The organism is Paenibacillus sp. YAE3, from assembly GCF_057546105.1.
In genome coordinates, this window is record NZ_BAAIYF010000006.1 from 1 (window position 1) to 115,343 (window position 115,343).

The following is a 115,343-nucleotide window of genomic DNA, read 5'->3' on the forward strand; positions in this document are numbered from 1 at the left end:
GATTGCTCCGTCTTTCATTACCGCTCCATGCGAAGCGATAAATTATCCGGTATTAGCTACCGTTTCCGGTAGTTATCCCGGTCTTACGGGCAGGTTGCCTACGTGTTACTCACCCGTCCGCCGCTAACCATCAGAGGAGCAAGCTCCTCATCAAGTCCGCTCGACTTGCATGTATTAGGCACGCCGCCAGCGTTCGTCCTGAGCCAGGATCAAACTCTCCAAGAAAGTTGGAAGAATCTGCTCACCCGAAGGAGAGTAGCATTCCAACAAAAAGTTTGTAGCTCATTTTGAATCTGACGAGAATTTAATTCTCATTTGTGCTCCGCAAATCATCCAGCCATAGACTTGGACCGATTTGCTTCGCGATCGGCTTTGCAAGCAAAGCCTGTATCTCACTCGTTGTTCAGTTTTCAAAGATCAAACATTTCGTTTTCTTCGCCGCCGTTGTGTTCAGCAGCAACTTTTATAATATATCATGGTTTCTCGAGATTTGCAAGCTTTTTTTTCGAAAACTTTTAATCTCTCAATTCCACTCGGCTTTTCATAGATTTCTTGGCCGGAATAATAATATAACATACTTCTATTATTTTTGACAAGTGTTTTTTTGAATAAACCATTTCCAAATTATAAAAGCCTATAGCGGATCAACTGAATAGCCATTCTGTCTCCTCCTCTATTGGCCCAATGCCGGTTGGTAAGAGAGATGTTCATTTTAAGGCCTGCATCTAAGGAGCAGACGAACGCGCAAAACAAAATGCTCATCGATCTATCAACCATCAATACAAAAAAAGAGCCGGACATCCATGTCCGGCCGTCATCTCTGCGGATTCCTCATCCTTTGATCCAAGGATTTTTGCGTTTGGAAGATACGTTTTGTTTTTTGGATTTGTTCGGAATGGATTTATCGCGAGGCACCGTCGTGCTTCTTTTGCTGCTGTTTAACGTCTTGGCGGTTTTGGCGGGTTCGGCATCCGTTTGTCCCGAGTCCTCTTCTGCCTCAAAAGCCGGGTTTGGCGCCTGAACCGAATTTACCTCCGCGGAAGGCGCGGATTGAGGCTCCGTTTGCTGTAAAGGGGAGGCATACGTCTGGGTGCGGTTCCATATCGGATATTCCGTTCCACCAAATCCGGGGTACGGCATGTTCGGATTATGATAAGGCATATTCGCATTTGCATCATGATAAGGCATATTGGGATCGTGGAAAGGCATATTTGGATCATGGAAAGGCATATTCGGTCCATGGCCATGAACGCCCAACGGCGCATTCGGGCCCGCTCCGTATCCGCCTACCAGCGGCACAGGCGCCGGATAGGGATAACACCATGGCGGAAGCATGAAATGCGGATAGCAATAAGGATCGTAAGCTTGCGGCTCCACATAAGCCGGTTCAGGCGCATGATACACGGGAGCCGTTCCGGAGCAACCGCATGGATTAGACGCATAAACGGGTTCATAATAGGCCGGCGCCACCTGGTCATGATGATACGGCTGATTCGGTTGATAACTTACGGGAGATTGCGTATTGGGCTCGAAAGCGACCGGCGAAACTTGATTTTCCCAATGATGATCAAAGTGTCCGTTAGGATGTTGCATGGACGGGCTCACCCAGGATTGGTTAGGCGCATAGTGGTCTTCGGCCCCCTCCACAATCCCCGGGTATTTCGAAGATTTCCCATGGTAAGGCATGTCGTCGTAAGTATGCACGGCCTGAACCTCATCGTCGTAAGGCGTCGGATAATAAGCACCTGCTTCATGAACTGCCGTCGGGAACTGCATAAACGGATGATGGGCTCCGCCGAAATAAGGATCTCCTCCGCAGCCGCACGGCTCTTCCGCAACAGGTTTGAGGCCTGTCGGCTTTTTCTCGGAAAAGGGCATAATATTCGGAGTCGCGTTCGGTTCAACCATTTCCGGCATGATGTTTGGCGTCACGTTCGGCATGACATTGGGCATCACGTTTGGCATCGTCATTTCGGGCATTACGTTAGGCATTACGTTTGGCATTACATTCGGCATGGTCATTTCAGGCATCACATTGGGTTTTACGTTCGGAACGGTTGCCTCAGGCATGATATTCGGGGTTACGTTTTCCGGCATCACGTTCGGAATGACGTTGGGGGCCGTCAATTCAGGCATCACGTTGGAAACGTTCGGCATGATATTAGGAACATTCGGCATCACGTTCGGGAGTTCCGGCATCAGATTGGGGAGCGGTACGCTAGGCAGTTCGGATAGCTGCTGGGGCTGCGTCGGCTTCGGAGCCGTCGTTTCGGCTTTAGGGGCAGTGATTTCTTCTTTCGGACCGGTAAAAGCCTTTCCGCCAGGTTGGAGTTTCTCATGCTGCACATTGGCATGTTCGTTGGCGTTGGAGCCTGGATTCGGGTGATCGTTCGTTCCCGGGTTGCCTTTTGTTTTCGGAATATTCACCACTTCGCCCACGAGCAGTGCATTCGGATTTTTGAGCTGGGGATTGGCGTCGATCATTTCCTTCAAGGAAACGCCCCAAGCCTTCGACAGCTTCCACAGCGTGTCTCCTTGCTTCACGACATGTTTATGGATGATTTGATCTTGGCTTGGCACCTGCACCGGTTTTGCGGGAATTTTCACCTTTTGCCCGACCTGCAGCTGATTCGGGTCCGCAATTTGCGGATTGGCGTCGATGATTTTTTCCAGGGGAATGTCGTACTTTTTGGAAAGCTCATATAAAGTGTCGCCACTTTTTACGATGTGTATCTTCACGCGGCAAATACCTCCTAAACTCTAATAGGCGCATGAATCGTCCGCCCTTCGTTACTACATCTTATGCAGAGGATGGGCGAATGACATCCCCAACGACAAAAAAATCCTTCCATGAGCTTGTCATGAAAGGATTTTTTGCGAACGGGCGCGCATAAACCGGGCGCCGGACGACTATTCCCACACTTTGTAGCCGTCTTGAGTCACCGCTTTGCGGAACTCTTCGAGCAGCTTCAGCGTAATCGGACCTGCTTCGCCGTTGCCGATGATCCGTCCGTCGATTTCGCGGGCTGCGATCACTTCTGCGGCCGTACCCGTGAAAAAGACTTCATCGGCGATGTATACGTCATGCATCGTAAACGGCTCTTCCTTCAGCTTGTAGCCGAGCTTTTCGCACAATTCGATAATCGCCATGCGCGTGATGCCTTCGAGTGCCCCGAGGTAGCAAGGCGGAGTGTAAACGACCCCTCGTTTGACGATAAAAATGTTGTCGCCGGAGCCTTCGGTCACGTAACCTTGCGCGTTCATCATGATCGCTTCGTCCGCTTCCGCCAGGTTCGACTGGATTTTCACCAAAATATTGTTCAGGTAGTTCAAGGATTTGATCTTCGGATTCAAAGCGTCCGGCAAATTGCGGCGCGTCGATACCGACACGGCACGCAGGCCCTTTTTGTAGGCTTCTTCCGAATAGATCGCAAGCTGTTCCACGATGATGAGCACCGTCGGTTTCGGGCAGCGTCTCGGATCAAGGCCCAAATTGCCTGCTCCGCGGGAAACGACGAGGCGGATGTATCCGTTTCTCATGTCGTTGCGGCGGATCGTTTCCGCCATCGCTTCGCGCATTTCCTCGAACGTCAGCGGAATGTTGAGATCGATCGATTTTGCGGAATCGTACAGACGCTCCAAGTGTTCATCGCATTTAAAAATATTGCCTTCATAGATGCGGATGCCCTCAAATATACCGTCGCCATACAAAAAACCATGGTCGAACACCGATACCTTCGCGTTTTCTTTGGTGACGAATTCACCATCCAAATAGATCCACTGCTCTGACATAAACTACAGCACCTCCGATATTAATTCCTGATACGTATAGCTTGGATAGGAACCGAGCACGCGCACCTGGCAGCCCAAAGCCTCGATCTCTCCGATCGCCGCCGTCAGCAGCACGGATTCCACCGATTCAAGAACATCGATATAAAAATAATAACTTCCGAGCTTTTTCTTCGTCGGACGGGATTCGATGCGGGACAGGTTCAGCCGTCTCCATGCGAAAGCCGCGAGAACCTGATGCAGCGCACCGGCAAAATCCTCCGGAAGCGTGACCAGAATGCTCGTTTTCATCTGCTTGACGGGCTTCGGCAGCTTGTCGAGCGCTTCTTTGCCGATCAAAATGAACCGCGTGTAATTGTTGTCATGGTCCGTTACCCGTTCCGCCAAAACGTCCAGCTTGTGCGTCGCGGCTCCAAGTTTGGTGCCGATGGCCGCCAGCCCCTGTCCCGGATTGCTTTTGACGATCCCGATCGCTTCCGTCGTGCTCCCCGCATTGACCAGTTCCGCCTGGGGCGTATGCTTGCGGATGAACTGCTGGCACTGGGCCGTCGCCACGGGATGGGACAAAATCTTTTGAATGCGCGCAAAGTCCAGTTCCCCGGATTCCGCAAGGAACTCCTCCCGGTCTCCGACCAGGTTTTGAATCGACGGATAGACCCATTCGACCTGCATCGGAATGTCCACTTCGTTGACGAGCCAATCCATGTGAAGGCTGACCGATCCTTCGATCGTATTTTCGATGGGAATGACGCTGTAATCCGTTTTTCCATGGACCGTCGACAAAAACACGTCGGAGATCAGCTTGTGGTACACGAGTTCCGCCGGTTCGCCCCCAAGCAGCTGCGCAACGGCCTCGTGCGACACCGATCCTTCAGGCAATAATGCTATTCGCTTCATGCGTTTACTTCCCCTTCTATCATGTCCATAAATGAGCCTGTCGACATGCTGCCGATCAGACGGGCACCTTCGCGGTCGGGAACCAGCCATCGTGCAGATGCGCAGATGCCCTCGGCCTTCATCGTATTCAGGAGATAAGACTCCAGTTCCTTTTTCCGCAGCGAATGGCGATCGACGAGCGCAAGCAGCGTCGGGCCAGCCCCGCTGAGCGCGATGCCCAAAGCGCCGTGCTCCACGGCCCGCTCCAAGATTTCGGCCATCCCCGGGACGAGCCCCGCCCGGTACGGCTGATGAAGGCGGTCGGACATCGCCCGGCCGATCAGGTCGAGCCTGCCCTGGGCCAAAGCGGCCACCAGCAGCGAAGACCTGCTGATATTGTAGACCGCATCCTTCCGGCCGATCTTTTCGGGAAGCACTTTTCTCGCCTCGGACGTCTTCAATTGAAAATCCGGAATGACGACGAGGACCTCCAGATCCTCATGCGGCTCCATCCGGACGTAATCGGCATGTTCGCCGTCCCAAACCGCCGTAATGAACCCGCCGAATAGCGACGCTCCGACATTGTCCGGATGATCCTCGATCGCCGTCGCCATATCCAGAAGCCTTGCGTCCGGCAATGGCGATCCGATCAAGGCATTCGCGGCATAAAGCGCGCCGACGATGGCGGATGCGCTGCTGCCGAGCCCCCGGGTCAGCGGAATGTCCGAATACATCGATATTTCCAGCTCGGGCAAATGGACGCCCGCTTCGCGGAACACCATTTGGGCGACCTGATAGACGAGATTGTTTTTATCCGTCGGGATCCCTTCCATTTCGTTACCGTACAACCGAATCGCCGTTTCGTCCGCTTCCTTCATCCCGATCCATGCGTACAATGACAAGGCCATGCCCAACGTGTCAAACCCCGGACCGAGATTTGCGGTGCTGGCAGGAATCCTTACGTATACGCCTTCCGGTCTGATCATGCCGTAGCCTCTTCCAGCTTCGCGATGGCTTCCATGACGGCTTCTTCGGTGTCGGGCACAACAAGCGGATCGGCGTTGACGGTTTGGAGGGCGACGTTCGGATCTTTCAGGCCGTTGCCTGTCAGGACGCAGACGACGGTTTCGCCGCCTTGGAAATATCCTTCCCGTTTCAGCTTCAGCACGCCGGCTACCGATGCGGCGGATGCCGGTTCGGCAAATACGCCTTCGCGGGAGGCGATCAGACGGTAAGCTTCCAAAATTTCGTCGTCCGTCACGTAGTTGATTTGTCCGCCGGATTCTTCCGCCGCGGCGACCGCCGTTTTCCAGCTTGCCGGGTTGCCGATCCGGATCGCCGTCGCGATCGTTTCCGGCTCGAGAATCGCTTCGCCCTTCACGATCGCCATGGCGCCTTCCGCTTCGAAACCGACCATTTTCGGCAGGGAGGACGCTTTGCCTGCGGCATGGTATTCTTTGAACCCTTTCCAATAAGCCGAAATGTTGCCCGCGTTGCCGACGGGAATGGCCAGCACGTCAGGCGCTTTCCCGAGCTGGTCGACCACCTCGAACGCAGCCGTTTTCTGCCCTTCGATGCGGTACGGGTTCACCGAGTTGACGAGCGTGATCGGATGTTTGGCCGTAATTTCGCGCACGATTTCCAGCGCGCGGTCGAAGTTGCCCTCGATGGCGATGACCTTCGCCCCGTAAATCATCGCCTGCGCCAGTTTGCCCAGGGCGATGTTGTTGTTCGGAATGAGCACGATGCAGTTGAGCCCGGCGCGAGCGGCGTATGCTGCCGCAGCCGCGGACGTATTGCCGGTCGAGGCGCACATGATGGTGCGGCTGCCCTCTTCCACCGCCTTGGCAACGGCCATGACCATGCCGCGGTCCTTAAACGAGCCGGTAGGGTTCAAGCCTTCGTATTTGAAATGCAGATCCAGCCCGAGCTCCTCCGACAGATTCACCGCGCGGATGAGCGGCGTGTTGCCTTCCTTCAGCGTAAGCAACGGCGTGTTTTCATTGACGGGCAGGTATGGTTTGTACGTTTGAAGCAGTCCTTGGTATGACATTTTGGTATGGCTCCTTTGTTCTTTGTTCAGGATTTTTGCGAAAAATCCTTTATATATAAGCGGATCATGAAGCGCTGGTACGAATGCCGCGGAAGGTTTTACCCTTCCACGCGGTACACGCTTTTGATCTTGCGGATGACGTCAAGTCCTTCAAAATGCTGAAGCACCTTGTCCATGCTTGCTTTGCTGGCATTGTGGGTAACGATAATGATTTCCGCTTCCGGGTTCAGTTCGTTCGGCTGCTGGACCACGGACTCCAAGCTGACGCCGAACTCCGCGAATACTTGGGTGATTTTCGCCAGCACGCCGGCTTTGTCGTCCACATGAAGCAGAATGAAATTTTTGAATGCGATTTGCTCATCGCTTTTCAGCTTTTTCGGTTTGTACGGCACGATCGCTTTCAGGCCGTTGACGCCAAGCTTCAGGTTTTTGATCACGGCCACCAAATCCGCCACGACGGAAGTCGCCGTCGGCATTTCTCCCGCGCCGGCCCCGTAAAACATCGTCTCGCCCACGGCTTCGCCGTAAACGTACACCGCGTTAAACACGCCGCCCACGGATGCAATGGGATGTCCCTTCCGAACCATCGTCGGCTGTACGCTGATGCTTACATGATCGTCTTCCCGGTCGGCGATGCCGAGCAATTTCATTTCGTATCCCAGCCGTTTTGCGTATGCGATGTCTTCCTTCGAGACCTGGGAAATTCCGCGCACGCTGACGTCTTTCAGCTCCACGTTGGTACGGAAGCCAAGCGTTCCCAGGATGGCCATCTTGCGGGCCGCGTCCAAGCCTTCCACGTCCGAGGTCGGATCCGCTTCCGCGTACCCGAGCTTCTGCGCTTCTTCCAGCACGGCTTCGTAGGATGCCCCTTCCTGGCTCATTTTCGATAAAATAAAGTTCGTCGTTCCGTTTACGATCCCCATAATCTTCAGAATGCGGTCGGACGAAAAACCTTCGATCAGCGTCCGGATAATCGGAATGCCCCCGGCAACGCTGGCTTCATAAAACACGTCGCACTGCTTTTCCTGGGCCTTGGCCAAAATCTCCGAGCCGTGAAGCGCCATCAGATCCTTGTTGGCCGTGACGATATGCTTGCCGCGGTCCAAAGCTTCGAGGATGTAATCCTTCGTATGATCGATGCCTCCCATGACCTCCACGACGACGTCGATTTCGGGGTCCCGGATCACCTCCCATGGATCTTCGGTCAGCTTGTTTTTGTCCACGGTAATGCTGCGGGTTTTGTCGCTGTTTTTTACGGCGATTTTTTCAATGATGATCGGGGAACCCACCTGACTGCTCAAATCCTCTTGATGGCCCTCCACGATTCTGACGACGCCCGTCCCCACGGTGCCGAGACCCAATAAACCCACTTTAACCGGCTTCATTCCCTCTCCTCCTGTTACATGCGTGCATTTCTTTTTTTACTGTTAACCTAGGTTTTTGCATGTCAAGCGACGTTCCATTTAGGCGAATCCGAAAATCAGCCTTGACCGATCAGGTTCGCGCGTTTAACGCCGGCGCAGTCCCGCAAGCTTTCGAGCAAATCCCCGAGCTCTTCGCTAATGCGGGAAACCTCGACGGAAATGACGACGTTGGCGATTCCCTGCAGCGGGATGCTCTGGTTGATCGTCAAGACGTTACCGCCAAAACCCGCCACGAGGCTCAGCACCTTCGACAACATCCCGGAGCGGTGCTCCATGTCCATCGAGATCGTTACGATCCGCTCCCTTTCCAGCTGGTTGATCATGTGGATGCCGTCCTTGTATTTGTAAAATGCGCTGCGGCTCATGCCGACCTGCTCCACAGCCTCATGCACCGTCTTTGCGTCGCCGGCGGCAAGGAGCTGCTTTACCTGCATCGTTTTGACCACCGCTTCAGGCAAAATATCTTCCCGGACCAAATAATAGCGTTCTTTCACGAACGTCCTCTCCTCAAAGACTGATGTATTCATATAGTGGACATTATAAAGAATTGCATTCAGAGGGTCAATAGATTTGCGCCTTTTTGTCCAGAAGAATACAATAATAGCGCTTACTTGGCAAGAAGGATGTTTTATGTACCCCGATCGCGGTAACACTCGGGTATGAAAAAAGCCGCTCAAGAGCGCGTCGCGCGCCCTTTAACGGCTTTGGTTCGAAATTGTCCCAGGCAGCCCCGGGGGCCGCCCATCTGTTGCGGAGTCCGCCTTTAATAGTAGCTGCTGCCTTCGACGAATTCGAATTCGAAATCGGCGATCCGGACGATCGTCCCTTCCACCGCTCCGCGTTTGCGCAGCTCGTCGTCGATGCCCATATGGCGCATCGTCCGGGCAAGCTTCAGAATCGCCTCATGCGAATTCATCTGCAGCCGCTTCAGCATGCGTTCGATTTTTTCGCTGTGAACGACAAAGGCTTCGTTATCCCGCGTAATCGTAAACGCGTTGTCGTCGTCTTTCCTGTTCAGCTTGTACACTTTTCTTTCGGCCGTCTCGGCGACTTCCTCGACGTGAACCTCCTGCGGGATCGCATCCAGGATATCGGCCGCCCGGTAAAGAAGCTCCTGCACCCCTTGACGGGTCAAGGAAGAGATCGGCATGATTTCGATGTCCGGTCTCAGCTTGCCCACCTGCTCGCGGAAGTTTTTCAGGTTGGCCTCCGCATCCGGCATGTCCATTTTGTTCGCGGCGACGATTTGCGGCCGTTCGGCCAGGGTCGCGTTGTACAGCTTCAACTCGTCGTTGATTTTCACCCAATCCTCAAACGGGTCGCGCCCTTCGGATCCCGCCATGTCCACCACATGGATGATGATCCGCGTACGTTCCACATGGCGCAAAAACTCATGCCCCAGTCCGACGCCTTGGTGAGCGCCTTCGATCAGGCCCGGCAAGTCCGCCATCACGAAACTGCGGCCGTCGCCGACCTCCACCATCCCGAGATTCGGCGTGATCGTCGTAAAATGGTATGCGCCGATTTTCGGCTGGGCAGCGGATACGACGGAAAGCAGCGTGGATTTGCCGACGCTCGGAAACCCGACAAGCCCTACGTCGGCCATCACCTTCAGCTCCATCACGAGGTAACGCTCCTCGCCCTCTTCTCCATGCTCGGCAAGCTCCGGAGCCGGATTGTTCGGCGTGGCGAACCGGATGTTGCCCCGTCCGCCCCGCCCGCCGCGGGCTACCACGACTTGCTGCCCATGGCGGACCATGTCGGCGAGCACTTCGCCCGTATCATCATCGATCAGCACGGTCCCCGGAGGGATTCGCACGATCAAATTTTCCGCATTGGCGCCATGCTGGCTTTTGTTCCGTCCTTTTTCCCCGCGTTTGGCCTTGAAATGCCGCTGGTAACGGAAATCCATCAACGTGCGCAAACCTTCGTCGACGCGGAAAATGACGTCCCCGCCCTTTCCGCCGTCACCGCCGGCCGGCCCGCCTTCAGGCACGTATTTCTCCCGGCGGAAAGCGATCAAACCGTCGCCCCCATCGCCGCCTTTTACGTAAACTTTCGCTTTATCTACAAACATGACTTCACCTTCCTCATGACTCACACGGCACGCGTAACAGAAACGAAGCCTGGGAGGGATGAAGCTGCTCCGCTTTCATTCGTTTGCCTTGTACCACATTATAAATTTGCTGCTTCAATAATTCCGGGTCCCCCATGGGGCCTTCTCCTTCAAAACCTACGACGATTTCCGGACCGTTCTGGCGCAGGCTCAGATACAGTTTGCGGGTGTCCGCCCAAGACGCCTTCCCCCCGGCCTGGTAAGCCCGGACGGTCTCCATGATGACGGCCGCCAGATCGGCGCCGTCCCTCGGGCTCAATTTATCGAGCTGAATGTCCTGATCCACGTCGACCTCAAGCTCCAAGTCGCTGTTTTCAGTCCGGAACGACTGCAGAAAGAACACGAGAGACGGGATGCCCAGCTTCGAAATTTTGCTTTCCCGGTTCATCCGTACCTTTATTCTTTCCACACACTCCACAGCTTTATCAATTTTTCCGAGCCGGATATAACCATACAAAATCTGCAGGTCGTTCATCCAATCATGGCGATGGTGGTTCAGCGTCCTTATGGCGCTTTCTTCGAAGCCTCGAAGCAGCGTTTGACGCTCCTCCTCCTGCCTGCGGCTCATGATGACGAAACCTCCGGCCAAAGCCGCAGCCACCCACAACATCAGCACGATGCTCCAGATGAACGACTTGTCCCGCACCACGAAATACAAAGGAACGACTACAGATGCGGCGATTATAGCCAATATGCATTTCCAGGATTTCAAATGGCCTCTCCCCATTCCTGATCACCGATCATCCTTACATCAATTACCAGTATACCACAGCAATCCTCGGTTGTTCATCCACCCGTTCAAAACTTAAACGACCCGACCCGTAAATCCGGAAGGCGTTCCACGCAAATCCGGCCGGCCTTCGCTCCGATGCCGCCGCCTGCCCTTGGCGGAATCGTATAAGGCATAAATCTCAACTGTTAAAAAAAAGCCCTCGGCAAGCACTGCCGAAGGCTCTTCTTGTGTATCAACCCGTGATCCGCGAAGACACTTACGCTTCCACTGCTGCCGCTACCGGAGCAGCATCAACAGGGTAGACGCTCACTTTTTTGCGGTCGCGGCCCCAACGTTCGAATTTCACGACGCCGTCCACTTTTGCAAACAAAGTATCGTCTTTACCGATGCCCACGTTCGTACCAGGATGAATTTTCGTTCCGCGTTGGCGAACCAAGATGCTTCCGCCGGTAACGGTTTGTCCGTCAGCACGCTTTACGCCAAGGCGTTTCGCTTCACTGTCACGTCCGTTTTTCGTGGAACCCACACCTTTTTTCGATGCGAACAATTGAAGATTCAACTTTAACATGTTGTCTACCTCCTTCTTTAATTAGTCACTTCTTTTATTTGAATATACTTCCCGTATGATTCTGCGATCGAATTCAGCATGACGACCATGGACTCGAGCAGCAGCTGCGACCGCGGATCCGTGCCTTGCTCTCCGTCAACCGGAAAATAAGCGCTCAGAAACCCGTCTTTCATTCTGCTGTCCATCACGGTTCCGGTCAGTTCCTCAAGCGAGTTCACGGTTCCGACGGTGACCGCCGATACGCCGGCGCACACGATATCCTCTCCGTGCTTCGCAAAGTTCGCATGACCTTTCACCTCGAAGCCATGGATGCTTCCATCCTTACGTCGTAGTATGCGCACTTGTATCAAAGGAGCGCACCTTCTTACGCTTGGATTTTTTCGATGGTTACTTTAGTGTAAGGTTGACGATGGCCTTGTTTCTTGTGGTAGTTCTTCTTAGGTTTGTATTTGTATACAACAACCTTTTGACCTTTGCCATGTCTCTCCACTTTTGCGGTTACGGATGCGCCGGATACGACTGGCGTACCAGCTACCAAACCGTTGTCACCGGATACAGCCAGAACACGGTCGAAAGTCACGCTTTCGCCGTCGCCTGCATTCAGCTTCTCGATGTACAATACGTCGCCCTCTTGAACTTTGTATTGTTTGCCGCCAGTTTCGATAATTGCGTACATTGCTTGCACCTCCTCATGTCTCAGACTCGCCTGATCCAGGTGGCCTCCCGAAGGCTGCGCTTGTTGACCCGACCGGAGCGGTTACAGCATGTGACAAGCATTTAAGAGAAACACTGGACACATACTCATAGATATTAACATAACAACGGAACCAAGTCAATGGATGCCTAAAAGGCTGATCCGCCCCGTACCGTCGCAGTGGTCGCAAGGCTTCGCCTGAAGCATCGCCGTGTCGTCCCTGACCTTCTTGCGCGTCAATTCAAGCAGGCCGAGCTTGGTCCAGCCGACCACGTGGCTTTTCGTGCGGTCCTTGCTCATGCCGGTTTCAAGCCTGTCCACGACCTCTTGCCGGTGTTTTTCCTGCTCCATGTCGATAAAGTCGACGATGATGATGCCGCCGGCGTCGCGGAGCCGGATCAGCCTGGCAATCTCCTCGGCGGCCTGCAGGTTGATCCTCGTCACCGTATCCTCAAGGCTTTCCCCGCCAGTATATTTGCCCGTATTCACGTCGACGACGGTGAGCGCCTCCGTCTGATCCCATATGATCGAACCGCCGCTTTCCAAAATGACTTTGCGCGAAAAATCCCGCTCGATCTGTTCCTGGATGCCAAACGCTTTAAAAATATGCTCCTGCCCCTGGTACACGTTCACGGGCAAGTGGCTGCCGTGGGCGATTTCCTCCAGGAACGCCTCCGCTTCCTTCGCTTCCTTGGCGTTGTCGATCTGAAGCTGGTCATGCTGCGGGTCAAACACGTCCCGGATAAACCGCTGCACGATGCTCAAATCGCGGTGCAAAAGCGCGGGCGCTGCAGCAGCCTCGGCGCGCTTCTGAATGGCGGCCCACTGCTCGCGCAGCAGGGCAAGATCGCCGGAGATCGCATCCGGATGTTCTTCCTCGGATACCGTCCGCATGATAACGCCTTCGCCCTTCTGCCGGATCTCTTCCCCCAGCATTTTAAGGCGGCTGCGCTCCTGGTCCTTGCTTACCTTTTTCGAAACGGCAACATAGTCCGCATTGGGCATAAAAACAACCCACCGGCCCGGAAGCGAATAATGCGTGGTCACGCGGGGCCCTTTGCTGCCAAGCGGCTCCTTCATCACCTGGACGACGATTTCCTGACCTACCCGCAGCAGCGTCTCGATCGGCGGTTTCTCCTTCGGCTGCTTTTCCAGGTTCGGATGCAGCACGTCATCGACATACAAAAACGCGTTTTTTTTATGCCCGATATCCACAAACGCCGCCTGCATGCCTGGAAGCACATTGACGACGCGTCCTTTATAAAAGCTGCCCACCAGTCCGTGATTTTGGCTGCGTTCGGCCGCAAACTCCACCAGCTTGCCTTCCTCCAAGAGGGCCATCTGCGTCAGTTTCGGTTCACAATGAACAATCATTTGTTTCATGGCTTCACCCCTGCCAGAAGACATTTACATCCCATATTACCATGAAATCTCCTTTTTAGCTCCAAAGCTCTATTTCGGGATTGCCCCCCATTTTAGTCTCGCCGCATGTTTCCAGCAGCCCGACCGGTTCACCTCGGCAGCGTTGGGCGCTCCGTGGCAAAATAAGCCGAAATCAGGCGCTGTTCGGGAAGCATGGCGATCACGCCCCCTTGTTTGTTCATTACATAAACAACATGGTACTTCCCTCTTTTAAATAGACGCAAAATGCTGTCCAAATGTTTCGCCTGATCGGCAATGATCGGCTGGGCAAACCCGCCTTTCCGGGCGGCCGCGTCGTACCCCCTCTCCCGGTTCATGAGAAATCGCGTAAAACGGAAGGGGATATGGCGGTAATCGACCCAATTGGAATAGAGAAGAAATATGCCGATCATCAACAGATTAAGCTGGACCTTCGCTTCGCCCTGCAAAAGCGGAAAAACCGAGACCAGCACAACGGCTGCGCTGCCCGCAAGGCTGATTCGGGAGGACCAGAGCAGCGTTTGGTGATAAGGAAACAGCAGGCTGGCCGCGGCATGCAGGATTTTCCCCCCGTCCAGCGGAAGGATCGGCAGCAGGTTGAAGCCGGCGATCATGGCGTTGCCGTAAACGACATAAGACAAAAAGGCGCCGTTTCCCCAGCCGGCCTCGCGCAGCAGGAGCGCGCCGCCAATCATCGCCGCGTTCATCGCCGGTCCGGCGAGGGCGATGCCGATCTCCTTCCAGGCCGTCAGCTGGCCATGGTCCTCGATTTCGACCACCCCGCCGAACGGAAGCATCTGAACCGAGCGGATGCGGACGCCGCTCAGCAGCGCGGCGGCAAGATGGCCCAGCTCATGGATGAACACGATCGCAAATAAGACGATCAGCTCGAGAAAATGCCCCGTCATGACGGAAAACAGCATCAGAATGACAAAAAAAGGATGCAGCGACAACGTGATGCCCCGGATGTTAATCAATGGGAATCACGTCCGCCGGGTCCACGTAGTCGCCATCCTCCTTCATGGACAAAAACAAGGTCGGCGTCTCCCCTTCCGCTGCGGCCTGCAATTGGCCGATCACGTCCCCGCCTTCGACCCAGTCGTTTTTTTGCAAGCGCGTTTTGGCCAAATGCCCATAGGATACCACCAGCTTGCCGGTATGCTGGATCGTCACGGTGATGCCGGATTCGGCGCTGCCGGAGATGTCGATGACGCGGCCCGTCTCCACGCTTTTGACTTCAAGCGGCAAGCCGGTTCCGTTTTTCGGGGCAATCTCCACGCCCTTCAAGTTCACGGCGAACGATTGGACGATATCGCCTTCCATCGGCGGATACAGCGACTTGGAAGCATTGACTTTAAGCGGCGATGTCTGGTTTTGCTTGAAAATCGGGATAAACGCCGGCGCTTCGCCGAAGTGGGATTCGTACCAGGCTTCGACCGCCTGGAAGTCCATCTCGCGGTTCAGCGACTGCATGACGTAGTCCTGGATTTTCATGCTCCAAGGCTGAGGATATTTGAAAAGGCCCCAGATCAGGCCAAACAAAATCACGCTGAAAAATACGCGCCACATAAAACCGGAAACGAAACGGGATTTATGGTAAGACGGGCCGCCGCCTTTGGCATGCTCTTTTTTCCAGACCTTCTCGGGATCGGGCTCCGGCGCAAGCGGCTCCGGCAGCCGGCCTTTGTTCCATAACGGTTGTTCCTGAACGGGCTGCGGCGACGGGGGGGCCGGTTCCTCGCGAAGCAGAAGATCCCGGATGCGCTCTTCCCTGCGCTGTTTGATGGAAGATTTGATGTCCATGGTTTGCGTTCCCCTTTCGAGGCTTGTTTTTATTCTATTTTATGAGGGGATGTCCCGAATTTAGAACAAGCCTGAAAGCGCGCCGGAAGGGTGCTCCAGTCCTGGGTTCGGCGGCCGGGATCCAGCGAAAAAGGAACCCCCTCGACGCGAAGGGATTCCTTCTGAAGACTCGGCGGGCTCTAACAGCCGTCAGCCGATGTTCTGCGCTTTGGCGGGTGCCGGCGCCGCCGCCGATTTTCGTTTCGCCAAATCCATCTTGCGCTGCAGATAGCCGAGTACGAGGTCGGCCACGATGGCCAGCACGGCGGCGGGAATGGCGCCCGCAAAAATGCGCAGCGAGTTGTTGCTGTTCAGGCCGGCGTAAATTTCCCGCCCAAGGCCGCCGCCGCCGACAAGCGGAGCGATCGTGACGACGCCGATGGCAATGACGGCAGCGATCCGCAGACCCGACATGATATACGTCAGCGACAACGGAAACCGGACTTTGAGAAGCAGCTGCAGCGGACTCATGCCGATGCCTTTTCCCGATTCGAGATAACTTGCGGGGACCTGCTTCAGCCCGACGTACGTGTTGCGCGCGATCGGGTTGAGCGAATACAGGAAAAGCCCCACCATCACCGTCTTCATCCCAAGTCCCAGCCAAAGCATCAGCACGACGAGCATGGCCAGGCTCGGAACCACCTGCAGAATGTTTGTGATGAACAAGACGATTTTGGCCGCCCAGCGGCTTCTCGAACAAAGGATCCCGAGCGGCACGCCGACGATGACCGCCAGTCCCAGGCCGATGACGACCATAAGGATGTGCTGGATGAAATATTCCCACAGCAAACCGCTGTTGCGGGACACGTAGGACAGAAAATCCATGAAAGTCAAATGTTTGTTTTCCATTGCTTCTTCCCCTCCTTTAGCTTTTCAGTAGTCCCTGCTGCTTCAAATACGCGATGGCAACCTCCCGCTCGCTTTTTTTCTCGATGTCCACCTGGTAATTCAGCGAGATCATCGTATCCGCGTCCAGATGGCCGATGAGCGGCGCGATCGCGTCTTCGATTTCGGGATGTTTTTTCAACAGGTCCGTACGCAGCACGGGGCTCGCGTCATAGGGAGGGAAAAACTGCTTGTCGTCCTTCAGCGTCTTCAAGTTGTACGCCTTTAACCTCGAATCCGTGGAATAAGCCAGCACGATGTCGACCTGCTTGCCCGCGACCGCGCTGTACACCAGGCTGATCTCCATCGGGAACACCTGGCCGAACTTGATGCCGTACGCTTTGGAGAACGCGGGATAACCGTCGGTGCTCCGTTCCAGCCAGGTCGTGTCGACGCCGAGCTTCATGCTCGCCATATCCTTTTTGACATCGGAAATGTTCGTGTAACCTTTGGATTCGGCCAGATCCTTGCGCACCGTAAAAGCATACGTATTTTCAAAGCCGAGCGGGTTCATCCAGGTCAGGTTGTAGTATTTTTGGAAGCCTTCCTGGGCCTCCTTCAGAACCTGGGCGCGTTCCTTCGAGCCGCTGATCGGAAAATGGTTATTAAAAATTTCTCCTGAGTAGAGCGTTCCCATTTGCACGTCGTTTCTGGTGATCGCGTTTAACACCAGCGGACTGGACGCCAGGTCGGGAATAATGTCCACTTTCAAGTTCGTACGGTCCTCAATCAGCGCCTTGTACATTTCCGCCAATATTTTCGTTTCGGTAAACGTCTGCGCCCCGATCGTCACGTCGGCCTGAATCCCGCATGAAGACAGCAGGCCGGCCAATATGCACGACAAAACCAGCAGCGTTGTTTTTTTCATCCGTTTCAGTCTCATCACGCCCCCCTTGTTCCGGCTCGAATCTATGCTCCGGCGCATCATATCGCAGACTCCCTTGTCTGGCGGTAATGCCTGCCGAGCCAGCCCTCCAACAGGCCAAGCAGCGCGTCGGCGACCAAGGCCAAAAGGATCGCGCCGATTCCGCCGATAAAGATCATCTCGGGTTTGTTGACGCCAAGGCCGGATACGATCAGTTGTCCCAAACCGCCGGCGCCGATCAGGGAGGCGAGCGTCGCCCAGCTGATGATGTACACCGTCGTGATCCGGATGCCCGACATGATATAGGGAAGCGATAACGGAAGCTGAATTCTCATGATGGTTTGCGCGGTGCTGTACCCCATCCCTTTGGCGGAATTCAGCACGCCTTTATCGACCGAATGAAAACCGTCGTACGTGTTCCGCAGGATCGGCATCAACGAATACAGAAGCAGCGCCAGTATAGCAGGGCGCATCCCGATCCCGAGCAGCGGGATCAATATCGCCAGCAGCGCCAGGCTCGGCACCGTCTGGAACAGGTTGGCGACGAAAAACACGATGCTGTTGATCCAGCCGACCCGGCTGTATACGAGGATAATCCCGAGCGGCACCGCAATGATCGTCCCCAGGATGACCGCCGAAAACGAAATGGCCAGATGCTCCTGCAGCGCCTTTAAAATGTCGGGATACCGCTCCGTGATAAAACTCCAAAACGCATTCATATCACTCACCCTCTCCGCCGGCGGCAGAGCGGTCGACCCCTGGGTAAACCTCGGCCAAATGTTTGACGACGCTGCCCCTCGTAATCAATCCGAGAAAACGGTTGCTGCTATCCACGACGGGAAGATTGCTGAGCTGATGGCTGTCCATCAGTTCCACCGCCTGCGCAAGCGTGCTTCCAGACGCGACCGAATAACGGACCGGCTGCATGACGTCGGCCACCGTTTTGCCTTCTTCGCCGTATTGGTCGAGTACCCGGTAAATGGACACCGCCCCTTGGAGCTGTTTGTTCCGGTCGACGATGAGCAGGGAATCGACCCGCTTCATCTCCATCACTTTGATGGCCTCGGCCAGCCCCCGGCTCGGGAATACGGTTACCGGGTTCGTGATCATCACTTCGTCGACGAGCGGGATTTGATAAGTGCTTTCGCTTCCGCCTTCGTCTTGAAGACGTTTTTGCCCGATAAAATTCCGCACGAAGTCGTTGGCCGGATGGCGCAAAATCGCGTCCGGCTTGCCGGTCTGCACCACCTCGCCCGCTTTCATCAGCACGATGGTATCGGCGATCTTGATCGCTTCGTCCATGTCATGGGTCACGAAAATGATCGTTTTATGAAGCTCCTGCTGAAGCCGGATCAGCTCGTCCTGCAGCTGCTCGCGGCTGATCGGGTCCAATGCGGAAAACGGTTCGTCCATCAAAATGATGTCCGGATCCGCCGCCAAGGCACGTACGACGCCGACCCGCTGCTGCTGACCGCCGCTAAGCTCCGAGGGATAACGCGAACCGTAGATCGTATGGTCGAGGCCGACCATGTCCAGCAGTTCGTTTACCGTGCGTTCGATTTTATCTTTGTCCCATTTTTTCAAGCGGGGTACCACGCCCACGTTTCTGGAAATGTTCATATGGGGAAACAAACCGACGCTTTGAATGACATAACCGATATTGCGCCGCAGTTCCACCGGATTCATTCCCGAGATGTCCTTGCCGTCGATCAGCACCCTGCCCGAGGAAGGCGTGTTCAACGCGTTGATCAGCTTCATCGTCGTCGATTTGCCGCAGCCGCTCGGTCCGATCAGAACGGTAATCTCTCCTTTTTTGAATTCCAGGTTAATGTCTTTCAATGCGTGAAAGCCATTGTCGTAAACCTTGTTCACATGATCCAGTACTATCATTCAATCGCCCCTTTGCAAGCATTATCCATATTATGCGGAGCATTCGGCATATCATCCGTCGGGGACGCAAAAAACGGTCAGGAAGGCTGGATTCGGCTTTCCCAGTTTGCAAAACTCCCCGAAAACCAAAGGAGGCATAGGAAGCCAAGAGACAAAACCAAAACGAAACAGAGGTCAAGCGCATGTATGGATGGGGTGGAAAACAAAGAGGAAACCGTGAGGTCATTATCTTTATGAACAAACCTAAAAATCTTCGTTACGGCATTCGAAATGCATACCTTAACATTCCACCTGTGACTCGGCTATGTAAATGTCGCTCGAAAACGAAAAGCATGCGCCAATAGGCGCAGCTTTCCGGCCTTCCACGAGATCTGGTGCTTCTCCCCCGACCCGAACGGATAACGAATTCACCGTACATTCCTACGAAAAAAGGAAGGCGCATCCGCAGTCTTATGTTTCATTCATTACCCTATTCGGTCCAAAGTGAAACATGTTTTCGCCGTTTTATTTTTTAGTGCCGCGGGTCCAAAATCCTCCGTGAAGCATCACCGGTTCGGTCACGACGATAAAGGCTTTCGGGTCGAGCTCCAGAATGGAATTGTACAATTTCTTCTGATTTTTCCGCTTGGCCAGCACTTCGAATACGAGCCGGTGTCCGTCGCGGCCGCTTCCGATCCACGAAGTCACCCCGTACCCGTTGTCCCGCAGCGCGTTGGCCATGTTGCTTTGCGGATCGTTGACGATGACTTTCATCGTGATGTATCCGAGCGCGATCCGTCCCTCGATCCAGGAACCGACAAGCACGCCCAGCCCGTAGCCGACGGCATAGACGATGAGGCTGAGCGGCTGGTTGACGTATTTCAGGACGATGCTGAGACCCAGCACGTAAATGGTAATTTCGAACATGCTGAGCACCGCCGCCAAATATTTTTGCCCTTTCAGCGTCAAGATCATGCGCAGCGTAAAAAACGAGACGTACACGATTTGAATGATAAAAATGGCTGCCAATATGCCAAGCATGGCGGATCACTCCTTTCACAAACCTGATGACCGGGAGGCCGCTATCCCGAAAGGTTCTCCTATTCCAGTAACTTAACCTCTTTCGGAGCCCGGTTATACGTCTTTTTCATTTTTGTCCCGAAAAAAAACACGCCATCTTCCCGCTGAAGTAAAAAAAGACCGGGAAACAGGCATTTGTGCCTTACTCCGGTCCATATCCGTTGAAATACAAAAAACTCTCCCGTTATATAACGAGAGAGTTGGAGCATGGCAACATTCAGCCTATGCCGAAAATCTTTTTGAATTTCGAAAACATGCCTTTTTTCTGATCCAAATGCATCAGCGGCACCGTATCCCCCAAAATGCGGCGGGCGATGTTGCGGTAGGCGATCGCTGCCCGGGAATCGGGATTCATCACCGTCGGCTCGCCGCTGTTCGCCGCTTTGATGACATGCTCGTCATCGGGCACGATCCCGATCAGATCGATGTTCAGCACCTGGATGACGTCCTCGATATCGAGCATATCCCCCGATTTCACGAGATTCGGGCGGATGCGGTTGACGATCAGCTTCGGAGAACCGATCTCGGAGCTCTCGAGGAGACCGATCACCCGGTCCGCGTCGCGGACGGCGGCGTTCTCCGGCGTCGTGACGACGATCGCTTTGTCCGCGCCGGCAATGGCGTTTTTGAATCCTTGCTCGATTCCTGCCGGACAGTCGATGATGACGTATTCATACTCTTTTTTCAGCTCTAAAACAATGTCTTTGACCTGTTCCGGCGACACGGCGTTTTTGTCCTTCGTCTGGGCGGCCGGCAGCATATACAGCTCATCGAAACGTTTGTCTTTTACAAGCGCTTGATTCAAACGGCAGCGCCCTTCCGCAACGTCGACCAAATCGTAAATGATCCGGTTTTCCAGGCCCATGACCACGTCCAAATTGCGGAGGCCGATGTCCGTGTCCACCAGACATACCTTTTTGCCGAGCAGTGCAAGCGCAGTCCCGATGTTGGCCGAAGTGGTGGTTTTTCCGACACCGCCTTTACCGGAAGTAACGACAATAGCCTCTCCCATATGTGCTACACCCCTTTAAACACGTTAAAATCAGGCCGCAAGCGTACAATGTTGCTGATTTTGTCGATTTGCATGGCGCCGTTTTGCAAAAAAGCGAATTCCATACTGGTTTCGCGCGTCTCCCATTCATCGGGAGGACGGCTGATTTGTTCCGCGATCCGAAGCTGCGTCGGGGCAAAATGGGATGCGGCGATAATCGAATCCTCGTTGCCGTCGATCCCGGCATGCGCCATGCCGCGCAAGGCCCCCAATATGTAAATATCCCCCGTGCACAAGATGCTGCCTCCGGGGTTCACGTCCCCTAAAAAAAGCAGGTCCCCGTCATGGCGAAGCACTTGGCCGGACCTTACCATGCCGCACACGATTTTGTAAGGCGGAACTTGCGCCTGCTCCGGTTCCGGAAATTCGACCGAGCGGATAAGCAGGTTCCCCTTTTGTTTCAAAATGTCGAGCATGCGCTGCTTCTGTTCTTCCGTAATCCGCCTTGATCCTAATTTTACGTCCACATGGATGATCGGACCGGTTAAAATATTTTGATGGCTGTGCTCCAGCTTATAGCGGAGTTCGCCAAGCAGTTCCTCATATTCGCATTCATCGTCAAGCAGGAATACCAGGCCATCTTTGATGCCCTTAATCGTGACATGATTCGATTTGACTGCCATGCCTGTCCCCCCTATCTCATTACATTTCGCCTTCGAGAGGCAAAGTTCCTGCCGGAAAAGAAAAATGGCGGCGAGACTTATGCCGCCTTTTCTTTTGTCTCCCGCCTAGCAATTTTTTCAAGCTGCTTGCGCAAGGGAACGTAAATGATAAGCCCGAACACGAAATGAAGCACGAGGTCGGGGAGAATGTGATGCAGCAAATTCCAGTCGTAGGTCAACTGCGTCAGCGAAAACAGCCGGTAGATGGCGTACAGCATGCTGTCGAACAGCAGGCTGCCCAGAATGACGACCGTCATCATGACGGGCATCGGGGCGCGCCGTACGCGGAAAATAAAGCCCATAATATAAGTGGAAAAACCCATCACCAAAGAATAAGTGCCGATCATATCGCCGTAAAAAACGACGTCATGGAGCATGCCGAATATGATGCCGAGAACCAAAGCCGTATGACGGTTATGATAAATCGAAACAAACAGCAACACGATAAATACCAGATTCGGCGAAAGGATATTTTGCCACGAACCCGGCAGGATCCACGGGATCAGAGTACCTTCCAGGATAAACAACAGAAACAGCAGGAGCAGCAGAACTTGCTTGCGCACATTCATTACTTCGGTGCCTCCGGCGTAAAGACGACGAACAGCTGCTTCCAATCCTGGAATTCGGCCGCTGGCTTAATCGTTGCCGTTTTGGTTTTGCCAAACTTGCTTTCCTGCACGTTAAGTACTTCTCCGATGATCAATCCCCGCGGATATTTGTCGGTGTCTCCCAACGATACGATCGTATCCCCGCGTTTGATCGGATCATCCTGCTTAATCTGGGTCATGAGCAGCGTCTGCGTTGCCTCGTCATAACTTTCCACGATGCCGAAGGTTTTATGGTTGTTCATGGACGTGGCCGCAATCCCGTTCGAATTCGGGTCCTTGGCGTCCATGGCCGTAATCAGCTTCACGGTTGACGTAAAATTGCTGACATGGCTGATCACGCCGACCATGCCGTCGATGGAAATGACCGACTGCCCTACTTTGACGCCGTCCCTTTCGCCAAGATCGATAATCAACGTCTTATTGACCGGATCCGCATTTACGCTGATAACTTGAGCGATATGATAGGAATAGTTAAATCTTTCTTTCTGCGCTCTCGTAAATTTCAGGTCTTCCTCAAGTTGCTTATTATGTTCTTCAATAAAATTATACTTTGCTTTTTCCCGCGTATATTGGGCCAGCGCAATTTTCAATCGTTGGTTTTCCTCGTACATCTCTCGCATATTGCCGATATCTTTAAACAAGCCCGCTACGTATCCAGCGGGCTTATAAATGATGTTTTGGACAAAGCCGACAGTATCCCTCAAAAACTTCTCGGGCCAGGACAACGTTGCCCTTGGTCCGAGCGTGAAACCCATCAGTGCGATAAACATAACAAGGGCGATTAAAATGACAAATAAGCGTTTGTTTCCAAGCAGCTTAAACAGTTTCAACACCCTCTTACTCTACTGATTTCTCTCCCAATATCAGGGGTTGACCCACAAGTTCCGGCTTAGCGCTTCGAACGCACCGCCGAGCTGCTGCGGGATTTGAACAAATGAATGTTTTCAAGCGCTTTGCCCGTGCCGATGGCGACGCAGTCAAGCGGATTTTCGGCGACGATGACAGGCATGCCGGTTTCTTCCGCAAGCAGCTTGTCCAGGTTGCGCAGCAGCGCTCCGCCTCCCGTAAGCACGATGCCGCGGTCCATAATGTCCGCTGCCAGCTCCGGCGGGCATTTCTCCAAAGTCACCTTCACGGCTTCCACGATCGCGTTGACCGTATCGGAAAGAGCTTCACTGATTTCGTCGGACGTAATCGTGATCGTCTTCGGCAAGCCGGTCACCAGGTCGCGGCCGCGGATTTCGCTCGTCTCTACCTGCTCCAGAGGCAGGGCGGAGCCGATTTCCATTTTAAGCTGTTCGGACGTTCTTTCGCCGATCATCAAATTGTACTGGCGTTTAATGTACTGGATGATCGATTCATCCATTTCGTCGCCGGCCACGCGCACGGAACGGCTCGTCACGATGCCGCCGAGCGAGATGACGGCCACTTCGGTCGTGCCGCCGCCGATATCGACGACCATGCTGCCGGTCGGTTCCCAGACCGGAAGATCGGCGCCGATCGCCGCCGCAAACGGTTCTTCAATCGTGTAGGCCTCGCGTGCTCCGGCCTGCTTCGTCGCATCTTCGACCGCGCGCTGTTCGACGGCCGTAATGCCGGACGGCACGCAAACCATCACGTTCGGATGGCGCTGGAACATCGAGCGCTGTTTTTGAGCTTGACGGATAAAATATTTAATCATGGTCGCCGTCGTGTCGAAATCGGCGATGACGCCGTCTTTCATCGGACGGATGGCACGGATGTTGCCCGGCGTGCGCCCGATCATTTTTTTCGCGGACTCGCCGACCGCTTCGATGCTTTTCGTATCCGTACGGATTGCAACAACCGACGGTTCCCTTACGACAATACCTTTTCCACGGACATAGACAAGCGTATTCGCCGTCCCCAAATCAATTCCCAAATCTTTCGTGAAGCTCCCTAACATGCTGTAATCTCCCTTTCTTCGTCAATCTCAACTATTATATTACATCAAGCCTTGCTCCTTCAAACTGACGAATTCCCCGTCGCCGATAATGAGATGGTCCAGCACTTCAATCCCTACGATTTCTCCCGCTTCCTTCAATCTTGACGTCAGCGAGATGTCCTCGGGGCTCGGGGCCGGATCTCCGCTCGGATGGTTGTGCGCGCACAGGATCGAAGCGCTGCTGCGCTTGATGGCGGCGCGAAACACCTCGCGCGGATGGACGATGGAGGCATTCAAACTCCCGATTGAAAGCGTCTCTTGAGCAATAATATGATTTTTCGTATTTAAAAACAGACAGACAAAATGTTCTTTTTGCAAATAACGCAGCTGCTCCATGAGCACGTCCGCGGCATCCCGCGGACTGCGGATGACGACGGGTTCGTCCATGCGGGTGCGGGCCAGGCGGAGCCCAAGCTCGATCCCGGCTTTGAGCTGAACGGCTTTGGCGCTGCCGATGCCTTTGATGGCCATCAATTCCTCGGCGCTCATGTCCACAAGCCGGCGCATGCTGCCGACCTGCTGCAAAATGCGCTGCGCCAAATGGATGGCAGACTCCTGCTTCGTACCCGTCCTGAGCAAAATGGCAAGCAACTCAGCGTTGCTTACGGCGCTCGCCCCATACTGCAGCATGCGTTCTCTCGGTCGTTCCTGATGGGGGATGTCGCGCAGCATGTACAAATGCGGCTCCATAGTTCCCCTACTTTCCCTTCACTCCAAAATTTGATCCCTATTCAAAGAATGTCAATTCCAAATTCCGACAGCATGTCGCTTAATAGCGAAACGGGAAGCCCGACGACGGTAAAATAACAGCCTTCGATGCCTTCCACGAGCGTGGAACCCAGGCCTTGAATGCCGTAAGCCCCCGCTTTGTCGCGGGGCTCGCCGCTTTGGACGTAAGCTTGGATCGTTGCATCCGACAATGGTTTCATGACGACCCGCGTCATGCGATGGCGGACCATCCTTTGTCCCGTGGCCGCATCGATGCAAGCGACTCCCGTATACACGTGATGGGCTCTGCCCTGTAATGATTTCAACATTCGAAAAGCGTCCGCATCGTCCGCAGGTTTGCCGAGCACCTGATCTTCCAGGACGACAATCGTGTCGCTGCCGACGATGACGGCATTTTCCGACGGATCGCCGATCTCTTCGTACACGGCCTGCGCTTTGCGCAGCGCCAAACCTTCGACGATCTGCCGGGGAGTCCAGTCGCTTGGCGTATGTTCGTCGGCATAGCTCGGACGGATCTCGTACGGAATATGTAGAGAAGCGATCAGTTCCTGCCTTCTCGGTGAGGTAGATGCCAGGACGACCCGGCGCGAATGGTTCGGTTTCAATGGAAGGATCTCCTTTGTCTTGTCATTCACAGCCTGCGATACAGCCACACGGAGACAATGATGCCGATTAAACTCAGCAGGCTCAGTTTAAATTTAATGGTGATGTCGTAGCTGATAATGTCCAAATTAGCTTGCGGTGACCACTCGATTGGTGTTGAAGCAGTCAGAAAGGAAAGGGCTTGTACAGGTTCCAGGGCCTTTGCGATCCAGGCACCCGCCAGCCAGCCAAGCAGCAAAAACAAGAGCAGTATACCTACGTTCTTTTTCATCCTTCTCTTCCCTCGCCATAATTTGACACCCAATTTATTATACGGTTATTTGTACGTCAATACAAACAGAAATCCGGCATGGGGAACTATTTCCAGTTCCATGCCGGATAGGCTCTGTTACTTGAATTTTCGGTCGTCGGACACCCGCATTCTCTTTGGAAAGAAAGATTTACGCTTTTCCTAGTTTGGAAATCAGTTCCTTTTGCTGCATGACGTATTGCATCATGCGGGACTGAATTTCCCATAACAGCGCCTTGCTCGCGTTCCGGTTGTATTCCGTCAAAGCCGAAACCGCGCTGTTCATCGTTTGTTCGATTTGGGCCCCCAGCTGCTCATCCTCCCGGCTTAGCCCCGTCTGGAACGATTTCATCGCTTCGGTCCAGCGGCTGTGGATGTCCGTGACGGCGGCCTGCTCGCTTGCGTTTAACGCCCCGGGTTTTTCTTGGCTGAGCAGCGCAGCCGACAGCGTGCTCAGCTTCGATGCCAGTTCGGAGCTTGTTTCGAAATAGCGGCCCGCCGTATTCGCATCCCCGGCGAATTTCAGCTCGCTGACCGCCGGCAGCGTGATTTCCTTAACGTACAGGTCCATTCCCTTGTCTTTAAGCTGGCTGCTGAGCAGCTTGGCCTGTTCGCGGTCGGTCGAGATGCCGGCATACACGCGGTACTCCTCATCCGGGTCGTTGCCCGCCGCAAGCCCGTATTGCTCCAATTCCTTTTTGGCCTGCTCGGCCCCTTCCTTCGTGCTGAACAAGCCGTACTGGAGCACGTAATACGAGCGCCCCTGCACCGAAACGGCGACGGGTGCAGCCTTCACCGGCTCCCCGGAGCTTTCCGCCACGTTTTCCGTACCCGGCTTGGCCGGGACGATTGAACCGCCTGAGCCGTCCTTGAAAAAAGACAGAATCACGAAGCCGAACAATGCCCCCGTAACCACGGCTCCCGTAATCGTGCCGATGACTTTCCAGGGCGATGCCGGACGTCTCGGCCGGTAGGACACGTTCCCCAGCTCCGGATACACTTCATCCGCCAGATTCCGCCATTCTCCCGAAAGATCGCCGCTGCTCCCTGAATCATATAATTCAACGTCATCCGTTTTTTCGCGCCGATGCTCCTCTTTTGCGTCCTCCCGCGGCCAGCCCGAGATCATTTCATCCCAAGGCTCGTCTTTATGAAAAGGATCCGACCACCCCTGCATTTGTCCCGATACGACATGCAGTTTTTTTTCGGGCCTGTCCTCTATAGGCTCCTGCCGCGGCGTCAAGCCGTTTTCCGCCTGATCCGGCGCGGCTTCCCTCCCGGGCATCGGTTTAAGCGTCGGCTCCGCTTTTTTCGTCGTTTCCTGCCCGGTATCGTGCCCTCGCGGCGGGTCCTGATTAAAGCGAAATGTCATTCTCGCCTTGTTCACGGTCATACACCTCACCCTTGTCTCTATTACAAGGAATATATGACGGATTGTCCGGACTTATGCCGCCTGGGGATGATGAATTCGGGCAAGTGATCGAAGCCCGAAAGAAAAAGGCCGCCCGTACGCAGCATACGCTGCATATGGGAAGGCCTCTTCGTTTTGTTTCTATGTAAGCCGCGGCCCTGGAAGGGCTACAGCTCCTTGGCCAGCTGGTAGCCGACTTTCCATATGTCCCCGGCGCCCATCGTAAGCACGAGGGTACCCGGCTTGATTCTTTGCTTCAGGTCGGCCAGCACATCCTCTTTCGTCGGGAGGTATCGGGCCCCGCTGTTGCTGTTTTGCACGATCAGCTCGACCAGCTTGGCGGAGTGTACCCCCTCGATTTGCTTTTCCCCTGCCGGCGAATAGATATCGGTAATGATGACCTCGTCCGCATCGCCGAACGCGCGGCTAAACGCATCCAGCAGGAAAAAGGTACGGCTGTAGCGCTGCGGCTGGAATACGGCGATGATCCGTTTTCCCGTCGCTTTGGCCGCACTGATCGTGGCTTCGATCTCCGTTGGATGGTGAGCGTAGTCGTCGATAATGAGGATATCGTCTTTTTCGCCCAGCACTTGGAACCGGCGTTTCGCCCCATGGAATTTGGAGATGGCGCCGGCGATTTGCTCGAACGAAATTCCCGCCTTCAGGCAGGAGATGACCGTTGCCATCGCGTTGTATACGTTATGGCGGCCCGGCACCGACAATTGCACCGTTCCGAGCGGTTCGCCCTTATGGTTCATCGTAAAGGATACTTGGCGGTCTCCGAGCGCCAGATCGGTTGCGGTGTATTCCGCGTCCTTGGCGTCGATGCCGTACGTCGCCACTTGGCAGCGGATGCCCGGAATGATCGCCTGGATGTTATCGTCGTCCGCGCATACGACGGCCGTGCCGTCTTCGCGGATCTGATTCAGAAATTGAACGTAAGCTTTTTTCAGCTTTTCAAAATCGCCGTCATAGTTTTCCAGATGGTCGGCTTCGATGTTGGTCACGATGCCGAGCCAAGGATGATACTGCAGGAACGAACCGTCGCTTTCGTCCGCTTCGGCGACGACGAAATCCCCTTTTCCGGCTTTGGCGTTCGTCCCGACGTTCATGATTTCCCCGCCGATGATATACGTCGGGTCGATGCCGCATTCTTCCATCACCAAAGCGATCATGGAGGACGTGGTCGTCTTGCCGTGAGCGCCGGCGACCGCCACGCCCTTGCGTTCGTTCAGCAGTCTTGCCAGCATTTGCGACCGGTGCAGAATCGGAATGTTCAGATGTTCCGCTTCGACGCGTTCCACGTTGTCTTTCGGCAAAGCCGTCGAATATACGACCAAATCCGCTCCGTGAACCTGCTCGGCCGTATGCCCGATATAAATTTTGGCCCCTTTGGCCGCCAATTTTTCCGTTAATTCCTGGGAAGCCACGTCCGAACCCGTGATCTTGTATCCCATTTCTAGCATAACCCGTGCAATGGCGCTCATCCCGTAGCCACCAATACCGATAAAATGAACATGTTCAGAATTCAACAGATTTTCACCAACCTTTTTCAGAATCGGATTGACCCAGCAGAGCGGCCCGCACATCCGAAATCAAATAAAGCGTGCCGGATACTACCGCCAAATCCTCCGCTTCTGTCCGTGACTTAAGTAGTTCCAGCGCGTTTTTCCAATCCGGTTCGACGATGATCTGCAAATCCGGTTTGCCGTAGGAATGCTTCAGCCCCTCCGCGATATCGCGCAGCGCCGCAGCGTCCATTTTTTTCCGGAAGTCCGGCTCGGTCAGGATAAGCGTATCCACTATAGGAAGTATATGCTTCAAATAGGATTCATGATGCTTATTCGCCAGCATTCCCATCATCAAATTTAACCGTTTGTGCGGATAGTGCCGCTCGATGCTTTTCCGCAAGGATTCCGCACCTTCCGGATTGTGGGCTCCGTCCAGCACGATGCGCGGCGCGGAATTCGGAGAGATCTCTTCCATCCGCCCGGCCCATACCGTATCCCGGAACCCTTTCAACATATCTTCTTCCTCCATGACGAAAGCCATGTACTGGCGCAAAACCTCCAGGGCCATCAGCGCCCCGGCCGCATTGGCAATCTGGTATTCGCCCTTCATGCCGATTTCAATATCGTATTCCCGAAACGGGCCGTTGAAATGGAAGGATTGATACGAACCGTGGTCGCCCGTGTATTCGAACGTGAATTTTTCCCCGGCCAAATACAGCGTGGTGCGGCATTCCTCCGCCTTTTTACGCAAAACCTCGATGGCTTCCGGCTGCTGCACGCAGCTGACCACCGGTACCCCCGGTTTGATGATCCCCGCTTTTTCAAAAGCGATTTGCTCGATCGTATCGCCAAGAATGTCGGTATGGTCCATACCGATGTTCGTGATGACCGACACGACCGGGTATACGATATTGGTTACATCCAGCCTTCCCCCCAGACCGGTCTCCCATACGACGATATCCGGCACGCATTCCTCGGCGTAATACAAAATCGCAAGCGCCGTCGAAACCTCGAACATCGTCGGAGATCCGAGCTCGGTCGCCGCAATTTCCTCAACGATCGGGTACAGCCGATTCGCAAGCATCAGAAGCGTTTCTTCGGGAATATCCTCGCCGTTGTATTGAAAACGGTTCGTGAACTTGGTGATGTAAGGGGAAGTGTACGTTCCCACGGTATAGCCGCTTTGCAGAAGCACCCGGGTCAAAAACGCGCAGGTCGAGCCTTTGCCGTTCGTACCCGCGACATGAATGAATTTCAGCCGCCGGTGCGGATGGCCCAGCATTTCCATCATTTTTTCAATTCTGGCCATGCCGGGGCGTATTCCGAAAGGGATCAGCCCGTTAATCCAGTCGGCGGCTTCCGCGTAAGTCCGCAAAGAAGAGAAGCCTTCAAATTGATCTCCCATTTCCGTTTTTCACCTTCTGAAATTTATTTGATCCCCGGATGCCGGCGCACCCGGGGGCAGATTCCTTCAGCAACTTAACCCTTCAGTTCCTCGATCCGAGCCAATACCTTGCTCCGTTTTTCGGCGTAGTCCGCCATTTTCGCCTTTTCTTCGTCGATGACTTTGGCTGGCGCTTTGGATACGAAGCCCGGATTGCCAAGTTTCTTTTCAACGCGCTCCACTTCGCTGTTCAGGTGCTTGAGCTCTTTTTCGAGGCGGGCGATTTCCTGATCGATATCGATCAGCCCCGCCAGCGGCAGGTAAAGCTCGGCTCCGGTGACGACGGCGGTCATCGCCTTGTCCGGCGCTTCAAGCCCGGTTCCCGCCGTGAAGCTCGACGTGTTGCAGAAGCGCTGTACATAAATTTCGTTGCGGTTGACGATTTGCAGCACCTGGTCGTCTCCGGCATTAAGCATGAGCTCGACCTTTTTGCTCATCGGCACGTTCACTTCGGCACGAATGTTGCGCACCGCGCGGATCACGTCCATCAGCAGGGACATTTCGCGGGCCGCATCGGCATTTTCGAGGGCCGGATCATATTCCGGCCAAGCCGCCAGCGTGATCGTGTCGCCCTGATGAGGAAGATGCTGCCAAATTTCCTCGGAGATGAACGGCATGAACGGATGAATCATCCGGAGCGTACGGTCGAGCACATAGGCAAGCACCGATTGCGTCGTCTTTTTCGCCGCTTCGTCCTCCCCATACAACGACAGCTTGGAAAATTCGATAAACCAGTCGCAGAGGTCATCCCAGATGAAGTTATACAGCAAGCGGCCGGTTTCGCCAAATTCATAGGCATCTATTAGACGCGTGATGTCCCGGGAAGTTTCGTTCAGACGGTGCAAAATCCAGCGGTCGGCCGTGCTCAGGTTGCCGCTGATGTCGATGTCGCCGTACGTGAAGCCTTCAAGGTTCATAAGCGCGAAACGCGAAGCGTTCCAGATCTTGTTGGCAAAGTTCCGGGCCTGCTCGACGCGTTCCCAGCGGAAGCGCAAATCCTGTCCCGGCGTGCTGCCCGTCGAAATCATGTAGCGCATGGCGTCCGCACCGTACTTCTCGATGACATCCAGCGGGTCGACGCCGTTGCCGAGCGATTTGGACATCTTTTTGCCTTCCGGATCGCGCACCAGTCCGTGCATCAGCACGTCTTTGAACGGAATTTCGCCGGTGAATTCAAGCGCGGTAAAGATCATCCGGGCTACCCAGAAATAAATGATGTCGTAACCGGTCACCAATACGTCCGTCGGATAGTAGCGTTTCAAATCGTCGGTTTGGTCCGGCCAGCCCAGCGTCGAAAACGGCCACAGCCCGGAGCTGAACCAGGTATCAAGCACGTCTTCGTCCTGATGGAGGTTTGCGGAACCGCACTTGGAGCATGCAGCGACCTCTTCATAGGCCACGTGAACTTCGCCGCAGTCGTCGCAGTACCAAGCCGGAATGCGGTGGCCCCACCAGAGCTGGCGGGAAATGCACCAGTCGCGAACGTTTTCGATCCAGTTCAAAAAGGTTTTTTCGAAACGTTCGGGCACGAAGTTAACACCTTTGCCCGATTTCTGGGCTTCGATGGCCGCTTCGGCCAGCGGCTGCATTTTGACGAACCATTGCGTGGACAAATACGGCTCTACGACGGCGCCGGTGCGCTCGCTGTGCCCGACTTGATGGACATGGTCTTCGATCCGGATCAGAACGCCCTGCTCCTTCAAGTCCTGAACGATTTGCTTGCGGCATTCGCTGCGGTCAAGCCCTTCGTATTTGCCGGCCTGGTCGTTCATCGTGCCCTTCTCGTCCATCACCGTAATTTGCGGCAGGTTATGGCGCAGGCCGACCTCGAAGTCGTTCGGGTCGTGGGCAGGCGTAATTTTAACGGCCCCGCTGCCGAATTCCTTGTCGACGTACTCGTCGGCGATGACCGGGATTTCGCGGCCCACGATCGGCAGCAAGAGCATTTTGCCGATCATGTCCTTGTAACGTTCGTCTTTCGGATGAACCGCGACGGCGGTGTCGCCCAGCATCGTTTCCGGACGCGTCGTCGCGACCGTGATATGCCCGCTGCCGTCTTTCAGCGGATAGGCAAGATGATAGAGATGTCCTTGAACCTCTTTATATTCGACTTCAATGTCCGACAGCGCCGTACGGGCGGCCGGATCCCAGTTGATGATGCGTTTGCCGCGGTAAATGAGCCCTTTTTCATGCAGCTTGACGAAAACTTCGCGCACCGCTTTGGACAATCCCTCGTCCAGCGTGAACCGCTCCCTGGAGTAATCGAGGGAAAAGCCCATTTTCGCCCATTGCTCGTGAATAGTTTCGGCGTATTTTTCCTTCCATTCCCATACCTTTTCCAGGAACTTCTCCCGGCCTAGGTCATAACGGGTAACGCCTTCCTCGCGCAGCTTCTGCTCCACCTTCGTCTGGGTGGCGATGCCGGCATGGTCCGAGCCCGGAAGCCACAGCGCGTCATATCCCTGCATCCGCTTGGTGCGGATCAAAATGTCCTGCAGCGTAAAATCAAGCGCATGCCCGATATGCAGCATGCCCGTGACGTTCGGCGGCGGAATCACGATCGTGTAAGGCTTTGCGTCTTTGCGCTGTCCCGCCTTAAAGAATTCGCCGTCGATCCAATATTTGTACCATTTTTGCTCGGCAGCCTTCGGATCGTAAGTCGTCGGCATTTCCGTCGTTAATTTGTTGTCCTGCTCTGTCATTTTCTAACTCCTCCATCACAAGATCAGCTTTCTTCGGGATTTTGGCAATCCTTAGCAAGAAAAACAAAAAAGCCTTCCGTCCTCAAAGGACGAAAGGCTGTTCTTTCGCGGTACCACCTTTGTTTCGCGCCATGGGCAACCTTCTACGCCAGATCTCTCCGTCGGCCGTCCTCCGGGACGGATGCCTTCATGCACGCGACACTTCATGCAGATAACGGCTGCGGCCGGCCGTGCCCTAACCCGGCGCAAAAAGCGGACGGGATCAAGCAGGCAACTCCCGGGCGACTTCGGTTGAAACAGCATCCTGCGGAATCTCTCAGCGCAGCAATTCCACTCTCTGAAGGGCATGTCATCCTACTATTCCCGATCATCGTTCTTGAACAAAATATATACTCATCATAACTTGGTTGCGGGTTTTAGTCAACATAACCGGCGTCGTTGCCTAAAGTCATTCGGCGTTATAACGTTTATTATTAGCATATGTACGTTTCTTAAACCGGTTCCTTTGGCGAAGGCACAAAAAAAAGAACCGCCCGGCGCTTATTCGGGCACCGGGCGTCGTCAACGCGAATTTATGGAATGTAGAGAATCTGTCCTTCCTCGACGGTCTGCTCGGACAGGCGGTTATACAGCAAAATTTCGCGGGCGGTGAGCTGATAGCGATTTGCGATCGTCTCCAGGGTTTCTTCCCGCTGCACGATGCAAAGGCGCACCTTGCGGAATTGGTTTTTCTCCGTGCTGCTCCCGAGGAAGAGGTTCTGCCACTGAATATCATCGCTCGCGGACGACTCGCGTTCCGCCTCCTCCGCTTTCGGCTCTTCCGGGGCAGCCTGCTGCTCCTGCTGATTCTGGGAGCGGCTGGAGGATAGCAAAGAAGAAAATCCGATCGCTTCTTTTTCGCCGGACTCCGCTTCCTTCTTGCTGCCGAGCGCGACCCGCATTTCCCGCTCATCCGGCGCTTCTTCCTGCGGAACCGACTCGCTTTGGAAAGCGCTGAACGGGAAGGCAGGCTCAAACGGCTGATCCTGACCCACGGAAGTCAGGTAGAGATCCTTTTCCGTATCCTCATCCGCTTGGATCGCCGTTTTTTCGGGATGCAGCAGTTCCGACTCGTCTTCATGCTCGAAATGCCAAACGTTCGGCTGGTTTTTGCCCTTTCCGCCGCGCTCCCCGGATTCCTTGTCCGTATGTAACGCGGCAAGCGCAGGTTCTTCTTCCGTCTGCGCCACCTCTTCGGAAGGACGCTTGACGGCTGCCGGTTCGTTTTCAGCCGCCTCCGCTTCGGCATCGCCGGGGCTTCCCGCAGCCTTCGGAGCGGCAGCGAATCCTTCCGTCGCAAATGCCTCCGCATCCTGTTCGTCCGCGGCTGCTTCATCGTGCGGTTCCCTGGCCTTCGCTTCATCGGCATCAAGCTCCCCTTCCTCCAAAAAAGCGGCAAGCACCGGATCCTCCGCGGGATCCTCGGACGCATGTACAACGGTAAATTCATCGGCATTCCATGAAGATTCCGGTTCGCTCGCCGCCGTCTCGATCCCGCGAAGCGAAAGGACGCCGGTAATGTTCATGCTTCGTTTGGACAAAAGATCCACGTCGAAGTTTTCGATTTCGACCGATATTTCGTCCAGCGAAGTGACGCGGTTTGCAGGGACCGTAATCTCCACGGGAATGAAATGCTCAAGCCGCTGCGTCCCGTCTTCCTCCCCGTCCCCCCGGTACAAGCCCGTAAGCAGCAGGTGGCCGCGCAGCGCGACCTGCTCATCCTGGCTGATGACCTGGATATTGGGCAGGAGCTCCACTTCTTCCAGCTCGGCGATGCCCGGCAATTCTTCCGTCAAATGAATCCGTTCATAAATATCAAAACGCAAACCGTAGGACTGGTCAAACACTAGAATCATGTCCTCCTTTCGGCATATTTCTAACCGTGAGCCTGCTCACGGCATGAGCCCCAAAAATCGTTACTCATTTTATCTATATGCTCCAAACAGGAGGGCATTCCATTTTTGCGCGCGTCCGGCGGTTTGCGCCGACATTTTATATTGTGGGGCCAAGCAGCTTTTGCTCGAGCTGCCGGATATCGCTTGGCCAAGGATCGGCGATTTCGATGCGCTCGCCCGTAAACGGATGCGAAAAGTCAAGCCGTTCCCCGTGAAGCGCCTGCCGTCCGATGAGCGCGGTGCTGCCCCCATACAGCGCATCGCCGAGCAGGGGGTGTCCCAGATGGCTCAGGTGCACCCGGATTTGGTGCGTGCGGCCCGTCTCCAGCTCCAAATGGACCAGCGAAGCGTTCCGGTACGCCCTGCCCAAGCGCACGCGGGTCACGGCGTGTTGGCCCGTTGGCGATACGCGTCTGCGCTGCTTGTGATGGCGGTCCTTGCCGATCGGCAAATCGATCACATGCAAATCGGCGGGCACCGTCCCGTGCACGATTGCCGCGTAGCTGCGGGCGATGCGCTTCTGGCGCATATCTTCGTCCAACTTAAGCTGGGCCCAATCGTTTTTGGCATACAGCACCGGACCTGACGTGTATTGGTCCAGCCTGTGAATATGACGGACGGCAATCTCTGCGCCCTGCATCTCGTAATGGGCGGCGACGGCATGATCGAGCGTCGGCTCCGATTCGCCCTTTCGGCCGTCCGGGTGAATGTTCATGCCCGCCGGCTTATGGACGACCAGGCAAAAGTCGTCCTCGTAGAGCACCTCCAAGTCCCGCCATACGGGCTTTATGCCTGCCGGACGAACGGGAAAGAGGGCCAGCCGCAGCCGGTCCCCCCTCCATTCGATCCCTTTGTTTGCCTGCAGCTGCCGAAGCAGCTTTTCCGGCATTCCCAGCGTCTGCAGCAGCCACTGTACCGTAGCCTCATTCCGGTCAGCCGCCCCGGTCAGGGCTTTCCCCGGGGTCAGCTCCAGCCACTCGCCGCGGCGCCTCCACGCTGTCACAGGTTTTTCAGGGCATTGTAGTTGGCGGCGATGGTCGCATCGATATCCTCGATGCTGTGGGCCGCCGACACGAACATGCCCTCGAATTGGGAAGGAGCCACGCTGATGCCTTCCTCCACGAGATTGCCGAAATATTTCGTGAAACGCTGGATATCGCTTGCTTTGGCCGTATCGTAGTTCACGACGGGTCCTTCCGTGAAGAACGGGCATACCATCGAGCCGACCCGGTTCAACGTGACCGGAACGCCAAGCTCCTTGGCGTTTGCCTCGAACCCGGCCGCAAGCCGCGCCGCGCGTTCCTCAAGCTGGTCGTAAACCGCAGGCGTCAACAGCTTCAGCGTCGTGTAGCCCGCTACCATCGCCAGCGGATTGCCGCTGAGCGTTCCCGCTTGGTAGATCGGTCCGGACGGAGCGACCTGCTCCATGATTTCGCGTTTGCCGCCGTAAGCGCCGACGGGCAGTCCGCCGCCGATGACTTTGCCGAGGCAGGTCAGGTCAGGCGTAATGCCGAACAACCCTTGCGCGCAGTTGATGTGCACGCGGAAGCCCGTCATGACTTCGTCGAAGATCAGCAGGCTGCCGTAGCGGGTCGTAATGTCGCGGAGTCCTTGCAGGAAGCCCGGAAGCGGAGGCACGACCCCCATGTTGCCGGCAATCGGCTCGACGATGACGCAGGCGATTTCCTCGCCGAAACGTTCAAAAGCCACCTTTACCGACTCCAGATCGTTATAAGGGACGGTAATGGTGTTCGTCGCCACGCTTTCCGGCACGCCGGGGCTGTCGGGCAGGCCGAGCGTCGCCACGCCCGAGCCCGCTTTGATCAGCAAGCTGTCGGCGTGGCCGTGATAGGAGCCTTCGAACTTCAAGATTTTGCCGCGCCCCGTATATCCGCGGGCAAGCCGGATCGCGCTCATCGTCGCTTCGGTGCCGGAGTTGACCATCCGCACGACGTCGATCGACGGAACGCGCTCGCATACCAGCTTGGCCATTTCCGTTTCGATCAGCGTCGGAGCGCCGAAGCTGGTGCCTTTCGCCGCCGTTTCCTGGATGGCCGAAATGACTTCGGGATGGGCATGCCCCATAATGAGAGGACCCCAAGAGCCGACATAATCGATAAAGCTGTTGCCGTCGATATCGTAAATCCGCGAGCCTTGGGCATGGTCCACGTAAATCGGCGTCAGGCCCACCGATTTGAATGCCCGCACGGGGCTGTTCACCCCGCCGGGTAGATAATGTTTGGCTTCTTCAAACGCAGTGCGGGAAGCCTCTTCTTTCCGTCTACCAGTCATACTCATGAAAGTCACTCCCGTTTCTTAAGTAATTAGCGCTCCTGCATCCAGCGGGCAACGTCTTTGGCGAAATACGTAATAATGATGTCGGCGCCGGCGCGTTTCATGCCGGTCAGCATTTCCTCGACGATCGCCTTTTCGCTGATCCAGCCTTGAAGCGCGGCGGCTTTCACCATGGAATATTCTCCGCTCACGTTGTAAGCGACCAGAGGCAGATCGAACTGATCCTTCAGCGTCCGAATGACGTCCATGTAAGCAAGCGCCGGTTTGACCATCAGCATGTCCGCGCCCTCCAGCACGTCCGTTTCGGCTTCGCGCAGCGCTTCGCGGGCGTTGGCCGGGTCCATTTGGTACGTCTTGCGGTCCCCGAACTGCGGAGCGGAATCCGCCGCTTCCCGGAACGGTCCGTAGAAGGCCGAAGCGTATTTGACCGAATAAGACATGATCGGCACATGCTCGAATCCGGCTTCGTCCAGTCCGGCGCGGATCGCCTGCACGAATCCGTCCATCATGTTCGACGGGGCGATGATGTCCGCGCCCGCTTTCGCCTGGGATACGGCGGTTTTCGTAAGCAGTTCGAGCGATTCGTCATTCATCACGTCGCCGTGGACTTTCCCGTCCACTTCGAACGTATGAACCATGCCGCAATGGCCGTGGTCGGTAAATTCGCATAGGCAGGTATCCGCTACGACAAGCAGATCGGGATACCATGATTTGATCAGACGGGTCGCTTCCTGCACGATGCCGTCTTCCACGAACGCCGACGTGCCCACGCTGTCCTTCGTCTCCGGAATGCCGAATAAAAGCACGGCCGGAATGCCGAGAGACACGATTTCATCCACTTCGGCCTTCAGCATGTCCAGCGAAAAATGGTAAATCCCCGGCATGGAGGAAATTTCGTTTTTCACTCCTTGGCCGTAAGTGACGAAGATCGGCATGATCAAATCGTTGACGTTCAGCACGGTTTCGCGTACCAGGTTGCGCATGCCTGCGGATTGGCGCAGACGGCGGTGTCTTACTATCGGAAAACTCATGATTCATGACCTCCTGTGTCGTTTATTCTTGAAGTTTATTGCGCTTGCTCATGCGAAGCGTTCAGGTATGAGCAAAGCGATTCGAGCAGACCGTCGATCGTCGCCTGTTCGGCTACGACGCTGACGCGCAGCCCTGCTTCGGCGGCCGTCTTGGCCGTGATTTCCCCAATGCAGGCAGCCTCCGCTTTGTTCAGCAGCCGAACCGGATCCTGTACGCCCATCTGCTTCAGCTTGGCGATCAGATTCGTTACGGTCGAGGAGCTGGTAAAGGTTACCACGTGAATGGCCCCTTCCTCAAGCAGCTTCAGGAGCTCCCCGTCCTCATCTTGGCTCATGACGGTCTGGTAAGTATCTATGGCGGTAACCTCAAGCCCCATTTCGGCCAGCTTCCCGGGCAGCCAGGCCCGCGCCAAGTCCCCGCGCGGCAGCAGCACCCGCTCCCCCGGCTGCAAACGGCTGCCGAGGGTTTCGATCAAACCTTCGGCCTGAAAGCGCCCGGGAAGTTCTACCGGAACGAGCCCGCGCTGCTTCAGCGCATCGGCCGTCGCCGGCCCGACCGCGGCGATTTGCGCCCGGTGCAGCTCCCGGATATCCCGGCCTTGCTCCTGCAGATGGCGGTAAAAATATTCGACGCCGTTCACGCTCGTAAAAAATACCCAGTCGTAGCTTCCGAGCCGGGAGAGGGCGTCCCGAATCTCACCCAGCCGTTTCGGATCGTCCGGATACGCCGTTTCGATGACCGGAAACTCGTACGATTCGCCGCCGAGTTCGTCGATGCGTTCCGACAGCCTGGAGGCCTGGGATCTGGCGCGGGTGACGAGGATCCGTTTGCCGAAAAGCGGAAGAAACTCCGCCCATTTCAGCTGCTCCCGCTGCAGGACGACATCGCCGACGACAATCACGGCCGGCGGCTGGAAGCCGGCTTCGCGCACCCGCTGCTCGATATCCGCAAGCGTCCCGGTCAGCGTCTCCTGCTCGGCTCGCGTCCCCCATCGCACCAAGGCTACCGGCGTGCTGCCGGGCCGTCCGTGCCGCATGAGCTGGTCCGCGATATAGCCGATTTTGGACACGCCCATCATAAATACGAGCGTCCCCGTCGCATGGGTGACCCGCTCCCAATCGATCATGCGGTCCAGCTTGTCCGGGCTTTCATGGCCGGTGATGATCGACAGCGACGAAGCCATTTCCCTATGGGTAACGGGGATGCCGGCATAAGCGGGAACGCTGATGGCAGCGGTGACGCCGGGCACGATTTCGTAAGGTATTCCGTTTTTCTTCAGCAGTCCGGCTTCTTCCCCGACGCGTCCGAAAATCGTCGGATCGCCGCCTTTGAGCCGGACGACCGTCTGGCCTTCTTTCGCCAAATCCACCAGCAGCTGGTTGATTTCTTCCTGTTTCATCGTATGCCGGTCCGGCAGCTTGCCGACGTATATTTTCCTCGTTCCCGGCTTTACGGCCCCCAGCAGCTGCGGGGCGGCGAGACGATCATAGACAACCACATCCGCTTTTTGCAGGCACTCCAGCCCTTTTACCGTAATCAGCTTGGCGTGGCCGGGGCCTGCACCAACCAGATATACTTTTCCCGCCATCTCCTCATCCCCTTATTCCCTGGCTTGTTCGAGAATTTTCTCTGCTCCCCGCTCAATCAGCTTCCGCGCTACGTCTTCCCCAAGCTGCAGCGGATCGGTGCCGGACATCGTTTCCTTCAGGATGACGTCTCCTTCCGGGGATCCGACCATGCCCGTCAATTGTATAACGTTTGGTCCGGCAGGGGAATGACCTTCCGGCGCCTCGGCCAATACGGCATGCGCTCCGATCGGAACCTGGCAGCCGCCGTTCAGGACGCCCAAAAATTTGCGTTCCGCCGCAACCGTCAGCTCGGATTCCTTGTCGTTGTACAGGGCCAGCAGCTTCAGCAGCTCCGCGTCATCCCCGCGGCATTCGATGCCGAGCGCCCCCTGCCCTACCGCAGGCAAGCAGGTTTCAACCGGGATATAGGCGGTAATGCGGTCCTCCCAACCCATCCGGTGCAAACCGGCCGCCGCCAGCAAAATCGCCTGGAACCCTTCCGTCTCCAGCTTCTTCAGCCGGGAATCGATATTGCCCCGCACCGGCTCCAGCGTCAGGTCCGGACGGTATGCCTTAAGCTGGCTCGAGCGGCGGAGGCTGCTTGTTCCCACCTTTGCGCCCTGCGGAAGCTCGTCGATGTTTTTGCCGTCCAGCGTAATGAGGCAGTCGCGCGGATCCACGCGGCGCGGCACGGCGCCGTTGACCAGCCCTTCCGGCAAGACGGAAGGCATGTCCTTCATGCTGTGCACCGCCATGTCGATTTCGCCGTCCAGCATCGCCTGCTCGATTTCCTTGACGAACAGCCCTTTGCCCCCGACTTTGGACAGCGTGACGTCCAAAATGCGGTCGCCTTTGGTTACGATTTTTTTTACCTCGAAATCAAATTCGAAGCCATGCTCCTTGCATAGCCGTTTCAGGTCGTCGATCACCTGTCCCGTTTGTGTCAGTGCCAGCGCACTTTGTCTGCTGCCTACTACGATTGTCCGCATTCCTATTCCTCCTGGTTGTCGTGGATCCACTGCCTGATCCTCTCCGCGCTCCACAGGCCGAAACCATCCTGCCGCAGGGATTCAAGCATCTCCGGTCCGCCAGCCTTTTTCAACAGCTTTTGCCGTGCTGCCGGATCGCAAACCTGTTCCTTGACCGTTTTTCGTATTTCAAATAAGCAATCGAGATATGTTTCGTATTCTGCTCCGAATTCCTGCTCAAGCCTTTTCCGGATCGCGCTCGCGGCAAACGGCCCGGCTCCCGAAGCCGAGACGGCGATGACAAGCCGCCCCCGCCGAAGCACGCTCGGATGGATGAAGTTCCCCGTTTCCGGACGGTCGGCGACGTTGGCCAAAATCCCCCTGGCCCTCGCTTCCTCCGCCACGCGGCGGTTCACTTCGGGATCGTCGGCGGCGGCATGGGCCATAAACGCCCCCGCCAGATCTCCCGCCTCGTATCCCCGGGGAATCCATTCCAGCTCCCCTTGCTCATGATGCCGCAGCAAAACCGGCGTCACCTCCGGGCTGACGACCTTCACCAGCGCCGAGCAGGCAAGCAGTTCGCCCACCTTTCTTTCGGCGACGCGCCCGCCGCCAACCACCACGCAGACCCGGCCCTCGCAATCGAGCATGACCGGCATGTACGTTTTCACGTCAGCTTCACTCCCCGCCCCAGCGATGGAAATCAGACCATGAATTCAACACGAAAATCATGATGATAAATACGTACCCCGCCAAAAGCCATTTGGCCATCAGCGTGCCCGTATGCTGCTGCGAACGTTTTTTGAACAGGTAAAAATAATAGAACGAGAGTCCCGCCAGCGTCGCAAGCACCTTCAAATCCAACAGCAAATTGATCCTTCCCTCCGAAACGACCGACAGCACCGCCACGATAAACGAAACCGTCAGCACGGGCGTGCCGACAAACGCAAGCGAATAGGCGTATTTGTCGAGCATTTCGAGGCTGGGGAGACGCCGGACCGCGTCCGTCCATTTCTTTCCTTTCAGTTTTCGGTGAAGAAAAAGATACATCAACGCAAACACGGCCGCGATGGTGTATACAACGAAGCTGAGATTGGCGAGCGTGATGTGAAGGATCAGGAGCCCGTGCACGGTTTCCCAATGCTTAAGCGGGTTGTTCCCGGGCGAAAACCACAGCCGGTTCAGCACCTGCACGCCAAAACCGATGATCCCCAGCAGCAAAACGGCAAATTCCGCCCGCTGCAGCAAGTTCATGATCAAAGCGGCGACCACAAGGCTGAACGCAAGCAGAAGCAAAAAATCGAACGGCGTAAAAATCGGAAGCGCATGTTCCTCGAAAGCACGAACAAACAACGCTCCCGCCTGCAAAACGCCGACAACGGCAAGAAGCCCTGTACCCATCCGCTTCGCGGCCCGATTGCGTCGAATGCAATCCGAGATAAAAAACAGAAGGCTCAGGGCATAAATATAAATTGCTGCATCATAAAATCCAGTGAGCATGTCCACTCCCCCTGCCACCCGGTTATAGGCCAGCTGGCGTCAGCGTTCCTTTAATGGCAAACGGTTTGTGTTCATGCTTTTCTCTGCTGTAATCGTTTGTTGTTCCGGGCTTGTTCTGAATGCCTTCCTTCGTTTGTCCGGCATCGTCAAGCTCGTTTTCGAGCGCAAAAATTTGCGTGAAATACTCCAGCGCCTCGTTTCCGTTTTTCCCTGCCGTCATTTCCTTGATCCGGTTGATCGGGTCGTGCATCATCTGGTTGACGATGCTTTTGGTCAGACGGTGGATCACCTTGCGCTGGCGCTCATCCAGCTCCGGCAGCTTGTTGAACAAGCTTTGGAGCGTTTCTTCGTGAATCGCCGAAGATTTTTCCTGCAAGGCCCGAATTACCGGTCTTACGCCCAGCGTTTTCAGCCATTGCTGGAATTCGTCCATCTCATGGCGGATCATCACTTCGATTTTGGCCGCTTCGGCCTTCCGCATTTCCAGATTGCTTTCCACGATCCCTTCCAGGTCGTCAATATCGTATAGGAAGACATTGTCGAGATCGGCAATGGCCGGATCAATGTCGCGCGGAACCGCGATATCGATAATGAACAACGGGCGGGACTGGCGTTTTTTCATACTTTCGCTGACCTGCGCGCGATCCAGGACGTAATCCTTGGCTCCCGTAGAGCTGATCAGGATATCGACCTCCTGCAGCCGCCCCAAAGCCTGCTCCATCGTGCAGGGCGTTCCCTTGAACTTGCTGGCGAGTTCTTCCGCCCGGGCAAGCGTCCGGTTGGCGACGATGACCTCTTCCGCTCCGTTCGCGTACAAATGCTTCACCGTAAGTTCGCTCATTTTCCCGGCTCCGAGGATCATGACTTTTTTGTCGTCGAACATGCCAAAAATCCGTTTGCCCAGCTCTACGGCCGCATAGCTGACGGAAACGGCGCTTTCCCCGATGGAGGTTTCGGAATGCGCTCTTTTGCCCAGCGTGACCGCCTGCTTAAAGAGCATGTTAAACCATGTGCCCGTCGCTTTCTCCTGCTGGCTGAGCAAAAACGCCGAACGGACCTGGCCCAAAATTTGCGTTTCGCCAATCACCATCGAATCCAGTCCGCAGGTCACGCGGAACAGATGCGAGATGGCCTGTTCATCTTCATATATATATAAATGCCGGGTAAATTCCTCGCGCGGAATGTCGAACCACTGCTCCATGAAACTGCGGATAAAATGTCCGCACATGTGCAGACGGTCCACCACGACATAAATTTCGGTACGGTTGCACGTAGCAACAATGACGCCTTCCATGACGCTTTTCGTCTGCATAAGCTGGCTGAGCGCTTCCGGCAGTTCGTTCGGTTCGAACGTGAAACGTTCCCTAACTTCTACAGGCGCTGTACGATAGTTCAATCCGACAACGACGATATGCATTAACATGTTCACCTGCCTAAGCTTTCGTTTCAAACACCAAATGTTGCGCAGGTCAGGACTTAAATCCCTTTTCGAAACCCGCGCAAACCGTTTAAATCATCAGCAATCCAATGGTTGCTGTTTTTGTCGAGTTGCTATATTAAGTATAGCACAGTTGTCTAGTGCCCCTGCATCATTTTATGAAATGTTTATGAAAATGCACAGCTTAACCCTAGAGCATTTTACTATCTTGCCAAAAACTGTTCGGGATTATACGACTAGCCCTTTATTTCCCGTCGATCAGGTCGGCGAGCTGTTTGCCCGCTTTCTTGAGATCGTCGTTTTTCGAGGAAATGACTTGCCCGCCGTCGCTCAGCAGCTGCTGATAGGACTGGACCGCTCCCGAAAAAATCCCGCTGTATTCCTTAAGCAGCTCCTTCTCCTCTTCCCGCAGCGGCCGGTTCCCTCCGATCTGCCAGGACGTAATGGCGTCTACAAGGCCGCCAATGGCCGGGAACGCGTAAAGACGGTCCTTGCCAACCGCGTTGACAAGCCTGTCATGGGTAAAGGCAGCCGAATAAGCCGCCAGCTTCAGCGCGTTCAGGTCGTTCGTGCCGCCGCTGTCCGCGGCGTCCAAAAGCGAAGTGTTCAGGACCTGCATCTGAAACAGCGCCACCTCGTACAACATTCGCTCCGCATCCGCATGTTCCGTTTGCGGCCGCATCATCCGGTAACCCTGAATCACAAGAACCAGGAGCAGCAGCGCCGTCAGGCCGATAAACAACAAATCCCTTGCATTCCGTCTTCTCATTCGTCGCAAAGCCCCCTTCAAGCATCATATGAAGCTTGTTCCATACTTTAAAGTATATTGGGGACGCGCAAAACAAATAACCATGGAGGACGGCTCCATGGTTATGATCATTATCGTTCATTAGCGCAGCGGCCTTTTACACCAGCTCGGCTTGTTTGAATTCCGGCGTTTCCACCTTCAATTCGCCCAGACCGCGCACAAGCTTTTTCGCATACGTTTTTTCGGGCTTCAATACGGATACCAGGTAATCGATTGCCAATTGCGGATCGACGGTTTCGCCACAGGTGTAGCAATCGATCGCTGCAAATCCTCTCTCGGGGTACGTATGAATCGAGAGGTGGCTTTCTGACAGCAAAACAAGCACTGTCGCTCCTTGAGGCTCAAACTGCTTGGATTGTACCGACATTACGGTCGCGCCGCATGTCTCCGCAGCTTCAACCAGCTGGGCTTGCAAAAACTCTGCGTCGTTCAGCATGTCGAAGTCGACTCCCCAAGTATCAACAGCAACGTGTCTTCCGAAAGTTGAATATTCCATCTTCCGGTTTCCCCCTTCCTAGGAATAAAATGTTTGAAAATTTCATCCGCTAGGACCTACGTCATTCACTTCCCGAGGGAATAATCTCTCGCAACATTCAATGTCCTGAGTGAATCCTGGTTCCTAATATATTCTTTTCAACGAGATTAAAAATAACATCTCTCCGGGCGAATTGCAATACTTTTTTTCGCTCCAGGACGTTTTATTTTTTCCTTGTTTTTCAAGGGTAAAACCGGACAATCCTTTCACTCTCCCGCCCGGCGCAAACCAGAATCAAAGCCAAAAAAAGAACCCCTTCTTATGCGAAAGGGTTCCCGGTTTTATGTGTATGGGATCAAGCTTCTAATGCAAACCATTTTGCGGCTCCGAGCCGCAGCTTTTCGTCGATGCGGGCGATCTCCTCGCCTGTCTCCGCCTTGTTCCGTTGATCCAGCCAGTAATCGATGTCCTGATACAGCCGCGTAATTTCCTGCTCGACATCGTTCAGCTGATACACCCGCTGCAGTTCGCCTGCGGTATGTTTGTATTCATACACCGGCTTGCGATGGGAAGCGGTCACTTCCTCGATCTTGCGGACGGAACCCTGTTCATAATAATACATCATTGTGAATCCTCTATAAATCCGGTTTACGATGCCGCTCCCTTTGCATGAGGTGAACAGCTTGCGCACCAGGTTCGTCAAACGGGGATTCACCAAGCGGCATGACAGCACGCAGAAGTACAGGCCATTCTTACTTTCGAGAGGGAAATGAACCTCCTCGCCGCTTTCGTCCACCAGCACGATTTCTTGTCCTCCGCTGCCGAGCACTTTCACGATAGCGTGCATGTGGCAACATTCAGCCGAACGCATAAACTGGTTCAATTGAAGCTCCGTCATTTGCAGAGTGGCTTTGACATACTCCGTGGCTAACCGCTGAGCCATAAAAATCTCCTCAATTCTTTGTCAACGACCATAGAATCCTTCACATCGAAATAAACGGGGGATTCCATAATCCGAACAAAAATTTCCGTCAAAAACGGCTTGCGTCATGGTTTCGAATCCCGGATTTTTTACCGTCGAATCCATTCCTTAGTATTATTATACAGCACATCGCAAAACGATTGCTTGCAGGCGGAACCATGAATTTGCTTCATATTTCATAAAAAAACGGATTAAACCGGATTTTTGGGCAGACTTTTTACGGGATGCTCACTTTCCTGCCGGATAAGGTCCCAATCCCTACGCCATGCGCCTAAAATATCTGGTTTAACCCGCTTTCGCATTTTCCGTTATTCGGAAGTTTCCTCCGTTTTCGGCGCCTCGGCTTTTTCTTGCCCTAGGCCCGCCGCGGATGCAATATGCGCCCACAACTCGTCCCGTCCGACTCCCGTTTCCGATGAAAACATGATAAAGGCATCCGTTTTACGCAGCAACAACGCGTCTTTCATTTGTTTCACATGTTTTTGCCAGCGCGTTTTCGGGATTTTGTCGGCCTTTGTGGCGACGACGCAGACCGGAATGTCATAATGCTTAAGCCAGTCGTACATCAGCTCGTCGTCCTTGGTCGGCGGATGGCGGAGATCCACCACAAGCAGCGCCAGCTTCAGCGTCTCCCGCTCAAGCAAATACTTTTCGATCATTTTCCCCCATACCTGCCGTTGGGTTTTCGAGACCTTGGCGTACCCGTAACCCGGGAAATCGACGAAATACAGTTCCTCGTTGATGCGGTAATAGTTTAAATGCTGGGTTTTGCCCGGGGTCGAGCTAGTTCTGGCCAAATTTTTGCGGTTGATCATGCGGTTGATCAATGATGACTTGCCTACATTGGAACGCCCTGCCAGAGCAATCTCCGGCAAGGCGTCCACTGGATATTGGTCAGGGCCGACGGCACTGATCACAAATTCAGCATGGGTTACTTTCATCGTATATTAGTTCCTCTCTAGTGCACTTCCGTCTGCTCCACGAGCGCGTGTTTCAGCACTTGGTCCATATGGGACACCGGAACGAACTCCACTTCGTCGCGGACGCTTTCCGGAATATCGCGAAGATCCCGTTCGTTGTCTTTCGGGAGCAGTATTTTTTTGTAGCCGGCGCGGTGCGCGGCAAGCGATTTCTCCTTCAGCCCGCCGATCGGAAGCACCCGGCCGCGCAGCGTGATTTCTCCGGTCATGGCCACATGCTTGGAAACATGTTTTTTGGTAAGAGCCGAAATAAGGGCGGTCGCGATCGTAATGCCGGCTGACGGGCCGTCTTTCGGGATGGCTCCTTCAGGAATGTGAATGTGAATATCGTTTTTCTCATGGAAGTCGGGGTCGATCCCGAGCTCCTCCGCCTTGCTGCGCGTGTAGCTGAATGCAGCCTGGGCCGATTCCTTCATCACGTCGCCGAGTTTGCCCGTAAGCGTCAGCTTGCCGGAACCCGGCACCACCGTGACCTCGATCACCAGCGTATCGCCGCCCACCTCGGTCCAAGCAAGTCCGGTGACGGCGCCGATCTGGTCTTCCAGGTCGGCTACGCCGTGGCGGAACTTCGGTGCGCCAAGGTATTCCTTGACATCGTCCGCCCCGATCGTTATCGCATCCGATTCGCCCGACACGATTTTTTTGGCCGCTTTCCGGCAAAGGGCTGCCACTTGCTGCTCCAAATTGCGGACGCCCGATTCGCGGGTATACTCCCTGACGACTTTCAGCAGCGCATCTTCGCCGATTTGCAGCTGCTCATCCTGCAAGCCGTGCTCCTTCTTTTGCTTCGGCAGCAGGTACCGTTTGGCGATCTGCAATTTTTCAAGCTCGGTGTACCCCGGAATGTTCAGCACTTCCATCCGGTCGAGCAGCGGCCGCGGAATGTTGTGAATCGCGTTGGCGGTCGTAATGAACATCACCTGCGACAGGTCGAAAGGAATTTCGATGAAATGGTCGCTGAACGTGTTGTTTTGTTCCGGATCCAGCACCTCCAGCAGCGCGGCCGAAGGGTCTCCCCGGAAATCGGACGCCATCTTGTCGATCTCATCCAGCAAAAAGACCGGATTCAACGCGCCTGCCGTTTTCATTCCTTGGATGATCCGCCCCGGCATGGCGCCGACATAAGTGCGGCGATGGCCGCGGATCTCCGCTTCGTCGCGGACGCCGCCCAGCGAAATGCGGACGAACTTCCGATTCAGCGATCTGGCGATGGAACGGGCAAGCGACGTTTTGCCGACGCCCGGAGGACCCACCAAGCAAAGGATCGGCCCTTTCATTTTTTTGACCAGCTGCTGCACGGCCAAATATTCGAGCACCCGCTCCTTCGGCTTATCCAGGCTGTAATGGTCTTCGTTGAGCACCTGCTCCGCTTTATGGATATCGAGATCGTCTTCGGTTTTGGTGCTCCAAGGGAGAGCCAGCAGCCAATCGACGTAGTTGCGGATGACGCCGCCTTCGGCCGAGCTTGCGGGCATTTTCTCCAGCCGGTCGATTTCCTTCTCGACCTTCTCTTTCACCCGCTCGGGAAGCTCTTGCTTCGCCATCTGCTCGCGCAGCTCCTCGACTTCTCCGGCGCGTCCTTCCTTTTCGCCGAGCTCCTTCTGGATCGCCTTCATCTGCTCGCGCAAATAATATTCCTTTTGGGTCTTTTCCATCTGCTTTTTGACCCGCTGATTGATCTTGCGTTCGAGCTCCAGCACTTCCCGCTCGTTGTTCAGGATATCCAGCAGCTTTTCAAGCCGTTTCCCGACGTCGATCGTCTCCAGAATTTCCTGTTTGTCCTTGATCTTCAGCGACAGATGGCTGGTAATCACGTCAGCGAGACGTCCCGGCTCCTCGATATCGCTTACCGCGGCAAGCGTCTCGGGCGTCACCTTTTTCGATAAATTGATATAATGCTCGAATTGGCTCAGGACGGTGCGCATCAAAGCATCCACTTCCGGATTGCCGCTGTCTTCCTCATGCAGCTCCCGCGCAAGGACCTCGTAATATTCCTCGTTGTCGGTATACTGTATAATTTCGGCGCGCTCCATGCCTTCCACAAGGACACGGATCGTGCCGTTCGGGAGCTTGAGCATTTGTCTCACATTGGCAACCGTGCCGATGCGAAAAATATCGTCATGCGTTGGTTCTTCTATGTTCACCTCGGACTGAGAACAAAGGAGAATCAAGTTATCGTCCACCATCGCTTTTTCCAGAGCCTTGACCGATTTCTCCCGGCCTACATCGAGATGCAGTACCATGCTCGGGTAGACCAGAAGGCCACGCAAAGGCAATAACGGAAAACGGCGGCCTTTCGCTTTACTAAGCCCCATTTGCTTTTGCACCTCCAGCCGTTCTCAGGTTATACACATCCGGTTTTATTTTAGCAAATGTTCACAGAAAACACCAATCATTCGGCATGCTTAACAGCTGCCCGCATCGCTGATTTGTCCCTGGCGGCCCGGCTTGGCCTGCAAAAACGAAGCGGCGGGGGCTTGCGGGAACATTTCGGGGGATGCGCTTTTTTCCAAGGCTTCGGCCGGCTCTTCCTGCACCTGCGCGGTTGCTTCGGCAGCCGCCGGCTTCAGTTCCGTGCCGAATACGTGAAGGAACACTTCTTGTACGTTTTCGACCGGGATGACGCGATAGTCTTCCATATCTTCAAACAGCGTCTGCCAGTTTTCTTTCGGTATGATGACGGTCGTCGCCCCGGCCTGGAACGCAGCTTCGACTTTGGCGATGACGCCGCCGATCGGTTTGACCCGGCCGTGGATGCTGATTTCTCCGGTCATGGCGATCCGGTTGTCGACCGGCACGCCTTTGATTGCCGACATGATGGCCGTTGCCATGGCGATCCCCGCGGACGGCCCGTCGATCGGCGTGCCGCCCGGGAAGTTGATGTGCAAGTCGTAGTCGCTTGGTCTCAGCCCCATCGAACGAAGCACGGTCAGCACGTTTTCGACCGAACCTTTGGCCATGCTCTTCCGGCGCAGCGTGCGGGAATTGCCACCGATCTCCTCTTCCTCGACGACGCCGGTAATGTTGTACGTGCCTTTTCCCGGAGCAACCGGCACGGCGGTCACTTCGATTTCAAGCAGTGCCCCCATGTTCGGGCCGTATACGGCAAGGCCGTTCACGAGGCCGACCTGCGGCCGGTCGGGCACTTTCCGGTCCGGGCGCGGCTGAAGCTGGCTGCTGCTGGCTACCCACTCGACATCGGAAGCGGCCAGCGAATCCCTTTTTTCGGTCAGGGCAAGGCCGGCTGCAAGCTGTATGATATTGACGGCTTCGCGGCCGTTCGTCGCGTATTGCTTCACGACTTCGACCGCCTCCGGGCAAGGCTTGAGCCCGATTTTCTGAATGGCGTCCTCCGCGATCCGTCCGATTTCGTCCGGCAGCAGCGGACGGAAATAAATTTCCATGCAGCGCGAGCGAAGCGCCGGCGGGAGTTCATGCGGGGAACGCGTCGTTGCGCCCACGAGACGGAAATCGGCAGGAAGCCCGTTTTGGAAAATGTCGTGGACATACGCAGGCGTATTGCTGTCCTCCGAATTGTAGTATGCGCTCTCGAGCAGCACTTTACGGTCCTCGAGGACTTTTAACAACTTATTCATTTGGATCGGATGCAATTCCCCGATTTCGTCGACGAACAAAATCCCGCCATGGGCTTTCGTCACGGCTCCCGGCTTCGGCTGCGGAATGCCCGCCACCCCCATCGAGCCGGCCCCTTGGTATATCGGATCATGCACAGAGCCGATCAAAGGATCGGCAATGCCCCGCTCGTCAAAACGGGCCGTCGTCGCATCGATTTCCGTAAATTTGGCGTCGGGTTTAAAAGGCGATGCCGGATTGCGTTTCGCTTCTTCCATCACGACGCGCGCGGCGGCGGTTTTGCCGACCCCCGGCGGTCCATATATAATGACATGCTGCGGATTGCCGCTGCACAAGGCGGCTTTTAATGCGCGCAAACCGTCCTTTTGCCCGACGATGTCCTGAAGCGACTGCGGTCTCGTTTTTTCGGCCAGCGGTTTCGTCAGCGAGATGGAACGCAGCTTCCGCAGCTTATCCATTTCTTTGCGGGATTCCCGGTCGACGGCGGTGCGGTTGGTCTTTTGTCCGCGCAGCAAATTCCAAAAATAGATGCCGATGATGACGGCAAAGAAAAATTGAACCAACATCATGATCATGCTTAAATTCATGTCAAAACCCTCCCGTTTCTCTTCCATGGCCAGATTCCCCATCTTTTTTGTACCTACGGGTTGGCCTGATACATGGTAGTATAGCCGTTTCACACCTGCGTAAACGCAAATCGGACGGATTTATGGGGATATTTTTATATTCTCGCAAAATCCGCAAAAAAAAAGCCGCATGGCCTTTTCGAAAAAAGGCCATGCGGCTTCCTGGTTCTAGCTTTAATGCTTGCGTCCCGGAATTTTTCCGGTTTCCTCGTATACTTTTACGATTTCGTCGATCTCTTTCTTCAGTTCGTCCACCATTTCCGCTTCCGGAACTTTGCGGATCATTTCCCCGTAGCGGAATAGGAGTCCTTCCCCGCGCCCGCCGGCGATGCCGATGTCCGCCTCGCGCGCTTCCCCCGGACCGTTTACCGCGCAGCCGAGCACCGAAACTTTGATCGGTACTTTCAGCTTCGAAATGTAAGCCTCGACTTCGTTGGCGATCGAAAACAAATCGATGTCGAGTCTGCCGCAGGTCGGGCAGGAAACGAGCGTCGCCGCGTTGGAGATGAGGCCGAACGCTTTAAGCAGCTCCCTGGCGACTTTTATTTCCTCGACGGGGTCTGCGCTAAGCGAAATGCGGATCGTGCTGCCGATCCCCATTGCCAGAAGCGCGCCGAGGCCGGCCGAGCTTTTGATCGTACCGGAGAACAACGTTCCCGATTCGGTGATGCCCAGATGGAGCGGATACGGAATGACTTCCGCCGCCCGGCGGTAAGCTTCGATCGCCATCGGCACGTCGGATGCCTTCAGCGATACGATGATGTCGTGGAAATCGAGGTCTTCCAAAATTCCAATATGGTACAGGGCGCTTTCCACCATCGCTTCCGGCGTCGGGTAGCCGTATTTCTCCAGCAAATGGCTTTCGAGCGAACCTGCGTTAACGCCGATGCGGATCGGAATGCCGCGCTCCTTGCACGCTTTTACGACCGCTTCGACTTTTTCGCGGCTGCCGATGTTGCCCGGATTGATCCGGACTTTGTCGATGCCGTTTTCGATCGCTTTAAGCGCGAGCTGGTAGTTAAAATGAATATCCGCGACAAGCGGGATATGAATCCGTTTTTTGATTTCTTTGATCGCTTCGGCAGCTTCGTTGTTGTTGACCGTCACGCGCACGAGCTGGCAGCCGGCTTCCTCCAGGCGGAGAATTTCGGCAACCGTCGCTTCGACGTTTGCGGTTTTGGTGGTGCACATGCTTTGAATGACGACTTCATTGCTGCCGCCGATCGTCAAATTACCGACTTTTACGGGTCTTGTATCTTGTCTCAAAAACATGGTTTGTTCTCTCCCATAACGCCAAGACTCCACCCCTGCCCCTTTGGCGTTGGCAGCCTAAGGGGCGGAAGTGGAGAACCGGCAATGAATTTCGGAAAACGGTGCGTTGCTACCCCTGCGGGCTTAGGCGCTTTCCTCTTGTTTATTCTCTTTCTTGCTGAGCAGTTCAGGCACGATTTTTTCCTTCACGACCTGCTCCGTAATGACGCAGTCTTTGATATCGTCGCGGGAAGGAACCTCGTACATGACGTCCAGCATGATGCCTTCGATGATCGCTCGGAGGCCGCGGGCGCCGGTATTGCGCTTGATCGCTTCCCTGGCGATGGCTTCGAGGGCTTCCGGCTCAAAGGTCAGCTTGACGTTATCCATTTCAAGCAGCTTTTGGTACTGCTTCGTCAGCGCGTTTTTCGGCTCGGAAAGGATGCGCACGAGCGTCTTTTCATCCAGCGGCTCCAGCGTGGAGATGACGGGAAGACGTCCGACGAATTCCGGAATGAGGCCGAATTTCAGCAGGTCTTCCGGAAGCACCAGGCCGAGGTATTCCCCGGGTTTCAGGTCCTTCTGGTTTTCGCCCATCGCATTGAAGCCGATGACTTTTTTGCCGATCCGGCGTTTGATCATTTGCTCCAGGCCGTCAAAGGCACCGCCGCAGATGAACAAAATGTTCGTCGTATCGATTTGGATGAATTCCTGATGCGGATGCTTGCGTCCTCCTTGCGGCGGAACGGAAGCGACCGTGCCTTCAAGAATTTTGAGGAGGGCCTGCTGCACGCCTTCTCCGGAAACGTCGCGCGTAATCGAAGGATTTTCGGATTTGCGGGCGACTTTATCGATTTCATCAATATAAATAATGCCACGTTCGGCTTTTTCCACGTCGTAATCCGCAGCTTGGATCAGCTTCAGCAAAATGTTCTCCACGTCTTCGCCGACATAACCGGCTTCCGTCAGAGACGTCGCGTCCGCGATCGCAAACGGCACGTTCAAAATTTTGGCCATCGTCTGCGCAAGCAACGTTTTACCGGAACCGGTAGGGCCGAGCAGGAGAATGTTGCTCTTTTGCAGCTCGACGTCTTCGATTTTGCTGCCGGTATTGATCCGTTTGTAGTGGTTATAAACGGCAACGGACAGCGATTTTTTCGCTTGTTCCTGGCCAATGACGTATTGGTCGAGGATGTCGCAAATTTCCTTCGGTTTCGGAATGTCTTTCAGATCCAGCTCTTCGTCATGACCGAGCTCCTCTTCCACGATCTCCGTGCAGAGCTCGATGCATTCATCGCATATATAAACACCGGGTCCCGCAACAAGTTTGCGGACTTGTTCCTGGGATTTCCCGCAAAAAGAGCATTTCAGCTGCCCTTTTTCATCGTTAAATTTAAACATGTAAACACCCCTTTAAGATTTAATCGGTGAAGTGAGAACCTCGTCGACGATACCGTACGCTTTCGCTTCCTCCGCGCTCATGAAAAAGTCACGATCCGTGTCGCGTTCAATTTTTTCAAGGGGCTGACCTGTGCGTTCCACGTATATTTGATTGAGCTTTTGTCTCGTTTTAATGATCCAGCTCGCGTGAATCTGGATGTCGGCTGCCTGCCCTTGAACTCCGCCCAGCGGCTGGTGAATCATCACTTCGCTGTTGGCCAAAGCATAACGTTTGCCCGGCGCACCCGCTGTCAGCAGAAGGGAGCCCATGCTCGCCGCCATGCCTACGCAGATGGTGGATACGTCAGGTTTAATGTATTGCATCGTATCGTATATACCCATCCCTGCAGTAACCGAACCACCGGGAGAATTGATATACAAATGGATATCCTTCTCAGGATCTTCGGCAGCAAGGAACAATAGCTGTGCTATGACGAGATTGGCTACATCATCGTCGATCGCATTGCTGAGGAAAATGATGCGGTCCTTCAGCAATCTGGAGTAAATATCGTAAGATCTCTCGCCCCGACTGGTTTGCTCTACAACCATAGGTATCAGACTCATGTGTCCAACCTCTTTTCCGTTTAAAGATGTAATGCGTGCATCCATTCAGGCTTACAGCATTATTCTAACATGTTCAAAGCTTGATGTCATTTTTCACTTTATAACCCGCAGTACAGTGTATGAACCCGTTCAGGAAAAATAGCCCTTCCAAAGGCTTTGACGCTTGTATGTATCAGGATGTTGCATGATCAACCTCCATGCATCTCCTCATCATTCCGGCCGAAGAGTGAATAATATCCATTTTATACATTGTTTATGAATAAAATGGATAATCCTAGTTAAAAATAAGGCACGCAATGGAATATACGTGCCTTATCTCTATGGATCCATCCGAAAGCGTAACGACAAGATGCCATGCCTTCAGATGGGTTATGCTCTTTGCGGAAATTATTCTGCTTTTTCTTCAGCAGGCGCTTCGCTTGCTTCGACTTCCTTGCTGTTTTCAACGAGGAGGTCCACCGTTTTGCGAAGCGAAATTTCTTCACGCAGGCTGCCCAGCGTTCCGTTTGCCGCCAAAATGTTGCGGATTTCGTCGGCGGAACGTTTGTAGGCTTCAGCCATCGTTTCGAGTTCTTTATTGATGTCTTCTTCGGTCACTTCGATGTTCTCTTCTTTGGCGATTTGCTCGAGAACGAGGTTGTTGCGAACGCGTTTTTCGGCGTCGTCCTTCATTTGCTCTTGCAGATCGGCCGTTGTTTGGCCGGAGAAGCTCAGGAACATTTCAAGGTTCATGCCTTGGCTGCGAAGACGGTTGTCAAAATCGCGCATCATGTTTTGAATTTCGCTGTCGATCATCGCTTGCGGAATGTCCACTTCGGCGTTTTCGGAAACTTTGTCTACGACTGCAGCTTCTTTTTTGCCTTTAGCTTCTTGTTCCTTGCGGGAAAGAAGTTCTTTTTTCAGATCTTCTTTGTATTCGTTCAGCGTTTCGAATTCACTGACGTCTTTGGCAAATTCGTCGTCCAGCTCAGGCAGCTGTTTGCGTTTGATTTCGTGAACTTTCACTTTGAACACGGCTTGTTTGCCGGCCAGTTCTTCCGCATGGTAGGTTTCAGGGAACGTAACTTCAACGTCCTTGAAGTCGCCCGTTGCCATGCCGACAACCTGCTCTTCGAATCCAGGAATGAACGTGCCGCTTCCAAGCTCGAGGGAATAACGTTCTGCTTTGCCGCCTTCGAACGGATTGCCGTCCACGTAACCGTCAAAGTCGATAACGGCGATGTCGCCGTTTTGAGCCGCGCCTTCGTCGATCACAACGAGTTCCGCATGACGCTCTTGCAGGCGTTTCAATTCTTCGTTCACTTCTTCGTCGGTTACTTCGACTTTTTCCACAGGCACTTCTACGCCTTTGTATGCGCCAAGCGTAACTTCAGGTTTAACCGTTACTTTGGCTTTGAACTTGAATGCTTGTCCTTTGGCGAATTGGTCGATTTCGACTTCAGGGCGGTCTACAGGGAAGATGTCCGTTTCGTTAACGGCTTCCGTGTAAACTTCCGGAAGAAGGATGTCGATCGCGTCTTGGTACAAAGCTTCCACGCCGTAGCGCGCTTCGAAAATCGGGCGCGGCACTTTGCCTTTGCGGAATCCAGGCACGCTCGCTTTTTTGACTACTTTATTAAAGGCTTTGTCAAGAGCCTCGGATACGCGTTCCGCTTCGACTTCGACTTCAAGAACGCCAAGGTTCTTCTCTATTTTTTCCCAGGTTGCTTTCATTTTATGCTTTCCCCTCCAAAAATATTTCACATGGTCATTGGTTTAACACGCACAGAATAACCACTATAGTATAAACAAGATTGTACCCTTTTTCAAGGGCATCCCTAAGGCAAAGTCTTCAGGCAGGGCTTCCTGTTTTTTCTATGTATCGGTTCCTGCGGCCGCAAACTGTCTCATCGTGCGATATGCCTGTTCAAAACGAAAGCGCATCGTGTCGGTCACGCCGTACAAATGCCTGATGTCCTCGTCGCTGCGGCTGCCCGTCAGCGTTTCGGATACGATCTGGTGCAGCGCGGCCGCCCAGATGTCGATCGTTTCGTCATCATGTTCGTCGACGATGGAATGGTAGTCGTCCGTTCCGTATATAGCCATAATAAACTGCGTCCACATCTCCTGCGCAAAATAATAGAGCGTGGGCTCCTGTACTTCCGTTTGTTCGGCTACCCGTTCCGTTATAAGCCCGATTTGGGGCGGAAACTCTTCGGGACTCAGCGGCACGGCTTCGAGGTCGATGTCGGCCCGCTCCTGCCCGCGGAGCAGTTCGATGCTTCCCTGCGTCCCGCGTTTGCGCAGCGTCTGCAGGACGCGGAATTGCAGCAGCGGATGCAAGGGCCGGCTCTGCAGCCAATCCACGAGCGCTTGGTCGATATCTGCGCCTTCGAGATAGGAAAGCTGCTCAAGGGCAAGCAGATTTTGCTCGCTGAACGGTTCCTGCTGGGCCGTATGCAGCAGCTTATCGGCATAAAAGCGGTCTTCCGCAAGCTTGGCCCGGACGTTCTGCCGTTTCATGTCGTCCTCGCTCGGTTCTTCTGCGGCCTCTTCCGCATCTCCGGGTTCCTTTTTTCCTTGACCCGAATGGGGAAAGGCGGCTTCGAGCCATTCCAGCAGCGCGCGCCATTCGTCGTAATGCCGCTGATCCTGCCCCTGACACTGGAGCAAAAAACGCAAAAGATCCATGGCTTCCCCGTACCGTTCGTTTTCCAGCATGACCGTCAGCTGAATCTGATAGAAGTCGAGCGTCTTTGGAAAGAGGATGATGTTGTCTTTTACGGGGAATTCGGATTCGTTGATAGGGGATTCCTCCTTTCTGTCCGTTTAGCCTCAATTAATTGTTGATTATAGCATAACCCTGCCGCACATGAAAAAAACGGCCGGAAATCGATGCGATTTTTCATCATGCTGGGTAAAAGGATGCCGGAATGTAAAAGAATTGCGTTCCAAATCGATGCCGAGCCTAAGGTGCCGTTCTTTTTGGATGGACTGAACATATTATAGAACATAATGATCATGCCCTGTTATGGAAAAATCTTTTCTATAATGATTTTAACCCTAAATTTTTTTGCTAATTTATATCAATTTCATATTGTAAAACTCTTGTCCATATGTTATGATATTTCTTGCTTGAATTTTTTTATGTCCCAGTAGCTCAGCAGGATAGAGCAACGGCCTTCTAAGCCGTCGGTCGGGGGTTCGAATCCCTCCTGGGACGTTTTCCGTGCATGCTTCGGGGCCCGTGTCTACGGGCCTTTTTTAGTACTAATCGAATGTTTAAAGCGCTAAAGCGTTTTGTCTCTGGCTGTCCAGAGAGGGGTATTTGGACAGCCGATGGACAGCTGAAAGACAATGGGCCATCTTCTTCGGAAGGTGGCTTTTTTGCGTTTGTACAAAGGGCTGCAAAGGGTCCAGCCACCAAGGGCGTGTGGCGAGGAGACAGTACTCAACAAATTTATCAAATAGTGAGAACCAGCGAGCATGAAGGCGTATCAATGAGCAAGGGGCTTGTCAAGGGGGTGCCCGCGTCCCCTCTCCACATTGTTCATCTTCAAGGGGGAGGTACAAAATCGGCCCGTACGGGTTTGGAGTTTTAAGCTTATCACATGCTAATTTAAGATCATTCTTAGGAAAGGTAGTGATAGCAATGATCAATCTGGCACCACAGAACGCAGTGTGCTTTGAAATGAGTGGCTACCTGGTCTGGGACGGAACAACTTACAACTTTGATGAAAGGCATACTGACAAAGCCATTCAGGCTAACATCATGCGTTGCAAGTATCTCATGTATAAGGAGTTGTCCCGATACTTTGATATCTTCGAAGTGTTCGATATTCCGGGTATCGTCGGAACGTGTTGATTATCACCCATTCTCGCACCATCTTGCTCTATGTAGTTAAATACCCTTACTTCCATGCCTCGAAATTGCACTGGTAAAATTGGAATATGAAGTTAATTACCAGTGCAGGAGGCGAGTTCATTGATTGTCAATGGAATACTCAGAATGGCAGTGATACTAGATATTTCGGATCGTACCCTTAGGAAAGCTTTGCAGAAACATCCTGAATTCCCAGTGGACAAGTCTGAAGCCGGACATTGGATCTTTGACACTGACAAGGTGTTGCCTTGGTGGAAACAGCACTACGGCTATCTGGAGGGATTTCATAATGGAAGCTTAATCACGGCAAATGGATTGAAGAAGAAACTTGGAGTAAGCCACGGGACAGTAAGCAGATGGATGTACGAAGGAATGCCGCATCAAAAGGTTAATCCCAGTTTGATCGTGATCGACCTGGAAGAAGCGGCAAAGTGGCTTGCAAAACATTCAGAATCGACAAAAATCTACAGTGAACGACTGGAACAGATTATATCCAGCCATCAAAATGAGAACGCCGACACCGCCCACTCCGGCCTTCGTGACCCCGGTGACAGGCAGAACTCGATGCGGGTATAATTGACCCCCCTACATGAAAGGTGGTGATGATACTAAAAACGTACGGTTACAAAGAAAGTGACCCACAAGGAGCCACTTTAGAGGGTGACGGACATTCGTTGCAGCGAATTCCATCGGTGTTACATTAGGAGGCGATTTCCTGACCTCATTGTAACACCTCCTTGCAGGGCCAACAAGATATATACACAAGGAGGAAACAAGCATGGATAGAAACGAACTCTATGAACCTATGGATGAAGACAAGCAAGGGACGAACAGCTATAACATCTGTAATCCCGCGACATTCCAAGAACTTTTGGACGAGTATGGCAATAAGTTTGATGACCAACAAGTGATTAACCTAGTTGCAACAAACGCCAATTCTGAATGGAAAAACCGTAAGGATATCAAACCTCTTGGAGCCATCTTCGCTAAGCATAAGGCTAAGCTCGGATTGATTGAATCTAGCGTAGAGGCGAAGAAACAAGAAGCAGACAAGTTTGTAGATGAAGTTGTCAAAGCAGCCCGAAATACTTCACCAACGGGCATTACAGAAGAGCCTGATGGATACACACTCTGGAAGCCTACTGGAGATGGACGAGTTATTCCTAAACGTTTGACAAACTTTGTATTTAAGAATATCCGCACTATACAGATGGATTCGGAAGAAAAAGTGCTTCTCGTTGATATTAAATGCGAAACACAAGCTGTAGGGAAAAACATTATTCTCGATGCGGATAGAACTGTTGAGCGAAAAAAGCTGCTCGCTACGCTCAGAAAACAGGTTCCTGAAGCTAATATCATTACTACCAAAACAGAAGAAATAGATGAATTGATGACTCACGTAGCTAAGAAAGCCCAGGGAACTGCTATTATTGAGGATTATATGGGAATGTTCTATCACAAAGAAAGTGAAAAATATTATTATGTTGTCAATAAAGTAGGCGGAGGATACACATACATTAAACCCTCCACTATGAACGTTCCAGACAGTGATTTAGTTCTAATCAAGGGTCGTCGGCATGAATCCAACCAAGTGTCTGTACGAAACGTACTGTCTGACACATCTTGGTACAATGCAGCAACGGAACTCCTTTCCATCGTTCCTGCTTCATTGAAGAATCATAAGTCCCTGCTTATGCTCTCTTGGTTCTTTGCTGCACTGGTAAGTCCATGGATGCATAGGGAGCTCGGGCTAAAACTCCCCATCCTATTTATCTATGGAGAGCCCGGAAGTGGGAAATCTACTAACCTGAACCTAATCACTACCTTCTTTGGAAACCCCAATAACGATAGTGTTTCAATGAGTTCCACAAACCAGCCTATCCGGGATGCTATGAGTTGCACCAATGCCTTTGCAATGCTCACAACAGAGTATAATGATAAGGCGAACAATATTACATCGATCATTTTTATGCTGAAGACACTATATGATCGTAGCTCCTATTCAAGAGGTCAAGTGGATCGAAATGATAACTACCCACTACAAGCCCCATGGATCATGCAAGGGAATATGAGAGTCAACAATCAGGCAGTGCAGGACCGTATGCTTCAAATCCTCATTCAAAAGTCAGATCAAAGTCTTGACCGTAAAACAATCAACCAAGCATTACAACGTAAACTTGAGAATACGAAGTTCATTGAGGGTTACCTGCCATACCTTCTGGATCGACAAGATCAATGGAAAGACTGGCATGAAAAAGCATTGCTCTACGTTCCAGAGGACATAGATTCCAGGCAGCTTGACATCACAACCACGCTGGTCATTGGGCTGATGATGATTCAAGACTTGCGTAGAACATTGGGAATGGCTGAGTACACAGCACAAGAAATCGGACAAGTTATTGGACAGATCACTCAATCACGTCTCCAGAACCAAATCCAGCCACAGCACATTCAGTTCCTTGAGCATCTGCAGACCTATCATACTGATCCGCAGATTTACTCAAAGAAAGTGAATGGGGTTAGTGAAACCTACGGCTTTGTGTTCAACCAAGCGTGGTGGCTCAACAAGTACGAGGACTTTTGCAGAGGCAAAGGAAATGACTTTGACAAAAACGTGATTCTAGAAGGCCTGAAGATGCTCGGAGTAACCACTAACAAAACGATTTCTGTACGTGGAAACAAGGCAAAGTGCATCGCGTTCAATCCTCATGAACTGGAAAAAGCCACCCAAGGAATCATCGAAGCGGATGCATGGGTGGAGAATCCACTACAAATCGTAGTAGACTATGATTTTAAAACAGAATCCGAAGACGATGCTAAACAGCCAAAGTTGACAATCAATTAATCAAACTGTCTTTATTCGGAGGACATCCAGCCACGGGGTGTCCTCTTTACTTTGTAAAAGTAGTCCAGCCACACAAAAGTATGGTAACCTGAAGCTAGTTACCCTTAGAATAACGCAGACAAGGTTCCACTTGAAGAGTTAGAACTTCCACGGTAACCTCCGGGTAACCAAGCTTGGTTACCCTCAGACGAACGCAGACAAGGTTCTCCTCAAAAAAAGTAACCTAAAAAAGAAAAAAATAATATATATATAACAAAAAAAACTTTACTCGGTTAAAGAATAAACTTTAGAAGAAAACGAAAAGGCACTTTAAACAAATAAAGTAAAAAGAAAACGTAGAGAAAAGAGTCCACTGTGGCTGGATAAAGCACCCTAAAACGGGGGGGGGGGGGGGTAAAGTTTGTAGTTAGAGGTTACAGTTTTGTTAGGAAACCGTAGACAAGGGGTCCCTAAGGGTAACCCGACAAGGTTACCTTCAGGTTACCCTCAGAGGCAGCTCCCCGTAAACAAAACCCTTCTAAGGGTAACCTGACCCGGGTTACCCTCAGAGGCAGCAGTTGGTGGCTGGACAAGCCGAAGCCCCCTACTCTTCAGCAGGAGGCTCCAGTACCAAGGTTTTGGTTCTCGAAAGCTGTGTTAAGACTTCTGCAACCCCGTCCTCCATCTGTGGAGTCACATGGGAGTAGATGTCCAGGGTCACCTTGGAAGAAGCGTGGCCCAGTCTGGCAGACACGGCCTTGACGTTGACTCCGCTTTCCAAAAGAAGCGTTGCATGGGTGTGCCGGAGGTCGTGGAACCGGATCTTGGGTAAACCACTCAGGTCCAGAAGTCTGTACCATTCTCGGGCAAAGTTCCTCTGACTTACAAAAGTACCCTTCCACGTTCTAACTACAAAGTCCTTCGGTCTGTTAAAAAGCCTTTCGTCCTTCTCATGTTTCCGCTCTTTGTGTTTCAAAAGTTCATCCATTACGTGCTGTGGCAGGATAATGTCCCGATAGCTGGAGTCTGTCTTGGGGTCACCAACCTTGTAACCCTTCATGTCGCGACTGATGGATGAATCTATGGTTAGGCGGTTCTTTGCAAAGTTAATATTCTCCCAACGAATAGCCAATATCTCCCCCTGTCTAGCTCCAGTGTAAGCAGCTAACAAAAAGGCGATGTACCACCGGCTTTCTCTTGCAATGCGTAAAAAGGTTTGAAGTTCTTCCATCGTCCAGACGTTGAGGTTACGTTTACGTGCAGATCTCGTTACCTTTGGAGGTGTGACATATTTGACGGGGTTAGCAGCAATCAGTTTCTGTTTGGCCGCTTTGCTAAGTGCTTTAGAGAGCATATTATGCACATGTTTAATCGTTTGTGGAGACTTGCCCTGGTTTCGGAGAGCTTTGTACAGCTTTTCAATATATCCTGCGTTTAAACCGCTTAACTTCACATTGCCAATCTCAGGACCAATATAGTTCTCCAAATAACCGAACAGGTTCTTGAGCCAGCTGGGTTCATAGTTGTCGCTTTCTGCGTCAAGCCAATACTTAAGGTAGTTATAAAGGCTCTCGTCGCTATGCTTTACAACCATATGTTGCCCAACCTCATAGGCCATTTTGATCAGGCCCTGTTCTGCTTCTTCCTTGGTTTCAAAACCGCTTTTGGTCATCCTCCGCTTCTTACCGTCAAGTCCATAGCCAAGTGGCAAAGAGCATTCCCATTTACCATTTTTGCGTTGTCTTACATGTCCCTTCATTGGACCACTCGCCTTTCCTCGATTTTGCGGTCCGATTGTAACCCACGGCTCAACAGCCAACAATTCCACCTCAAGCGGCTTTTAGTCAACGGTTCTTAGGGCATGTTATCCATGGACAGCAGGCGGTGGCTGGATGCTCTTCTAGGCCAGTTCCGGCAAGGTGCCATGTTCATCAGTTGCCTTTAGACAAAACTCCAGTCGTTCAAAAAGCGAGTGAACTTTAGACGAAGGTACAGGGAGTCAATGCTCTTAGACGTGCTCTACGAGGAACACGACCTAAAGCGGCAAAGGGGATGGGGTTGAATATGCAGAAGCTTTGAGATACCAGGTTCCCTATGTTCATAGGAAGCTGCTGTGCCTTCACCAAATAGGGGGTGTGGGTACTATGGGCTAAACGTTCGGCTTATCTGGTTTTGTGGTTGACTTGCCGGGTAAAGTAGCCTTGAAGTCACAAGAGACTAAGAAAGTGCCAAAAAAGCACCACGTTCGGTAAGCCCTCCGAACCTATGGGTCAGAAAGACTTTGGATTTTCCCTATAGACATAGGAGATACCCTATTTTGAAGCTTCAAAGTCTCCACCCCCGTTATCTAGAGACTCGGAAGCAAAAGTGTTCAGAAGAAAGCTCTTTGTTCACTCGCGCAGTCGAACGTTATCGAAAGATCACTAGACTTGTTTGACCAGAGAGGCTTGTATAAAGGGCAAGTCGGCGTTTTGAATGCTAGGTCCGGTTGCTTCCGGAGTGGCTGGACCTTTCCAATCTTCGGGACTCCGAACAACGCCTTAAGCCCTTTGTCCATGTAGCAAAGGGTATATTCATGAGAATAGAGGGAGTGAATACACCCTCGAATACGTGTTAAACAACCTGTCCCTTATGTTTAACACGGAGACAAAGTTTGCCCGATAGCCAGCATCTTAGTCCAACTGTTAAACAGGCATCTCTCCTTGTTTAACAATCAGCTTAAATACCTTTCATTCATATGATTTTCTTCTATTTGTTAAACAAGAACTTCACTTTAATACTCCTTGTTTAACAAATAGTCAAAAGCTCTCCCAATGAAATTTGCTTAGGCCATTTGTTAAACAGACATTCCTTCTTGTTTGACAAATAGCTAAAGGTGAATTCGACAATAATTGACAAAATGCCCCATTGAAAAGGTACAATCGGCCCATCAAGTGAGGGGGAGTGATGGGCTCATGGAGCGACTCATGAGGAAGAAAGACTTTCAGGCTTTGATGGGGGTACAGAGTAAAACAATCACAGGATGGTTCGCGTTGGGGCTACCACATTATAACCCTTCTATCAACGTTTGCTATATAGATCTTGAGCAAGCCATTTTGTGGTTTGAGCGGCAAAAGAGTGGTGTACTCCGTGCCCGTGGGCAAAGGCTTGAAGAAGTATTACTTGCAGACAAAGTTCTTGTTGGGTAACATTGGGGTATAAAAAGTACAGGAGAGTTAAGGACGAACCCCCAGTTCTGAAAACACCATAGAGGATCAACAAGCAAAGGACCACTCAAGTAGCCAGAGTGGTCCTTTGCTTATATTTGTGACTTGCAACACAAAAACTTTGTAGTGTGAAACACAGAAGTTAATTCATGCTACTGGTATAATAACTGCAGTAAGAATGCCACCTCCGAGCATCAGTTGGACCTGTTCCCCCAGCAAGCTGGTACAACTTTTTGAGATCTAAAATAGTGATCATTCGTTCACGAAGTTGAATGATTCCATCCTGTTGTAATTCTTGTAAAGCTCTAGTGGCAGATTCTCTCCCGATTCCAACCATGTTGGCTAGATGCTGTTGTGTGGTTTTCCAGTCGATTAGATATCCATGGTCAGTTTGTTTGCCAAAGTTGGCATAGAGGTCCAGCAAGAGGTTGGCAATACGTACTCGTGAATCAAGAAAAGCTAAGTACTCGATCTTTCGATCAGCTTGGGCTAGACGGTCACTAACTATGTATAATATTCGTCTGAGAATTTCGGGTTGTTCAACTATGAGTTCTTCTAGAGCTTTGATTTCGATTTTCCAAAGCATAGTTGTCTCAAGAGCCGAGACGGAAGCTAGTCGTCTCTTATCATGATGCACCGCTTCTAGTTCTCCGATTGGTTGTCCCGGAAATTGATGACCCAGAACAATGATCCGATCATCTTCTTGTCTGAAGATTTGTAATGTTCCACTTTTAACGATGTACATCTCATTAGCCAGGTCGCCTTGATAAAACAACACTTGATTCTTAGTTAGGGTAAGGCTACTAAACCTTGATAATACTGATAGTTCGTCCTGAAAATCAATACCTTCAAAGAAAGGCGTATGTAAAACACTAGTATACATAAGCAAGCCTCTTTTGACAGTAGATTGGTGACTGACATGCAGGTGAATCTAAATTCGATTATATCAGCTAAATAATTGTGAGAGAAACTTTCGTAAGATAAAATTTACATAACATTCTAACGGAAAGGAAAGGGTGAGTTAAAATGAAACGTACTAAAATTTTGACTGTAGCGTTTCTAGCAGCTTCGTTGGCATTCGGATCCCTTGCCTCTGCTGCTTCTTTTAAAGACGTTAAATCCAGCCACTGGGCATATAATACAATCAGTTGGGCTACGGATTCTGGGATCGCAAAAGGTTATCCGGACAATACGTTTAAACCAAGCCAAGCAGTGAGTGAGGAAGAGTTTTTGTCGATGCTGATTCGGTCTTACAAAGACCCAGCAGACGTTGCTTCGCCGCCGTATTGGTCTTACAAATACTACTTGACAGCAAAATCGCTCAATTACCCTGTATCAAATAACCGGACATCAGTTATTACTCGTACTTGGGTAGCTGAAATTGTTGCAGCAACTCAAGGCAAAAATTATTCGGGAACAAATGCCATTAAGTACATGTTGGCTAATGGTTTGGCTAATGGTAAAGCAGGGAACACAGTAGAAGGATATAAAGGGAGTGACAAACTCACTCGTGCTGAAGCCGTAACGTTTATTAAGAACGTTATTGATAAACGTGCAAGTGATGAACTTTTGGCTCGTCCAACTGTTCCAAGTGACCCAAATGAAATTGGCCAAGTGCCTGGAGGCAACACCAACCCAACCAAGCCAGACCCTGAAATCATTGTAGTAGGAGATGGCCAAGACGGTGTCATCTCCGACCGCGCTAATAAAGTGGCCAGTGCACTTAAAGGCACAGGGCTACAGGTCATCCAGAATGTGGAGCAAGGCGCAATCGGGTTTCAAGATCCCGATACGAATAAAGTGATTTTCACTTACACGAATAACGATTATAAAAATTCAAAGTATGGTGCTATAATCCAGTATGGTAGTCTAAATAAAAATGATGGCACAGCCAACATTCGTGCAGACTACTTGGATGCAATTGTTAAGGCTATGAATGCTCTCGGTATAAAAGTAGGCTCTGACTTTAAATCGGCTTTGCAAAAAGCCGAAAACGATGGGAAAGAACGAACATTTAAAGCAGGCAATGTAACATACCACATTACACCAACTCATTTGGGTTCAGGTGTAATTTCAGAATAAAGTTGTGATCAAATATAAATAAAGACCCCCCAAGATGCTGAGTCTTAGGGGGTCTTTATTTGTTTTGGTATTTCCAAATATTTACAATGTTCAAACGTATATGTTATAATAGTTATGTAATAGGCTCTCGATCCCGCACACTGTTGGCGATATACTAGATGTGTTGGGAGGACCGCCCGTTGCGGTTTTGGAGCAAGTTGCAAAAGAAAAGAGAGCTGCGCTAACAGCCCTCTGATCTCCTAAGATTTAAGGCCAGAGTAGCTTGGCCTCACTCGGAAAGGCCTTACGGAAATTTCCGTCCCAACCGCCCTTGCCGCCTTTCTTGTTGACCCAATTGAGCAAGTGATAAAAGGCGTTATACTTGCCAAGCCTCCACATCTTGCGGAGTGCCTCCCCGTAAGTCCATTTAGGGCTAAGAAGACGAAGATGAAGACGAAGAAGTAGAATCAAGAATTGTCTGATGTTCAATGTTATTACCTCCTGTTCGTGAAATTTAGCACTGAGACTTGTTTCCTGTAGCGCATGGATTGTACCGCATGTTTTCGGAAAAATCTAGAGACCCAGCCTATTATTTTTAGAGCTGGGTCTCTTTGTGTTCTATGACACAATTCTTTGGTGTTGTACACCACGGATGATTTGAATGAGTATAGTTATCATAAGCTTAGCTAAATACTTCAAATATATATACTTGACAAAATTATCCATTTTGCTGTTAAAATCCCCGTAGAAACATTGAGGGGTGGTGCTGGTGGTTGAACTAAGACGCAAAGAGCTTGTCAAATGCCTTGGTATCTCCGACAGAACTCTGAGTAGATGGATTAAGCGCAAGCTTCCTTTCACCTTAGTCAAAGAGGGCTTTCTGGAGCATCAGGTATTTGACATAGAAGAAGTACTGTTGTGGATGAATCAACAATCCAAGGAGGTTAAACGAAAATGAAAACAAAATTTACAAAATCCGTATTGACAGCTATCTTGGCCTTGGCTCTCATGGGACAAGCTAGTGCTCTTGCAGCACCAGGTGGTTTTAAGGACGTCCCATCCAGTCATTGGGCTTACAACACGATCATGTGGGGGCAACAAAACAAGGTGGTCGAAGGGTTTCAAGATCAAACGTTTCGTCCTTCTCAAGGAGTCAACGAAAGCCAGTTTCTAGCCATGTTACTTAGATCGTTCAAGATAGACATTCCTGTTGCACAAGCTGGCGAGAACTGGAGCACACCATACTACACTCTGGCGAAGTCGCTTAATTATCCAGTGACAGGCAACGTAAATGCAGTGATCACCCGAACAAAAGTTGCTGAACTGGTTGCTGCTACTCAAGGTAAAAACTACTCTGGGACAAATGCGATCAAGTATATGCTAGCAAAGGGTCTTGCGCAAGGTAAGAGTGGAAATTCTGTGGATGGATATCAGGGAAATGATACTCTGACACGTGCAGAAGCTGTTCAATTTATTAAGAACGTCTTGGACAAGCTGGATACTACTGAACTTCTTCCTCGCCCATCCACTCCAAGTGATCCAAGTGAACTGGAAGGTATCCAAGATGGTTCAAACACGGTGGTTGACCGTGAACTCGAAAAGATCGGTAAGGGTGAGGATCAACAGTTGGCTGGACTCGCAACGAAAGTCAACAATGCGCTGAAAGGCACAGGGTTTAATGTATTCTACAACGTTGAGCAAGGAGCACTTGGCGTAGATGATCCCAAAACGAATCGTATAATGTTTTTATACTTCAAAGAGCCTATGTATGATGGGACAATTATCCAATATGCAAACCTTGTTGATAGCGGTGCAAAGGAAATGCGTAGCGACTATGTTAATGCCATGGTGAAGGCAATGAATTCGCTGGGACTTTCTGTTGGGGAAACATTCAAAAAGACTTTAGATGATGCCGATTGGGACGGAAAAACACGCACAATTAAGATCGGTAATACCCAATACAATATCAATCCAACCCATGCAGGCGATGGCTTCATTGCCGTTATACAATAGGAGGTGATACTTGTGAAAAAGATTATTTCACTTGCTTTATCTGCTTCTTTGGTATCTGGAATTGTTGTGGCTGGATTGGGAACAAAGCCTCAAGAAACGGTAGCAAAGCCGTTAGATCCTTCCCTCACCGCCTGCACATCGATCTTTCTACCAAGTATTAAAGAAGAACTTACGAGAATGGGTTTGGAATCAACGATCACTATCGGCTCTCGTGGAAGTGATGCTACGTATCCTTTGGATTGGAAGAAACTTGACCAAGAGAAATTGGTTGTATACGGTGGGCCAGATGACATTCAAAAAGACCCTGACTACGATCAAGAGTATAATTCAGCCACTAAACAGTATCGCTACTTGGGTTATGGTTCTGGCAAGAATGCTTACTTTAACAAAGACTTCCCACCAGATGCCTTGGCTACAACGGATGTCAGCATCCGTGACTGGATCAAGAATCCTTGGGAGAAATCACTTAATAGTTCTTACCCGAATAAGCAAGCCGAATGGGTAAGGAAGACAACTTTAGAACAGCGTGCTGAGTGGCTCAAAGGCATCTATGACAAGTACACCAAGAATACAGTCAATAAAGCGGGCAATTGGACTAAGTTCCCTAAACCCTGGAATGAATATATCGACCAGTTCTTTGTATGGCAACAACAGCCTGGCCCCTTGTTCCCCGGTACAGTCACCGGGTGGCATACCAGAGGTTCAACTGATTGGTACGACACCTTCTACGTTTCGCCTACAGAAACACTGATTGGGGACATGGCAATCAACCCTTTTGATGCGCAAGTGAACGAAGCGAATCACTCCGTTAACATCAATATTTGGAGCAACTTCCAATACAGACAAACAGCTGATCTCAAGTACAAGTTCTCAGAAGATGCCGATGGAACAAGATTACTTGAAGCAGACAAGACACTTCCTGCAGAAGCCTTTGACGGATATGCTTCAACTGGAGCCAAGAAATATCCAGCCATCACATCGATCAAAGCTGATCTTTTAACCCCAGTCACCGCAAGTAATATTTGTAAAGATGCCGAGAGAATCGCTAAAGTAGTCAACACCACACCAAGGGCTATTCTAGACCATGCTTATACACAAGAAGCTAAGACACTCATGGTTGGAATCTTCGGGGACTATGCAGAAACTACCAAGAGCATACCGATTCCAGAAACCGCATGGGAAAAGTTAGCTTTAGGTGAACAGGTCTACCTTACCGTATCAATCAACAGCAAGAAGTCACCAGATGAATTATTGTGGGAAAATAACAAAGCTGTTTGGCTCCTTTCCGCTGGGACATTCAAGACCCCGCCAATCTACTTCAAGGATATTACTAAAACTTCGTCTATTGCCTATTGGAATCCGTTGCCAGAAGAAACCGTCGATCATTACGAACTCACCTGTACGGATACCAACACCATGAGAAACACTGGTAAAAACGCCGAGTGGGCACTCACTGGATTGGCGCCAAACACGACATATAACTGTAAGCTGGAGGCGTTTAACCCGGAAGGGCAAAGTGGTGGCATCGAGGAAGGTTCGTTCACTACCCTGCCAGATGATACGGTTACTCCTCCACCAGCGGATGGTGTAACTACGCCACCTAGTCCGGGCGGTTCTGGTAGCGGCTGGAAAGAGATTGGTCTAATCCGTGAAATTGGGGCTGTGAAACAATCCAATCCAAGCTCCACGGCTTATCCGAAGACAGTCAACGACTATTCGGCCATCAAGTCCAATACGAGTTTAGCTAACACCTACACTCCATATTTCGGCGAAAAAATTGGTATGTATGCAATACCGAACATTGGAACAGCAACTTACACATGGGACTTTTCCTATACGGATAGCGAGTGGGATAGCTGTAAGTCCACAGACTCCAAGGGTAAATGTGTTGGCGGGTATGTATCCGTAACCCGTACTGCCACAGACAGCTGCACGGTTAAGTACCCAATGGCTGGACCTATGGGTCTTGGGTCTACAACCTCCAACCCAATGGGTAAAACGGTTGCCATTACGACAAAATGGGGCAAAACTGGGGTAGCCAAAGTCACTGACGTAGAATCCGGCGAATGTAGAGGCTCACACCCCAGAAACCCGAGCCCATACAAATTCACATACTATTATCCAACCATGATCGAGATTGCGCCTACGCTCTTGATTGACAAAGGATTTAATCCAACTTATCAAAAGATCGAAGACGCTTGGAAAGATGAATGGATTTCGATGGAAGCATCCAGCTACTCCATTGGTTCTGATGGACGTTCTCTTTCTGGAACAGCTAGTCCAGCCACCATCAGTTTCAAGATGCTCTGGAGCCGTTATGGAAACATCGGAACAGGAGGTTAATAAAAGCAACACAGGGGGAGGTTCAATCGGGCCTCCCTCTTTCTATTACTTTAAAGATTGGAGGACAACCCATGAATCTATCCAGACATTATTATTCACCACATAATCAATTGCCGTTCCTCTACGTGTTGTACCAATATGATTGTCTACACACCAAGGACATGGCTCGATTGCTCCATATGAACAGTGATGTTGTGTCGAGGTATATGAAAGCCTTGGAAGAATCCAGTTATGTTAAAAGTTATCGATATCAATCCCGTGTTTATTGGCATTTAGTCACTGATGGAATCGCCTACTTGGAAAAACTTCTGAAAGAAACTTTGCCTATTCATTACGGTACTGGACACCCTTCTAGAGAACACAAGCAGAAGTTACATCACGATTTACATGGGACTCTCTTTGCAATGAGTATGGTGGAGCAAACCGTCCCAGACGAGACTGGCTTGATCACTTGGATTGGTCCGACTTTGACTAAAACACTGTATCCCAAGAGCATGGACAATGGCTTTGTTGAAACGATTGTGCCATTCTATAATCCTGATTTGTATTTGGAGTATGTGTGCGAAGGTCGAATCGGATGCCTAAACGTTGAGATTGATGCATCTAGGCAAACAGCATCTGAATGGAAGATGAAAGTACAGAAAAGCCGTGTGAGTGTACTTATGGGCTTCTATCGTTCAACTACGGACTGGCTCACCATTGCCTTTGTGACACTTCGTGGAGAGCAATTCCTCCAGAATACTCTGGCAATACTCGTAGACGAGTTTGTTGGGCATGTGAATCCGGTCTTGGTGGTGGCTACAACCTTTGAGCAACTGTCAGAACAAGGACCCTATGCCCCGATCTGGTTGTCTAACGATGGAACGGATACCAAGTATGCTTTAAAAGATTTGACAATCTTGGAATGGAATCATGAGGAAAGACCCTTGCTGATCGGGACCAATAGCTGGCTGGATGCTCTGAAAGGTGGAAGGCTTAATCTTTACACATATGCAAACCCTTGGATTAGCAAGGTCCGGCCATGGAATGAATATATCCCGCAAGAGGAACGGAGAGCGGCAAGACTGCAAGAGAAGTTAGACGCTAGACGAAATGCGAGTGGAGAATAACTTGAGGGTAAATTCAGGGCTTTAGACTAAATGACATAGACAGTCGGAGTTTGAAACATCTTGTACGGCTAGAAGAGAAACATGGTCAGAATGATGCGGATATATATTAAAAGTAATAGCAGGATGTAGGTGTGTTCAGTTATAGATTATGTGGGAATATTTTGTGGCTGGCTTGACTAGTGACAAGTATGTATGAGTATGTGCGAATCGCTGTGTACCTTGTTTTACGGTTTGAGTGGGCTTGTGACTTGGTTCTAGTTAAGGTATAAATGGGCCAAAGAAAGATTTTGTAAGGATGGGTGACACAGCGACGCATATAGGCATAAAAAGTTAGTTAATAGCCTTGTTGTTTGAGTGAGATATAGTTGTTGTTGCCGAATATGATGTGGTCGAGTAGGTCGATGCCGATGATAGTTCCAGTTTGTTGGAGTCGCTGAGTTACAGCAATATCTTCTTCGCTAGGTGTTGGGTTGCCGCTTGGATGGTTGTGGGCACATATAACGCTAGCGGCGGCATAGAGTATAGCAGGACGGAAAACCTCTCGTGGATGGACGACTGCGGCATTAAGAGTGCCAAGACTGATTTGTTTGCAAGCAATGAGTCGATTCTTGACGTTCAGGTAAAGGCAGTAGAAAAGTTCTTGGTTGCGGAATGCAAATTTGCTACGGAGTAGTTCGGCTACATGTTCAGGTGTACGAATTAGTTTGGGTGTGCGTTGTGGAGCGGTCATAAAGTGCAATAGGGATTTGATACTTTTAATCTGGTGGATGGATAGACCAGAATACTTGGCGAGACACGAAGGGGTTGTTTCAAGAATATCTTCGGCAGTCGGGTACAGTTCGAACAGTTTGTCTACAGACGTCTTGTTTAGCGAAAGCGCGTGACTGAGCATCTGAGATAGTCCTTGGTGGCTTTGTAAGTTTAGCATACACGGTCTCCTTTGAGTTTTCTGCCTGGATTCTAACATACGTATACTCTTTGCACAATTACCTTGCCCCCGAGACGTTTGTTCCAAGTTCGACTTACCAAAACTGAGAGAGGAAGACACCGACAAAGGCTTGCTGGGCTTGGAAGGTACTCGGAGACAGCCGTTGAACAGCCCGTGGACAGCAAACGGACAGCAGAGACTTGGAAGTGAGAGCTAAACAAGTCTCTCCCGTTCATCCCCACTATCCCTCAGAAAGTCTGGTACGGGTTCTCGGAGAATTATCCCCATGTTCTCAAGTTAAAAAGGCAGTCTTTTCGACAGTCAGCCTTCTAAGCCGTCGGTCGGGGGTTCGAATCCCTCCTGGGACGTACAAAGCCACTCATTGAAGTGGCTTTTTTAATTTCCGGGGGATTCGAACCAGGTTCGTCGGAGCGTCATCTTCGCAAGCTTCCGCTTCGCAGTCAGCTCGGTGGGCTGCATCCCTCCTGGGACGTACAAAGAGCCACTCGTTAGAGTGGCTTTTTGTAATTTCCGGGGGATTCGAACCAGGTTCGTCGGAGCGTCATCTTCGCAAGCTTCCGCTTCGCAGTCAGCCCGGTGGGCTGCATCCCAGCCCGGGACGTACAAAGAGCCACTCATTGGAGTGGCTCAGGCTGTCGAGAAAGTTCTCGACAGCTCAGATTGTCGAGAAACCCATGTCTTGGAGACGCTGGGTTTCTCTTTTTTTCTTTGCAGTTGCTAAAAAGCCAAAGCAAAGCCCTTTAAAAAAGTTGTCTGATTTACTATTGACAGTCCTAAAAAGACCATTGAACGCAAAGAGATATGAGGACCATAGAGAAAAATTGAATGTGAGGAGATTAGGGAATCGAGGGTACAATTGGACGCGAGGAGATGTAGTCGAGGTGAGGAGGCAAATCAAAGTAGGGAAGTAAATTTCTAACGATTGCCACAGCGGTTAATGCCGGGAATATGGAGGTTATGATCTTTTAACGGTTCTGGTTGACGTTATTTGGGCATTTGGGCCGAGTTTCATACGGTAATTTTCCAAATAAGCTCATTGGTAACCGTTAGAACTTACAGAGAACCATTTGAAGCCACATAGGCGCTGTCACAACCGTTAGAATTTGAGAACAGCTTACGCGCAGTGATCAAATCTTGTTTGTGCCTCCGTAGACATCTCAGAGGATGATGAAGTTCTCCATGAAGTGCCCGGCGACGCTTGTCTGCCTACCCTTATCTGCTAAAATGCTTGTTTACCGACGTCATTCTATCGATGCTTATCTGCGACACGTTCTACCCCTAACGAAAAATAGCAACTCCGTGGTGCTCTCCGTTCCTCCCTTATACGGTCAGGCCCCGCTCCCAGTGCGGGACCCGCCTCACTTGCAAGATTCATCCCTCAGCTCCGAAACAAAAACACTCATTGGAGTGGCTTTTTTTCATTTCCGAAGGATTCGAACCCGGGTTCGTCGGAGTCGTTACTACGCCACTCATTGGAGTGGCTTTTTTTCATTTCCGAAGGATTCGAACCAGGTTCGTCAGAGTCGTTACACGCCACTCATTGGAGTGGCTTTTTTAATTTCTGAAGGATTCGAATTAGGTTGGTCGGAGTCGTTACTACGCCACTCATTGGAGTGGCTTTTTTCATTGAAAAGGACGCGCCATTCAATATTATTTGCACAACTAGACAAGTGTCCATTATTCTAAGTGCCTTTGAGAATATAATGGATCAAATATCACTGCGTCAAAGGAGGAGGACCGCTTGAAGATACGCAAAGCGATCATTCCGGCAGCAGGTTTTGGAACGCGGTTTCTTCCGGCCACAAAAGCAATTCCCAAGGAAATGCTTCCGATCATCGATAAACCCACCATCCAATTTATCATCGAAGAAGCCGCCGCTTCCGGAATTGAGGAAATTTTGGTCGTCACCGGAAAAGGAAAGAAGGTCATTGAAGATCATTTCGACTTTGCCCATGAGCTCGAATATTATTTGGAGCAAAAAGGAAAATTCGAGGACCTTCGCAAGGTAAGGGAATTCATGGGGAAAGCAGACATTCACTATATCCGCCAATCGGAACGCAAAGGACTTGGGCATGCCATAAGCGTCGGCAGAAAATTTGTCGGAGATGAGCCTTTTGCCGTTATGCTCGGAGATACCTTCTTCGAGGCGGAGCCCCCGGCCTTAAAACAGCTCATCAAAGGATTTGAAAGGTTTCAAACCTCGATTTTGGGGGTGCAGACCGTGGCGGCAGACAAGGTTTCGAGCTACGGAATCGCGGATGCCAAGCCGTTGATCGAGTCGTTCGCTTACGTGAACCGGTTAGTCGAAAAGCCTCCGGCAGGTACTACGCCCTCGCGGCTGGCCATTGTCGGCCGGTATATTTTAACCCCATCCATCTTTCATGTTTTGGAGAATCAGGCGCCGGGAGTCGGAGGCGAAATCCAGCTCACCGACGCTTTAAACCGGCTGTTGGCCAAGGAGGCTTTATACACCTGCGAAATCGACGGCCGTTGGCATGACGTAGGGGATCCGCTTGGTTATTTAAAAGCGATATTGAACATGACGGGACAACGGGAAAACCTGAAGCATGACCTTCAGGACGAAATCACCCGGCTTTTGAAAGACAACCATCCGGAATAAACGCCTGCGAAAAGCACTGCTTAAAAATGATTTAGGGAGAGGTGAGGGACCAGATGATCGAATTGGCTTTAGCTTTTAACGATAAAGATGGAAGCTACTCGGAGCATGCCGGCGTGGTTCTCGCATCGGTTTTCCGCCATACGGGTTCTCCGGTCAACGTTCATATCCTCCATGACGAGACCTTAACGGAAGAAAACAAGAACCGGCTGACGGAGTTGGTTTCCGGATTCAACAACAATATCCAATTTTATCCGGTGACTATTCCTCCGGAAATGGCTGAGGCATTATCGGGAACAGGTTCGCTGGACCGCTGGACATGGGGAAGCTTGTACCGGCTGCTGTTGCCGTCCTTGATCCAAGCGGATAAGGTTATTTACCTGGACTGCGATGTTTTAGTGAATATGGACATTGCGGAACTGTGGAATATCGATTTGAACGGCTATTATTTGGCGGCGGTCCGCGACCAGGGGATCCTGGGCATTGCAGGACTCGTCATGACCTATGGGCTAAATCCGGAAACCTATTTTAATTCCGGGGTCCTTGTATTTGCGCTGAACAATATACGCCAAAAAATGAACTGGTATGAAGAGACGTTACATTTTTGGCGGAGCTATCCCGGAACGACCATGCCGGATCAGGATGCATTGAATCATGTGTTCGGAGGAAATTCCCTCCTGCTGGATGAGCGATTTAACTCGTTCTTTCTCCCGGGCAGCGGGCAGGACTTAAACAACAAAATTGTCCACTTCGCCGGCGATACAAAAATGTGGGATCCCCTGTCCGAAGGATATGGCCTGTATCAGGAACTCCTCGGTCTGACCCCTTGGAAAACGCCGGTTGTCCCGCCGGCTACACCTAGAACAATCAAAAAAAGAAGGGTTGGCGCCCATGGAAGATATGACTTGGCAAAACCCAGAAACCGGAAGAAGCGTTTGGAAAGACGCCGGCCGATGCAAAGAACCAAACGGGCAAGAAAAATCAAACCTGCGGGAACGAAACGTCTCAAAACGATACGCTTTTCCTTGAATGCCCAGGCTCCGGGTACACGACGAAAATCGAAAAGAACGGCAATGGCTCCCCGGATCTACCACGGGCGTATTCGAAGCAAAAAACAGGGCCCAAACCATATCCTTTGGTCTTCCAAAATGCCTGCCCCGCCATTCCTGGTCTTGAGGTAACGAACATCCGGGTCAAAGGCCGGAAGCAGTGATGCATACAATCCTTCCCTAAAGCTGCTGACCGGGCCCGATCCAACATAAAAGCCGCTTCCGGTCGTGCCGGAAACGGCTTCTTTTTTTGAAGGAAAAACGAAAGAGTCCCGCATCATTCCTCCTCCGACGCCTGCCTTGCGTGATGGTACAGCTGCTCGTAATAGCCGTGCATGGCGATCAGCTCATCATGCGTGCCCTCCTCCACCGCCCGGCCGTTTTTCATGACCAGGATGCGGTCGGCGTGCATGACCGTCGATAACCGGTGCGCGATAATCAGCGTCGTCCGGCCTTCGGATACGGTTTGCAGGGCGTTTTGCACCAGCTGTTCGGTCTGGGAATCCAGATGCGCCGTGGCTTCGTCCAGAATGAGAATTTTCGGCTCAAAAACCATGATCCGGGCAAAGGAGATCAGCTGCCGCTCGCCGGCCGACAACCCGCTTCCCCTTTCGGACAGCTTCGAATCGTAACCTTGGGGCATCCGCATGATCATGTCGTGAACGCCGACCTGCCGGCAGGCCTCCATGACCTGCTCCCGGGTGATGTCTTCTTGGAAAAGCCTTACGTTATCCAGCACGCTGCCCGAAAACAGAAACGGCTCCTGCTGGATCAAACCGACCAGACGGTGCAGCTGCCGCTGCGGGATGTCGCGGATATCGACGCCGTCGATCCGGATGCTGCCCCGGTTGACGTCGTAAAAACGGTTCAGCAGGCTGATCAGCGTGCTTTTGCCGGCCCCCGTCGTTCCGACGATGCCGACCATCTCGCCTGCGGTCAAATGAAGATCCAAGTCGGGAATCACCGGGTCCGCCGGGTTATATCCGAAAGTCACATGGTTAAAATCCACCTTGCCGAGCGCCGTATCGGCCTTCAATTCCGCTTTGCGTTCGGGCCGCGGATCTTTGACCTCCGGCTCGGTGCTGAATATTTTCCAAATCCGGTCCATGGACACCATCGTCGATTGAAACGTGTTCCATTGCATCGTAATCTGGTTGATCGGCTGGAAAAACTGGCGGATATAGCTTGTAAAAGCGTATAAAACGCCCACCTCGACCGCATGGTCGAACACGGCCATGCCGCCGAGCCAGACGACCAGCACCAAAGCCAGGTTGCCCAAAATATCGAAGGTTCGGTTAAAAAGGACGTTGGCCCGCACCTCCCGCATATTGCCTTCCCAATAGCTCTGATTATGCTCATCGAACCGGCGCGTCTGCTCCTCTTCCTGCCGGAAGGCCTGGATCAGCCCCATGCCGGACAGGTTTTCGGCGATAAAGCCGATCAGCCGCGACAGGCGGCTGCGGGTCACCTGGTAAGCTTCGCGGAGATGGCGCCGGAACAGGAAGGCCACGAGGCCGATGACCGGAAGGATCGTCAGCGAATACCATGCCAGCGTCGCGTCGAGGCGGAACATGAAGTAAACGATGAGGACAAGCGTCATGCCGTCGCGGATCAGGCTGAGAAGCACCTGCGTGAAAAATTGGCTGATCGTCTCCGTATCGCTGGATACGTTCGTGACCAGACTGCCGCGGTGGACCTTATCGAAATACGACATCGACATTTTGGAGATATGATGGAACAAATCTTTCCGGAGTTTCGCCACGATGCTTTGTCCCGCAAACTGCAGCAGGTTGTTTTGCAAATAGGAAAACAAAAAGCTGACGATCGAGATTCCCAGGTATATGCCGGCCATCATCGCGATGTATCCGAATTCCGCCTGGCCTTTGGCCAAATGGTCGTCAATGACGATTTTGACGAGATACGGCTGCACCAAATCCGCCGAAATCCCGAGCAGGGCGCAAACGAAAATGGCGGCAAACGTCAGCTTATGCGGCCCCGCATATTTGAAGACATGTTTAAACGCATCCAGCGACTTTCCTTTCTGTTCATGGGACGTCGTTCTGCCGGCCGTCGCGGCCGCCGAAGAATTAGGCATGCTGCAATCCCTCCTGCTGCATCCGGTACAAGGAGGCGTACAATCCGTCGCGGCGGGCCATCAGCTGCTCATGGCTGCCGCGCTGCACGATGCGCCCCTCGTCCAGTACGATAATTTCGTCCGCGTGCTGCACGCTGCTGATCCGGTGGGCGATGATCAGGGTCGTTTTCCCCCGCCGTTCCCGGATCAAATTCCTCAAAATCCCCGACTCGGTGAGCGTATCCACCGCGCTCATGCTGTCGTCGAGAATAAGCAGCTCCGGCTTTTTCATCAGGCCCCGCGCCAGGCTGGCCCGCTGCCTTTGTCCGCCCGAAAGGGTCAACCCCCGTTCGCCCAGTTTGGTCTGGAAACCCTCCTTGAATGTGTTCACGCTGTCCAGCAGCAAAGCCTGATCCGCTGCGCTGCGGATTTGCTGCATATTCGCCGAGCGGTCGCTGAACGCGATGTTGTCCGCGATGTCGGTGCTGAACAAAAAGCCGTCCTGCGGGACATAGCCGATCTTGCGCCGGAGCGTGTCCAGGGATACTTCCCTGATGTCCTCGCCGCTCACGCGGATGCTGCCTGCGGGAGGTTCGTAGATCCGAAGCAGCAGCTTGGCGAGGGTGGACTTGCCGCTGCCGGTCCGTCCGATCAGGCCGATCGTGCGTCCTTTGGGAATCGTAAAGCTGACATCCTTCAGCGCCTTGTCCGAAGCGCCGGGATACGCAAAATCCAAATGGCTGATTTCGATATCGCCGATGGAGCTGAGCTCGATCGCCGAATCATGGTCCCGGACGCTCGGCACCTCCGCCAGCAGGCGGTTCACCCGTTCCAGCGACGCGCCCGAACGCTGCATCATATTAATGACGTTGCCGATCTGCTGGAGCGGTCCCATCAGCATCCTTAAATAAAACGTCAACGCCACGAAGCTGCCGAGGGACAGCTGATGCCGAATCGTCATGTAACCGCCGACCAGCAGCGACACGACCAGGGACAATGCCCCGAGAAACGGCAATATCGCCTGAAACAACGAAGACATCCGCACCAAGCGCAGCTGCGCTTCCCGGACGCCGTCCACGGTGCCGTCAAATCTCCGCTGGGCGGTCTCCTCAATGGCGAACGTTTTCGTGACCCGGATTCCGCCGATCTGCTCATCGGCCGATTCGGTCATCGTCGCCAGATTTTCCTGAACCTTCATCGACCGTTCCCGGATTCGCGGGCCGAAATAGATGACCAGAAACGGGATCGCCACCAGCGGACCGACGCTGACCAGGATCAACGTGATCGGAATGCCCGTAATGAGCATCATCGCCACGCAGGAAATCACCATAAACACCGCGTTGGTCGTTTGCGTCACGCCGAAGGAGATCGCCTCGCGCACCGAGGTGACGTCGTTCATCACGTAACTGAGCAGCTTCCCGGTTCCCTGCCTGGAGAAAAAATCTTCGCTCAACCTGGAAAACTGGGCAAAAATGCGTCCGCGGGTCAAAAACTCGAACCGCCGTCCGAGCCTCATGATCGTATACTGCCCCAGCCCGAACATCACCCCGTAGGATACCGCGATGGCCAGCAGGATCAGGCTGTACTGAATGATTCCGTCCCGTCCCAGCGTCCCGTCCTTCAGCCCATCCGTTACCTTTCCCAGCATCTGGGGAAGCAAGGACTGGTCTACGTTGGATAAAATGATCAGAAGCACGGCGGTCAAGTAGAGCAGCTTGTTTTCCTTCAGATAGCGGGTGAGAAGTTCAAAGTTTTTCAAAATGATCGTCCCTCCTCATGCTGGATGTGTTATGTTCCCTTATCGATTCTTCACCTAAAATATAGCACAATTAAAAAAATCCGGGCCGCCGCCAAGCCGGTGACGCGGCCGCAAACCGTTGAGGCGGCTCGGTTTTTTCGCGGCAAAAAAAAATTTACGGCTTATGAAAACGCTCTATTCGCGAATGTTCTTAGAAAGAGGAATCGAGGGCACCGCTTGCATACGGCCGCAGCCCGGATTCGTGTGCGACTCAAATAGGATAGCGGCGACGAATAAACAAAAAAGGACCCGCGCTCCGCAGGAAAGGAATGCGGGCGCATGCCCATCCCTTCCATGCAGGGGAAGTCCTTTTTTTTCATCCATCACAAGGTTTCAAGGTGACGCTCGGGGGATCACACCGCCGTTTTTTTGGCGACGGGAATCCAGATTTCGCTCCGGAATGCCGGCGAGGAAGTGTCCTTGCTTTCGTTCCACAGCAGTTCCGGGCCTTCAACGGCTTCATACCCCGAAGACGGGAACCATTCGGAATAAATCCGCCCCCATACCGATTGCAGCGTTTCGGGAAAAGGACCGACCGCTTCGAACACGGCCCACGTCATGGCCGGCACCTCCAGCATCGACAGATGCTCAGGGCATTCGGCGGTTGTGGCCGCCCCGATGTAATGATCAAGCTCGCCCTGCTCTTCCATGCGGCCCTCCGAAAAATTCGCGGACGCGCTGATCAGCCCTCGAGGTTCAACGTTAGACAGCTTTTTCAGCAGGGTAATCGTCGTTTCGTCCAGGCTGGCCCACATGGAGGCGATTTCCGGATTGACGCCGCTGAACTTGATCGGGACCCTTTTTTTGAGCCCCACGATGCGAAATGCCTCTTTTTCCTCTAAACGATAGTTCATTTCTTCTCCCCCTTCAATGGATAAACGGAAGGTCATGGGTGGAAATGCTTTCAGCGGACGCCCTTGCTTTCGCGCCTCCGACGGGGCGATTCCATGCAGCTGCTGGAACGCCCTGGCGAACGAATCCGGCGAATGATACCCGTATTTGACGGCGGCATCGATCACCTTCATTGTTCCGGCGGCCAGTTCGATCGCGGCCAAAGTCAGGCGCCTGCGCCGAATGTATTCGGACAACGAAATGCCGGCCAGGAACGAAAACATTCTTTTAAAATGATATTCCGAGCACAACGCCAGCTGCGCCGCCTCTTGATAGTCGATGTCGCCGTCCAGGTTCTCTTCGATGTACCGGAGCGCCCGGTTCAAGTTTTGCAGCATATCCATTGGTTATGACCTCCTTTAATCTCATACTAACAGGATCAAGAAACGGGCATCCGACAATCCATGCACCGTTTTGCAGGGGCTCCTGGTCAGCCGAGACCCGCGTTTGTCTCTAAAATAAACGGCAGCCCTTATGAAGATGTTACTCTTCCGGGCTGCCGTCGTTCATTATTTATCTCCGATATAACGATTGCTTCCGGCTCCCCAACCCGCAAGCATATAGATGATGCCGGCCGCCATCAGCAAGATGATGGCTACCGTCCAGCTTCCGGTTACGTCGTGGACGAATCCGAACAGCAGCGGGCCGACCGCGGCCAATAAATAGCCGATCGATTGCGCCATTCCGGACAGCTCGGCAGCCTGCTGCGAATGATGCGTGCGAAGCACGAAAAACATCGTGGCCAGGCCAAAAGCGGACCCCGTCGCCATGCCGATCGGAATGACGGCGGCAGGCACCAGCGCCGCGACGCCGGTCATAAGCAGCGAGAATCCGATCATGAAGCATAGGAACGTAAGAAAGACAAGCAAACGCTGGTTCTTGAATTTGGCTGCCAGCACGGGCACGATAAACGTAACCGGCACGCTGAACAACTGCAACAGGGACAGCATCCAGCCTGCCGTCGAAGGACTCATGCCGCGTTCGGTCAAAATTTCGGGCAGCCAGGCGACCACGGAATAAAATACGAAAGATTGCAGTCCCATGACGATCGTGACCTGCCAAGCGAGCTTGGAGCCCCAAACGCCGCTTTTGCCCGAAACCTGCGCCTCGCCCGCCTGATGGCGGGAGCGCAGCTGCGGCAGCCAGACCAGCATCGCGATGGCCGAAAAGATGCCCCACATGACAAGCGATCCCCGCCACCCCGAATGCAGATGGGAAGCGACCGGGACGCTGATCCCCGAAGCCACCGCCGCAAAAATGTTCATCGATACCGAATAAATCCCCGTCATGACGCCCGTCCGCAGCGGGAAGTCCCGTTTGATCAAGCTTGGAAGCAGCACGTTGCTGAGCGCGATGCCGACGCCAAGCAAAATGGTCCCCGCAAACAACGCGGCCAGCGACGGGATAAAGCGTAATAACACGCCCGCAGTCACGGCGAAAACGCCGAGAAACAACGTCCGCTCCATCCCCCAGCTGCGCGATATTTTGGGTGCGAGCGGAGAAATGACCGCAAAGGCCAGAAGCGGAAACGTGGTCAGCAATCCGGCAAGCGTGTGGGACATGCCCATATCGCTGCGGATCGTTTCGATCAGCGGTCCCACCGCCGTGATCGGGGACCGGAGCGTCGTGGCGATCATGACGATCCCCAGCAGCAGCACCGCCGCCTTCACGCCGGTGGATGCGGCAGGATCGGTGTTTTGTTGAAATTTCGTTTCGGTTGCGTTATTCATGATGTGTTTTGTTTCCCCCTTGTATCTCTTTTAGCAATACGGTGCGCGAAGCGTCAAGATAGTCGCGGACAGCCTCCGCCGATCGGCTTTCGTCCTGCGCGACGATGGCTTCGATCAGCCGGGCGTTCAGCTCCGAATGAAGCTCCAACAAACACAGGTGGCTGCTGCCGTAACTCACCACCTGCCGGACGGATTCGCTGATGGAATCGTACAGGTCGCTCAAAATCGAATTATGCGCGGCCGCGATCATCTCTTTGTGAAATTCGTAATCCGCCCGGATGTAACCTTCGATATCCCCGGCAGCTTCCGCACGGATGCATGCCTCATAAGCCGAACGGATTCGGACGATATCCTCGGGCGTACGCCGGAGCGCCGCCAATCGCGCTCCCTCCTGCTCCAAAGCCGACCGGACTTCGAGCGTTTCGCTCAGCTTCGACCGTTCCAATCTCCGCGTCAATGCCGGCGCCAAGCTGCTGGCAGAGCACACATAGGTTCCATCCCCCTGCCTTGTCCGGAGCATGCCCGCATGGATCAGCGCGTGAATCGCTTCGCGGATCGTGTTCCGGCTGACGCCAAGCTCCTTGACGAGCTCGGGTTCCGCGGGAATGCGTTCGCCGACCGGCCATGTCCCGTCTTCGATAAGCCGCTCGAGCTGGGCGGCGATTTGTTCGACCAACGTTTGTTTCGTCGGGCGTTGAAGTGTCATCGGCAATTCCTCCAAACATCGGATGTTTGGTTCGATTATAACACTATTTTCATATCCATGCTATCTTTCAGAAAAAATTTCGAAAATCCGATGTAAACAACAAAAAAAAAGACCGCTTTTCAAAGCAGCCTTTTTCAAAGAAATGGATCCTATTATGCCTGCAATTCTCGGCGTTCCGCCGCCACTTTGTTTTTATGCAGGGCAGGAAGCTTGATGAACAGGAAATTGTAAATTTCGACAAGAGCGATCGCGCCGATGACGTCCATGATGACGTGTTGTTTGATAAACAAGGTCGATAAAATAATAAGCAGCGACATGCCGGTGATCAAAGCGGCGTTTTTGCGGTTGCGCGCCGGGCTTTGCCATATCATCCGCATCACCATGTAGCTGGAGAAGCAGTGAATGCTCGGAAAACAGTTAAACGGTTGGTCCCGTTTGTAAATGAACCGCATCAGCATCGCAAACGGATCGTCCCCGACGACGACGGGCCGCGGCACGGTCGTTTGAAACACCAGATAAATGACGTAACACGTAAGGGCGCAGACCGTGTACAACAAGATGGAACGGTAGAACGACGGCCGGTCCTTGAAAAAGAAATACACGATGCACACATAGATGTAAAAAATCCAGACTCCGTACGGGAGAGCAAAATATTTAATGAACGGCGTTGCCTGGTCCAATGGCGTGACAAGCGAATAGACGTTGTCCGTCGGCTGGTTTACCAGTTGATAAAGGCTCCCGAGCACGGGAAAAACAAGCATCAATAAAAGAGGAGCCCAGCGTTGCATCGGCCTAGGGATCCTGTTTTTTAGCCAAGACATGGGATCAATACCTTTCCAATTTCGAAATCGGGTCATCGGACAACCGCTTTTATCCAAAACTCACTGATTCATTGTACTCCGCCATCCGCCATCATTCAACACCGATAAATGTAGATATTTCGTGAAGTTTTCGTGCTTTTCGGCGGTTCCGAATGATTATCGCGCGCAAAACGCAAAAAAAAGCCCCCGTACCTTACAGGCACGAAGGCTTCCTGAATGCTTCCTAACGTTTTAGTTTGCGGTTGTTGATCCACAGCGGAATGCGGAAAAGCAGGTTGATGAGCAAAACGACGACGACCAGCACGGCCGCGGACCGCTGCGCGATCGATGCGGCATCTTCCACGATCGCTTCCGACTGCACGTACCACAGATGGACGGCAAGCGTTTCGCCGGGCGCAAACAGGTTGAAATCCCACATTTCGCCCGACGTGCTGAGACCCGCCGTGAGCAGAATGACGGCCGATTCGCCGAAGGCGCGGCCTGCCACCAGGCAGATGCCCGTTATGATGCCCTGCAGCGCGATCGGCAGCACGACGGTGCGGATGCATTGGAACCGGGTCATTCCGAGCGCATAGGAAGCATTTTTAACGTCATGGGGCACGGCGCGGACCGCTTCTTCGGTCACCCTGGCCAGCATGGGCAAATTGAGGAAGGCAAGACTGACCGCCCCGCCCAGGATCGTCAAGCCGATCTGGAAATACTCGGCAAAAATCGCGAGACCGAGCATGCCGAAAACGATCGACGGAACGGATGACAAGCTCTCCACGCAGATGCGGAGCACCTCGGTCAGCTTGTTTTCGGGCGCGTATTCGGCCATGTAAATGCCGGCTCCGACCCCGATGGGAATCGAAATGACCAGCGACAAAAACAAAATGTAGAAGGAGTTGAACAACACCGGGCCGATGCCGCCCCCCGGGTCGATATCCTCCGGCACTTTCGTCAAAAAATCCAGCGTCAGGCCGGGGAGCCCTTTGCCGAGAATCGTAAGCAACAGCCAGAATATCAGCAGCAGCACGAGCGCCCCCAATCCATAAAAGGCGGCCGTGGCGAGCTTGTTATACGCAAGCGACCTTTGCATTTTGCGGCTTTGGGCCGTTGGCGTCATGTTTGGTCACTTCCCTTCCGTCCAAGATAACGGATCAACAGGATGAGCAGGAACGAAATGGCCAGCAGCAGCAAAGCCATCATATGAAGCGCGTAGTTCCAGGTCGAATCGAATTCGACGTTGGAGATTTGCATGACGATGTTGCTCGTCAGGACGGATGCCGGAGTGAATAACGTCGTGGCAAGCTGCGCGGTATTCCCGATGACCATGACGACCGCCATCGTTTCCCCGATCGCCCGGGTCATCCCCATAATCACGGCCGCGACGATTCCCCGCCCCGCCGCCGGAATCACGACCCTCATCGTCACCTGCAGGCGCGTCGATCCAAGCGCATACGCCGCTTCGCGGTACTTCTTCGGCACCATCGAAATCGCTTCGTCGCTGATCCGGCAAATGGTCGGAAGCACCATCAGCGCAAGCACCAGAGCCGCGGCAAGCAGCCCGTCGCCCAAATTTTCCCCGCTCATCCGGCGCAGGACCGGAATCAATACCGTGAGGCCGAGATAGCCGTAGACGATGGACGGAATGCCGACCAGCAGATCCAGCACCGGACGCATCATGTTCCGCAGCCATTTCGGAGCGATTTCGGCGATCAGCACGGCCATGCCGACCGCAACCGGCACCGCCATGGCCAACGTCAGCGCCGTCAAAGATAACGTATTGACGATGATGCCGGCCGCCCCGAAGCTGTCGTTTTCCGGCGTCCAATCGAACGACAGGAAAAAGTCGGCCAGGGAAATATGGGCGAAGGTCAACAACGCCGTTTTGCCGATAAAAAAGATGACGAGCCCGAGCACGAAGCAAAGGGCCAAAATGCTGAACAGGAAATAATACTTAAACAACCGATCCGCGAAACGGGCGCGAACGTAACGGCCGAACCGTCCGTCCGCCGGCTTCGCGAGCGAACCCGATTTATCGGGCATCATTGGCCGGGCAGAGGTGCTCACTCAGGTTTCCTCCCATAAAGCGGCCAGCCCCGTGATCAGGGCTGGCCGCTCGATATTCCTTGTTAAGGCATCAATCACGTACCGCTGACGGTATTAGCGCATCGCCGAAATCGGAATGAATTTCAGCTTTTTGAGCGATCCCTGCTGAAACTTCGCGCTTTGCACGTATTCGATGAACGCTTTCGTCGCGCCTGTCGGCTGTCCTTTGGTCATGTAATAACCGTACGCCCAAATTTTGTACGTGCCGTTGATGACGTTGTCGGTCGTCGGGGCCACGCCGTTGAAGCTGACGGCTTTTACGTCACTGTTCACGTATACCAGGTCGATGTAGCCGATGGCGTTCGGCGTCGTCGCCACGGCCGTTTTCATGTCGCCGCTGGAGCCGACTTCCTTGTAGTTTTTGTCCTTTTTCACGATGTCGCCGCCTCCCAGCGCTTTGGCCTGGTAGTTGACGCGAGTGCCGGAGCCGAAAGCGCGGGTGATGACGACGATGTCCGCATTGTCTCCGCCGACTTCCTTCCAGTTGGTGATTTTGCCGGAATAAATGCCTTTCAGCTGCTCGGTCGTCAGGTTATTGACCTTTACGTTTTTGTTCACGATCGTTGCGAACGGAATGACTGCAACTTTGTTGGCGACTTGGCCGTCAAATGCTTTGAAACCGGGGACGTCCATGCTGGCGTCCCAATCGCAGGCGCCGATGTCGGCGATGCCTTTTTTCACGGCCTGAGGTCCGGTCACGGAGCCTTTGCCGGAAGCGGCGATTTTGACTTTAGGGTTCAGCTTTTGAAATTCCTTGGCTGCTTGCAGCGTCAAAGGAAGAAGCGCCGTCGAACCGTTGATCGTAATTTTGCCCGACAATCCCGAAGCCGCCGAAGCGGAGCCGACGAGGGTGGATACCGCCACAAGCGAGGCTGCGGCCAGAAGCGACATTTTTTTGAACCATTTCATACGTATAATCTCCTCTCGATATGAAGCAAATTATTTGGTAAGCTGGTCGGTTCTTCCGTTTTGAACCAAGATCACTTTGCCGTCCGCGACGACGGCCACGCGGGTGCCGTCTTCCGAAATGGCCAGGCCGGTAACGTCCGCCTTGGTGGCGTACACTTCGGTTTTGACGCCTGATACCAGGGCGTAGACCTTGCAGCTTCCGTCGGCAGCCACGCCGGCGGCAGCCAAATGGCCGCTTGGGCTCGAAGCGCTGAGCAAGAAGTCCGCGTCCGCGATCAAATCCCGGGTACCGCCGCTTGCGGAAACGGCTTTGATCGTTCCTTTGGCATTCGCTTGTTCCGGATCGGCGCTCAAATACGCCACGCTGCCATTGCCCAGGAAGGCGGGATACAGTTTGTTGTCCCCGGAGGCCGTCAGCGCTGCGGGTTTGGCGTCCTTCACGCCGAGATCCAACGTATAGATTTGCTCCCCGGCGCCGGAATAATCGATTTTGAGGGAATCTTCCGTGCTCTCTTTGTCGTTTTGCGCAACGCCAGTCTCGGTGACGATATAGGCGATTTTCTTCTCGTCGGCCGAAACGCGGACCTCGGATTTATTTTCGACCTTGTCGGCCAAAATTTCGGTGATTTGACCCGTGTCCACGGAGACGCACGAGATTTTTTCCTGTTTGTCCCCCTGAATGAAATAGATTTTTTTGCCGTCGGCCGTCCAGGCCAGATCCGTCTTCACGGAGGTGTCCGCCCCCAGCTTGTACGGCTCTCCGCCGTTCAGGCTGACGAGGTACAGCTGTCCGGTTTCGTCCGTGTATGCGGCGAGGTCGCCGTTCGGAGAAATTGTCATATTCGACGCGTTCGGATTTGAAAATAATAAACGTGAGCTGTAATCGGAGCTGAGGCTGTACAATTGGGCCGGATCGGCATCCTCCTTCAAGGCGACGAGTCGGCCATTGGCGTCGAAAGAAACGGAAGCGAAACTTCCCTCGATTCTCCCCGCCGTCAGGATTTGCAGCGTATCCCCGCCAGCGATGACTTCGCCTCCCAGAGCGGCTACGACGGGGTTCAGCTCAACGAAAGCACGATTGTCCTGAATGACGGGAGCGGCCGTAAAGGTCCGTGCTTCGCCGTCAAGCTTGAAGGTCTTGGAACCCGATTGCAGCTGCAGGGTATGCCCGTTTTTGCCGGTCTTTACCGTGATGAGGCCCTTGGCGGAAGTTGCGGCCGCGCCGTACATTTTAGCCAGATCGCCCAGCGCGATCAGTTTCCCGTTTCCGGCTTTCAGCATGGAGACGGTCATGTTTTGGCCGTTGACGCGGATGCTTTCGCTCGCTACCGCGAATTTGGCCGGTGAGACTTGGGATGCAGTGCTTTGGTCCTGCGCCCGCAATGCTTTGGCCTCCGGCGCTCCCGCCGACAGCGCGGCCGTCACGAAAGCCGCTGCGGCAATGGTCTGCAGCATTTTATTGGTTTTCAAATCGCTCACCCTTTTCTTCTCTTTTTTCTTCGCTTCGATGAATCTAGGTCTATTTTCATATAGATTTGTTAGATTGGTTTGATTGGTATGTTATGGAAACATAAAATATTTACCGTTGTCATTTGGAAAAATAGGTATTATCCTAGTTAAAAATAAAGCTTTTCCAAGAAACATGGCTAATGATGGGACTTTTTGTGTTAACCCATTGTTAACTGAAGTGATGGAGGCCAAAAACGTGTATGTAATCGCATTTATTTTATCGCTTGTCATCGTGCTGGCATTGATTCCTCCCCTGAGAAAGCTGGCCATCCGGGTCGATTTCGTTGACAGGCCGACAAGCCGGAAAATCCATAAAGAACCTGTCCCCCATTTGGCGAGTATCGCCATTTTCCTGGGATTCATGATTCCGTACCTCATCCTGAGCCGTCATTGGGATGCGGAAATGGCCGGCATCATCGCCGGTTCGCTCCTCATCCTCGGCATCGGCATGGTGGACGACTGGTACAAAACGCGCGGCAAAGACTTTCCGGCGCTGCCGAAAACGGTGGTGCAGGTGGGAGCGGCCGTGATCGTCTACTTCTCCGGCATCTCCTTCGTCGGGGTGACAATTCCGTTTGCCGGGCATATGATCGTATTCCCTGAGTGGCTCCAGTTCATCCTGACCATCCTTTGGATTTTCGGCGTCACGACCGTCATCAACTTTATGGACGGACTGGACGGGTTGTCGGGAGGCGTAGCCGGCATTTCCGCGCTGACCTTGTTTATCGTCGCGATTTCCAAAGGTCAGACGCAGTCGGCGATCATGGCGATCATCCTCGTGGGGGTGGCGCTCGGCTACTTGAAGTACAACAAACCGCCGGCCAAAATTTACATGGGGGACGCAGGTGCCACGTTTATCGGGTTCATGCTCGGCATCATCGCGCTGGACGGAGCCTTCAAGCAGGTTACCGTCATCTCGATCCTGGTTCCGGTGCTGGCGCTCGGCGTGCCGATCTTCGACAACATTTACGTGATCATCAAACGTTATTTGAACGGAAAACCGGTATACAAGGCCGACCGAAGCCAGATTCACTACCGGCTGTTGTCCTGGGGGCTGAGCCCGAAGCAGGCCGTCTTGTTCATCTATTTGATCAGCGCCTGCCTGTCGCTTTCGTCCATCATTTTAATGCTGCTGAGCAAATCTTCGTAAACAGCCAAAAGCTCCATGCCTGCAAACAGGCATGGAGCTTTTTTTCGTGTTACGCAGGCGACCGCTTGCGCAGCATCGACCGAAAAATCGCCTTCAGCAGCGGCGGAACCGCCAGGAAGATAAACAATGTCCTGAACAGCTGATAGCAAATGACAACCGACAGATCGGCTCCGGCCTCTTTGCCGATGATGCCCATTTGATCCATTCCGCCCGGGGCAAGGCCCAAAAAGGCGGTGACGATCGAGACGTCATGAAGCCGGGTAAACAGCAGGCTCAGGCCGATGGAGCAAAGGATCAGCAGCACCCCGCTGAACGCCGCGAGAACGATGATCCGCAGCTTGTTCCCGAGCTGCTCCGGTTTGAGCAGCATCCCGACGTACACGCCGATGACCAGCTGCGAGGCGTTCAGGACGACGGCGGGGAGCGCATGTCCGGCATACCCCGATAATTGCAGCAGGACGGTTGCGATCATCGGGCCGAGCAGATAAGCCGTCGGAAATTTGATCCGCTGCCCGACCACGGCAAAAAGCGTGCATAACACCGCAAAACCGATCACGTGCGGAAACAGTCCGTCCCACCCTGCAGAGGAGGCGGCATGCGTCGCGGCAGCCGTTTCGCGACCGCCGGTTCCCCCAAAAAATGGGCTGAACACCAGCAGCGGCACAAAAAAGATAATCATCATCAGGCGCGACACCTGCAAAAAAGTGACGACCGTAATGTCGATGCCTTCGATGTCGTCCGCCAGCGAAACCATTTGCGTCAAGCCGCCCGGAATGCTGCCCATCAGCACCGTCGGAAACGGTACGCCGGACAGTTTCGACACAAGCGCCGCAATGGCGAGGCTGCCTAAGAGCAGCAGGACCGTCAGCAGAACCATGGACGGCAGCTGCCGTCCGATCTGACGCAGCGTCTCCGCCGTAAACGCCAGCCCGATCGTGTAGCCGACGATGATCATGCCGCTATTGCGGACGGCGGTCGGGCATACCGGCTTGATCCTCCGTATCGCTTTGGATGCGATCAGCGTCACGATCATCGGGCCGAGCAACCACGGGACGGGCATGTGGATCCACTTGAACGCAAATCCGCCAATAATGCCAAGCACCAATGTATAGAGCAGGCGGAACCCGTTAGCGGACATGGGCGGTCAGCTCATCGATCCGTTTTTGGACATCCCCTTTAAATACCCCGCCATGATAACAAATCACGGTTTCAATATCATAATCCTTGAATTTACGAACCGACTTCAGCGCCGTATCCATATCCGGGGTGGCCTGCGGCACCGGACCGTGAAGCTCGCCGTTATGAACGATGAGTGCATCGCCCGCAATCAGCGTTTTGCTGTTCGCGTGGTACAGGCTGGTATGGCCCGGCGTATGCCCGGGCGTATGAACGACCGTCAGGCCTCCGCCGAACGGCAGCACGTCGCCTTCCACGAAAGTATGCGTCACGTGGGCAGGAGTTTCCCGGGAAAACGCCCGCCGAAAATCGGTATACGTCTGTTCCGACAGCATTTTTTGAAGCATTTCCTCCATCCCGGGACGCATCTTGAGCAAAGGAAGCTCGCCGTCGATATACGGACGGTCTTCCTCGTGGGCGTATACTTTCAATGTTTCGCCGGAAGCCGCGATAAATTGCGGCAGCGAACCGACATGATCAAGATCCTGATGCGTCAACACGACGGCGGCCGGCGCCGGCGACGTGTAGCCTTCCTGCCTTACAAGCTCCTTGATCGCCTCGTAGTGCCCCGGGAGCCCGGTATCCACCAACACCCATTCGCCGTCTTCCCCGATCACCACCGGATGGAATACCATGCCGGCGCTTTCGTCCGATAGGTCCAACATCGTTAATCGTGCAGCTATTTTCATTGACGTCCAAAGCGAATCGCTTTGGTTCACCTCCCCAATAATATTAAAAACCCATGAGTCCATTATATGACTCTTGGGTTCTATCCGTCAATCGCTATCATTGACCTTCTTCTGCCGTCATGTCAAAATACAAAATGAGGTGGGCGTCATGGAGATATTGAAACGACAGCAAATTGTGAATACAGCCATGGAAATATTCAAGGAAAAAGGTTACGTCGCGGCTTCGATGAAGGACATCGCGGAAGCTTGCGGCATGGCCAAAGGCAGCATCTATAAGCTGTTTCCCTCGAAAGAGGATCTGTTTACCGCGGTATTCGAGGCCTGCCATCAGACCATGTTCGCCAAGGCGAAGGAACTGGATCTTGAGCCTTGCCCCGATCCGAAGGAACAACTGCGGCGGAAAATCGAATTTCAGCTGCGCTACATGCTTGAAAACTATTATTTTACGAGCGAATTCAAGGAATTGCCCGTGAAGGATCATGAGCATTTCATCCTTGCATGGAAAAAGAAAAGAACGATGCTGCTCAACCTGCACCGCGACTTTTTTGTTGAGGCCTACGGCGAAAAAATCGGGAAGCATATATGGGATGTCGTTACCATTTTCAGGGGCATGCTGAGGGAGTATCTGGCTTATGCCAAACAAAAGGTCGTCCGGCAGCCGCTTTCGGAGCTTGCACGTTTTATACAGCAGCGAATGGATGCCGTCGTACGCGACATGCTCGAAGAAGACGCCGCTCCGGTGATGGACGAGCACAGCGTTTACGTGAACGAACTTCATCCGGCCGACCCTGCCGCGGTGCAGGAATACGTCCAGGAATTTTTGGATTCGTTGAAGGACCAATTGGACGAGCTCCCGATGGCCGAACACCAGCGAAAGGAGCTGCAGGACGTGATCCGGTTGCTCAAGCAGGAGTTCGAGCGGCCGGACCCCAATCCTACGCTGCTCCACGTGTATGTCTCTTTTCTCGAAAATAATCCCGCCGTCGGCGCCTATGCCAAACAGCTCAGCTTTATGTTTTGAACGAACAGCCATAGCAAAATGACCCGAATACGAGGACCATGGACGGTTTGCCTCGATTCGGGTCATTTTAATGTTAACGGGATGCGCCTTTTACGGAAGGCTTCCCCACGGATTCGCCTTGGATGAGCGTTACGTAGATGCGCTCATGCTCGACTTTTTCGCCGGAAATGATTTTGATGAGCTGCTCCGACGCGAGCGCCCCCCATTTCCGTTTGGAATAGTCGATGGTGGCCAGCCGCGGCTGCATATACCGGGTCAGCTCGATATTATCGAAACCGATCAAATGGATCTGCTCGCCGATCCGGAACTCCGTATCGGCCAGCCGGTTGCACAGGCCGATCGCCATCTCGTCGTTCAGGCAAAACACCGCGACGGGTTCCGTATACTCCCGCATGATTTGTTCGGCGGCCTTTTCTCCCCCGCTTTTTTTGAAGTCGCCTTGAATTTCGATCCATTCGATGTCGCTGCGCCGGTCCGCAACCATTTTGACGGCTTTCATGCGCTGGATCGAGTCGAAGGACCCTTCGGGACCGGATACGATATAGATCTTTTTATGGCCTTGCTCCACCAAATATTCGGTGGCCAAGGTCGCCCCGGCCTTATTGTCGAGCAAAACCTGATTGATGTTCGGATGATCCAGCTCGCGGTCGAGCACGACGATTTTATGGTTGCGGTCCGCGTACTTCAGCAGTTCCTCGCTGGAGAACGTATGGTCCAGTATGACCGCGCCGTCGATCAAGCGCTCAGGCAGCATGCGGTGGGACTGCTTGCCGCTGCAGACGATGAGGTCGTAACCCTGCGAGTTGCAGACCTCCTTCATGCCGTCCAGCAGTTCCCCGTACACATCCCCTTTAAAGTCCGTCAGGAATACGCCGAGAATTTTCGTCTCCCGTTTTTTCAGCGTTCTGGCAGCGGCGTTCGGAACATAGTTCAGCTCTTTGGCGATTGCCAGTATTTTCGAGCTGGTTTCGTCCGTCACCTTGCTGCTGCCGTTCAGGGCATAAGATACCGTCGAAATGGAGACTCCGGCTTTTTTAGCGATATCCTTTATACTTACCAATTTGTCCTCGCTCCTTATCGTTGTTCGCCGGGGAATTTTGCAGGCGAGGCGCCTGCTGGCGCCCCTTTCCCGCAAAATCCCGTTCATTCTTGGATGAATTGGATCCTATGGAAAATGGCGATCCGTTAAGATCGCCTAAAAATTTACATAAAAATTTCAACGACGTTATGATCGTCCTTCATCGCCTGCTCAAAGGCTTCCTTGCTGATGCGCAAGCCGCCCTCGCGGTAAGGATTGGCCACCCGCTCCGCCTGGAGCGGATTGCCGTTTAGCGTCACGCGGCTGACGGAAGCGCCGGATATATGATAAACGAAGGTAACCTTCACCCCGTCGTATTCGAAATCGAAATGCATTCCGTCCAGCGATGCCGGCAGCACAGGGTCGATCGTCAGTCCGCCTTGGTCCTGGCGAATGCCGAGGGCATTCGAAATCAGCTGGTTCATGTAAATCCCCGGACCGCTGGAATAAATCCGCCATCCGCCTTTCACCTGCACCTTGCCGCTGCGCAGGTCGTCAAAATGCGTCTGCGCCTCGTAGCGGTTGTTGAACTTGCCGTCCGAGCTGCTGAAATACGCGTTGCTCTGCCGCATCTCCGCATTCGGCACGACGTCGCGGATGCCCACCGGGTTAATGACGTTAAGCCCGTTCCATACGTCGTCCGCATGTCCCAGCTTCGCCATCGCTTCGATGAACCGGATGTGGGCATGGACATATTGAAGCCCAACCTCGCGTCCGAAATTCGAAGCCTGCTCCGCCCGTTTGAAATGCGTGCTGACGCCTCCGGCGTACTGGGCGGGACGGTTCATCAAACGAACGCCGTCAGGGAAGAACAGCTTTTCCTTGATCAATGCGTAATGCGATTTTGCGCGCTCCGGATCGAGCAGTTCCGCGATCATGCTGCGCGTCATCGGCAGCAGGCGGTATTGGATGCCCGTTTCGGTGTCCGTCGGATGCAGCATCAGCTTGGCGTCGGCAGGGTCTTCCATGTAGAGGAATCCCGGAATAACGTCGGTTTGCAGCATATACCGGTGGTAATCGCGTTTGATGCCGTCCGCCATTTTCTGCAGCTCCGCCGCAAAGGACGGCTCTTCCGCCAGCAGCGCCGCGGACAGCTGGGTAAACGTCTGGTACGTCAGGGCCACCGTCCAGCTGCTGACCATGTATTTCTTGAGCTGGGCGTTCGCCGGCTGCAGGGTGTCGTCCCAGTCCCCGTCGCCGTAAGACGACAAATACGTATCATGCAGGAAGTGGCTGCGGATGTAGCCGATTTCCTTATGCACATGCTCGAGCAGCGTGTAGGTTTGTTCCGTGAACTTGAAGCTTCCTTTAACGGTATAGGAAACCTTTTCCTTCAAAATACTGTAATCCCGCGTAGCCGTCAAATAATCGCTGAGCACCTTGAGCGGCCAGACGATAATGTCGCCGTGGCTCTCTTCCTGCTGCACCGGGGCATACCGGTCGAACATGAACCACTGCGGCCAGTTTCCGTCATCCTCGTATTGATGGGAATATACGGTAAGTAAAATATCCCGGACCTGACCGAATTTTTGCGTGGCCATGAAGTACTCCGACGGTCCCTGGCACACGTCGCGCGTTCCCCATGCCGCGCCGCCGTATTGCTCCAGGCCATGCGGAACCGAATAATGGACGAGCATGTTATGCGTGTACCACCAAGCCAGCGCGTTCACTTTGAAGAAGTCGGCGCCCTCGGTTCCGTCCCCGCCGGTAAGGCGGAATCCGTTCATGACCTCCCGGTAGAAATCGCGATATTTGGTGATCTCTTCCTCGGCGTTTTTGTCTTCGGCCGGAATCTGTTCGCCGTTCAGCAAACCTTGCACCGTCAGGGTCCACTCGCGGGTTGCCTCGATTTGCATCGTATAGAGCGACGCGCAGCCGGCCGGTACGCCTTCCGCAAGCACGGTCTCGTCGCCGATCTCGGCTGCGGCGCCATCCAGCCGCATGCGGTATTGCAAGTTCGGGTAGGCTTCCTTGCGGATGTCATCCTGCCCGCCGAAGAAGGTAAGGACGCCGTTTTCGTTCGTCATGCGAACCGGCGCTTCGTATTCGTTGACGTTCATCGTCACTTGGCTTGTCACGAGGAAACGATACGCCTTACCGCTTTCGGAACGAACGTTCAGCCGCACTTCCGGCGTGTCCACGGTCGTAAAGTTCGTGATGATCAGCATGTCGCCCGTCGTTTTGTAATACCAGCGCACATAGTTAAAGCCGATTTCGAACAGCGAGGGCATCGTCAGCAGCCGGTATTGCCCGTCCACTTCGACGTAAATCCGCTGTCCGGCCGTTTTCGGCACGTTTAGCGCGTTTCGGGCGTTGCTCATCATTTTGTTGAAGTTCGTGTTGCCCACGACCAGATGCGAGTTGAAAATGCCGTACATGTAAGACGTGGTCGTGATGACCGTTGCCCCGAATTCAACGTTGTTCCCGCTCATCAAAATATGGCCGTGCGGACGTTCAACCAGCAATTCTTTTTCTTTGCATACGATATGTTCATAGGAATCCGTGAAAAACGAAAGGAGCTGTCCGCCTTCGCGTTCTTCCTGTTGTCTCTTATGTTCCGGGAAACGCGCATCGATTTCCTCCGCCGACATGGAGAGGGTTTGCAGCGGTTCGCCGATGGTTCCGTTAAACCGAACGGCAGGCAGCTGCCGCAGCGTGTCCTTTTCGCCTTCGGCCAAATAAGCCTCCCAAGCCTGCTGAACCTCGGCTTTATACTCGAGCTCGGTTACCGCGGCCGCATGGTTTTCTTTGAACAGGCCGTAAAATACGAAACGCGCTTCGCCGTCAAGCGTCACCCGCTCGGATTGCAGCGCCGTGTACGCAAACTCGTATTGATAGATTTCATTGGCCAGCCCGGCCTTGCTTAGACAGGAAGGCACGTTTGTTTCCTTGTAGGACAAGCCGAAAAATTGAAAGCCGTCCGTCGAATAGCCGGTAGCGCGCGTCAAGGCGCCTTGCTGGATATAAGGGAACGCGCCGCCGCTTTGCGGCATGTTTTGTCTGGAGCAAACGACGTAACCGAAATCATCGTCCTCGAAAACGGTATGGTCGATATATTGGGACAAATAGGCTTCGTTGCTGCGCACCGCCCCGATGTCGGCATTGCCGAGATCCTGTCCGTAGATGATGTCGATGCTTACCCCTTCGCCCCGGGCGACCACGTCCCAGAACCAGACGCCGAGCGGAGACACGGCAAAAGTCACGCGGTATTCGACGCCGTCGGCGCTGCCTTCCCAAAGAATCCGGCGTTGCCCGGCGCTTACTTTGCTTTGGGAACGGATGCCGAGCAGAGGGTAAAACGAAATGCCCGACTCGCGGTGAATACGCAGGTACAGGTTATTCAAAGCTCCTTCGATCGGGCTTGCCACCAGTTGGTTTATCATGGTTTGGCCGCTTAGAGCCTGGTGCAAATCGCCGCTTTCCCAAAAGGTAAAGCTCAAATCACCCGCTTGGATGTTTAGCTTAGAGTTCGTAATCGTGGCTGTCATATGTTGTTAATTCCTCCTAACCCTTGAAATAAACCTGCGAGCGCGGTGTCCGGATCGTGCCGGAGAGGCCGTCAGGCCCCTCGCACGGTCCGCCTTCATTCACGTTCACCTGTTTCGATTAAACCAGCTTAAAGGACGCTTCCAGCGTGTCGCGGCTGTTCGCCCCCACGAATACCCGGAAGGAACCGGGATCGCTTGCGAAACCGAGATCGGAATGATGGTACCGCAGCTGCTCTTCCGTCAACGTGAAGGTGGCGGTTTGGCTCTCGCCCGGCTGAAGCTCCAACCGTTCAAACCCTTTAAGCTCGCGGAGCGGACGGACGACCTCTCCCGCCACGTCGCGAACGTACAATTGAACCGTTTCGATTCCGGCCCGTTCTCCCGTATTGGTTACCTTCACTTGCACCGTGATCGGTTCATCCGCCTTCATTTCCGGGCTCGACAGGGTCAAATCGCTGTATTCGAAGCTCGTGTACGAAAGGCCGAACCCGAACGGCAGCAGCGGATCGTTAGGGCTGTCGATATATTTGGATACGTAACGTTCGTCCGATTTGGAAGGATCCATCGGGCGTCCCGTATTAAAATGGTTGTAGTATACAGGCACTTGGCCTACCGATTGCGGGAAGGACATCGTCAGACGGCCGGACGGGTTCACGCGGCCGGTCAAAATGTCGGCGATCGCCGCCCCGCCTTCGCTGCCCGGGAACCAGGCTTCAAGCACCGCATCGGCCTCGTCGAATATGCCGTGCAAATCAAGCGGACGGCCGTTGAAAATGACGGCTGCCATCGGCTTGCCGAGCGCCTTCAGCTGCTCCGCCAGCTCGAGCTGCGCCTGAGGCAGGCGGATGTTCGTTCTGGAGCCGCCTTCGCCGCTCATCGCGGATTCTTCGCCAAGGGCCAACACGACGATGTCGGCGCTGCGGGCCGTTTCGAGCGCCGCCTCCAGCTGCTCCGGCGTCATGCTGTCGATGCCGCAGCCTTCGCTGACGGCAAGAGTTCCGGCGAAACGTTCCTTGAGCGCCGAAGCGAGCGGAGCCGCATCTTCCTTCTCCCCTACGCAGGACCACCAGCCGAGGATATCGTTGCTTTCCGCGAACGGGCCGATCAAGGCGACGCGGGCATCCTTTCGCAGCGGCAGCACGCCGTCGTTTTTGAGGAGAACGCTCGATTTGGCAGCCAGCTCATAGGAAACCCGGCGATGTTCCTCGCAGAAAAGAATTTCCTTCTCGCGCTCCGGGTCTGCCGCGCGAAGCGGATTTTCAAAAAGTCCGAGTTTGTCTTTCAGGCACAGGATGCGCAATACGGCTTCGTCGATGAGCGCTTCATCCACCTTGCCGCTCTCCACGAGCTCCGGCAAATGGCGGACGTAACAAGGGGTCATCATCTCGATGTCGACGCCGGCCCGGATCGCACGGTATGCCGCTTCGCGGTCGTCTTCGGCCGCGCCGTGCGCGATCATCTCCCGAATGGACGCCCAGTCGGAGATCAGCACGCCGTCGAATCCCCATTCGTCGCGCAAAATGCCGCGCATCAGTTTTTCGTTGCCGGTCGCCGGAATGCCGTCCACCGTGTTAAACGATGTCATGACCATTTCGCAGCCTTCGTCAAGCGCCGCTTTATAGGCCGGCAAATATTGCTCGCGAAGCTGCCGCTCGGACATGTTGACCGTATTGTAGTCCCGTCCGCCCTCCGGCGCGCCGTAAGCCGCAAAGTGTTTCACGCAAGCCGCCAGCCGGTCGGTTTCTTCTTTCAAATTGCTTCCTTGATAACCTCTGACGAAGGCGCGGGCAAACAATCCGTTGAGATAAGGATCCTCTCCGGTCGTTTCCATGACTCTTCCCCAGCGCGGATCGCGCACAAGATCGACCATCGGCGCAAACGTCACGTGAATGCCGGATACGGCCGACTCTTTGGCGGCGATTTCCGCGCTTTTCTCCGCCAGCTCCAAATCCCAGGAGCAGCCGATGGCGAGCGGGATCGGGAAAATCGTTTTAAAACCATGCACGACGTCCGCCATAAACATCAGCGGGATTCCCAGCCGGCTTTTTTTCAGGTACGATTGCTGCACGTCGATGACCGCCTGCGCCCCGGAAAGGCCAAGCACGGAACCGCTGCCGGTAACCATCGGCTCGGTAATTCCCATTTCCTCCATCGGTCCGGTCACTTGACCTTCGTTGTCCGTGCCTTCGTGAAAATGGGCGGTAAGCTGAAGCAATTGAGCGATTTTCTCTTCCAGCGTCATTTGTTGTATAAAGCCTTTTAATTGCTGAATATCCATACAGTTCCCTCCACTACCTGCTCAAACATTCAAGCGGGTTTTTTCTCTTTTTTTGCTGTACAGGCGCCTGGGCCGAAAATTGCTTCATTATATATGAAAGATTTATAGAACGCCGCGGGCCGTTGGAGACTCCGGCATTCTTTCTTCTTTCTCAGGAGCTTGCGCAACATCCGCCGCCCCGGAAGCGGGCAGGACGGATAGATTTTTGTTTCCATCCGCTTGTGCAAACTCCTCAATCAGAAGAGATGGGATGACTTCGTCTCTTTCACGGGGCCGGAAGCCCGCCGTCCCTGCTGGAAAATAGAGGGTTTTCCGGCCGTCATGAAGAGAAGAACCCGGCTGCACCCTAATGCTGCACACCGGGTTCACGGACGGGGGGGGTTGGGGTCAAGATCAACCCCCTCGCCCATCGTCCTTTTTTGAGATATCTTTACTTGGCGAATTTGCTGTTCAATTCATCCAGCACCGGTTGAACGAGGGATTGCTTGCTTTGCACCCATTTCTTCCAGTTGGTTTCCAGATCGCCGCTTTGCAGAATCAGGTTGGCATACTCGTTTTGATATTCGAACGTTGCTTGGCTTTTAGCTTTGGAATCATACAGCTGTACGTCCCAATCGTAAGTCGCCAGCTTGCCGCCTTCTTTGCCGAGTTTCGCTTTTTCTTGGAAAAGCTGCACGGCACGGTCGCGGTATTCCTTTTTGATCGCCGGGTTCACGACGCTGAAGTCGTCGCCCAGGACATACAGGCCTTCAAAACGCGCAGGATATTTGTCTTCGAGCGTCGTTCCTTCCGGAAGCAGGCTGACCAGCTCGTTTTTGTCGTCGTATTTCCAATCTTTGCCCTCGAAGCCCATGTTGACGAGCAATTGTCCTTCTTTGCTTGTCGAGTAATCGAGGATGTCCATGATGCGTTCAAACTTCTCTTGGCTGATGTTCGGCGAGAAGATCAGGGACGACCAGAAATTGACCTGCTCCAGGTTGCGGTATTTGCCGTCATCGCCGAGAACGATGGCCGTGTGGACCAGATCGTCGCTGCTGACGCCCAGGTTTTTCTGCATGTTTTTGTCCAGATCCTGTCTGTACGAAGCCAGGCCGCCGAGGGACATGATGCCGGCTACGCCTTTGACTCTGAAGTTGTCGGTGCCTTCGTTGTTTTTCCATGTGTAAAACTCAGGATTCAGCAGGCCTTCTTTATACGCTTTTTGCATCAGCTTCAGGCCGGTCAACGTTTCCGGATCCGCCGGACCCCAATGGAATTTGCCGTCTTCGCCTCTGTAGAATGCGGATTCCACGCGGGAGTGTTCGCTGTTGGCCATGATGATGTTCGTCAGGGCATCGTCCGCGTTATAAGACATCGGAACCAGCTTGGAGCCCAGTTTGCCCGGATCCTTCTCTTTGATCAGCTCGGCATAATGGATCAGCTCGCTTGTCGTGTATGCGTCCTTCAGCTCGAATCCGACGGCTTTCGCCCAGTCTTTGCGCAGCGCGATGACGCCGATTTGGTTCACGAGCGGGTCGGCCGGTTTGTTTTGGTAGTAGACCGGTTTCGGCAGAATGTACGTGCCGCCCGTCAGCTCTTCCAGTTTGTCGCCAAGGCCCGTCAGCTTGTAGGCTGCGGCTACGTTCGGCCAGCGTTCCTTCCAGTCATCCGGGAATTTGTACAAAAGTCCTTGGTCCACGTAATTCATGAAATCGCCATGCACGTAGTTCCAGCTTGCCACGTCAGGCAGGTCGCCGGAGTTGATCCACAGGCGGAGTTTTTCCGGCCAGGAATCCCATTGCACGTAGTTGTAATCCCACTCGACGTTAAACTTGTCCATCCAATATTTGTGGAATTCGTTGTCCAGCACGCCGTCCTTCACTTCGGTCGTCTGCGCGACGGAGATTTTCAGCTTGTCCTTGTAGTTGCCGTCCGCGTCTTTTTCGTTGCCGCCGGATGATGCCGAGTCTTTCGAGCAGGCAGTGACCGTCACCATAACCGCCGACAGCGCGACGGCCAGGAGAGGTTTAAGCAGCTTTTTGGTGTTCATGTTTTTCCCCCACTTTGATCAGATTTTTGCAATTAAAAATCTATTGTGTAATCAGGTCTTGATAGCCCCTGTCAACACCCCTTTGGCGAAGTGCTTTTGCAGCATCGGGAAGAAGCACATAATCGGCACCATCGATACGAAAACCGAAGCCATCTTCATTCCCGTGGAAAAACCGGATTTGTTCAGGGCGTCCACGCTGGACGCGTTCGAAACGTTTGTCGAGGATTCGACGATGATCGTTCTTAGGACGTTTTGCAGCGGCAGCATCTCCGCCTTTCGCAGGAAAATCATCGCGTCGTACCATCCGTTCCAGAAGGCGACGCCGTAGAACAGCGTAATCGTTGCCATGATCGGCGCGGCCAGCGGCAGCACGATGGAGAACAGGATCTTCCATTCCCCGGCTCCGTCGAGTCTGGCGGATTCCATCAGCGATTCCGGGAGGCCTTGGAAATAGTTCATCATCAGGATCATGTTGAAGGCGCTGAAACTGCCCACCAGGATGACGGACCACAAGGTACCGGTCAGGTGAAGCGACTTCATGACCAGGTAAAGCGGCACGATCCCGCCGTTGAAAATCATGGTGAACAGAACCAGGAAAAAGATCAGCTTTTTGCCCGGAAACTTGTCCCGGCTCAGGCCGTAGGCCATCGTGCTTGTCAGGAACAAGCTGAGCGGCAGCCCGACGACGAGAATTTTGATCGTATTCCAGAAGCCCGTCAAAATCCTTCCGTCATTCAACAACGCCTTATAAGCGTCCAGCGTCGGATGCTTCGGAAACAGCATCATCGGGTTATCGGCGTATTCTTTTTGCGAAGCGAACGAAATCGCGATCACGTTGATGAACGGGATGAGGATCATCAAGGACAAAATGATCAGGACGACCAGCAGCGCATAGTCGAGAAAGGTCATTTTGCCGATCCGGTATTTATGCCGTTTTGCGGTAGCGGTACTCATCTGTTATTCACTCCTTTCCTAGCGGAACAAGCCGTCTCCGCCCATCATTTTAGCCACTCGGTCGGCGGCCAGCAGCAGGATCATGTTCACCAGGGAACGGAACAAGCTGACGGCGGTCGAGAACGAGAAGTCCGTCGAGGACTGGAACGTAATGCGGTAGATGTATACGTCGAGCACCTGGGACACGTTTTGCGTGGCTGCGTTCGCCAAGTTGAAGATCTGGTCGAAGCCCGCGGACATCAAACCGCCCACGTTAAGAATGAACATGACGGTTACGGTCGGAAGAATGTTCGGCAGCGTAATTTTGAAAATTTGCTGCATCCGCGAAGCGCCGTCGATTTGGGCCGATTCGTACTGGTCCTGGTCGATGCCGGAAATGGCCGCCAGGAAGATGATCGCGCCCCAGCCGGTCGACTTCCAGATGTCGGTGAGAATCAGCATCGGCAGGAACATGTTTTCCGAGCCCAGGAAGTTGATCGTAGGCAGCCCCATCAGCTGCAGCGCGCTGTTCAGCAATCCGTCATAGGAAAGCACGTTGATGACGATCCCGGAAACGATGATCCAGGACAAAAACTGCGGAAACGTAAATACCGTTTGGAACAGCTTTTTCGTTTTGCGCATCCGCAGCTCGTTCAGCAGCAGCGCAAGAAGGATCGGGAACGGGAACGTGATGACCAGCTTGATGATGTTGACGTACAGCGTTCTCCACACGGCCTGCGCGAAGGTTGGGTCGCGGAAGACGTATTTGAAGTTTTCGAAGCCGACCCAAGGGCTTCCCCAAATGCCCTCATTGGCCTTGTAGTGCTTGAACGCCAGCGACAGACCGCCCATCGGCAGGTAAGCGAACAAAATCAACCAAACCAGGCCGGGAATCAGCAGGGTATAGGTCATTCGGTGCTTCCAGATTTCCTTGTACCAAGGAGTCGCGGAACGCGCTCGTAATTTTTTGTCAGGCCCTAAGGCTGCGGGTTTCAATTTGCATCGCCTCACTCTACTTATTTCTTTTCGTTGAACAGGAAGTCGAAAGCCGTTTTCAGGTGCCTTTCCCAGAAAAGCCAATCATGGGCTCCCGGGCCTTCCACGTACGCGAATTCGAACGGCGTGTTCCGCATGTAATCGGCGAACTCCCGGTTCATCCCGATAAAAGGATCTTCGGTTCCGCAGCAGCAAAGGACCGAAGGGAGCGGCCCGCCTTCGTCGATACGTTTCGCAGCCAGCGCGTACAAGTCCTGGTCCGGCTTGACCTGAAGGTCCGGTCCGAATACCGCCTGCATCTCCTTCGCCATCCCCGCTTCCATGTTCGGATCGCGGAGTCGCTTTTGGATATCGGTAACGCCGGATAAGGATACCGCTTTCGCATACCGGTCCGGATAGGTCAGGGCGCATTTCAAAGCACCGTACCCGCCCATCGACAAGCCGGCCACGTAGCTTTTTCCGGGATCTTCGTTCAGCCGGAGCAGCCGGCCGCAAAGGTCCGGAAGCTCCTGCGTCACGTAGCGGAAATATTCGAGACCGTATTCCATGTCCGTGTAGTAGCTTCGGTTGGCTTCCGGCATGATGACCGTGCAGCCGTATTTGGCCGCATACAGCTCGATCGTCGTCAGGCGGTGCCATGTACTGGCGTTGTCCCCGGCCCCGTGAAGAAGATAAAGCGTGCTGCTTGCCGGAACGCCGGCATCGACGGGCGAGATGACATGAATGTTGGTGGTCATCCGCAAGGCAGGCGAGCCGGTATCAATCGTTAAATGCGCCATATGTAACCCCTTTCAATCGCGTCGTTTTATAACATACAGTTGCAAAATTGGCTTTATTGTCTTTCGTCATTGATTAAACTTGCAAAATTCGACAAAAATTTCGGACGACTTGGCGAAACGTTTCTTTTATGCTCAAACCTCTCCCTCAAACGTCCAAATAATGCCCATTTTCCTGTAATGTTCGACCTTAGAGCCTCTGGCAATCCATTGTTCCAGTATTTCGTATAGACCGTTTTTTTAGTTTGTAAGCGATTCATTCGAATCGTTTCGATAACATCATAATCCCCTTGTCACCACATGTCAACTATCTTTTTCTAAAACCTCTTTCCATGACATGGAATGTTCATCATTCTACCAAAACGATCCATTTCTGGTCTCGATTTCAGCAGGAAGGCGATTGCCGGAGCGAAGTTGACAGGGGCATTCTCTTGTAATAAATTCTAGTTTAAAAGAATATCATGGAAACGTTTCTATGAAGAAGAAAGAAGGCTTAACATGTCCATATCGTTATCCGGTTTCGTGGATCGCGTATCGAGCCAACGTTTAAACGTGCTTTCGGCGCGCGTGCTTCAACATGGAGCGCCTGCCGCGGCATGGGACTTGACCCGGGATGAGCGTCGGCTGCAGCACTCGGTGAGCAAATCCTTCACGTGCATGGCGGTAGGGCTCGCGATTGCCGAAGGCAAGCTGTCCCTCGACGCAAAGCTTCAAGATTTTTTTCCGCAGCATGTCGGAGGGCATGTTGGCGCGCCCGCGGACATGCAGCCCGGGGAATTGACGCTGTACAATCTGCTCCGGATGTCTTCGGGCCATGATTCGCCCCCGCTGTGGGCCGAAGAAAGAGCGTCCCTCCAGGAAAAGGATTGGGTGAAATATTATATGTCCTTGCCGCTGGACAGGCCTCAAGGGGAAAAATTCACGTACAGCAGCGGCGACACGTTCGTGGTCTCCGCCCTGGTGCAAGCCGCTGTCGGCGAAACCGTCAAAGATTATTTGACGCCCCGCTTGTTCGAGCCGCTTGGCATACAGGACGTCAGTTGGGAGACCTCCCCGCTTGGCGTAACGCTCGGATGCGCGGGACTTTCCATCAGCAACGAGGAGCTCAGCCGGTTCGGGCAGCTTCTTTTGCAGAAAGGGATGTGGGAAGGCAAGCAGCTGGTGCCCGCGGAATGGATCGAATTTGCGACCCGCAAGCAGATCGACAACGAGGGCAGCCCGGATTGGAGCCAGGGTTACGGCTGCCAGTTCTGGATGTGCAGGCATGACGCTTACCGTGCCGACGGCGCGCACGGGCAGCTGTGCGTGGTGATTCCCGGCAAAAACGCCGTGATCGCGGTCAACAGCGAGGAAGACGACATTCAAGGGATTCTTGATGCCGTATGGGCGGAAATTTTGCCGCAGCTGTAATGGGGAGAAATGAGGATTTTGCAGCGGATTGCGAAGAAGCCAGCCGGATTTTCGGCTGGCTTCTTTGCGGATGCGGCTATAGATAAGCGGTATACAGTTTAATATGGGGGGTACATACACGCCTTGAGTGGGCGCACCTCCCGAAAGGGGGTAGTGCGATGAACATTTCGTTCGGTGAAGTGGATCACTGCGCGTAAGCTGTTCTCAAATTCTAACGGTTGTGACAGCGCCTATGTTGCTTAAAATGGTTCTCTGTAAGTTCTAACGGTTACCAATGAGCTTATTTGGAAAATTACCGTATGAAACTCGGCCCAAATGCCCTAATAACGTCAACCAGAACCGTTAAAAGATCATAACCTCCATATTCCCGGCATTAACCGCTGTGGCAATCGTTAGAAATTTACTTCCCTACTTTGACTTGCCTCCTCACCTTGACTACAACTCTTCGCGTCCAATTGTACCCTCGATTCCCTACATCTCCTCACATTCAATTGGTCTCCATGGTTCCTTATATCTCTTTGCGTTCAATGGTCTTTTTACTGGACTGTCAGACAACTTTTTTTAAGGGCTTTGCTTTGGCATTTTAGCAACTGCAAAGAAAAAAAGAGAAACCCAGCGTCTCCAAGACGTGGGTTTCTCGACAATCTGAGCCACTCTCAACGAGTGGCACACGTCCCAGGTCGGGGTACACCCCTTCGGGCTGACTGCGAAGCTGATGCTCCCGATGTTAATGCTCCGACGAACCCGGTTCGAATCCCCCGGAAATTTAAAAAGCCACTCGCAACGAGTGGCACCCGTCCCAAGTCGGGGTACATCCCTTCGGGCTGACTGCGAAGCTGATGCTCCCGAAGCTTATCCTCCGACGAACCTGGTTCGAATCCCCCGGAATTTAAAAAGCCACTCTCAACGAGTGGCACCCGTCCCAGGTCGGGGTACACCCCTTCGGGCTCACTGCGAAGCTTATGCTCCCGAAGCTGATCCTCCGACGAACCCGGTTCGAATCCCTCGGAATTTAAAAAGCCACTCTCAACGAGTGGCACCCGTCCCAAGTCGGGGTACATCCCTTCGGGCTGACTGCGAAGCTTATGCTCCCGATGATCCTCCGACGAACCCGGTTCGAATCCCTCGGAAATTAAAAAAGCCACTCTCAACGAGTGGCTTTGTACGTCCCAGGAGGGATTCGAACCCCCGACCGACGGCTTAGAAGGCCGTTGCTCTATCCTGCTGAGCTACTGGGACTTGTTATGTAATAGAAAAGCGATGCGTTTATTATTATAGCGCATTTTTCGGAAAATTCAAAGGGAAATTTTTAAAAATGAATCATCGCCATCTTCGCGGGGTAATATGATAACAGCAAACCCACGTCAAAGGAGTTTTTGCAATGCGTCAATTGCTGTCGGCCTTATCGTATTTCAGCATCTTTTTCGCACCGTTTCTCCTCCCCCTTATCATCTGGATCGCATGCAGGGAAGATTCGTATGTCGCCATGCATTCGAAACGGGCGCTGATCTCGCACATCCTTCCTTTCGTCGCGGCCTTACCGCTGCTTTTTCTTACGTTCGGCGCGGAGCATTTAGGCTCGGTGCTTGGATATATCATTTTGTTCATCATCATCTACTTCGGAACGTTCATCTACAACATCGTCAAAGGCATTCAAGTCCTTCGCGAATACGCGTAGCCGAAAAATCCCTTCCATTATATGTAACATTATCCAACCCAAAAACCTCCGATCGCCCGGAGGTTTTTGCGTTTTCAGGGGTACCTACTTATTGCCAAATCGTCTTGGGTTTTGCGGAACAGCCAAATTTCTGTCGTTTTTACTCAGGACTTCGTCAGCAAATTCAGTCTGGTGGGCATACTTGTTGCCTTTCGTCTTTTTGTACGTCGTTGCCACTTTCGCTCACCCCCCTAAGCATAGTATGGGATGGGATGCAAACCGCTATGACCTTCAATATCTGGCTCGCCTTACAGCTCTTCTTGGGCAAACGGCAGCGGAAATAACCGTTCCATCCCGCGACATCATCCCGCTTCTTGTGACAAGTTCTGGCGGCGACCTGCGCCCGGACAGACATTTAATGCCCTTCTTCGGCATATAACTGTATCACTTTCAGAAAAATGAGGAATTTGCAAAAGAAAGGATGATCCGTCATGTGCGGAATAACCGGTTTTATTGAATGGAGCGGCGATTTGACGCAGCATTCGCAGACTCTCGTAAAAATGACGGAAACCTTGACACCAAGGGGACCGGATGCCTCGGGAACCTGGATTTCGGGCCCCTGCGCCTTCGGGCATCGGAGGCTCAGCGTCATCGATCCGGAAAACGGGGCACAGCCCATGCTTGTATACGATGATGAGGATTTATACACCATAGTATATAACGGGGAATTGTACAACGCGGCCGAGCTCAAGCAGGAACTGAGAAAAAGAGGACATCACTTCCGGACGAATTGCGACACGGAAGTTCTTTTGGTCTCCTACATCGAATGGGGGCCTGCTTGCGTCGACAAGTTTAACGGCATTTTTGCTTTTGCCATCTGGGACAGCGTGCGGGAACAGGTCTTCATGGCCCGCGACCGATTGGGCGTCAAGCCGTTTTTCTACAGCCTGATCGGCGGCACCTTCATCTTCGGCTCCGAACCCAAAGCGCTGCTTCAGCATCCCAAAGTCGAACCGGTCGTCGGGCCGGAAGGTTTGGCGGAAATTTTCATCATCGGACCGGCACGTACGCCGGGGCAAGGCGTATACCGCGACATCCAGGAGCTGCGCGCGGGGCACGCGATGATATTTAGCCGCCAAGGTTTGCGCACGTATCCGTACTGGAAGCTGGACAGTTACCGGCACGAAGAAGATACCGAAACGACCGCCGCGCGGCTGCGCGAGCTCCTTCAAGATACGCTGGAGCGGCAGCTTGTCTCCGATGTGCCGGTATGCACGCTGCTTTCCGGCGGCCTCGATTCCAGCGCGCTGACGGCGCTTGCCGTGCAGTATTACAACCGGACGGGGCAAGGACGGATGGATACCTATTCGGTGGACTACGTCGGCAACGACAAACATTTCAAATCCCACGCCTTTCAGCCGGGAGCCGATGCTCCGTGGATTCAGCGCATGGTCGAAGAGCTCGGCACAAGGCATCATTTCATCGAATTCGACACGCCGGAGCTGATCGAGTCGCTGAACAACTCCACCTTGACGCGGGATTTGCCCGGCATGGCGGACGTGGACGGTTCCCTGTACCTGTTTTGCCGGGAAATCAAAAAAGGCGCCACCGTCGCCGTCTCCGGGGAAGCCGCGGACGAAATATTCGGCGGATACCCGTGGTTTCACCGCGATGACATGCTGAATTCGGGCACTTTTCCGTGGGCCGTCGCCTCCGACATGCGCGCAAGCCTGCTTTCTCCCGAAATCCGCGAGTGGACGCGGCCGCTCGAATACCTCGGGGACCGTTACGCCGAAGCCGTGCGGGAAGTGCCCAGGCTGCGCGGCGAAACCGGCAAACAGGCGCAAATGCGCGTGATGTCCTATTTGAACATTACCCGCTTCATGCCGACGCTGCTTGACCGCAAAGACCGCATGAGCATGGGGGTTGGCTTGGAGGTCCGCGTACCGTATTGCGACCACCGGCTGGTTCAATATGTGTGGAATATCCCGTGGGACATGAAAATGACCGGAGGCCGCGAAAAAGGCATTTTACGCAAGGCGCTGGAAGGCGTTCTGCCGGAAGACGTGTTGTACCGCAAAAAAAGCCCTTACCCGAAAACCCATAACCCCGATTTCCTGGCCGCCGTCAAACAGCAGGTGCTCGACATTCTCGACGACCCATCATCGCCGATCCTTCCCCTCATCGACCGGAATAAAATCCGCGAAATCGCCGCTTCCCCCGAAGCGTCAACGCATTTGCCCTGGTTCGGCCAGCTGATGTCCGGTCCGCAATTGTTCGCTTATTTGGCCCAAGTCAACCATTGGCTGAAAACCTATCATGTATCGATCAAATAAATAACGCCGACGCCACCAGGCTTCATTCGACCATCGTATCCGTTTGGGATCGGAGGTTACGCCTCCATGGCGCTCCATGCAAAAAAGCCCGTTCGCCGGAACGGGCTTTTTGCCGTTTTGCCGTTTCTAAGATGTGAAAGTGACTTGCATAGGAAAGAAAAGCTTTAACCGATAACCCCCTTGGACAAAATCAAATTGCCGTAAAGCGCCTTTTCCCCGGTGGCCACCACCGCATAAGCCTTTTTGGCGCGTTCATAAAAATCGAAACGTTCGATTTCCGCAAATTCGATGCCTTGTTCGACCCGATCCACCAAGCCCCGGTACACGTCCCAGACGGGAGTCTCCACCGGATCGCCGGGGGTCACCTGCATCAGCATGACCGGATGGGTTAAATAGCGGTTCAGCGGAAAAAGCTCCAGCGTCGCCGCCAGCAGCTCGGGAATGCCGTGCCCGTCCGCGCGGACCAGGCGTTTGGCCGTCGAAACGGCGGGAAAATTCGCGTCCGCAAACACAATTTCGTCGCCGTGTCCCATCTCGCATAAAACTTTCAGCAGCTCGGGGGACAGCAGCGGGGATATCCCTTTCAGCATGAGGAAGCCTCCTTTATGTCCTTCACATCACATCCCCTACTAATTACGATGTCGAACCGGGCAATCCTCCCCGGATGGAACAATATTGCCGGCGGTATTTCAGCGGGGACATGCCCGTCACTTCCTTGAATACCCTTCCGAAATGCGTCAGGCTCTCGAAACCGACCTGGCCGGCCACCGCCGCCACTTTGTTGTTCCCCGCCGCCAGCAGCCCCTTCGCTTCCTTGATGCGCACATGATTCACGTATTCGGTAAAGGTATATCCCGTGCTTTGGCGGAACGTTTTGCAAAAATAAGACGGACTGATGCCATAACGTTGCGCAATATCCGCGATCGTCAGCTTTTCCTGATAATGGCGGTTGATATAATCGACGATCTCGAACGTTTTATTGCGGACGGAATGGACCAGCGGCTGCTCCGCGGATGCGGCATTCGTTTTTCGGCGGATGAGCAGCAGCAGCTGATACAGCAGCGTCTTCAGGCAGGACTCGTATCCTTCGGGCTTTTCCGTAAATTCACGGATCATGTGATCAAAAAGACGTTCAACCAGCCCCCGCTCCTGCACGGAAAGCTTAATGAACGGCAGTCCGCGGCTAAAACCCGACATGACGTCGACGGGCATTACTCCCGCAAACAGATCGTCCAAAAACTCCTTTTTGAACTCCAGCGTCACCCGCTCGAAGCTTGCCCCGCCGGCATTCACCAGTTTATGAATCTCGTTCATATCGATGACGAACAGCGCGCCGCTGACGGCCTGATAGGCCCGATCGCCGATGAAATAACAGATGTCGCCGGAAACCAGATAAAAAATTTCGTATCCGTTATGGTAATGCCGGGTCGGCATGCTGGAGCGCTTTTTCCGTTCCCTGTCGATGTAAAACCGCGAAGCTTCGTAAAATTCCATGTCGGCCGCTGCCCCCTTTCCTAGCGTCGATGACAAGATATGTAGAAAAACTCTAATCAAGGCGAAGATTTGTAATGAAAATGATCGTATCATGCGCTATGGTAGGTGGCAAGACGAACAAACTCAGGAACGGAGGTATCATCATGAAATTCGACCTTCATACGCATCACGCCCGGTGCGGGCATGCCCATGGACATATTCGCGATTACATCGCGGCTGCCGTCGGCAACGGTTTATCCTTCATCGGCATCTCGGACCATACGCCGTTTTTCGCCGAAAAGGAAGATCACCCTGCCCCGGAAGCAGCCATGGCAACATCGGAGTTTCCCGCATACGTTCGCGAAGTGCTGGAGCTGAAACGGGAGTTTGCCGGGCAAATCGAGGTGCTTCTCGGCGTAGAAGCCGACTTTATTCCCGTCTCGGTGGACGTATACCGGAAGGTGCTGAATGATTATTCCCTGGATTACATCATCGGCTCCGTCCATGATTTCGCCGGGGTCAGCCTGTACGATGCCGAACATTGGGAGCGGCTGACGGAAGCGGGCAAGCTCGAACTGAAAAACAGCTACTACGACTACATCTCCCGCTCAGCCGAAACGGGACTGTTCGATATTTTGGGACATGTGGACGCATTGAACCGGTACTTCCCGGGGTATTCCAACCTGTATACGGAAGCGGCCGAACACACGCTGCGCACCATTGCCGCCCACGACGTCGCCATGGAGATCAATTCGTCGGACGACCTGTGGGTTCCGGGCCCCGACCTGCTGGAGCGGGCGTTTTATTACGGCGTCAAAGTCACCTTCGGTTCCGATGCCCATGAACCGGCACGCGTCGGCGAACATTTTGAAGCCGTCGCCCGGCAGCTCTACGACATCGGTTACCGGGAATGGGCCGTGTTCAAAAAACGCAAACGCATCATGCTGCCGCTGGAACCGTAAGCGAAAACCGAAAAGGCGTGCCCCTGCGGCACGCCTTGCCCATTCCAGCCGTATTAAATGCGCACGTCGGCCACGACCGGATAATGGTCCGACGGCATTTTCCCGTTCTGATGATCCGCGATCGCCCCGTAGTTCAACACGCGCACCGGGCCGGCAACGAAAATAAAATCGATCGGGCTTTCGAATTCGATCCCATGTTCATCTTGCGACTGCAAAAAATTGGGAAACATGCGGGCGGCCACTTCCCTGGAATCGAACCCCTGAAACGTAAACGCTGGCCCGAAATGCCGATAATCCGCCTCTTGGCTTGCATCCCGCAGCATAGCCGGCTCCGGCTGCCCCTGGCCGGTGAGGACGCGGTATGGCACCGAATCGGAAGTCACGTTGAAGTCGCCCGTCAGCACGGCCGGCCGATCCGCGGCCAGCTCCTTGATCCGGTCCACGATCAAATGGGCGCTTCGCTCGACGGCCACCTTGCCGATATGGTCAAAATGGGTATTCAAATGCAGGAAGGTCTTGCCGGTATAACCATCCTGAAATTCAGCCCATGTCACGATCCTTCTGCAAGCGGCGTCCCAGCCAAGCGAACCCGGTTCCTCCGGACGCTCCGACAGCCAGAAGGTATCTTGGCGGAGCGGCTTGAGCCTTTGTTTGCGATAAAAGATGCAGGAAAACTCGCCGTCTTTGTCGCCGTCCTCCCTGCCTACGCCTATCCAGCCGTATTCGGGCAGCAGCGCCTGCAAATCCTCCAGCTGTTCGTACAGCACCTCCTGCATGCCCACCAGATCCGGCCGGTGAAAACGGATGATCCCCGCCACCAGCTCCTTGCGGCTGCCCCATACGTTTTCGCCTTCCCGATCGTACGCGTTTTTGATGTTATAGGACATGCAGCGCAGGTCAAGTTCCAGGTTCGCTTTCTCTGCAGACATTCCCCTCACTCCAATCGATGTCGATTTTTGATTCCTATCTTCCCCATCATAGGGACATTAGCTTTTGACGTCAACCAGCCGGAAACGTTCGCATACGAGCGGAATGTCGTCCGAGAATGCCATACCAAGCCGGTTCAGCTCTTGCGTAAAAAATTGTTCATGCACCTCCCGCCAATACCGATACGTCCGATCCCCCTCGCCTTCCGCCACGGCAAATTCCTCCGGAACTTCATTCATCGGCATCACGTTGACTTCGACGGTTTGGATGATGGCGACGGGCAGATCCTTGGCATTCAAAATAATGCTGTAATCTCCGACCGCGGGAAGCGGCTCCCCTTCGGCTTCATAACAGGCGAGTGCGGAACAGGTTGCCGTTTTGATCCCGCTAATGACCAGCCGGGCCAGCTGATCCGGATCGGCTCCGAACGGCCAGGCGCTTACCGACTCCGGTTTGTCCCCGCCCCGCTTGTCCCAATATTCATTCCAATACGCTTGCGCTGCTTCGTTCATGCGTTCCTTAACCTCCCATGCTTTGAAAAAGCTCTATGGTCAAATCATATCATGCCGGCCATGTCCATGCGCAAAAAAAACCACGGCAGCCGCAAACCCGACTCACCGTGGTTCCTTTACGCTTTAAGCTTATGACGCCGGCTTAAACCTTCGATTCCTGCTCCTGCAGCATGCCGATCAATTTCCGCAAAGCGGCCCCCCGGTGGCTGATGGCCTGCTTTTCCTCCACGGACAGCTCGGCCATCGTTTTTTCGTATTCCGGCAGGTAAAAAAGCGGGTCGTAACCGAATCCGCCGCATCCGGCAGGCTCGTCCGTAATCCAGCCGTCGACGTCCCCGCTCGCTTCGAGGTGGGCGCCGGTTGCCGGGTCGTACAGGACGAGGGTACAGACGAAACGGGCGGTGCTTAGCAGCGGCTGCTGCGTATCGTCGCCCATTTTTTTCTCCTCCAACATCCGCAGCAGCTTTTCGTTATTTTCCTGATCCGTCGCATGTTCCCCGGCAAAACGCGCCGAATAGACGCCCGGGCGCCCGTCCAGCTCGTCCACGCACAGGCCGGAATCGTCCGCGAGTACCGGCAGGCCAAGCGCGTCCCCGACCGTCTTGGCTTTTTTCAGCGCGTTGGCGGCAAAGGTTTCGCCGTCCTCCACGACCTCCGGCAGCTCCGGATAGTCGAACATACTTTGGACTTTTTTGCCGAGTTTCGCGAAAGCATGCTCAAATTCCTTAACCTTCCCCTGGTTCCGGGTCGCGACGATAATCAGATCTTGATCCAGCTTCATTCCTAAACCTCTCTTCCCGATTGGCCCGAGCCAATCATGAGGGCGATCGGTCCAAGCGCTTCCTTTTGTTTCTCGATCAACTGCAATATCCCCCGTTCCCCAAGCTCCAGCAGCTGGTTCAGCTCCTGGCGGGTGAACGGGCTTTCCTCGCCGGTCCCCTGCAGCTCGACAAAAGCGCCGCCGCCGGTCATCACGATGTTCATGTCCACCTTGGCCGTCGAGTCTTCCTCATAATTCAGATCCAACATCGGCTCGCCGTTGACGATGCCGACGCTGACCGAAGCCAAAAAGTCCGTAATCGGAAACGCCGGCAGCCTGTGCTGCTCCGCGATCTTGCTTACGGCGATGGCCAGCGCCACGAAGGAGCCGGTGATGGAAGTCGTCCGGGTGCCGCCGTCGGCCTGAATCACGTCGCAATCCAGCGTAATGGTCCGCTCGCCGAGTGCGCGAAGATCAACGACGGAGCGAAGGGCCCGGCCGATCAGC

The 115,343-nt window shown here is 53.2% G+C and carries 96 protein-coding genes, 2 tRNA genes, 1 rRNA gene and 2 other annotated features (1 of these 101 running past the window's edge); of the genes, 16 read left to right on the top strand and 83 right to left on the bottom strand.

What is annotated here, in order from left to right; all coding sequences use genetic code 11:
* The 53 genes from AC27KL_RS12780 to AC27KL_RS13040 all read right to left on the bottom strand — a co-directional run.
* Positions 1-225: ribosomal RNA gene (locus AC27KL_RS12780) — 16S ribosomal RNA — on the bottom strand; the annotation flags it as partial.
* A gap of 606 nt (positions 226-831) precedes the next feature.
* Entirely contained in the window at positions 832-2,739 is a 1,908-nt protein-coding gene (locus AC27KL_RS12785; protein ID WP_487169947.1) for a LysM peptidoglycan-binding domain-containing protein, read from the bottom strand.
* 171 nt (positions 2,740-2,910) lie between these two features.
* Entirely contained in the window at positions 2,911-3,792 is an 882-nt protein-coding gene (gene ilvE / locus AC27KL_RS12790; RefSeq protein ID WP_036713040.1) for a branched-chain-amino-acid transaminase, read from the bottom strand.
* 3 nt (positions 3,793-3,795) lie between these two features.
* Positions 3,796-4,686, bottom strand: coding sequence for a prephenate dehydratase (gene pheA, locus AC27KL_RS12795; RefSeq protein WP_487169948.1), 891 nt, complete (start codon positions 4,684-4,686; stop codon positions 3,796-3,798).
* On the bottom strand, positions 4,683-5,651 hold the full coding sequence (thrB, locus tag AC27KL_RS12800) for a homoserine kinase (protein WP_487169949.1): 969 nt from the start codon (positions 5,649-5,651) through the stop codon (positions 4,683-4,685). Before thrB ends, pheA begins: the two co-directional genes overlap by 4 nt.
* The gene (thrC, locus tag AC27KL_RS12805; protein WP_487169950.1) at positions 5,648-6,718 is read right to left on the bottom strand and encodes a threonine synthase; all 1,071 of its coding nucleotides are present in this window, start codon (positions 6,716-6,718) and stop codon (positions 5,648-5,650) included. Before thrC ends, thrB begins: the two co-directional genes overlap by 4 nt.
* A 98-nt stretch (positions 6,719-6,816) precedes the next feature.
* Positions 6,817-8,103 (bottom strand): homoserine dehydrogenase, encoded by a 1,287-nt coding sequence (locus tag AC27KL_RS12810; RefSeq protein WP_487169951.1) that lies wholly within the window; start codon positions 8,101-8,103, stop codon positions 6,817-6,819.
* Positions 8,104-8,198: 95 nt separating this feature from the next.
* Complete coding sequence (locus AC27KL_RS12815; RefSeq protein WP_036713034.1) at positions 8,199-8,636, bottom strand: ACT domain-containing protein; 438 nt, start codon at positions 8,634-8,636, stop codon at positions 8,199-8,201.
* A 269-nt stretch (positions 8,637-8,905) separates the two neighbouring features.
* Complete coding sequence (obgE, locus tag AC27KL_RS12820; protein WP_212952631.1) at positions 8,906-10,219, bottom strand: GTPase ObgE; 1,314 nt, start codon at positions 10,217-10,219, stop codon at positions 8,906-8,908.
* A 13-nt stretch (positions 10,220-10,232) separates the two neighbouring features.
* The gene (locus AC27KL_RS12825; RefSeq protein ID WP_339323890.1) at positions 10,233-10,970 is read right to left on the bottom strand and encodes a Spo0B domain-containing protein; all 738 of its coding nucleotides are present in this window, start codon (positions 10,968-10,970) and stop codon (positions 10,233-10,235) included.
* Positions 10,971-11,247: 277 nt separating this feature from the next.
* A complete protein-coding gene (gene rpmA, locus AC27KL_RS12830; protein ID WP_036713030.1) occupies positions 11,248-11,559 on the bottom strand; it encodes a 50S ribosomal protein L27 in 312 nt (103 codons plus the stop codon).
* 17 nt (positions 11,560-11,576) lie between these two features.
* A complete protein-coding gene (locus AC27KL_RS12835) occupies positions 11,577-11,909 on the bottom strand; it encodes a ribosomal-processing cysteine protease Prp (protein ID WP_036713028.1) in 333 nt (110 codons plus the stop codon).
* Between the two features lie 14 nt (positions 11,910-11,923).
* Positions 11,924-12,235, bottom strand: coding sequence for a 50S ribosomal protein L21 (gene rplU / locus AC27KL_RS12840; RefSeq protein WP_036713027.1), 312 nt, complete (start codon positions 12,233-12,235; stop codon positions 11,924-11,926).
* A 12-nt stretch (positions 12,236-12,247) separates the two neighbouring features.
* Positions 12,248-12,328: a sequence feature (ribosomal protein L21 leader region), on the bottom strand.
* A gap of 63 nt (positions 12,329-12,391) precedes the next feature.
* A complete protein-coding gene (locus AC27KL_RS12845; RefSeq protein ID WP_487169952.1) occupies positions 12,392-13,636 on the bottom strand; it encodes an Rne/Rng family ribonuclease in 1,245 nt (414 codons plus the stop codon).
* A gap of 128 nt (positions 13,637-13,764) precedes the next feature.
* A complete protein-coding gene (locus AC27KL_RS12850) occupies positions 13,765-14,631 on the bottom strand; it encodes a M50 family metallopeptidase (protein ID WP_487169953.1) in 867 nt (288 codons plus the stop codon).
* Positions 14,624-15,457, bottom strand: coding sequence for a peptidoglycan DD-metalloendopeptidase family protein (locus AC27KL_RS12855; protein ID WP_487169954.1), 834 nt, complete (start codon positions 15,455-15,457; stop codon positions 14,624-14,626). The genes AC27KL_RS12850 and AC27KL_RS12855 overlap by 8 nt, the downstream gene beginning before the upstream one ends.
* A gap of 189 nt (positions 15,458-15,646) precedes the next feature.
* Positions 15,647-16,345 carry an ABC transporter permease gene (locus tag AC27KL_RS12860; protein WP_487169955.1) on the bottom strand — a complete coding sequence of 233 codons (699 nt, stop codon included), beginning with the start codon at positions 16,343-16,345 and terminating at the stop codon, positions 15,647-15,649.
* Positions 16,346-16,361: 16 nt separating this feature from the next.
* The gene (locus tag AC27KL_RS12865) at positions 16,362-17,264 is read right to left on the bottom strand and encodes a glycine betaine ABC transporter substrate-binding protein (RefSeq protein WP_487169956.1); all 903 of its coding nucleotides are present in this window, start codon (positions 17,262-17,264) and stop codon (positions 16,362-16,364) included.
* A gap of 41 nt (positions 17,265-17,305) precedes the next feature.
* Positions 17,306-17,965: an ABC transporter permease gene (locus tag AC27KL_RS12870; RefSeq protein WP_487169957.1), complete on the bottom strand. Its 660-nt coding sequence runs from the start codon at positions 17,963-17,965 to the stop codon at positions 17,306-17,308.
* A gap of 1 nt (position 17,966) precedes the next feature.
* Positions 17,967-19,136, bottom strand: coding sequence for a betaine/proline/choline family ABC transporter ATP-binding protein (locus AC27KL_RS12875; RefSeq protein WP_212952640.1), 1,170 nt, complete (start codon positions 19,134-19,136; stop codon positions 17,967-17,969).
* Between the two features lie 504 nt (positions 19,137-19,640).
* Positions 19,641-20,156 carry a DUF2179 domain-containing protein gene (locus AC27KL_RS12880; RefSeq protein WP_036713021.1) on the bottom strand — a complete coding sequence of 172 codons (516 nt, stop codon included), beginning with the start codon at positions 20,154-20,156 and terminating at the stop codon, positions 19,641-19,643.
* A 256-nt stretch (positions 20,157-20,412) separates the two neighbouring features.
* The gene (gene minD, locus AC27KL_RS12885; protein WP_339323885.1) at positions 20,413-21,207 is read right to left on the bottom strand and encodes a septum site-determining protein MinD; all 795 of its coding nucleotides are present in this window, start codon (positions 21,205-21,207) and stop codon (positions 20,413-20,415) included.
* A 5-nt stretch (positions 21,208-21,212) separates the two neighbouring features.
* Complete coding sequence (minC, locus tag AC27KL_RS12890; RefSeq protein ID WP_487169958.1) at positions 21,213-21,869, bottom strand: septum site-determining protein MinC; 657 nt, start codon at positions 21,867-21,869, stop codon at positions 21,213-21,215.
* Positions 21,870-21,946: 77 nt separating this feature from the next.
* A complete protein-coding gene (gene mreD, locus AC27KL_RS12895; protein WP_212952642.1) occupies positions 21,947-22,477 on the bottom strand; it encodes a rod shape-determining protein MreD in 531 nt (176 codons plus the stop codon).
* On the bottom strand, positions 22,477-23,349 hold the full coding sequence (gene mreC / locus AC27KL_RS12900) for a rod shape-determining protein MreC (RefSeq protein ID WP_487169959.1): 873 nt from the start codon (positions 23,347-23,349) through the stop codon (positions 22,477-22,479). Before mreC ends, mreD begins: the two co-directional genes overlap by 1 nt.
* Before the next feature lie 56 nt (positions 23,350-23,405).
* A complete protein-coding gene (locus AC27KL_RS12905) occupies positions 23,406-24,440 on the bottom strand; it encodes a rod shape-determining protein (RefSeq protein WP_036713014.1) in 1,035 nt (344 codons plus the stop codon).
* A gap of 39 nt (positions 24,441-24,479) precedes the next feature.
* Complete coding sequence (gene radC, locus AC27KL_RS12910; RefSeq protein WP_339323882.1) at positions 24,480-25,169, bottom strand: RadC family protein; 690 nt, start codon at positions 25,167-25,169, stop codon at positions 24,480-24,482.
* A gap of 41 nt (positions 25,170-25,210) precedes the next feature.
* On the bottom strand, positions 25,211-25,813 hold the full coding sequence (locus tag AC27KL_RS12915; protein ID WP_487169960.1) for a Maf family protein: 603 nt from the start codon (positions 25,811-25,813) through the stop codon (positions 25,211-25,213).
* A gap of 26 nt (positions 25,814-25,839) precedes the next feature.
* On the bottom strand, positions 25,840-26,082 hold the full coding sequence (locus tag AC27KL_RS12920) for a DUF4321 domain-containing protein (RefSeq protein ID WP_036713008.1): 243 nt from the start codon (positions 26,080-26,082) through the stop codon (positions 25,840-25,842).
* Positions 26,083-26,251: 169 nt separating this feature from the next.
* Complete coding sequence (locus tag AC27KL_RS12925) at positions 26,252-27,487, bottom strand: SPOR domain-containing protein (protein WP_487169961.1); 1,236 nt, start codon at positions 27,485-27,487, stop codon at positions 26,252-26,254.
* A gap of 191 nt (positions 27,488-27,678) precedes the next feature.
* Complete coding sequence (gene murC / locus AC27KL_RS12930; RefSeq protein WP_212952652.1) at positions 27,679-29,046, bottom strand: UDP-N-acetylmuramate--L-alanine ligase; 1,368 nt, start codon at positions 29,044-29,046, stop codon at positions 27,679-27,681.
* Positions 29,047-29,050: 4 nt separating this feature from the next.
* Positions 29,051-30,427 (bottom strand): bifunctional folylpolyglutamate synthase/dihydrofolate synthase, encoded by a 1,377-nt coding sequence (locus AC27KL_RS12935; protein ID WP_487169962.1) that lies wholly within the window; start codon positions 30,425-30,427, stop codon positions 29,051-29,053.
* A gap of 74 nt (positions 30,428-30,501) precedes the next feature.
* A complete protein-coding gene (locus tag AC27KL_RS12940) occupies positions 30,502-33,168 on the bottom strand; it encodes a valine--tRNA ligase (RefSeq protein WP_487169963.1) in 2,667 nt (888 codons plus the stop codon).
* An 82-nt stretch (positions 33,169-33,250) separates the two neighbouring features.
* Positions 33,251-33,548, bottom strand: a binding site (T-box leader).
* Between the two features lie 192 nt (positions 33,549-33,740).
* A complete protein-coding gene (locus tag AC27KL_RS12945) occupies positions 33,741-35,063 on the bottom strand; it encodes a LysM peptidoglycan-binding domain-containing protein (RefSeq protein WP_339323878.1) in 1,323 nt (440 codons plus the stop codon).
* Positions 35,064-35,199: 136 nt separating this feature from the next.
* Positions 35,200-36,105 carry an RluA family pseudouridine synthase gene (locus AC27KL_RS12950; protein ID WP_487169964.1) on the bottom strand — a complete coding sequence of 302 codons (906 nt, stop codon included), beginning with the start codon at positions 36,103-36,105 and terminating at the stop codon, positions 35,200-35,202.
* Positions 36,102-37,400, bottom strand: coding sequence for a glutamate-1-semialdehyde 2,1-aminomutase (gene hemL, locus AC27KL_RS12955; RefSeq protein WP_339323876.1), 1,299 nt, complete (start codon positions 37,398-37,400; stop codon positions 36,102-36,104). Before hemL ends, AC27KL_RS12950 begins: the two co-directional genes overlap by 4 nt.
* A 26-nt stretch (positions 37,401-37,426) precedes the next feature.
* Entirely contained in the window at positions 37,427-38,428 is a 1,002-nt protein-coding gene (gene hemB, locus AC27KL_RS12960; RefSeq protein WP_036712994.1) for a porphobilinogen synthase, read from the bottom strand.
* A 35-nt stretch (positions 38,429-38,463) separates the two neighbouring features.
* Positions 38,464-40,017 carry a uroporphyrinogen-III C-methyltransferase gene (cobA, locus tag AC27KL_RS12965; RefSeq protein ID WP_487169965.1) on the bottom strand — a complete coding sequence of 518 codons (1,554 nt, stop codon included), beginning with the start codon at positions 40,015-40,017 and terminating at the stop codon, positions 38,464-38,466.
* A gap of 12 nt (positions 40,018-40,029) precedes the next feature.
* Positions 40,030-40,986, bottom strand: a complete 957-nt coding sequence (gene hemC / locus AC27KL_RS12970) for a hydroxymethylbilane synthase (RefSeq protein ID WP_487169966.1) — start codon at positions 40,984-40,986, stop codon at positions 40,030-40,032.
* Between the two features lie 2 nt (positions 40,987-40,988).
* Positions 40,989-41,636 (bottom strand): precorrin-2 dehydrogenase/sirohydrochlorin ferrochelatase family protein, encoded by a 648-nt coding sequence (locus tag AC27KL_RS12975; RefSeq protein WP_487169967.1) that lies wholly within the window; start codon positions 41,634-41,636, stop codon positions 40,989-40,991.
* Between the two features lie 7 nt (positions 41,637-41,643).
* Complete coding sequence (gene ccsA / locus AC27KL_RS12980; protein ID WP_339323873.1) at positions 41,644-42,465, bottom strand: cytochrome c biogenesis protein CcsA; 822 nt, start codon at positions 42,463-42,465, stop codon at positions 41,644-41,646.
* 22 nt (positions 42,466-42,487) lie between these two features.
* A complete protein-coding gene (gene hemA / locus AC27KL_RS12985) occupies positions 42,488-43,882 on the bottom strand; it encodes a glutamyl-tRNA reductase (protein ID WP_487169968.1) in 1,395 nt (464 codons plus the stop codon).
* Between the two features lie 265 nt (positions 43,883-44,147).
* On the bottom strand, positions 44,148-44,672 hold the full coding sequence (locus AC27KL_RS12990; RefSeq protein ID WP_339323872.1) for an S-adenosylmethionine decarboxylase: 525 nt from the start codon (positions 44,670-44,672) through the stop codon (positions 44,148-44,150).
* Between the two features lie 136 nt (positions 44,673-44,808).
* The gene (gene speD / locus AC27KL_RS12995) at positions 44,809-45,207 is read right to left on the bottom strand and encodes an adenosylmethionine decarboxylase (protein WP_036712991.1); all 399 of its coding nucleotides are present in this window, start codon (positions 45,205-45,207) and stop codon (positions 44,809-44,811) included.
* A gap of 334 nt (positions 45,208-45,541) precedes the next feature.
* On the bottom strand, positions 45,542-46,129 hold the full coding sequence (locus AC27KL_RS13000; protein ID WP_339323871.1) for a non-ribosomal peptide synthetase module: 588 nt from the start codon (positions 46,127-46,129) through the stop codon (positions 45,542-45,544).
* Between the two features lie 347 nt (positions 46,130-46,476).
* Positions 46,477-47,109 (bottom strand): ribosome biogenesis GTP-binding protein YihA/YsxC, encoded by a 633-nt coding sequence (yihA, locus tag AC27KL_RS13005; RefSeq protein WP_487169969.1) that lies wholly within the window; start codon positions 47,107-47,109, stop codon positions 46,477-46,479.
* 17 nt (positions 47,110-47,126) lie between these two features.
* Positions 47,127-49,463, bottom strand: coding sequence for an endopeptidase La (gene lon, locus AC27KL_RS13010; protein WP_487169970.1), 2,337 nt, complete (start codon positions 49,461-49,463; stop codon positions 47,127-47,129).
* A 90-nt stretch (positions 49,464-49,553) separates the two neighbouring features.
* Positions 49,554-51,329: an ATP-dependent protease LonB gene (lonB, locus tag AC27KL_RS13015; RefSeq protein ID WP_487169971.1), complete on the bottom strand. Its 1,776-nt coding sequence runs from the start codon at positions 51,327-51,329 to the stop codon at positions 49,554-49,556.
* A gap of 213 nt (positions 51,330-51,542) precedes the next feature.
* Positions 51,543-52,640, bottom strand: a complete 1,098-nt coding sequence (gene ispG, locus AC27KL_RS13020; RefSeq protein ID WP_339323868.1) for a flavodoxin-dependent (E)-4-hydroxy-3-methylbut-2-enyl-diphosphate synthase — start codon at positions 52,638-52,640, stop codon at positions 51,543-51,545.
* A 123-nt stretch (positions 52,641-52,763) separates the two neighbouring features.
* On the bottom strand, positions 52,764-54,020 hold the full coding sequence (gene clpX / locus AC27KL_RS13025; RefSeq protein WP_160045113.1) for an ATP-dependent protease ATP-binding subunit ClpX: 1,257 nt from the start codon (positions 54,018-54,020) through the stop codon (positions 52,764-52,766).
* Between the two features lie 12 nt (positions 54,021-54,032).
* Positions 54,033-54,623, bottom strand: coding sequence for an ATP-dependent Clp endopeptidase proteolytic subunit ClpP (clpP, locus tag AC27KL_RS13030; protein ID WP_036712979.1), 591 nt, complete (start codon positions 54,621-54,623; stop codon positions 54,033-54,035).
* Positions 54,624-55,010: 387 nt separating this feature from the next.
* On the bottom strand, positions 55,011-56,336 hold the full coding sequence (gene tig, locus AC27KL_RS13035) for a trigger factor (RefSeq protein ID WP_339323867.1): 1,326 nt from the start codon (positions 56,334-56,336) through the stop codon (positions 55,011-55,013).
* Positions 56,337-56,477: 141 nt separating this feature from the next.
* The gene (locus tag AC27KL_RS13040) at positions 56,478-57,323 is read right to left on the bottom strand and encodes a hypothetical protein (protein WP_339323866.1); all 846 of its coding nucleotides are present in this window, start codon (positions 57,321-57,323) and stop codon (positions 56,478-56,480) included.
* A gap of 428 nt (positions 57,324-57,751) precedes the next feature.
* On the opposite strand from AC27KL_RS13040, the gene AC27KL_RS13045 reads away from it, so the two are divergent.
* From AC27KL_RS13045 to AC27KL_RS13055, 3 genes are all read left to right on the top strand, one after another.
* Positions 57,752-57,825 (top strand) — tRNA-Arg (locus AC27KL_RS13045).
* Between the two features lie 762 nt (positions 57,826-58,587).
* Positions 58,588-59,061: a hypothetical protein gene (locus AC27KL_RS13050; RefSeq protein ID WP_406879761.1), complete on the top strand. Its 474-nt coding sequence runs from the start codon at positions 58,588-58,590 to the stop codon at positions 59,059-59,061.
* Positions 59,062-59,263: 202 nt separating this feature from the next.
* A complete protein-coding gene (locus AC27KL_RS13055; RefSeq protein WP_487169972.1) occupies positions 59,264-61,330 on the top strand; it encodes a hypothetical protein in 2,067 nt (688 codons plus the stop codon).
* A gap of 583 nt (positions 61,331-61,913) precedes the next feature.
* On the opposite strand, the gene AC27KL_RS13060 is transcribed toward AC27KL_RS13055, so the two are convergent.
* Positions 61,914-63,068 carry a tyrosine-type recombinase/integrase gene (locus AC27KL_RS13060; protein WP_487169973.1) on the bottom strand — a complete coding sequence of 385 codons (1,155 nt, stop codon included), beginning with the start codon at positions 63,066-63,068 and terminating at the stop codon, positions 61,914-61,916.
* A gap of 1,195 nt (positions 63,069-64,263) precedes the next feature.
* On the opposite strand from AC27KL_RS13060, the gene AC27KL_RS13065 reads away from it, so the two are divergent.
* Positions 64,264-64,497, top strand: a complete 234-nt coding sequence (locus AC27KL_RS13065) for a hypothetical protein (RefSeq protein WP_435924381.1) — start codon at positions 64,264-64,266, stop codon at positions 64,495-64,497.
* Between the two features lie 160 nt (positions 64,498-64,657).
* On the opposite strand, the gene AC27KL_RS13070 is transcribed toward AC27KL_RS13065, so the two are convergent.
* On the bottom strand, positions 64,658-65,398 hold the full coding sequence (locus tag AC27KL_RS13070; protein ID WP_406879771.1) for a Crp/Fnr family transcriptional regulator: 741 nt from the start codon (positions 65,396-65,398) through the stop codon (positions 64,658-64,660).
* A gap of 143 nt (positions 65,399-65,541) precedes the next feature.
* Here AC27KL_RS13070 and AC27KL_RS13075 point away from each other — a divergent pair, with 143 nt between their 5' ends.
* A complete protein-coding gene (locus AC27KL_RS13075; RefSeq protein ID WP_487169974.1) occupies positions 65,542-66,597 on the top strand; it encodes an S-layer homology domain-containing protein in 1,056 nt (351 codons plus the stop codon).
* 246 nt (positions 66,598-66,843) lie between these two features.
* On the opposite strand, the gene AC27KL_RS13080 is transcribed toward AC27KL_RS13075, so the two are convergent.
* Positions 66,844-67,065, bottom strand: coding sequence for a hypothetical protein (locus AC27KL_RS13080; RefSeq protein ID WP_487169975.1), 222 nt, complete (start codon positions 67,063-67,065; stop codon positions 66,844-66,846).
* A gap of 465 nt (positions 67,066-67,530) precedes the next feature.
* Between AC27KL_RS13080 and AC27KL_RS13085 the strand changes: the two genes are divergently transcribed.
* The 3 genes from AC27KL_RS13085 (at position 67,531) to AC27KL_RS13095 (ending at position 72,041) form a co-directional block, all read left to right on the top strand.
* Positions 67,531-68,589 carry an S-layer homology domain-containing protein gene (locus tag AC27KL_RS13085; protein ID WP_487169976.1) on the top strand — a complete coding sequence of 353 codons (1,059 nt, stop codon included), beginning with the start codon at positions 67,531-67,533 and terminating at the stop codon, positions 68,587-68,589.
* Positions 68,590-68,601: 12 nt separating this feature from the next.
* On the top strand, positions 68,602-70,932 hold the full coding sequence (locus AC27KL_RS13090) for a fibronectin type III domain-containing protein (RefSeq protein ID WP_487169977.1): 2,331 nt from the start codon (positions 68,602-68,604) through the stop codon (positions 70,930-70,932).
* A 71-nt stretch (positions 70,933-71,003) separates the two neighbouring features.
* Complete coding sequence (locus AC27KL_RS13095; protein ID WP_406879775.1) at positions 71,004-72,041, top strand: hypothetical protein; 1,038 nt, start codon at positions 71,004-71,006, stop codon at positions 72,039-72,041.
* A 334-nt stretch (positions 72,042-72,375) separates the two neighbouring features.
* Here AC27KL_RS13095 and AC27KL_RS13100 read toward each other — a convergent pair whose 3' ends face one another.
* Positions 72,376-72,969, bottom strand: coding sequence for a JAB domain-containing protein (locus tag AC27KL_RS13100; protein ID WP_406879776.1), 594 nt, complete (start codon positions 72,967-72,969; stop codon positions 72,376-72,378).
* A gap of 1,762 nt (positions 72,970-74,731) precedes the next feature.
* Between AC27KL_RS13100 and galU the strand changes: the two genes are divergently transcribed.
* A complete protein-coding gene (galU, locus tag AC27KL_RS13105; protein ID WP_487169978.1) occupies positions 74,732-75,610 on the top strand; it encodes a UTP--glucose-1-phosphate uridylyltransferase GalU in 879 nt (292 codons plus the stop codon).
* A 53-nt stretch (positions 75,611-75,663) separates the two neighbouring features.
* Positions 75,664-76,788 carry a glycosyltransferase family 8 protein gene (locus AC27KL_RS13110; RefSeq protein ID WP_487169979.1) on the top strand — a complete coding sequence of 375 codons (1,125 nt, stop codon included), beginning with the start codon at positions 75,664-75,666 and terminating at the stop codon, positions 76,786-76,788.
* Between the two features lie 145 nt (positions 76,789-76,933).
* On the opposite strand, the gene AC27KL_RS13115 is transcribed toward AC27KL_RS13110, so the two are convergent.
* The 10 genes from AC27KL_RS13115 to AC27KL_RS13160 all read right to left on the bottom strand — a co-directional run bounded on the left by AC27KL_RS13115 (position 76,934) and on the right by AC27KL_RS13160 (position 89,155).
* Positions 76,934-78,751, bottom strand: coding sequence for an ABC transporter ATP-binding protein (locus AC27KL_RS13115; RefSeq protein ID WP_487169980.1), 1,818 nt, complete (start codon positions 78,749-78,751; stop codon positions 76,934-76,936).
* Positions 78,744-80,489, bottom strand: coding sequence for an ABC transporter ATP-binding protein (locus AC27KL_RS13120; RefSeq protein ID WP_487169981.1), 1,746 nt, complete (start codon positions 80,487-80,489; stop codon positions 78,744-78,746). The genes AC27KL_RS13115 and AC27KL_RS13120 overlap by 8 nt, the downstream gene beginning before the upstream one ends.
* Before the next feature lie 392 nt (positions 80,490-80,881).
* Positions 80,882-81,763, bottom strand: coding sequence for an AraC family transcriptional regulator (locus AC27KL_RS13125; RefSeq protein ID WP_487169982.1), 882 nt, complete (start codon positions 81,761-81,763; stop codon positions 80,882-80,884).
* 165 nt (positions 81,764-81,928) lie between these two features.
* Entirely contained in the window at positions 81,929-83,149 is a 1,221-nt protein-coding gene (locus AC27KL_RS13130; protein ID WP_339323860.1) for a CynX/NimT family MFS transporter, read from the bottom strand.
* The gene (locus AC27KL_RS13135; protein ID WP_339323859.1) at positions 83,142-83,855 is read right to left on the bottom strand and encodes a FadR/GntR family transcriptional regulator; all 714 of its coding nucleotides are present in this window, start codon (positions 83,853-83,855) and stop codon (positions 83,142-83,144) included. The genes AC27KL_RS13130 and AC27KL_RS13135 overlap by 8 nt, the downstream gene beginning before the upstream one ends.
* Before the next feature lie 152 nt (positions 83,856-84,007).
* Entirely contained in the window at positions 84,008-84,643 is a 636-nt protein-coding gene (locus AC27KL_RS13140) for a phosphatase PAP2 family protein (protein WP_487169983.1), read from the bottom strand.
* Between the two features lie 256 nt (positions 84,644-84,899).
* Positions 84,900-85,781 (bottom strand): phosphate ABC transporter permease PstA, encoded by an 882-nt coding sequence (pstA, locus tag AC27KL_RS13145; RefSeq protein ID WP_487169984.1) that lies wholly within the window; start codon positions 85,779-85,781, stop codon positions 84,900-84,902.
* Positions 85,778-86,728 (bottom strand): phosphate ABC transporter permease subunit PstC, encoded by a 951-nt coding sequence (gene pstC / locus AC27KL_RS13150; protein ID WP_445164746.1) that lies wholly within the window; start codon positions 86,726-86,728, stop codon positions 85,778-85,780. Before pstC ends, pstA begins: the two co-directional genes overlap by 4 nt.
* A gap of 93 nt (positions 86,729-86,821) precedes the next feature.
* Positions 86,822-87,676, bottom strand: a complete 855-nt coding sequence (locus AC27KL_RS13155; protein WP_339323856.1) for a phosphate ABC transporter substrate-binding protein — start codon at positions 87,674-87,676, stop codon at positions 86,822-86,824.
* A 30-nt stretch (positions 87,677-87,706) separates the two neighbouring features.
* Complete coding sequence (locus AC27KL_RS13160) at positions 87,707-89,155, bottom strand: stalk domain-containing protein (RefSeq protein WP_487169985.1); 1,449 nt, start codon at positions 89,153-89,155, stop codon at positions 87,707-87,709.
* Positions 89,156-89,366: 211 nt separating this feature from the next.
* Between AC27KL_RS13160 and AC27KL_RS13165 the strand changes: the two genes are divergently transcribed.
* Positions 89,367-90,335 (top strand): MraY family glycosyltransferase, encoded by a 969-nt coding sequence (locus AC27KL_RS13165; protein WP_339325067.1) that lies wholly within the window; start codon positions 89,367-89,369, stop codon positions 90,333-90,335.
* A gap of 49 nt (positions 90,336-90,384) precedes the next feature.
* On the opposite strand, the gene AC27KL_RS13170 is transcribed toward AC27KL_RS13165, so the two are convergent.
* Both AC27KL_RS13170 and AC27KL_RS13175 read right to left on the bottom strand, forming a co-directional pair.
* Entirely contained in the window at positions 90,385-91,473 is a 1,089-nt protein-coding gene (locus AC27KL_RS13170; protein ID WP_487169986.1) for an AbrB family transcriptional regulator, read from the bottom strand.
* Positions 91,463-92,176 (bottom strand): MBL fold metallo-hydrolase, encoded by a 714-nt coding sequence (locus AC27KL_RS13175; RefSeq protein WP_487169987.1) that lies wholly within the window; start codon positions 92,174-92,176, stop codon positions 91,463-91,465. Before AC27KL_RS13175 ends, AC27KL_RS13170 begins: the two co-directional genes overlap by 11 nt.
* Before the next feature lie 172 nt (positions 92,177-92,348).
* Between AC27KL_RS13175 and AC27KL_RS13180 the strand changes: the two genes are divergently transcribed.
* Positions 92,349-93,221 carry a TetR/AcrR family transcriptional regulator gene (locus tag AC27KL_RS13180; RefSeq protein WP_487169988.1) on the top strand — a complete coding sequence of 291 codons (873 nt, stop codon included), beginning with the start codon at positions 92,349-92,351 and terminating at the stop codon, positions 93,219-93,221.
* Positions 93,222-93,294: 73 nt separating this feature from the next.
* Here the strand turns inward: AC27KL_RS13180 and AC27KL_RS13185 are convergent, their stop codons facing one another.
* From AC27KL_RS13185 to AC27KL_RS13215, 7 genes are all read right to left on the bottom strand, one after another.
* Positions 93,295-94,281 (bottom strand): LacI family DNA-binding transcriptional regulator, encoded by a 987-nt coding sequence (locus tag AC27KL_RS13185; RefSeq protein WP_487169989.1) that lies wholly within the window; start codon positions 94,279-94,281, stop codon positions 93,295-93,297.
* A 143-nt stretch (positions 94,282-94,424) separates the two neighbouring features.
* Entirely contained in the window at positions 94,425-97,787 is a 3,363-nt protein-coding gene (locus tag AC27KL_RS13190; protein WP_487169990.1) for a GH36-type glycosyl hydrolase domain-containing protein, read from the bottom strand.
* A gap of 118 nt (positions 97,788-97,905) precedes the next feature.
* A complete protein-coding gene (locus tag AC27KL_RS13195) occupies positions 97,906-100,065 on the bottom strand; it encodes a glycoside hydrolase family 3 N-terminal domain-containing protein (RefSeq protein WP_487169991.1) in 2,160 nt (719 codons plus the stop codon).
* Positions 100,066-100,495: 430 nt separating this feature from the next.
* On the bottom strand, positions 100,496-102,094 hold the full coding sequence (locus AC27KL_RS13200; RefSeq protein ID WP_036713575.1) for a type 2 periplasmic-binding domain-containing protein: 1,599 nt from the start codon (positions 102,092-102,094) through the stop codon (positions 100,496-100,498).
* A 51-nt stretch (positions 102,095-102,145) separates the two neighbouring features.
* Positions 102,146-103,048, bottom strand: a complete 903-nt coding sequence (locus tag AC27KL_RS13205; protein WP_212948027.1) for a carbohydrate ABC transporter permease — start codon at positions 103,046-103,048, stop codon at positions 102,146-102,148.
* A gap of 18 nt (positions 103,049-103,066) precedes the next feature.
* The gene (locus tag AC27KL_RS13210; protein ID WP_339323847.1) at positions 103,067-104,023 is read right to left on the bottom strand and encodes an ABC transporter permease; all 957 of its coding nucleotides are present in this window, start codon (positions 104,021-104,023) and stop codon (positions 103,067-103,069) included.
* Positions 104,024-104,043: 20 nt separating this feature from the next.
* Positions 104,044-104,802, bottom strand: a complete 759-nt coding sequence (locus tag AC27KL_RS13215) for an alpha/beta hydrolase (protein WP_487169992.1) — start codon at positions 104,800-104,802, stop codon at positions 104,044-104,046.
* Between the two features lie 495 nt (positions 104,803-105,297).
* Between AC27KL_RS13215 and AC27KL_RS13220 the strand changes: the two genes are divergently transcribed.
* Positions 105,298-106,209: a serine hydrolase domain-containing protein gene (locus AC27KL_RS13220; RefSeq protein WP_487169993.1), complete on the top strand. Its 912-nt coding sequence runs from the start codon at positions 105,298-105,300 to the stop codon at positions 106,207-106,209.
* 1,165 nt (positions 106,210-107,374) lie between these two features.
* Here AC27KL_RS13220 and AC27KL_RS13225 read toward each other — a convergent pair.
* Positions 107,375-107,448: transfer RNA gene (locus AC27KL_RS13225), tRNA-Arg, on the bottom strand.
* A 142-nt stretch (positions 107,449-107,590) separates the two neighbouring features.
* Between AC27KL_RS13225 and AC27KL_RS13230 the strand changes: the two genes are divergently transcribed.
* On the top strand, positions 107,591-107,887 hold the full coding sequence (locus tag AC27KL_RS13230) for a magnetosome magnetite crystal formation protein family (protein ID WP_036713566.1): 297 nt from the start codon (positions 107,591-107,593) through the stop codon (positions 107,885-107,887).
* 470 nt (positions 107,888-108,357) lie between these two features.
* Positions 108,358-110,202 (top strand): asparagine synthase (glutamine-hydrolyzing), encoded by a 1,845-nt coding sequence (asnB, locus tag AC27KL_RS13235; protein WP_487169994.1) that lies wholly within the window; start codon positions 108,358-108,360, stop codon positions 110,200-110,202.
* Positions 110,203-110,366: 164 nt separating this feature from the next.
* Here asnB and fucU read toward each other — a convergent pair whose 3' ends face one another.
* Together fucU and AC27KL_RS13245 are read right to left on the bottom strand one after the other, a co-directional pair.
* Positions 110,367-110,792, bottom strand: coding sequence for an L-fucose mutarotase (fucU, locus tag AC27KL_RS13240; protein ID WP_339323843.1), 426 nt, complete (start codon positions 110,790-110,792; stop codon positions 110,367-110,369).
* Positions 110,793-110,835: 43 nt separating this feature from the next.
* Positions 110,836-111,696 (bottom strand): AraC family transcriptional regulator, encoded by an 861-nt coding sequence (locus tag AC27KL_RS13245; protein ID WP_487169995.1) that lies wholly within the window; start codon positions 111,694-111,696, stop codon positions 110,836-110,838.
* A gap of 143 nt (positions 111,697-111,839) precedes the next feature.
* Here AC27KL_RS13245 and AC27KL_RS13250 point away from each other — a divergent pair, with 143 nt between their 5' ends.
* Positions 111,840-112,637, top strand: a complete 798-nt coding sequence (locus AC27KL_RS13250; RefSeq protein WP_487169996.1) for a histidinol-phosphatase — start codon at positions 111,840-111,842, stop codon at positions 112,635-112,637.
* A gap of 53 nt (positions 112,638-112,690) precedes the next feature.
* Here AC27KL_RS13250 and AC27KL_RS13255 read toward each other — a convergent pair whose 3' ends face one another.
* From AC27KL_RS13255 to rph, 4 genes are all read right to left on the bottom strand, one after another.
* A complete protein-coding gene (locus AC27KL_RS13255) occupies positions 112,691-113,566 on the bottom strand; it encodes an endonuclease/exonuclease/phosphatase family protein (protein ID WP_487169997.1) in 876 nt (291 codons plus the stop codon).
* A 57-nt stretch (positions 113,567-113,623) separates the two neighbouring features.
* On the bottom strand, positions 113,624-114,076 hold the full coding sequence (locus AC27KL_RS13260) for an ASCH domain-containing protein (protein WP_487169998.1): 453 nt from the start codon (positions 114,074-114,076) through the stop codon (positions 113,624-113,626).
* Positions 114,077-114,218: 142 nt separating this feature from the next.
* A complete protein-coding gene (locus AC27KL_RS13265; RefSeq protein WP_339323838.1) occupies positions 114,219-114,857 on the bottom strand; it encodes an XTP/dITP diphosphatase in 639 nt (212 codons plus the stop codon).
* A 2-nt stretch (positions 114,858-114,859) separates the two neighbouring features.
* Positions 114,860-115,343 carry the 3' portion of a ribonuclease PH gene (gene rph, locus AC27KL_RS13270; RefSeq protein WP_036713558.1) on the bottom strand. 275 nt of this gene lie beyond the right edge of the window, so the window shows 484 of its 759 coding nt (coding positions 276-759); its start codon lies off the right edge, out of view; it ends in the stop codon at positions 114,860-114,862.

Bases quoted from the DNA above. Each gene is read 5' to 3' on its own strand.
- AC27KL_RS13175 (WP_487169987.1), bottom strand. From the start codon at position 92,176: ATGTTGGACCTATCGGACGAAAGCGCCGGCATGGTATTCCATCCGGTG.
- mreD (WP_212952642.1), bottom strand. From the start codon at position 22,477: ATGAATGTGCGCAAGCAAGTTCTGCTGCTCCTGCTGTTTCTGTTGTTT.
- AC27KL_RS13085 (WP_487169976.1), top strand. From the start codon at position 67,531: ATGAAAACAAAATTTACAAAATCCGTATTGACAGCTATCTTGGCCTTG.
- AC27KL_RS13100 (WP_406879776.1), bottom strand. From the start codon at position 72,969: ATGCTAAACTTACAAAGCCACCAAGGACTATCTCAGATGCTCAGTCAC.
- AC27KL_RS13255 (WP_487169997.1), bottom strand. From the start codon at position 113,566: ATGTCTGCAGAGAAAGCGAACCTGGAACTTGACCTGCGCTGCATGTCC.
- AC27KL_RS12940 (WP_487169963.1), bottom strand. From the start codon at position 33,168: ATGACAGAGCAGGACAACAAATTAACGACGGAAATGCCGACGACTTAC.
- thrC (WP_487169950.1), bottom strand. From the start codon at position 6,718: ATGTCATACCAAGGACTGCTTCAAACGTACAAACCATACCTGCCCGTC.
- obgE (WP_212952631.1), bottom strand. From the start codon at position 10,219: ATGTTTGTAGATAAAGCGAAAGTTTACGTAAAAGGCGGCGATGGGGGC.
- AC27KL_RS13065 (WP_435924381.1), top strand. From the start codon at position 64,264: ATGGAGCGACTCATGAGGAAGAAAGACTTTCAGGCTTTGATGGGGGTA.
- AC27KL_RS13215 (WP_487169992.1), bottom strand. From the start codon at position 104,802: ATGGCGCATTTAACGATTGATACCGGCTCGCCTGCCTTGCGGATGACC.
- AC27KL_RS13135 (WP_339323859.1), bottom strand. From the start codon at position 83,855: ATGACACTTCAACGCCCGACGAAACAAACGTTGGTCGAACAAATCGCC.
- AC27KL_RS12810 (WP_487169951.1), bottom strand. From the start codon at position 8,103: ATGAAGCCGGTTAAAGTGGGTTTATTGGGTCTCGGCACCGTGGGGACG.
- AC27KL_RS13165 (WP_339325067.1), top strand. From the start codon at position 89,367: ATGGAGGCCAAAAACGTGTATGTAATCGCATTTATTTTATCGCTTGTC.
- AC27KL_RS13155 (WP_339323856.1), bottom strand. From the start codon at position 87,676: ATGAAATGGTTCAAAAAAATGTCGCTTCTGGCCGCAGCCTCGCTTGTG.
- AC27KL_RS13220 (WP_487169993.1), top strand. From the start codon at position 105,298: ATGTCCATATCGTTATCCGGTTTCGTGGATCGCGTATCGAGCCAACGT.
- speD (WP_036712991.1), bottom strand. From the start codon at position 45,207: ATGGAATATTCAACTTTCGGAAGACACGTTGCTGTTGATACTTGGGGA.
- AC27KL_RS12865 (WP_487169956.1), bottom strand. From the start codon at position 17,264: ATGAGACTGAAACGGATGAAAAAAACAACGCTGCTGGTTTTGTCGTGC.
- cobA (WP_487169965.1), bottom strand. From the start codon at position 40,017: ATGGCGGGAAAAGTATATCTGGTTGGTGCAGGCCCCGGCCACGCCAAG.
- AC27KL_RS13115 (WP_487169980.1), bottom strand. From the start codon at position 78,751: ATGCCTAATTCTTCGGCGGCCGCGACGGCCGGCAGAACGACGTCCCAT.
- AC27KL_RS13265 (WP_339323838.1), bottom strand. From the start codon at position 114,857: ATGAAGCTGGATCAAGATCTGATTATCGTCGCGACCCGGAACCAGGGG.
- AC27KL_RS13140 (WP_487169983.1), bottom strand. From the start codon at position 84,643: ATGCAACGCTGGGCTCCTCTTTTATTGATGCTTGTTTTTCCCGTGCTC.
- AC27KL_RS13040 (WP_339323866.1), bottom strand. From the start codon at position 57,323: ATGCTGGAAAACGAACGGTACGGGGAAGCCATGGATCTTTTGCGTTTT.
- AC27KL_RS12845 (WP_487169952.1), bottom strand. From the start codon at position 13,636: ATGAAACAAATGATTGTTCATTGTGAACCGAAACTGACGCAGATGGCC.
- AC27KL_RS12990 (WP_339323872.1), bottom strand. From the start codon at position 44,672: ATGAGAAGACGGAATGCAAGGGATTTGTTGTTTATCGGCCTGACGGCG.
- clpX (WP_160045113.1), bottom strand. From the start codon at position 54,020: ATGTTTAAATTTAACGATGAAAAAGGGCAGCTGAAATGCTCTTTTTGC.
- ilvE (WP_036713040.1), bottom strand. From the start codon at position 3,792: ATGTCAGAGCAGTGGATCTATTTGGATGGTGAATTCGTCACCAAAGAA.
- AC27KL_RS13260 (WP_487169998.1), bottom strand. From the start codon at position 114,076: ATGAACGAAGCAGCGCAAGCGTATTGGAATGAATATTGGGACAAGCGG.
- AC27KL_RS13205 (WP_212948027.1), bottom strand. From the start codon at position 103,048: ATGAGTACCGCTACCGCAAAACGGCATAAATACCGGATCGGCAAAATG.
- AC27KL_RS12860 (WP_487169955.1), bottom strand. From the start codon at position 16,345: ATGGAAAACAAACATTTGACTTTCATGGATTTTCTGTCCTACGTGTCC.
- AC27KL_RS13180 (WP_487169988.1), top strand. From the start codon at position 92,349: ATGGAGATATTGAAACGACAGCAAATTGTGAATACAGCCATGGAAATA.
- AC27KL_RS13125 (WP_487169982.1), bottom strand. From the start codon at position 81,763: ATGGATATGCTGCAAAACTTGAACCGGGCGCTCCGGTACATCGAAGAG.
- AC27KL_RS13000 (WP_339323871.1), bottom strand. From the start codon at position 46,129: ATGGCTCAGCGGTTAGCCACGGAGTATGTCAAAGCCACTCTGCAAATG.
- AC27KL_RS13170 (WP_487169986.1), bottom strand. From the start codon at position 91,473: ATGTCCGCTAACGGGTTCCGCCTGCTCTATACATTGGTGCTTGGCATT.
- AC27KL_RS13070 (WP_406879771.1), bottom strand. From the start codon at position 65,398: ATGTATACTAGTGTTTTACATACGCCTTTCTTTGAAGGTATTGATTTT.
- lon (WP_487169970.1), bottom strand. From the start codon at position 49,463: ATGGGGCTTAGTAAAGCGAAAGGCCGCCGTTTTCCGTTATTGCCTTTG.
- AC27KL_RS12905 (WP_036713014.1), bottom strand. From the start codon at position 24,440: ATGTTAGGGAGCTTCACGAAAGATTTGGGAATTGATTTGGGGACGGCG.
- rpmA (WP_036713030.1), bottom strand. From the start codon at position 11,559: ATGTTAAAGTTGAATCTTCAATTGTTCGCATCGAAAAAAGGTGTGGGT.
- AC27KL_RS13055 (WP_487169972.1), top strand. From the start codon at position 59,264: ATGGATAGAAACGAACTCTATGAACCTATGGATGAAGACAAGCAAGGG.
- AC27KL_RS12875 (WP_212952640.1), bottom strand. From the start codon at position 19,136: ATGATAGTACTGGATCATGTGAACAAGGTTTACGACAATGGCTTTCAC.
- pstA (WP_487169984.1), bottom strand. From the start codon at position 85,781: ATGACGCCAACGGCCCAAAGCCGCAAAATGCAAAGGTCGCTTGCGTAT.
- AC27KL_RS13095 (WP_406879775.1), top strand. From the start codon at position 71,004: ATGAATCTATCCAGACATTATTATTCACCACATAATCAATTGCCGTTC.
- yihA (WP_487169969.1), bottom strand. From the start codon at position 47,109: ATGAAAGTAACCCATGCTGAATTTGTGATCAGTGCCGTCGGCCCTGAC.
- AC27KL_RS13130 (WP_339323860.1), bottom strand. From the start codon at position 83,149: ATGAATAACGCAACCGAAACGAAATTTCAACAAAACACCGATCCTGCC.
- ccsA (WP_339323873.1), bottom strand. From the start codon at position 42,465: ATGCTCACTGGATTTTATGATGCAGCAATTTATATTTATGCCCTGAGC.
- hemA (WP_487169968.1), bottom strand. From the start codon at position 43,882: ATGCATATCGTCGTTGTCGGATTGAACTATCGTACAGCGCCTGTAGAA.
- rplU (WP_036713027.1), bottom strand. From the start codon at position 12,235: ATGTACGCAATTATCGAAACTGGCGGCAAACAATACAAAGTTCAAGAG.
- lonB (WP_487169971.1), bottom strand. From the start codon at position 51,329: ATGAATTTAAGCATGATCATGATGTTGGTTCAATTTTTCTTTGCCGTC.
- clpP (WP_036712979.1), bottom strand. From the start codon at position 54,623: ATGAGTCTGATACCTATGGTTGTAGAGCAAACCAGTCGGGGCGAGAGA.
- AC27KL_RS12880 (WP_036713021.1), bottom strand. From the start codon at position 20,156: ATGCTTGGCATATTGGCAGCCATTTTTATCATTCAAATCGTGTACGTC.
- fucU (WP_339323843.1), bottom strand. From the start codon at position 110,792: ATGCTGAAAGGGATATCCCCGCTGCTGTCCCCCGAGCTGCTGAAAGTT.
- minC (WP_487169958.1), bottom strand. From the start codon at position 21,869: ATGGCAGTCAAATCGAATCATGTCACGATTAAGGGCATCAAAGATGGC.
- AC27KL_RS13245 (WP_487169995.1), bottom strand. From the start codon at position 111,696: ATGGAATTTTACGAAGCTTCGCGGTTTTACATCGACAGGGAACGGAAA.
- AC27KL_RS13060 (WP_487169973.1), bottom strand. From the start codon at position 63,068: ATGAAGGGACATGTAAGACAACGCAAAAATGGTAAATGGGAATGCTCT.
- AC27KL_RS13075 (WP_487169974.1), top strand. From the start codon at position 65,542: ATGAAACGTACTAAAATTTTGACTGTAGCGTTTCTAGCAGCTTCGTTG.
- AC27KL_RS13195 (WP_487169991.1), bottom strand. From the start codon at position 100,065: ATGGATATTCAGCAATTAAAAGGCTTTATACAACAAATGACGCTGGAA.
- AC27KL_RS13190 (WP_487169990.1), bottom strand. From the start codon at position 97,787: ATGACAGCCACGATTACGAACTCTAAGCTAAACATCCAAGCGGGTGAT.
- ispG (WP_339323868.1), bottom strand. From the start codon at position 52,640: ATGTTTTTGAGACAAGATACAAGACCCGTAAAAGTCGGTAATTTGACG.
- pheA (WP_487169948.1), bottom strand. From the start codon at position 4,686: ATGAAGCGAATAGCATTATTGCCTGAAGGATCGGTGTCGCACGAGGCC.
- AC27KL_RS13250 (WP_487169996.1), top strand. From the start codon at position 111,840: ATGAAATTCGACCTTCATACGCATCACGCCCGGTGCGGGCATGCCCAT.
- radC (WP_339323882.1), bottom strand. From the start codon at position 25,169: ATGGAGCCGCATTTGTACATGCTGCGCGACATCCCCCATCAGGAACGA.
- hemC (WP_487169966.1), bottom strand. From the start codon at position 40,986: ATGCGGACAATCGTAGTAGGCAGCAGACAAAGTGCGCTGGCACTGACA.
- AC27KL_RS12870 (WP_487169957.1), bottom strand. From the start codon at position 17,965: ATGAATGCGTTTTGGAGTTTTATCACGGAGCGGTATCCCGACATTTTA.
- AC27KL_RS12920 (WP_036713008.1), bottom strand. From the start codon at position 26,082: ATGAAAAAGAACGTAGGTATACTGCTCTTGTTTTTGCTGCTTGGCTGG.
- hemL (WP_339323876.1), bottom strand. From the start codon at position 37,400: ATGAGTATGACTGGTAGACGGAAAGAAGAGGCTTCCCGCACTGCGTTT.
- thrB (WP_487169949.1), bottom strand. From the start codon at position 5,651: ATGATCAGACCGGAAGGCGTATACGTAAGGATTCCTGCCAGCACCGCA.
- asnB (WP_487169994.1), top strand. From the start codon at position 108,358: ATGTGCGGAATAACCGGTTTTATTGAATGGAGCGGCGATTTGACGCAG.
- hemB (WP_036712994.1), bottom strand. From the start codon at position 38,428: ATGAGTTTTCCGATAGTAAGACACCGCCGTCTGCGCCAATCCGCAGGC.
- AC27KL_RS12855 (WP_487169954.1), bottom strand. From the start codon at position 15,457: ATGGACATCAAATCTTCCATCAAACAGCGCAGGGAAGAGCGCATCCGG.
- AC27KL_RS12945 (WP_339323878.1), bottom strand. From the start codon at position 35,063: ATGATTCTAGTGTTTGACCAGTCCTACGGTTTGCGTTTTGATATTTAT.
- tig (WP_339323867.1), bottom strand. From the start codon at position 56,336: ATGAAAGCAACCTGGGAAAAAATAGAGAAGAACCTTGGCGTTCTTGAA.
- AC27KL_RS13200 (WP_036713575.1), bottom strand. From the start codon at position 102,094: ATGAACACCAAAAAGCTGCTTAAACCTCTCCTGGCCGTCGCGCTGTCG.
- AC27KL_RS13110 (WP_487169979.1), top strand. From the start codon at position 75,664: ATGATCGAATTGGCTTTAGCTTTTAACGATAAAGATGGAAGCTACTCG.
- AC27KL_RS12935 (WP_487169962.1), bottom strand. From the start codon at position 30,427: ATGGGAGATCAATTTGAAGGCTTCTCTTCTTTGCGGACTTACGCGGAA.
- AC27KL_RS13230 (WP_036713566.1), top strand. From the start codon at position 107,591: ATGCGTCAATTGCTGTCGGCCTTATCGTATTTCAGCATCTTTTTCGCA.
- minD (WP_339323885.1), bottom strand. From the start codon at position 21,207: ATGGGAGAGGCTATTGTCGTTACTTCCGGTAAAGGCGGTGTCGGAAAA.